The 114,617-nt window shown below is 73.0% G+C and carries 106 protein-coding genes and 3 pseudogenes (1 of these 109 running past the window's edge); 77 read left to right on the forward strand and 32 right to left on the reverse strand.

What is annotated here, in order from left to right; all coding sequences use genetic code 11:
- Positions 1-1,317 (reverse strand): sensor histidine kinase (locus tag E1212_RS00005; protein WP_131977229.1); only part of this gene is annotated, 1,317 nt, incomplete at its 3' end.
- 128 nt (positions 1,318-1,445) lie between these two features.
- On the opposite strand from E1212_RS00005, the gene E1212_RS00010 reads away from it, so the two are divergent.
- Positions 1,446-2,552 (forward strand): hypothetical protein, encoded by a 1,107-nt coding sequence (locus tag E1212_RS00010; protein ID WP_131977232.1) that lies wholly within the window; start codon positions 1,446-1,448, stop codon positions 2,550-2,552.
- Positions 2,553-2,765: 213 nt separating this feature from the next.
- The gene (locus tag E1212_RS00015; RefSeq protein WP_131977235.1) at positions 2,766-3,935 is read left to right on the forward strand and encodes a Cmx/CmrA family chloramphenicol efflux MFS transporter; all 1,170 of its coding nucleotides are present in this window, start codon (positions 2,766-2,768) and stop codon (positions 3,933-3,935) included.
- 234 nt (positions 3,936-4,169) lie between these two features.
- Here the strand turns inward: E1212_RS00015 and E1212_RS00020 are convergent, their stop codons facing one another.
- On the reverse strand, positions 4,170-4,892 hold the full coding sequence (locus tag E1212_RS00020; RefSeq protein ID WP_131977238.1) for an IclR family transcriptional regulator: 723 nt from the start codon (positions 4,890-4,892) through the stop codon (positions 4,170-4,172).
- Between the two features lie 81 nt (positions 4,893-4,973).
- Here E1212_RS00020 and leuC point away from each other — a divergent pair, with 81 nt between their 5' ends.
- From leuC to E1212_RS00035, 3 genes are all read left to right on the forward strand, one after another.
- Positions 4,974-6,383 (forward strand): 3-isopropylmalate dehydratase large subunit, encoded by a 1,410-nt coding sequence (gene leuC, locus E1212_RS00025; protein ID WP_131977241.1) that lies wholly within the window; start codon positions 4,974-4,976, stop codon positions 6,381-6,383.
- A gap of 27 nt (positions 6,384-6,410) precedes the next feature.
- Positions 6,411-7,001: a 3-isopropylmalate dehydratase small subunit gene (gene leuD / locus E1212_RS00030; RefSeq protein WP_131977244.1), complete on the forward strand. Its 591-nt coding sequence runs from the start codon at positions 6,411-6,413 to the stop codon at positions 6,999-7,001.
- Positions 7,002-7,130: 129 nt separating this feature from the next.
- Complete coding sequence (locus E1212_RS00035; protein ID WP_131977247.1) at positions 7,131-8,261, forward strand: HU family DNA-binding protein; 1,131 nt, start codon at positions 7,131-7,133, stop codon at positions 8,259-8,261.
- 136 nt (positions 8,262-8,397) lie between these two features.
- On the opposite strand, the gene cofC is transcribed toward E1212_RS00035, so the two are convergent.
- A complete protein-coding gene (gene cofC, locus E1212_RS00040; RefSeq protein ID WP_131977250.1) occupies positions 8,398-9,042 on the reverse strand; it encodes a 2-phospho-L-lactate guanylyltransferase in 645 nt (214 codons plus the stop codon).
- A gap of 114 nt (positions 9,043-9,156) precedes the next feature.
- Here cofC and E1212_RS00045 point away from each other — a divergent pair, with 114 nt between their 5' ends.
- Genes E1212_RS00045 through E1212_RS00055 form a run of 3 tightly spaced genes read left to right on the forward strand, consistent with a single transcriptional unit; the run spans position 9,157 to position 12,100 of the window.
- A complete protein-coding gene (locus E1212_RS00045; protein WP_203416084.1) occupies positions 9,157-9,957 on the forward strand; it encodes a lysophospholipid acyltransferase family protein in 801 nt (266 codons plus the stop codon).
- Positions 9,954-10,961, forward strand: a complete 1,008-nt coding sequence (locus E1212_RS00050) for an NAD(P)H-dependent glycerol-3-phosphate dehydrogenase (protein WP_131977253.1) — start codon at positions 9,954-9,956, stop codon at positions 10,959-10,961. Before E1212_RS00045 ends, E1212_RS00050 begins: the two co-directional genes overlap by 4 nt.
- 20 nt (positions 10,962-10,981) lie before the next feature.
- Positions 10,982-12,100 (forward strand): D-alanine--D-alanine ligase family protein, encoded by a 1,119-nt coding sequence (locus tag E1212_RS00055; protein WP_131977256.1) that lies wholly within the window; start codon positions 10,982-10,984, stop codon positions 12,098-12,100.
- Positions 12,101-12,117: 17 nt separating this feature from the next.
- Here E1212_RS00055 and E1212_RS00060 read toward each other — a convergent pair whose 3' ends face one another.
- Genes E1212_RS00060 through E1212_RS00070 form a run of 3 tightly spaced genes read right to left on the reverse strand, consistent with a single transcriptional unit; the run spans position 12,118 to position 13,340 of the window.
- The gene (locus E1212_RS00060) at positions 12,118-12,636 is read right to left on the reverse strand and encodes a GNAT family N-acetyltransferase (protein WP_131977259.1); all 519 of its coding nucleotides are present in this window, start codon (positions 12,634-12,636) and stop codon (positions 12,118-12,120) included.
- Between the two features lie 18 nt (positions 12,637-12,654).
- Complete coding sequence (locus E1212_RS00065) at positions 12,655-13,125, reverse strand: DUF3515 domain-containing protein (RefSeq protein ID WP_131977262.1); 471 nt, start codon at positions 13,123-13,125, stop codon at positions 12,655-12,657.
- Positions 13,104-13,340, reverse strand: coding sequence for an Lrp/AsnC family transcriptional regulator (locus E1212_RS00070; protein ID WP_131977264.1), 237 nt, complete (start codon positions 13,338-13,340; stop codon positions 13,104-13,106). Before E1212_RS00070 ends, E1212_RS00065 begins: the two co-directional genes overlap by 22 nt.
- Positions 13,341-13,432: 92 nt before the next feature.
- On the opposite strand from E1212_RS00070, the gene E1212_RS00075 reads away from it, so the two are divergent.
- Entirely contained in the window at positions 13,433-14,380 is a 948-nt protein-coding gene (locus E1212_RS00075) for a thiamine-phosphate kinase (RefSeq protein ID WP_131977267.1), read from the forward strand.
- Between the two features lie 458 nt (positions 14,381-14,838).
- Here E1212_RS00075 and rpmB read toward each other — a convergent pair whose 3' ends face one another.
- Positions 14,839-15,027 (reverse strand): 50S ribosomal protein L28, encoded by a 189-nt coding sequence (gene rpmB / locus E1212_RS00080; RefSeq protein ID WP_131977270.1) that lies wholly within the window; start codon positions 15,025-15,027, stop codon positions 14,839-14,841.
- 130 nt (positions 15,028-15,157) lie between these two features.
- On the opposite strand from rpmB, the gene E1212_RS00085 reads away from it, so the two are divergent.
- The 14 genes from E1212_RS00085 (at position 15,158) to ftsY (ending at position 29,948) form a co-directional block, all read left to right on the forward strand.
- Entirely contained in the window at positions 15,158-16,798 is a 1,641-nt protein-coding gene (locus E1212_RS00085) for a DAK2 domain-containing protein (protein WP_131977273.1), read from the forward strand.
- The gene (gene recG / locus E1212_RS00090; RefSeq protein ID WP_131977276.1) at positions 16,798-18,966 is read left to right on the forward strand and encodes an ATP-dependent DNA helicase RecG; all 2,169 of its coding nucleotides are present in this window, start codon (positions 16,798-16,800) and stop codon (positions 18,964-18,966) included. Before E1212_RS00085 ends, recG begins: the two co-directional genes overlap by 1 nt.
- Before the next feature lie 69 nt (positions 18,967-19,035).
- Positions 19,036-20,007 carry a magnesium and cobalt transport protein CorA gene (locus tag E1212_RS00095; protein ID WP_131977279.1) on the forward strand — a complete coding sequence of 324 codons (972 nt, stop codon included), beginning with the start codon at positions 19,036-19,038 and terminating at the stop codon, positions 20,005-20,007.
- Between the two features lie 40 nt (positions 20,008-20,047).
- Positions 20,048-20,608, forward strand: a complete 561-nt coding sequence (gene rsmD / locus E1212_RS00100) for a 16S rRNA (guanine(966)-N(2))-methyltransferase RsmD (RefSeq protein ID WP_131977282.1) — start codon at positions 20,048-20,050, stop codon at positions 20,606-20,608.
- A gap of 21 nt (positions 20,609-20,629) precedes the next feature.
- Positions 20,630-21,109, forward strand: a complete 480-nt coding sequence (coaD, locus tag E1212_RS00105) for a pantetheine-phosphate adenylyltransferase (RefSeq protein ID WP_131977736.1) — start codon at positions 20,630-20,632, stop codon at positions 21,107-21,109.
- 30 nt (positions 21,110-21,139) lie between these two features.
- Complete coding sequence (locus E1212_RS00110) at positions 21,140-21,796, forward strand: ATP synthase subunit B family protein (RefSeq protein WP_131977285.1); 657 nt, start codon at positions 21,140-21,142, stop codon at positions 21,794-21,796.
- 54 nt (positions 21,797-21,850) lie between these two features.
- Positions 21,851-22,474: a YceD family protein gene (locus tag E1212_RS00115; protein WP_131977288.1), complete on the forward strand. Its 624-nt coding sequence runs from the start codon at positions 21,851-21,853 to the stop codon at positions 22,472-22,474.
- A 60-nt stretch (positions 22,475-22,534) separates the two neighbouring features.
- Positions 22,535-22,738: a 50S ribosomal protein L32 gene (gene rpmF, locus E1212_RS00120; protein ID WP_131977291.1), complete on the forward strand. Its 204-nt coding sequence runs from the start codon at positions 22,535-22,537 to the stop codon at positions 22,736-22,738.
- Positions 22,739-22,759: 21 nt separating this feature from the next.
- Positions 22,760-23,506 (forward strand): ribonuclease III, encoded by a 747-nt coding sequence (gene rnc, locus E1212_RS00125; protein WP_131977294.1) that lies wholly within the window; start codon positions 22,760-22,762, stop codon positions 23,504-23,506.
- The gene (gene mutM / locus E1212_RS00130; RefSeq protein WP_131977297.1) at positions 23,490-24,350 is read left to right on the forward strand and encodes a bifunctional DNA-formamidopyrimidine glycosylase/DNA-(apurinic or apyrimidinic site) lyase; all 861 of its coding nucleotides are present in this window, start codon (positions 23,490-23,492) and stop codon (positions 24,348-24,350) included. The genes rnc and mutM overlap by 17 nt, the downstream gene beginning before the upstream one ends.
- 161 nt (positions 24,351-24,511) lie before the next feature.
- Positions 24,512-24,715 carry a hypothetical protein gene (locus E1212_RS00135; RefSeq protein WP_131977300.1) on the forward strand — a complete coding sequence of 68 codons (204 nt, stop codon included), beginning with the start codon at positions 24,512-24,514 and terminating at the stop codon, positions 24,713-24,715.
- 46 nt (positions 24,716-24,761) lie between these two features.
- Entirely contained in the window at positions 24,762-28,313 is a 3,552-nt protein-coding gene (gene smc, locus E1212_RS00140) for a chromosome segregation protein SMC (protein WP_131977303.1), read from the forward strand.
- Positions 28,314-28,431: 118 nt separating this feature from the next.
- Positions 28,432-28,701 carry a hypothetical protein gene (locus E1212_RS00145; RefSeq protein WP_131977306.1) on the forward strand — a complete coding sequence of 90 codons (270 nt, stop codon included), beginning with the start codon at positions 28,432-28,434 and terminating at the stop codon, positions 28,699-28,701.
- 56 nt (positions 28,702-28,757) lie between these two features.
- Positions 28,758-29,948 (forward strand): signal recognition particle-docking protein FtsY, encoded by a 1,191-nt coding sequence (ftsY, locus tag E1212_RS00150; protein WP_131977309.1) that lies wholly within the window; start codon positions 28,758-28,760, stop codon positions 29,946-29,948.
- 92 nt (positions 29,949-30,040) lie between these two features.
- On the opposite strand, the gene E1212_RS00155 is transcribed toward ftsY, so the two are convergent.
- Positions 30,041-32,290, reverse strand: coding sequence for an MMPL family transporter (locus tag E1212_RS00155; RefSeq protein ID WP_131977312.1), 2,250 nt, complete (start codon positions 32,288-32,290; stop codon positions 30,041-30,043).
- Between the two features lie 141 nt (positions 32,291-32,431).
- Between E1212_RS00155 and E1212_RS00160 the strand changes: the two genes are divergently transcribed.
- From E1212_RS00160 to E1212_RS30970, 4 genes and pseudogenes are all read left to right on the forward strand, one after another.
- On the forward strand, positions 32,432-33,631 hold the full coding sequence (locus E1212_RS00160; protein ID WP_131977315.1) for a sensor histidine kinase: 1,200 nt from the start codon (positions 32,432-32,434) through the stop codon (positions 33,629-33,631).
- Complete coding sequence (locus tag E1212_RS00165; protein WP_131977318.1) at positions 33,628-34,305, forward strand: response regulator transcription factor; 678 nt, start codon at positions 33,628-33,630, stop codon at positions 34,303-34,305. The genes E1212_RS00160 and E1212_RS00165 overlap by 4 nt, the downstream gene beginning before the upstream one ends.
- Before the next feature lie 85 nt (positions 34,306-34,390).
- Positions 34,391-35,437: pseudogene (locus tag E1212_RS30965) on the forward strand (glycerophosphodiester phosphodiesterase family protein); the annotation flags it as partial.
- A 27-nt stretch (positions 35,438-35,464) separates the two neighbouring features.
- Positions 35,465-36,427: pseudogene (locus E1212_RS30970) on the forward strand (glycerophosphodiester phosphodiesterase family protein); the annotation flags it as partial.
- A gap of 66 nt (positions 36,428-36,493) precedes the next feature.
- Here the strand turns inward: E1212_RS30970 and E1212_RS00175 are convergent.
- A complete protein-coding gene (locus E1212_RS00175) occupies positions 36,494-37,093 on the reverse strand; it encodes a LysE/ArgO family amino acid transporter (RefSeq protein ID WP_131977324.1) in 600 nt (199 codons plus the stop codon).
- 70 nt (positions 37,094-37,163) lie between these two features.
- Here E1212_RS00175 and E1212_RS00180 point away from each other — a divergent pair, with 70 nt between their 5' ends.
- Entirely contained in the window at positions 37,164-38,090 is a 927-nt protein-coding gene (locus tag E1212_RS00180) for a LysR family transcriptional regulator ArgP (protein ID WP_238992200.1), read from the forward strand.
- 77 nt (positions 38,091-38,167) lie between these two features.
- On the opposite strand, the gene E1212_RS00185 is transcribed toward E1212_RS00180, so the two are convergent.
- The 4 genes from E1212_RS00185 to E1212_RS00200 form a co-directional block, all read right to left on the reverse strand.
- On the reverse strand, positions 38,168-39,829 hold the full coding sequence (locus E1212_RS00185) for a thiamine pyrophosphate-binding protein (RefSeq protein ID WP_131977327.1): 1,662 nt from the start codon (positions 39,827-39,829) through the stop codon (positions 38,168-38,170).
- Positions 39,830-39,835: 6 nt separating this feature from the next.
- The gene (locus tag E1212_RS00190) at positions 39,836-40,612 is read right to left on the reverse strand and encodes a cyclase family protein (protein WP_131977330.1); all 777 of its coding nucleotides are present in this window, start codon (positions 40,610-40,612) and stop codon (positions 39,836-39,838) included.
- Positions 40,613-40,773: 161 nt separating this feature from the next.
- Complete coding sequence (locus tag E1212_RS00195) at positions 40,774-41,376, reverse strand: dihydrofolate reductase family protein (RefSeq protein ID WP_131977333.1); 603 nt, start codon at positions 41,374-41,376, stop codon at positions 40,774-40,776.
- A 14-nt stretch (positions 41,377-41,390) separates the two neighbouring features.
- Positions 41,391-41,942, reverse strand: a complete 552-nt coding sequence (locus tag E1212_RS00200) for a dihydrofolate reductase family protein (RefSeq protein ID WP_131977336.1) — start codon at positions 41,940-41,942, stop codon at positions 41,391-41,393.
- Positions 41,943-42,209: 267 nt separating this feature from the next.
- Here E1212_RS00200 and E1212_RS00205 point away from each other — a divergent pair, with 267 nt between their 5' ends.
- Positions 42,210-42,668 carry a hypothetical protein gene (locus tag E1212_RS00205; protein ID WP_131977339.1) on the forward strand — a complete coding sequence of 153 codons (459 nt, stop codon included), beginning with the start codon at positions 42,210-42,212 and terminating at the stop codon, positions 42,666-42,668.
- A 112-nt stretch (positions 42,669-42,780) separates the two neighbouring features.
- Here E1212_RS00205 and E1212_RS00210 read toward each other — a convergent pair whose 3' ends face one another.
- Entirely contained in the window at positions 42,781-43,713 is a 933-nt protein-coding gene (locus tag E1212_RS00210; RefSeq protein WP_238992209.1) for an IS1595 family transposase, read from the reverse strand.
- Positions 43,714-43,810: 97 nt separating this feature from the next.
- On the opposite strand from E1212_RS00210, the gene E1212_RS00215 reads away from it, so the two are divergent.
- Complete coding sequence (locus tag E1212_RS00215) at positions 43,811-44,446, forward strand: alpha-ketoglutarate-dependent dioxygenase AlkB (RefSeq protein ID WP_131977345.1); 636 nt, start codon at positions 43,811-43,813, stop codon at positions 44,444-44,446.
- Here E1212_RS00215 and E1212_RS00220 read toward each other — a convergent pair.
- Complete coding sequence (locus tag E1212_RS00220; RefSeq protein ID WP_131977348.1) at positions 44,443-45,450, reverse strand: NAD(P)/FAD-dependent oxidoreductase; 1,008 nt, start codon at positions 45,448-45,450, stop codon at positions 44,443-44,445. The genes E1212_RS00215 and E1212_RS00220 overlap by 4 nt on opposite strands.
- 124 nt (positions 45,451-45,574) lie before the next feature.
- The gene (locus tag E1212_RS00225) at positions 45,575-46,540 is read right to left on the reverse strand and encodes a helix-turn-helix domain-containing protein (RefSeq protein WP_203416086.1); all 966 of its coding nucleotides are present in this window, start codon (positions 46,538-46,540) and stop codon (positions 45,575-45,577) included.
- Positions 46,541-46,670: 130 nt separating this feature from the next.
- Between E1212_RS00225 and E1212_RS30645 the strand changes: the two genes are divergently transcribed.
- Positions 46,671-50,999, forward strand: a complete 4,329-nt coding sequence (locus E1212_RS30645; protein ID WP_162605240.1) for a S8 family serine peptidase — start codon at positions 46,671-46,673, stop codon at positions 50,997-50,999.
- Positions 51,000-51,066: 67 nt separating this feature from the next.
- Here the strand turns inward: E1212_RS30645 and E1212_RS00235 are convergent, their stop codons facing one another.
- Positions 51,067-51,327, reverse strand: a complete 261-nt coding sequence (locus tag E1212_RS00235) for a hypothetical protein (RefSeq protein WP_131977357.1) — start codon at positions 51,325-51,327, stop codon at positions 51,067-51,069.
- A 159-nt stretch (positions 51,328-51,486) separates the two neighbouring features.
- Here E1212_RS00235 and E1212_RS00240 point away from each other — a divergent pair, with 159 nt between their 5' ends.
- Genes E1212_RS00240 through E1212_RS00250 form a run of 3 tightly spaced genes read left to right on the forward strand, consistent with a single transcriptional unit; the run spans position 51,487 to position 54,224 of the window.
- Entirely contained in the window at positions 51,487-52,416 is a 930-nt protein-coding gene (locus tag E1212_RS00240) for an ATP-binding cassette domain-containing protein (protein WP_131977360.1), read from the forward strand.
- Between the two features lie 4 nt (positions 52,417-52,420).
- Positions 52,421-53,257 carry an ABC transporter permease gene (locus tag E1212_RS00245; RefSeq protein ID WP_131977363.1) on the forward strand — a complete coding sequence of 279 codons (837 nt, stop codon included), beginning with the start codon at positions 52,421-52,423 and terminating at the stop codon, positions 53,255-53,257.
- 58 nt (positions 53,258-53,315) lie between these two features.
- Positions 53,316-54,224, forward strand: a complete 909-nt coding sequence (locus tag E1212_RS00250; protein WP_162605241.1) for an aminoglycoside phosphotransferase family protein — start codon at positions 53,316-53,318, stop codon at positions 54,222-54,224.
- Here the strand turns inward: E1212_RS00250 and E1212_RS00255 are convergent.
- From E1212_RS00255 to E1212_RS00265, 3 genes are all read right to left on the reverse strand, one after another.
- Entirely contained in the window at positions 54,205-54,789 is a 585-nt protein-coding gene (locus E1212_RS00255; RefSeq protein ID WP_131977368.1) for a GNAT family N-acetyltransferase, read from the reverse strand. The genes E1212_RS00250 and E1212_RS00255 overlap by 20 nt on opposite strands.
- Positions 54,790-54,850: 61 nt before the next feature.
- Positions 54,851-55,729: an alpha/beta hydrolase gene (locus E1212_RS00260; protein ID WP_131977742.1), complete on the reverse strand. Its 879-nt coding sequence runs from the start codon at positions 55,727-55,729 to the stop codon at positions 54,851-54,853.
- A 37-nt stretch (positions 55,730-55,766) separates the two neighbouring features.
- Positions 55,767-56,381 (reverse strand): GNAT family N-acetyltransferase, encoded by a 615-nt coding sequence (locus E1212_RS00265; RefSeq protein ID WP_131977370.1) that lies wholly within the window; start codon positions 56,379-56,381, stop codon positions 55,767-55,769.
- Positions 56,382-56,475: 94 nt separating this feature from the next.
- Here E1212_RS00265 and ffh point away from each other — a divergent pair, with 94 nt between their 5' ends.
- From ffh to E1212_RS00355, 18 genes and pseudogenes are all read left to right on the forward strand, one after another.
- A complete protein-coding gene (gene ffh / locus E1212_RS00270; protein WP_162605242.1) occupies positions 56,476-58,077 on the forward strand; it encodes a signal recognition particle protein in 1,602 nt (533 codons plus the stop codon).
- Entirely contained in the window at positions 58,074-59,180 is a 1,107-nt protein-coding gene (locus E1212_RS30650) for an amidohydrolase family protein (RefSeq protein WP_131977376.1), read from the forward strand. Before ffh ends, E1212_RS30650 begins: the two co-directional genes overlap by 4 nt.
- 777 nt (positions 59,181-59,957) lie before the next feature.
- On the forward strand, positions 59,958-60,587 hold the full coding sequence (locus E1212_RS00280; protein WP_131977379.1) for an ArsR/SmtB family transcription factor: 630 nt from the start codon (positions 59,958-59,960) through the stop codon (positions 60,585-60,587).
- A 9-nt stretch (positions 60,588-60,596) separates the two neighbouring features.
- The gene (locus E1212_RS00285; RefSeq protein ID WP_131977382.1) at positions 60,597-60,812 is read left to right on the forward strand and encodes a hypothetical protein; all 216 of its coding nucleotides are present in this window, start codon (positions 60,597-60,599) and stop codon (positions 60,810-60,812) included.
- A gap of 4 nt (positions 60,813-60,816) precedes the next feature.
- The gene (locus tag E1212_RS00290; RefSeq protein ID WP_131977384.1) at positions 60,817-62,040 is read left to right on the forward strand and encodes an MFS transporter; all 1,224 of its coding nucleotides are present in this window, start codon (positions 60,817-60,819) and stop codon (positions 62,038-62,040) included.
- 223 nt (positions 62,041-62,263) lie between these two features.
- Positions 62,264-62,734 (forward strand): annotated as a pseudogene (gene rpsP / locus E1212_RS00295) (30S ribosomal protein S16); the annotation flags it as partial.
- A gap of 179 nt (positions 62,735-62,913) precedes the next feature.
- Positions 62,914-63,153 (forward strand): RNA-binding protein, encoded by a 240-nt coding sequence (locus E1212_RS00300; RefSeq protein ID WP_053206828.1) that lies wholly within the window; start codon positions 62,914-62,916, stop codon positions 63,151-63,153.
- A 7-nt stretch (positions 63,154-63,160) separates the two neighbouring features.
- On the forward strand, positions 63,161-63,673 hold the full coding sequence (gene rimM, locus E1212_RS00305) for a ribosome maturation factor RimM (protein WP_131977390.1): 513 nt from the start codon (positions 63,161-63,163) through the stop codon (positions 63,671-63,673).
- Positions 63,674-63,681: 8 nt separating this feature from the next.
- On the forward strand, positions 63,682-64,464 hold the full coding sequence (trmD, locus tag E1212_RS00310; protein WP_131977393.1) for a tRNA (guanosine(37)-N1)-methyltransferase TrmD: 783 nt from the start codon (positions 63,682-63,684) through the stop codon (positions 64,462-64,464).
- A gap of 131 nt (positions 64,465-64,595) precedes the next feature.
- On the forward strand, positions 64,596-64,949 hold the full coding sequence (gene rplS, locus E1212_RS00315) for a 50S ribosomal protein L19 (RefSeq protein WP_131977396.1): 354 nt from the start codon (positions 64,596-64,598) through the stop codon (positions 64,947-64,949).
- A gap of 231 nt (positions 64,950-65,180) precedes the next feature.
- Positions 65,181-65,825 (forward strand): signal peptidase I, encoded by a 645-nt coding sequence (gene lepB, locus E1212_RS00320; RefSeq protein ID WP_162605243.1) that lies wholly within the window; start codon positions 65,181-65,183, stop codon positions 65,823-65,825.
- A gap of 1 nt (position 65,826) precedes the next feature.
- A complete protein-coding gene (locus tag E1212_RS00325) occupies positions 65,827-66,516 on the forward strand; it encodes a ribonuclease HII (protein ID WP_131977402.1) in 690 nt (229 codons plus the stop codon).
- Complete coding sequence (locus E1212_RS00330) at positions 66,513-66,821, forward strand: DUF2469 domain-containing protein (RefSeq protein ID WP_069113938.1); 309 nt, start codon at positions 66,513-66,515, stop codon at positions 66,819-66,821. Before E1212_RS00325 ends, E1212_RS00330 begins: the two co-directional genes overlap by 4 nt.
- Positions 66,822-66,943: 122 nt before the next feature.
- Positions 66,944-67,300 carry a YraN family protein gene (locus E1212_RS00335; protein ID WP_203416089.1) on the forward strand — a complete coding sequence of 119 codons (357 nt, stop codon included), beginning with the start codon at positions 66,944-66,946 and terminating at the stop codon, positions 67,298-67,300.
- A 23-nt stretch (positions 67,301-67,323) separates the two neighbouring features.
- Positions 67,324-68,841, forward strand: coding sequence for a YifB family Mg chelatase-like AAA ATPase (locus E1212_RS00340; protein ID WP_238992201.1), 1,518 nt, complete (start codon positions 67,324-67,326; stop codon positions 68,839-68,841).
- 151 nt (positions 68,842-68,992) lie between these two features.
- Positions 68,993-70,168, forward strand: coding sequence for a DNA-processing protein DprA (gene dprA / locus E1212_RS00345; protein ID WP_131977408.1), 1,176 nt, complete (start codon positions 68,993-68,995; stop codon positions 70,166-70,168).
- A gap of 78 nt (positions 70,169-70,246) precedes the next feature.
- Positions 70,247-70,453 carry a dodecin family protein gene (locus tag E1212_RS00350; protein WP_131977411.1) on the forward strand — a complete coding sequence of 69 codons (207 nt, stop codon included), beginning with the start codon at positions 70,247-70,249 and terminating at the stop codon, positions 70,451-70,453.
- 69 nt (positions 70,454-70,522) lie between these two features.
- The gene (locus tag E1212_RS00355; protein WP_131977414.1) at positions 70,523-71,452 is read left to right on the forward strand and encodes a tyrosine recombinase XerC; all 930 of its coding nucleotides are present in this window, start codon (positions 70,523-70,525) and stop codon (positions 71,450-71,452) included.
- Positions 71,453-71,952: 500 nt separating this feature from the next.
- Here E1212_RS00355 and E1212_RS00360 read toward each other — a convergent pair whose 3' ends face one another.
- Entirely contained in the window at positions 71,953-73,245 is a 1,293-nt protein-coding gene (locus E1212_RS00360; RefSeq protein WP_131977417.1) for a pyridoxal phosphate-dependent aminotransferase, read from the reverse strand.
- Positions 73,246-73,382: 137 nt separating this feature from the next.
- A complete protein-coding gene (locus E1212_RS00365) occupies positions 73,383-74,462 on the reverse strand; it encodes a peptidoglycan DD-metalloendopeptidase family protein (RefSeq protein ID WP_131977420.1) in 1,080 nt (359 codons plus the stop codon).
- A 337-nt stretch (positions 74,463-74,799) separates the two neighbouring features.
- Between E1212_RS00365 and E1212_RS00375 the strand changes: the two genes are divergently transcribed.
- The 5 genes from E1212_RS00375 to E1212_RS00395 are packed head-to-tail and all read left to right on the forward strand — an operon-like array spanning position 74,800 to position 80,156.
- The gene (locus E1212_RS00375; protein ID WP_131977423.1) at positions 74,800-76,374 is read left to right on the forward strand and encodes an ABC transporter substrate-binding protein; all 1,575 of its coding nucleotides are present in this window, start codon (positions 74,800-74,802) and stop codon (positions 76,372-76,374) included.
- Positions 76,371-77,324 carry an ABC transporter permease gene (locus tag E1212_RS00380; protein ID WP_131977426.1) on the forward strand — a complete coding sequence of 318 codons (954 nt, stop codon included), beginning with the start codon at positions 76,371-76,373 and terminating at the stop codon, positions 77,322-77,324. The genes E1212_RS00375 and E1212_RS00380 overlap by 4 nt, the downstream gene beginning before the upstream one ends.
- Positions 77,321-78,184 carry an ABC transporter permease gene (locus E1212_RS00385; protein ID WP_131977429.1) on the forward strand — a complete coding sequence of 288 codons (864 nt, stop codon included), beginning with the start codon at positions 77,321-77,323 and terminating at the stop codon, positions 78,182-78,184. The genes E1212_RS00380 and E1212_RS00385 overlap by 4 nt, the downstream gene beginning before the upstream one ends.
- Positions 78,181-79,203, forward strand: coding sequence for an ABC transporter ATP-binding protein (locus E1212_RS00390; protein WP_131977432.1), 1,023 nt, complete (start codon positions 78,181-78,183; stop codon positions 79,201-79,203). Before E1212_RS00385 ends, E1212_RS00390 begins: the two co-directional genes overlap by 4 nt.
- Positions 79,200-80,156 (forward strand): ABC transporter ATP-binding protein, encoded by a 957-nt coding sequence (locus E1212_RS00395; protein WP_131977435.1) that lies wholly within the window; start codon positions 79,200-79,202, stop codon positions 80,154-80,156. The genes E1212_RS00390 and E1212_RS00395 overlap by 4 nt, the downstream gene beginning before the upstream one ends.
- Here E1212_RS00395 and E1212_RS00400 read toward each other — a convergent pair.
- A complete protein-coding gene (locus tag E1212_RS00400; RefSeq protein ID WP_131977438.1) occupies positions 80,143-80,727 on the reverse strand; it encodes a hypothetical protein in 585 nt (194 codons plus the stop codon). The genes E1212_RS00395 and E1212_RS00400 overlap by 14 nt on opposite strands.
- 322 nt (positions 80,728-81,049) lie before the next feature.
- On the opposite strand from E1212_RS00400, the gene rpsB reads away from it, so the two are divergent.
- The 7 genes from rpsB to E1212_RS00435 all read left to right on the forward strand — a co-directional run bounded on the left by rpsB (position 81,050) and on the right by E1212_RS00435 (position 87,756).
- The gene (gene rpsB / locus E1212_RS00405; protein WP_131977440.1) at positions 81,050-82,018 is read left to right on the forward strand and encodes a 30S ribosomal protein S2; all 969 of its coding nucleotides are present in this window, start codon (positions 81,050-81,052) and stop codon (positions 82,016-82,018) included.
- 92 nt (positions 82,019-82,110) lie between these two features.
- On the forward strand, positions 82,111-82,935 hold the full coding sequence (tsf, locus tag E1212_RS00410; RefSeq protein ID WP_131977443.1) for a translation elongation factor Ts: 825 nt from the start codon (positions 82,111-82,113) through the stop codon (positions 82,933-82,935).
- 108 nt (positions 82,936-83,043) lie between these two features.
- On the forward strand, positions 83,044-83,817 hold the full coding sequence (gene pyrH, locus E1212_RS00415; RefSeq protein ID WP_203416104.1) for a UMP kinase: 774 nt from the start codon (positions 83,044-83,046) through the stop codon (positions 83,815-83,817).
- Between the two features lie 63 nt (positions 83,818-83,880).
- A complete protein-coding gene (gene frr, locus E1212_RS00420) occupies positions 83,881-84,438 on the forward strand; it encodes a ribosome recycling factor (protein WP_131977449.1) in 558 nt (185 codons plus the stop codon).
- A gap of 17 nt (positions 84,439-84,455) precedes the next feature.
- Complete coding sequence (locus tag E1212_RS00425) at positions 84,456-85,301, forward strand: phosphatidate cytidylyltransferase (RefSeq protein ID WP_131977452.1); 846 nt, start codon at positions 84,456-84,458, stop codon at positions 85,299-85,301.
- 107 nt (positions 85,302-85,408) lie between these two features.
- Positions 85,409-86,530, forward strand: a complete 1,122-nt coding sequence (gene rlmN, locus E1212_RS00430) for a dual-specificity RNA methyltransferase RlmN (protein WP_131977454.1) — start codon at positions 85,409-85,411, stop codon at positions 86,528-86,530.
- A gap of 128 nt (positions 86,531-86,658) precedes the next feature.
- The gene (locus E1212_RS00435; protein WP_131977457.1) at positions 86,659-87,756 is read left to right on the forward strand and encodes a DivIVA domain-containing protein; all 1,098 of its coding nucleotides are present in this window, start codon (positions 86,659-86,661) and stop codon (positions 87,754-87,756) included.
- A gap of 22 nt (positions 87,757-87,778) precedes the next feature.
- Here E1212_RS00435 and E1212_RS00440 read toward each other — a convergent pair whose 3' ends face one another.
- Positions 87,779-88,513 carry an SDR family NAD(P)-dependent oxidoreductase gene (locus E1212_RS00440; protein ID WP_131977460.1) on the reverse strand — a complete coding sequence of 245 codons (735 nt, stop codon included), beginning with the start codon at positions 88,511-88,513 and terminating at the stop codon, positions 87,779-87,781.
- Positions 88,514-88,545: 32 nt separating this feature from the next.
- Here E1212_RS00440 and E1212_RS00445 point away from each other — a divergent pair, with 32 nt between their 5' ends.
- From E1212_RS00445 to E1212_RS00465, 5 genes are all read left to right on the forward strand, one after another.
- Positions 88,546-89,091, forward strand: a complete 546-nt coding sequence (locus tag E1212_RS00445) for a MarR family winged helix-turn-helix transcriptional regulator (RefSeq protein ID WP_131977463.1) — start codon at positions 88,546-88,548, stop codon at positions 89,089-89,091.
- A 113-nt stretch (positions 89,092-89,204) separates the two neighbouring features.
- Entirely contained in the window at positions 89,205-90,041 is an 837-nt protein-coding gene (locus E1212_RS00450; RefSeq protein ID WP_131977466.1) for a M55 family metallopeptidase, read from the forward strand.
- Complete coding sequence (locus E1212_RS00455; RefSeq protein WP_131977468.1) at positions 90,034-91,320, forward strand: M20/M25/M40 family metallo-hydrolase; 1,287 nt, start codon at positions 90,034-90,036, stop codon at positions 91,318-91,320. Before E1212_RS00450 ends, E1212_RS00455 begins: the two co-directional genes overlap by 8 nt.
- Before the next feature lie 31 nt (positions 91,321-91,351).
- Positions 91,352-93,310: an LpqB family beta-propeller domain-containing protein gene (locus tag E1212_RS00460; protein ID WP_131977470.1), complete on the forward strand. Its 1,959-nt coding sequence runs from the start codon at positions 91,352-91,354 to the stop codon at positions 93,308-93,310.
- The gene (locus E1212_RS00465) at positions 93,307-94,239 is read left to right on the forward strand and encodes a S66 peptidase family protein (RefSeq protein WP_162605244.1); all 933 of its coding nucleotides are present in this window, start codon (positions 93,307-93,309) and stop codon (positions 94,237-94,239) included. Before E1212_RS00460 ends, E1212_RS00465 begins: the two co-directional genes overlap by 4 nt.
- Positions 94,240-94,482: 243 nt before the next feature.
- On the opposite strand, the gene E1212_RS00470 is transcribed toward E1212_RS00465, so the two are convergent.
- The 3 genes from E1212_RS00470 to E1212_RS00480 all read right to left on the reverse strand — a co-directional run bounded on the left by E1212_RS00470 (position 94,483) and on the right by E1212_RS00480 (position 97,890).
- Positions 94,483-95,106: a hypothetical protein gene (locus E1212_RS00470; RefSeq protein WP_131977472.1), complete on the reverse strand. Its 624-nt coding sequence runs from the start codon at positions 95,104-95,106 to the stop codon at positions 94,483-94,485.
- A gap of 29 nt (positions 95,107-95,135) precedes the next feature.
- On the reverse strand, positions 95,136-96,206 hold the full coding sequence (locus E1212_RS00475) for a hypothetical protein (RefSeq protein WP_131977474.1): 1,071 nt from the start codon (positions 96,204-96,206) through the stop codon (positions 95,136-95,138).
- 79 nt (positions 96,207-96,285) lie between these two features.
- Complete coding sequence (locus E1212_RS00480; RefSeq protein WP_203416090.1) at positions 96,286-97,890, reverse strand: metallophosphoesterase family protein; 1,605 nt, start codon at positions 97,888-97,890, stop codon at positions 96,286-96,288.
- Between the two features lie 311 nt (positions 97,891-98,201).
- On the opposite strand from E1212_RS00480, the gene E1212_RS00485 reads away from it, so the two are divergent.
- Together E1212_RS00485 and E1212_RS00490 are read left to right on the forward strand one after the other, a co-directional pair.
- Complete coding sequence (locus tag E1212_RS00485; RefSeq protein WP_131977476.1) at positions 98,202-100,433, forward strand: MMPL family transporter; 2,232 nt, start codon at positions 98,202-98,204, stop codon at positions 100,431-100,433.
- A 307-nt stretch (positions 100,434-100,740) separates the two neighbouring features.
- Positions 100,741-101,367, forward strand: a complete 627-nt coding sequence (locus E1212_RS00490) for a TetR/AcrR family transcriptional regulator (RefSeq protein ID WP_131977478.1) — start codon at positions 100,741-100,743, stop codon at positions 101,365-101,367.
- Here the strand turns inward: E1212_RS00490 and E1212_RS00495 are convergent.
- Genes E1212_RS00495 through E1212_RS00515 form a run of 5 tightly spaced genes read right to left on the reverse strand, consistent with a single transcriptional unit; the run spans position 101,315 to position 107,243 of the window.
- A complete protein-coding gene (locus tag E1212_RS00495; RefSeq protein WP_238992202.1) occupies positions 101,315-102,352 on the reverse strand; it encodes an oligopeptide/dipeptide ABC transporter ATP-binding protein in 1,038 nt (345 codons plus the stop codon). The two genes, E1212_RS00490 and E1212_RS00495, sit on opposite strands and share 53 nt — an antisense overlap.
- Positions 102,349-103,446, reverse strand: a complete 1,098-nt coding sequence (locus E1212_RS00500; RefSeq protein ID WP_131977480.1) for an ABC transporter ATP-binding protein — start codon at positions 103,444-103,446, stop codon at positions 102,349-102,351. The genes E1212_RS00495 and E1212_RS00500 overlap by 4 nt, the downstream gene beginning before the upstream one ends.
- Positions 103,443-104,330 (reverse strand): ABC transporter permease, encoded by an 888-nt coding sequence (locus E1212_RS00505; protein WP_131977482.1) that lies wholly within the window; start codon positions 104,328-104,330, stop codon positions 103,443-103,445. Before E1212_RS00505 ends, E1212_RS00500 begins: the two co-directional genes overlap by 4 nt.
- The gene (locus E1212_RS00510) at positions 104,327-105,361 is read right to left on the reverse strand and encodes an ABC transporter permease (protein WP_131977484.1); all 1,035 of its coding nucleotides are present in this window, start codon (positions 105,359-105,361) and stop codon (positions 104,327-104,329) included. Before E1212_RS00510 ends, E1212_RS00505 begins: the two co-directional genes overlap by 4 nt.
- A 10-nt stretch (positions 105,362-105,371) precedes the next feature.
- On the reverse strand, positions 105,372-107,243 hold the full coding sequence (locus tag E1212_RS00515) for an ABC transporter substrate-binding protein (protein WP_203416091.1): 1,872 nt from the start codon (positions 107,241-107,243) through the stop codon (positions 105,372-105,374).
- A gap of 492 nt (positions 107,244-107,735) precedes the next feature.
- On the opposite strand from E1212_RS00515, the gene dxr reads away from it, so the two are divergent.
- From dxr to E1212_RS00545, 6 genes are all read left to right on the forward strand, one after another.
- Positions 107,736-108,941: a 1-deoxy-D-xylulose-5-phosphate reductoisomerase gene (dxr, locus tag E1212_RS00520; protein ID WP_131977487.1), complete on the forward strand. Its 1,206-nt coding sequence runs from the start codon at positions 107,736-107,738 to the stop codon at positions 108,939-108,941.
- A complete protein-coding gene (locus E1212_RS00525; protein ID WP_131977490.1) occupies positions 108,941-110,263 on the forward strand; it encodes a M50 family metallopeptidase in 1,323 nt (440 codons plus the stop codon). Before dxr ends, E1212_RS00525 begins: the two co-directional genes overlap by 1 nt.
- A gap of 25 nt (positions 110,264-110,288) precedes the next feature.
- A complete protein-coding gene (gene ispG, locus E1212_RS00530) occupies positions 110,289-111,440 on the forward strand; it encodes a flavodoxin-dependent (E)-4-hydroxy-3-methylbut-2-enyl-diphosphate synthase (protein ID WP_131977493.1) in 1,152 nt (383 codons plus the stop codon).
- A 57-nt stretch (positions 111,441-111,497) separates the two neighbouring features.
- Positions 111,498-112,343 (forward strand): GNAT family N-acetyltransferase, encoded by an 846-nt coding sequence (locus tag E1212_RS00535; RefSeq protein ID WP_131977496.1) that lies wholly within the window; start codon positions 111,498-111,500, stop codon positions 112,341-112,343.
- 43 nt (positions 112,344-112,386) lie between these two features.
- Positions 112,387-113,604: a CapA family protein gene (locus tag E1212_RS00540; protein ID WP_131977499.1), complete on the forward strand. Its 1,218-nt coding sequence runs from the start codon at positions 112,387-112,389 to the stop codon at positions 113,602-113,604.
- 69 nt (positions 113,605-113,673) lie between these two features.
- Positions 113,674-114,617, forward strand: the 5' portion of a protein-coding gene (locus tag E1212_RS00545; RefSeq protein ID WP_131977501.1) for a proline--tRNA ligase. It continues 817 nt past the right edge of the window; only the first 944 of its 1,761 coding nucleotides appear in the window; its start codon is at positions 113,674-113,676; its stop codon lies beyond the right edge, outside the window.

Below are 114,617 nucleotides of genomic sequence, written 5' to 3' on the forward strand. Positions count from 1 at the left end.
GGCCAGGCCCGACAGCCCGAGCCCGCCCGTCCGCCCGAGTCCCGCTGCGGGCCCACTCGCCGTACCGGCTCCGCCGGATGCGTCGGCCGGGCCGGCTGTGCCGGTCGGGTTCGTGGGTGGGGTTGCGCTGGTTGGTGCGATGCCGGCTGTGGACGCGCTTGCCCCGCTGGTTCGGTCGGGTGCGTCGGCCGGGCCGGCTGTGCCGGTCACCATCGTTGAGCCCGGCCCGGCGGCCGGGGCGGCGATCCGGGCCGGAGCGATCCGGGCCGGAGCGATCCGGGCCGGAGCGGGAGCCGCGCTGCCGCCGTCGTCGGTGACGGTGACCTCGAGGTCGCTGCCGTGGCGCCGCACCCGGACCTCGACGACGGCCGCGCCGGGGGCGTGCCGGCGGACGTTGGTGAGCGCTTCGACGACAACCCGGTGCGCCGTGCCGCCGATCTCGCGCGGGACCGACGCGGCCAGATCGGCGTCGCAGTCGAGCCGGACGCGGGCCGGGCCGGAGGCGGCGAACCGCTCGACCAAGCCTGGCAGGTCCGCGAGTCCCGGCAGCGGCCGGACCGCATCCGCCCCAGCCCCAGCCCCGTCACCATCACCGTCGGAGCTGTTGAGCACCTGCACCGTCCGGTCCATCGACGACATGGCGCGCAGACCGGCCGCCTCGATGCGGCGCAGCGCGTCGCCCGCCGGGGTGCCGGCCGGGGCGACCGTCCCCGCCGCCTGGGCCTGAGCGATCATCTCGCTGACGTCGTGGGCGACGTAGTCGTGCAGGTCGCGGGCGAGCTCCAGCCGTTGTGCCCGGCGGGCGGCGGCGACGGCGCGCACCCGGCGGTCGTGCTGGTGCCGCAGCAGGAGTCCGGCGCCCGCCGCCGCGATCGGCGCAAGCGCCCAGAACGCCACCGCGTACACCGCCTCCAGCGTCGACAGCTCGTCGGGCGCGCCGCCGTCGGTCGCGCGCAGCAGGCTGGTGGCGCCGCCCAGCCCGGCGAGCACGGCGGCCGGCACGGCCGCGCGCACCGGAGCCCATCGCGCACACGCGCCGGCCAGCACCGACAGCACCGCGAGCTCGACCATGCCCCACGGCGGCGAGCCCGGCCACGGCCCGGCGAGATGGGCCACCGTCGCGGCCAGCGAGACCGCGCCGGCGCCGCCCGCGCCGCACGGCAGCCAGGCGCGCGACGCCGGCCACCACAGCAGGATCACCACGGCGACCACAGCGGCACATCCGAGCGGCACCGCCCACGGCCGCGTCGCGCCCAAGACGCCGGCCGCCACGACGACGGCTCCCGCGAAGGCGAGGCGCCACGACCGGTCCGGCATGCCGCCGAGTCTAGGGAGGGCGCGGCGGCCGCACCCGTGTCGAACGGCACATCCGCGTCCGCCGCCGCCGCGCGAAACCGGCCGATCGGCATCTCGTCCACACCCTGCCGGCTCGGAACGCTGGAGCCATGACGACGACCATCAGCACCACCGCACCGGCCCGGCCACCGGGCCCCGTCCGCCAGGCGATCCGGGCCTGGCCGGCCTGGACCCCGTACGCCGCGGCCGTCTGGTCCGCCGGCTACGGCCTGCTCGGCCTGCTCTGGGCCCTCGGTGTTGACGGCTATCCGTTCGGCCCGGGTGACCTGCCCGACGGCCGCGAGGAGTCCATCCTCGGCGGGTCGACGGCGGCCGGCACCGGACCGTGGATCGCCGGCCTCGGACTCGCGGGAGTGGCGGTTGCCCTGGGACTCGCCCGATCGCCCGCGCGCGGCATCGTGCGGGTTGCCCTCGCAGGCTGGGGCTGGGTGAGCGCCTTCCTGTTGGTGGTGCTCGTGCCGGACCAGCGTGTCCTGACCGCGGTCGCCTACACCCCGCTGGCGCTGGTCGGCATCCCGTTCGGCTGGCCGCCGGTGAGCTACGCCGAGTTCGTCGAGAAGGTCTACCCCTGGCCGAACGTCAATCAGTGGATCTGCGTCGCCGGCGGGCTGCTGTGGGCGGCGGCGACGCTGGCGTTCCAGCGGCGGACGGCGCGCGCGTGCGTCCACTGCGGCCGCCGGCCGGGGCACGCGCACAGGTGGACGTCGCGGGCGAGCGCCGCGCGCTGGGGCCGCCGGGCCGCGTACGCCGCCTTCCTCATGCCGTTCGGCTACGCCCTCGTGCGCTGGGCCTGGGCACTGGGCGTCCCGCTCACCATCAGCCAGGAGTTCCTCGACGAGTTGCACCGCAGCGGGATGGTGTGGGCCGGTGCCTACCTCGCGACGTTCGCCGCGGCCGGCGGCGTCCTGACGCTCGGGCTCACGCAGCGCTGGGGCGTCATCTGGCCGCGGTGGGTGCTCGGACTCGCCGGCAAGCCGGTGCCGCGCGCGTTCCCGCTGGTCTTCGCGACGATGGTGGCACTGGCACTCGCTTCGGGCGGGTCGGTGATCCTGCGGCTGACGGACTGGTCCGACCCGGCCGACTGGGCCGCCAACCCACTGATGGTGCTGGCGCCGTGGGCCGTGCTGCTCGGGGTCGCGACCCTCGGCTACCACCTGCGCACCCGCCCCGCCTGCCGCGTCTGCGAGCGCGACTGACCCGCGGGCGGTGGCGGCGAAAAGCCGTCGCGCACGGGCCGGGCGGCACCATACGCTCGGCCCGATGCGCAGTCCCGAGGCGTCCAGATCCGAGCCACCGGCCGTCCGGTGGCTCGCTCGACGCTGCCCGCACTGACTCGCGGCGCGCGCTGACTCCACCCGGTCCGGCCGGCCTCGCCGTCGCCGTTCCTTCGGGTCTCGTGGAGTCTCCTCATGCCTGCTGTCGTCCATCTGCTCGCCCTGGCCGTGTTCGCCCAGGGCACGTCCGAGTTCATGCTCGCCGGCCTGGTGCCGGAGATCGCCGCCGGGTTGTCCGTCTCGGTCCCGGCCGCCGGGTCGCTGACCTCGGCCTACGCCGTCGGGATGGTCGTCGGCGCCCTGGCCATGGCGCTGCTGAGCCGTCGCTGGTCGCCGCGTACCGCGCTGCTGGCGTTCCTGACGGCGTTCCTGCTCGCCCACGTCGTGGCCGCCACGACCGGGAGCTACGCGGTGCTCGTCGCCACCCGCGTGGCCGCGGCACTGGCGAACGCCGGCTTCCTCGCCGTCGCCCTGACGGCGGCCGCCGCCCTGGCCGGGCCGCGAAACACCGGCCGGGCGACGTCCGTGCTGCTCAGTGGCGTGACCGTCGCCTGCGTCGCCGGTGTGCCGGGCGGTGCGCTCCTCGGCCAGCACTGGGGCTGGCGCGCGCCGTTCTGGGCGGTCGCGCTGCTGTGCGTGCCGGCGCTGCTGGCGATCCGCCGCTCGGTCCCGCGCCGTCCCACCGACGGGGGCCTGACGGCGGCGGCTGCTCGCGCCGAGCTGGCGGTCCTGCGCCGGCCCCGGCTGCGGCTGATCCTGCTGCTGGGCGCGCTGGTCAACGCCGCGACGTTCGGCGCGTTCACATACCTCGCGCCGGTGGTCACCGACGCCGCGGACCTGGGGGAGGGCTGGGTGCCGCCGGTGCTGGCGCTGTTCGGCCTGGGTGCGTTCGCCGGTGTGACGATCGGCGGCCGGCTCGCCGACCGGCCCGGCCTGCGCCGTCCCCTCACCCTGGTGTCGACGGCGCTCCTGGCCGGCTGGGTGCTGCTCGCCCTGCTGGCGCACGTGCCCGCCGTCGTCGTCCTCGGGGCCGGCGTGCAGGGGACGCTCTCTTTCGCGGCCGGGTCGGCGCTGATCGCCCGGTCGATCGCGGCGGCGACCGGGGCACCGCGGCTGGCCGGCGCGTACGCGACCGCAGCGATGAACGTCGGCGCCGCCGCCGGCCCCTTGCTGGCCGGAGCGGCGCTCAGCACCGGAGCCGGGTACCGCTCGCCGCTCTGGGTGAGCGCCGCCCTGGTCGCCGCTGCCGCCGTCGTCGCCGGGCTCGCCACCCTCTCCCCGCGTAGAGGTGCACGACGGCGGTGACGGCCGGCCCGAGCGCGACGGTGCTGGTGACCTGGCTGGCCGCGCCCAGCCACACCCAGCCACACCCAGCCGCACCCAGCCGCACCCAGCCGCACCCGGCCGCACCTAGGCGTTGATCTTGGAGTAAGTGCGGAATCAATGGGGCGAATCGGGCGGAAACTCCGCCGTTTCTCCAAGATCAACGGGGAGAGGGCGAGACGGCGAGGCGGGCGAGGCGGCGAGGCGGGAGGCGGGTCAGCCGTCCTCGGCGCTGCGCAGGACGCCGGTGAGGTGCTCCGCGGCCGCGAGGACGGCGGGCGCGTGCACCCGGCCGGGCTGGCGGGTGAGGCGTTCGATGGGTCCGGAGACCGAGACGGCGGCGACGACGCGGCCGCTGGAGGACCGGATGGGCGCTGACACCGATGCGACGCCGGGCTCGCGCTCGCCGACGCTCTGGGCCCAGCCGCGACGCCGGACGGCGGCCAGCATGGTCGCGGTGAACCGGGCGCCCTGCAGGCCGCGGTGCATGCGCTCGGGCTCCTCCCAGGCCAGCAGGACCTGCGCGGCGGAGCCGGCGAGCATCGTGACGGTGGCGCCGACGGGGATGGTGTCGCGCAGGCCGCTGGGCCGCTCGGCGGCGGCGACGCAGATGCGCTGGTCACCCTGGCGGCGGAAGAGCTGCGTGCTCTCTTGGGTGGCCTCGCGGAGCCGGGCCAGGACGGGGCCGGCGGCCGCCAGCAGCCGGTCCTCGCCGGCGGCCGTGGCCAGCTCTCCGAGCCGCGGACCCAGGACGAAACGACCGTGCAGGTCGCGAGAGACGAGCCGGTGGTGCTCCAGCGCGACGGCGAGCCGGTGGGCCGTCGGACGGGCCAGGCCCGTCGACGCCACGAGGTTGGCGAGGGTGGCCGGTCCTGCCTCGAGGGCGGACAGGACCAATGCCGCCTTGTCTAGAACGCCGACTCCGCTAGAGTTGTCCATGACTCGATATTGCCATCTCAACATACGAGATCGCAAGTGTGTGTATCCACACAGATGGCGCGACGACGAACGGAGCAGGTGATGGGCCAGACCCTGGCGGAGAAGGTGTGGGACGCGCATGTCGTGCGTCGAGCCGAGGGTGAGCCGGACCTCCTCTACATCGATCTTCATCTTGTCCACGAAGTGACCAGTCCGCAAGCCTTCGACGGCCTGCGACTGGCCGGCCGCCCGGTGCGCCGCCCGGATCTGACGCTGGCCACCGAGGACCACAACACCCCCACGCTCGACATCGACAAGCCCATCGCCGACCTCACGAGCCGCACGCAGATCGAGACGCTGCGGCGCAACTGTGCGGAGTTCGGCGTGCGCATCCACTCGCTGGGCGACGTCGAGCAGGGCATCGTGCACGTCGTCGGCCCGCAGCTGGGGCTGACGCAGCCGGGCCTGACGGTGGTGTGTGGCGACTCGCACACGTCGACGCACGGGGCGTTCGGCGCGCTGGCGTTCGGCATCGGCACCTCTGAGGTCGAGCACGTGCTCGCCACCCAGACGCTGCCGCTGCGGCCGTTCAAGACGATGGCGATCAATGTCGAGGGAACGCTGTCGCCGGGCGTGACCGCGAAGGACATCATCCTCGCGGTCATCGCCAAGATCGGCACCGGCGGTGGTCAGGGCTACGTCCTCGAGTATCGCGGCGAGGCCATCCGCGCGCTGTCCATGGAAGCGCGGATGACGATCTGCAACATGTCCATCGAGGCGGGCGCCCGGGCCGGCATGATCGCGCCCGACGAGACCACCTTCGCCTACATCGATGGCCGGCCGCACGCGCCCAAGGGCAAGGAGTGGGACGCCGCGCTGGAGTACTGGCGCACGCTCTACACCGACGACGACGCCGAGTTCGACGTCGAGGTGAGCATCGACGCCGACGCGCTCGAGCCGTTCGTCACGTGGGGCACCAACCCGGGCCAGGGTCTGCCGCTGTCCGCGTCGGTGCCCGACCCCGAGAGCTTCGCCGACGAGTCCGACAAGGCCGCCGCGCGCCGGGCCCTGGAGTACATGGCGCTCGAGGCCGGTACGCCGCTGCGCGACATCGCCGTCGACACCGTCTTCATCGGGTCGTGCACCAACGGCCGCATCGAGGACCTGCGGGCGGCCGCCGCCGTCGTCAAGGGGCGCAAGAAGGCCGACACCGTCCGCGTCCTCGTCGTTCCTGGCTCGGCCAAGGTCCGGCTGCAGGCCGAGCAGGAGGGGCTGGACAAGGTCTTCACCGAGTTCGGCGCCGAGTGGCGGCACGCGGGCTGTTCGATGTGTCTGGGCATGAACCCCGACCAGCTGGCGCCGGGCGAGCGCAGCGCGTCCACGTCGAACCGCAACTTCGAGGGCCGCCAGGGCAAGGGCGGCCGCACCCATCTGGTCAGCCCGCTCGTCGCCGCCGCCACCGGCGTGCGCGGCACGCTGTCCTCGCCCGCCGACCTCGAGCCCGTCGGCTGAGCGCCGCTTCAAGGAGAGACGTAGGTCATGGAGAAGTTCATCCGGCACAGTGGCGTGGGCGTCCCGCTGCGGCGCAGCAACGTCGACACCGACCAGATCATCCCGGCGGTGTACCTCAAGCGGGTCACTCGCACCGGCTTCGAGGACGGGCTGTTCGCGGCCTGGCGCGGCGACGAGACGTTCGTTCTCAACAACCCGGCGTTCGCCTCCGGCTCGGTGCTCGTGGCCGGGCCCGACTTCGGCACCGGCTCGTCGCGCGAGCACGCCGTCTGGGCACTGAAGGACTACGGCTTCAAGGCCGTGCTGTCGTCGCGGTTCGCCGACATCTTCCGGGGCAACTCGGGCAAGCAGGGTCTGCTCACCGGGCAACTCAGCCAGGACGACATCGAGCTCATCTGGAAGGCGCTCGAGAACGCCCCCGGCACCGAGGTGACGGTCGACCTCGACCAGCGCGTCGTCACGTGCGGCGAGATCGTCGCGCCCATGCAGGTCGACGACTACACGCGGTGGCGGCTCATGGAGGGGCTCGACGACATCGGCCTGACGCTGCGCCACACCGACGCCATCGACGACTTCGAGACGGCCCGCCCGTCGCACAAGCCGCGCACGTTGGTCTGATCGAGTTCGCCCGGACCTGCGTCGTTCATCCGGCGTTGTCCCGGGCTCCACTTCCCGTCCTCCTCGCCGTCCGCCGTCTATGGTGGGTGCGAGAACTCGCCCGCCGGGCGAGACGGCTGAGGAGCAACGGTGGGGAAGAAGAAACTGATCGACCGTATCGCCGACGGGTTCGACGGCAACCGCGAGGTGGCGCAGCACGCTCTCGACTCCGTCGTCGAGGGCATCCAGCGCTCGCTGGCCGCGGGCGAGAAGGTCGTGGTCAAGGGCCTCGGTGTCTTCGACCGCGACAAGGCCGAGGACAAGACCGACAAGGGCAAGGGCAGGAAGAAGACGGCCAAGAAGCGCACCGTCCCGACGTTCAGCCCGGCCGACGAGCTCAACGACGTCGTCGCCGGCGTGAAGAAGGCGCGTTCGCGCGTCATGGAGTCGCTGTCTCTCGTCCCGGCGCAGGCCGCGGCGGTCGCGGAGTCGGCGACCCGCTCGGTGTCGGCGGCGGCCAAGAAGGCGGCCGACGCCGTCCGCGGCGACTCCGACAAGGACGACGCCGCATCGACGGCGCCGGCCGAGAAGGCCGCGTCGACGGCGCGCAAGGTGCCCGCCAGCCGGCCACGCGCGCCGAGGAAGGCCGCCGGCCCCGCGCGCAAGACGTCGTCGACAACCAGCGCGGCGAAGAAGGCGGCGTCGTCCACGACGAGCGCGGCGAAGAAGACGGCCGCTCCGGCCGCGCGGAAGACCACGAGCGCCGCCAAGACGGCCGCGAGCCCGGCCCGCAAGACCGCCGCGACGGCGGCGAAGAAGACTGCGGCGTCCGCGCCGGCGGCAGCGAAGAAGACCGCGTCGTCCGCGCCGGCGGCGGCGAAGAAGACCGCGTCGTCCGCGCCGGCGGCGGCGAAGAAGACCGCGTCGTCCGCGCCGGCGGCGGCGAAGAAGGCGACCTCGTCCGCGCCGACGGCGACCAACGCTACGGCGTCGTCGACGGGGACGGCGGCGAAGAAGACGGCCGGCACGGCCGCTCGCAAGACGGCCACGGCGGCGAAGAAGGCGACGCCGTCGGCCGCTGCGGCCAAGAAGACCGCGGCGTCCACGACTCCGGCGGCCAAGAAGTCAGCCGCCAAGAAGTCGGCCGCTCCGGCCGCCACCACCAACGCGACGGCGGCCAAGAAGACGACCGCCACGCCGGCCAAGCGCGCCGCCGCCACGCCGGTCGAGCCGGCCACGTCGGCGCCGGGCACCACCACCCCGCCCTCGACGCAGAGCTGACGCGAGACGGCACCAGGAGCGACCCGGGGAGCCGGGCGGCCGCCACCGGGCGCGCCGCCCGGCTCTTCGCTTGCCCTACCAGCCCGAGTTGCCTGACATGCCGGCCGGCAGGCAGGGCTACTCCGGCAGGGCCGCGTCAGAGGGCGACGTCGAGCTCCTCGAGGAGCGCGGCCGTGCGCGGGCCGACGCCGAGGCGGCGGGCGTCCCAGAGGTCGACGGCGGTGTCGACGTCGCGGCGGACGGTCGGGATGTCGTCGAGCTCGAGCTCCACGGCGCCGGCCAGCCGGTGCGCCGCCCGCGAGCGGCCGCCGAACGCCGGCTCGAACACCGCGCCCGGCCCGGCGGCGTAGATGGTGGTCCCGATGCCGGCGGCGTCGGCGACGAACGACAGCGGGTGCTCCGCGGCCGCGTCCAGCACTCGCGAGAGCTCGTCCGGGCGCAGCGCCGCGAGGTCGGCCGAGAGCGTCGCGACCGCCACGTCGGCATCCGACGCCCGGGCCGCCTCGGCGCCGTGCCGCAGTGCCGCGTTGAGGCCGGCGTCCGGGGTGTCGGCCACGACCTCGGCGCCCAGCGCGCGGGCCTCGGCGGCGATCTCGTCGTCGTCGGTCACCACGAGGACCCGCGCGACGGACGGGCAGTCGAGGGCGGCCCGCACGGTGTCGGCGGCGAACGCGCGGGCGAACCTCGGGCGGGACTCGCCGACGGCGTCGGCGAGCCGGGTCTTGGCGTGCTCGGGTCGCTTGACGGGGACGACGACCGTCCAGCGCTGCGGTGTGCTCATCGGGATCCAGTCTGGCGCATCGGGCGACGCGGCGCGCCGGTGGCCGGTTCGACGCGCGCGCCTCGGGGGAGCGACACTGTCTGCGGGCATTCACGTGGGCGGAGGGAGAGGTACGTGGCAGGACCGGGTCCAGATGCGCGGGCGGAGGCGGGGTTCGCGTTCAGGTTCATCGCGGGCCTGCTCCGTCCCTTGCTCATGGCGTTCACCCGTCAGAACTGGCGCGGGGGCGAGCACATTCCGCCACCCGGCACCGGGGTGGTCGTCGCGGGCAACCACATCTCGCACTTCGACCCGCTCTCGTTCGCGCACTTCCTGTGGGACAACGGCCGCGCCACCCGCTATCTCGCGAAGTCCGGGGTGTTCCGGGTCCCGGTCTTCGGCCGGCTCATCACGGCCGCCGGGCAGATCCCGGTCTACCGCGAGTCGCGCGACGCGTCGCAGGCGTACCGGGCCGCCGTCGCCGCCGTCCGGTCCGGTGAGCTGGTCGCCATCTACCCCGAGGGCACCATCTCGCGCGACCCCGGGCTCTGGCCCATGGTCGGCAAGACCGGGGCCGCCCGGGTCGCGCTCGAGACCGGCTGCGACGTCATCCCCGTCGCGCAGTGGGGCGCCAACCACGTGCTGCCCCCGTACTCCAAGCGCATCCGGCTGCTGCCGCGCAAGACCATGTACGTGACGGCGGGGCCGCCGGTCGACCTCGACGACCTGCGCGACAAGCCGGTCGACGGCGTCGCGCTGCGGGTCGCGACCGACCGCATCATGGCCGCCATCACCGCCCAGCTGGCCGAGATCCGCGGCGAGATTGCGCCGGTCGAGCGGTTCGACCCCAAGGCCGTCGGGCTGCCGCCGGTCGGCGACCCCAAGCAGCAGCCCACCGGGCAGCAGCCGGAGCAGCAGCCGGAGGAGCAGCCGTGACCCGCGCCGCGGTCTTCGGCGCCGGCTCGTGGGGCACGGCGTTCGCCCTGGTCCTCGCCGACGCGGGCGCCGACGTGACGATGTGGGGCCGCCGGCCGGAGCTGTGCGAGGCCATCAACGACGCCCACGTCAACCCCGACTACCTGCCCGGCGTCGCGCTGCCGCCGCTCATCCGGGCCACCCACGACCCCGCCGAGGCCGCCGACCACGCCGACCTCGTCGTGCTGGCCGTGCCGTCGCAGTCGCTGCGCGCCAACCTGGCCGAGTGGGCGCCGGTGCTGCCGCCGTCGTCGGCCCTGGTCAGTCTGATGAAGGGGGTCGAGCTCGGCACGGCGAAGCGGATGAGCCAGGTCATCGACGACGTCACCGGCGCAGGCCCGAAGCGCATCGCCGCCGTGTCCGGGCCGAACCTGGCCGGCGAGATCGCCCAGCGCCAGCCGGCCGCCAGCGTCGTCGCCGCCGAGTCCGAGGAGCTGGCGCAGCAGATCCAGCGGGCCTGTCACTCCCCGCACTTCCGTCCGTACACCAACCACGACCTCGTCGGCGCGGAGCTCGGCGGCGCCGTCAAGAACGTCATCGCGCTGGCCGTCGGCATCGCCGCGGGGCTCGGGTTCGGCGACAACGCGCGGGCCAGCGTCATCACCCGCGGGCTGGCCGAGACCGCGCGGCTCGGCGCGGCCCTGGGCGCCGACGCGTACACGTTCTCGGGGCTGGCCGGGCTCGGCGACCTCGTCGCCACCTGCATGTCGCCGCTGTCGCGGAACCGCACCTTCGGCGAGAAGCTGGGCCGGGGCATGACGGTCGCCGAGATCGTCGCCGGCACGCGGCAGGTCGCCGAAGGCGTCAAGTCGTGCGAGTCCATCCTCGACCTCGCCGGCCGCCACGGCGTCGACATGCCGATCGTCGAGCACGTCACCGACGTCGTGCGCGGTGCGCTCACGCCGGCCGAGATGGTGGGGTCGCTGCTGTCCCGATCCGCCAAGCCCGAGCGTCACGGGCACTGAGGACGGGTATGGTCGGCGCGATGAACGCCTCGCAGGACCGCCGCATCAGGGTCGCCGTCGTCTACGGGGGCCGCAGTTCCGAGCACGAGATCTCGTGTGTCACGGCAGGGGGGGTGCTCGCCGCGCTCGACCCGCGCCGCTACGAGGTGCTGCCCATCGGCATCACCACGTCCGGCCGCTGGGTGCTGACCGGCGGCGATCCGCAGACGCTGGCCATCGGGAGCGGCGGCCGCATGCCGCACGTCGACGACTCCGGCGGCACCGTCGTCCTGCCCGGCCGGGGTGAGCTGGCGGTCCAGTCGCCGGGCCAGGTGCCGCGCGCCCTCGGCGAGGTCGACGTCGTGTTCCCGCTCCTGCACGGCCCGTACGGCGAGGACGGCACCATCCAGGGGCTGCTCGAGCTGGCCGACGTCCGCTACGTCGGCTCCGGCGTGCTGGCCTCGGCCGTCGGCATGGACAAGCACGTCATGAAGCTGCTGCTGGCCGGCGCCGGGCTGCCCGTCACCCGGCACGTGCTGGTGCGCGCGTCGGCGTGGGAGCCGCAGCGCGACCGCGTCGTCGCCGAGGTCGAGCAGGCCTTCGGGTACCCGGTGTTCGTCAAGCCGGCCCGCGCCGGGTCGAGCATGGGCGTCAGCAAGGTGCACGACGCGTCCGAGCTGGAGGCCGCCGTGCTGTCCGCCCGCGAGCACGACCCGAAGGTGCTGATCGAAGAGGCGGTCGTCGGCCGCGAGGTCGAGTGCGGCGTGCTCGAGGGCCCGGCCGGCGGCGAGCCCGAGGCCAGCGTCGTCGGCGAGATCCGGCTCGGCTCCGCGCACGAGATGTACGACTTCCAGGCCAAGTACCTGCCCGGCGACGACGTCGGCCTCGACATCCCCGCCGACCTGCCCGCCGACGTCGCCGAGCGGGTGCGCCGGATGTCCATCGACGCGTTCCAGGCGCTGTCCTGCGAGAGCCTCGCCCGGGTCGACTTCTTCCTCCGCGAGGATGGGTCGCTGCTGGTCAACGAGCTGAACACGATGCCGGGCTTCACGCCCACATCGATGTTCCCGCAGCTGTGGGCCAAGACCGGCATCGACTACCCGTCGCTGGTCGACCGCCTCGTCGACACCGCGCTGCGGCGGCCGACGGGGTTGCGCTGACGGGGTCGCCGACGGCGTCAGCTCGCGCCCGGCGCCTGCCGGGCGTAGACGACGACGTCGAGGTCGTCGTGCGTCGCCTGCTCCCGGAGTTCGAAACCGAGCCGGCGCATGACGGCGATCGACTTGAGGTTCTCGGGGACCGTGATGGAGATGAGCCGGGGCAGGCCCACCGTGGCGAACGCGTGCTCCATCCACGCCGTCGCCGCCTCCGTCGCGTAGCCCCGGCCCCAGGCGTGCGGGGCGAGCCGCCAGCCGATCTCGACGTCGTCGGGGTACCAGCGATGGCGGTGGATGCCGGTGAAGCCGAGGAACACGCCGTCGGCCGTGCGCTCGACGGCGGCCAGGCCGAAGCCGTCGCGCAGATGGTGCTCGCGCATGGTGGCGAGCATCCGGTCGGAGGCGTCGCGGGTCATGGGGCCGCTGGTGAAGTGCTCCATGACGGCCGGGTCGGCGTTCATGGCGGCGAACGCGTCGGCGTCGCGCGACTCGATGGGGCGAAGGGTCAGGCGGTCGGTGCGGAGAGTGGTCGGCTGCATCGTCGGCACCGTTCGACGTTAACGCAGCTCGCGTTCGGGGACGGTGCCGAGGATGGCGGACGCGAGGTCGCCCAGCACGTTCGCCTCAGGGGCGTAGTCGTCGGGGACGGCGACCTCGACCAGGATCTCGCGGTCCACGGCGGTGAAGAACATGCCGCCGTCGCCCTCGTCGGGCAGCCAGCCGACGCCGTCGATCTCGAACAGCTGGGCGTCCGGGCGGTACGAGGCCGGCATCGCGACGCCACAGCGCAGCACGACGGCCGGCTGCCCCCACGCGGCCACGTACTCCGAGGGCGGGTCGACGTCGCGCTCGACGGCGTCGTCGACGGTGTTCGGCAGCGCGTCGTGCAGGGCGGCGCACACGTCGGCGCTGCCGGGCTCGGGCTCGTGCGGCGTCACCTCGACGGCGCCGTACCCGCAGCCGGCCAGCGCCGTCGGCCCCGTGACCAGCAGGATGGCGGCGAGGGTCAGATGTGGACGACGGGGCACGTGAGGGTGCGAGTGATGCCGTCGACCGCCTGCACCTTCGCGACCACGAGCTTCCCCAGGTCGTCGACGTTGCCGGCCTCGGCGCGCACGATGACGTCGTACGGGCCGGTGACGTCCTCGGCGAGAGTGACACCGTCGATCTCGGCGATCTTGCGGGCCACCTCGGCGGCCTTGCCCACCTCGGTCTGGATGAGGATGTAAGCCTGTACGACCACGGGTTGGCCCTCCCACGCGCTGTGTGAACGGTGTGCGAAACGGCAAACCTACCTGGTCGAGGAAACGTGCGGGAGAAGAGGGAGCGCAGAGAATGCCCGACAGCGTCGGCGAGCTGGGAGAGTTCGGCCTCATCGGAGCCGTCACGGCGCGGCTGCCGCAGGGCCCGGACGTCCTGCTCGGTCCCGGCGACGACTCCGCCGTGGTCGCCGCCCCCGACGGCCGCGTCGTCGTCACCACCGACCTGCTGGTCGAGAACCGGCACTTCCGCCGCGACTGGTCCGACGCCGCCGACGTGGGTCACAAGGCGGCCGCCCAGAACCTCTCCGACATCGAGGCCATGGGCGCCCGCCCCACGTCGTTGGTGGTGGGGCTGGGGGTTCCGGCCGACCTGCCGGTGGACTGGGCGGTCGGGTTGATGGCCGGGCTGGGTGAAGAGGCGTCGCTGGTCGGGGCGTCCGTGGTGGGCGGTGACGTGGTCCGCTCGCCGCTGGTGGTGGTGTCGGTGACGGCGCTGGGCTCACTCGACGGCGTGCCGCCGGTGACGCGGTCCGGCGCGCGGCCGGGCGACGTGGTCGCGGTGTGCGGGCGGCTGGGGTGGGCGGAGGCCGGCTACCAGGTGCTGAGCCGCGGCTTCCGCACCCCTCGCGCCGTGGTCGAGGCGCACCGCCGGCCCGCGGTCCCGTACGGGGCGGGCCGCGAGGCCGCTGAGCTCGGGGCGACGGCGATGTGCGACGTGTCGGACGGTCTGCTCGGCGATCTCGGGCACGTGGCGTCGGCGAGCGGGGTGTCGGTCGATGTGGACGCCGCTTCGTTGGTGGTCGCGCCGCAACTGCGGGAGGTCGCGTCGGCGCTGGGGGCCGACCCGCTGGCCTGGGTGCTGACGGGTGGCGACGACAACGCGCTGGTGGCGTGTTTTCCGGTGGATGTCGAGGTGCCGGAGCGGTGGACGGTGATCGGGTCGGTGTCCGCCGGCTCGGGCGTGACCGTCGACGGGTCGGCCTATGACGGTGCGGCGGGGCACGACCACTTCGCCGGATGAGGGTGCCCAGTTGGGTGGGCCTTGCTGCCTCGATTCCCGAGAACCTGCAACAGCGCCAGGGCCTACTCCCCGGAATGGCCCCGGCCGCAGCCCCGCTGTGTCTCGGGTTGCGCCGCCCTCTGACGGCTTCGTGCGTGGTGTCGGCCACCGGTCCCGCTGTGGTGGTCCGCGTCCGCCGCTCGCCGCCTCGGAATGATCACGTTCACTGGGGGATTCCCTGCTGAACGAGGCCTGTAGGCCTCGTGTGGCTCGGGTGATCGTCGTGATGGCCCATCGCAGACGTCGGTCAGCGGTTGCCGGCGTGCTTCACGAGGAGATCTCCCGCTTCACCAGGCCCACAGGCCTCGTTCAGCAGGGAACAGGGTGGTGAACGTGATCATTCCGGAGAACCCCGGGGAACGACAATGAGACGTCCCCCAACCGGGGACGTCTCATGATCGTTCAGGCGAAGCCGAAGGTCAGCGGCGTGTGACCTTGCCGGCCTTGAGGCACGAGGTGCAGACGTTCAGCCGCTTCGGGGTGCCCCCGACGACCGTTCGCACGGTCTGGATGTTCGGGTTCCAGCGACGCGGGGTCCGGCGGTGCGAGTGCGAGATCGAATTGCCGAAGCCCGGGCCCTTGCCGCAGACATCGCAGGTGGCAGCCACGGAGACTCCTACTGAGACGGATTGGGAAGACGACATGTGGTGCTCGCACCGGAAACCCGGTTCGAACAACCGCATCAGGGTACCGGGCGGGCACGCCACATAACAAACCGGCGCGGGATAGTCTCTCGTGGTGCCACCGGTCCCCGACGCCGAGATCGTCCTGCGCTGGTGCCGCGCCGGCCTGGACGCGCTCGCGGCGGCGCGGGAGGAGATCGATGCCCTGAACGTGTATCCGGTGCCCGACGGCGACACCGGGACCAATCTCTATCTCACCTTCGAGGCCGCGGAACAGGCCGCCCGCGAGACCGCCCAGCAGGCCGGCGAGCAGGCCGGCGAGCCGACGCTGGCCGCGACCGCCGAGGCGATGGCGCGGGGCGCCCTCCTGGGCGCGCGCGGGAACTCCGGCATCATCGTCGCGCAGATGCTGCGCGGGGTGGCCGACGTGCTGAGCCGGCCCGGAGTCACGCTCGCCGACGGCAGCGCCCTCGCCCACGGACTCACCCGGGCGGCCGAGGAGGCGCACCGTGCCGTGGCGGACCCCGTCGAGGGCACGATCCTCACCGTGGCAAGGGCCGCCGCCGACGCCGCCCGGCACCGCGCCACCCAACCCGGCTCCAGCCTCCCCGCCGTCGCCCTCGCCGCCGCGGCCGCCGCGCACGAGGCGCTCGACCGCACGCCCGCACAGCTCGACGTCCTGGCCCGTGCCGGCGTCGTCGACGCGGGCGGGCGCGGGCTGACGGTGCTGCTCGACGCGTTCGACACGGTCCTGACGGGACGGCGGGCGCTGCCGAGGCCGCGCACCGTCGGCACCCACACCGTCCCCGCTCCGGCCATCCCCGTGCCCGAGCGCGCCGCCGGAGGCCCCGCCTACGAGGTCATGTACCTGCTCGACGCCCCGCAGCAGGCCGTCGACGCCCTCAAGCAGAACCTCGCGACGCTGGGGGACTCACTCGTGGTCAGCGGCGCGGGGGAGCAGTGGAACGTCCACGTGCACACCGACGACGCCGGCGCGGCCATCGAGGCGGGCATCGGCGCCGGCCGGCCGCACCGCATCAGCGTCACCTACCTCCCCGTCCAGCACCGCCCCCCGGAAGAAGCCCACCAGCGCGTCGTCGTCGCGTTCGCGGCGGGCGACGGGCTGGCCGAGCTGTTCGCCGAGGCGGGCGCCGTCGTCGTCGCCACGGCCACCGGGCACCGGCCGTCCACCGGCGAGATGCTGGCCGCCGTCGACCGCGGCGACGCCCGCCGCACCGGCGATGTGGTCATCCTGCCGAACGAGCGCGACGCGGTCCCGGTCGCCGAGGCCGCCGCCGCCGAGCTCCGGACCCACGGCAGGAGGGCGGCCGTCATCCCCACCGTCGCCCAGGTGCAGGGGCTCGCCGCGCTCGCCGTCCACGAGCCGAACCGGGCGTTCGACGCCGACGTCGTCGCGATGACGGCCGCCGCCGGGCAGACCAGGCACGGCGCCGTCACCATCGCCGCGCGGCAGGCGGTCACCATGGCCGGGGTGTGCCAGCCGGGCGACGTGCTCGGCGTGGTCGACGGCGACTTCGCGGTCATCGGCGCGGACCTGCTCGACGTCGCCAGCGAGGTGGTCGCCCGTATGCTCGCGGCAGGTGGTGAGCTGGTCACCGTCGTCACCGGCGACGGCGCCGATCCCGGCCTCGCCGACGGCGTCGCGCGCGCGGTCCGCCGCGGGCACCCCGAGGCCGACACCGTCGTCTACCGGGGCGGACAGCCCCGCTACCCCTTACTGCTCGGAGTCGAGTGATGGTCGGATTCGACACGAAGCTGGCCGCCGTGGTCGGTGACAAGACCGCCAAGGCGCTGGCGAGCACGCTGGACCTGCACACCGTCGGCGACCTCATGCGCCACTACCCGCGCCGGTACATCCAGCGCGGCGAGCTGACGGAGCTGAGCTCGCTGCGCGAGGACGAGCTGGTCACCGTCGTCGCCATGGTGAAGAGCGTCTCGAAGCGGAGCATGAAGAACCGCCGCGGCTCGATCCTCGAGGCGGTCGTCACCGACGGCGCCGGCGAGCTGACGCTGACCTTCTTCAACCAGGCCTGGCGTGAGCGCGATCTGCGGCCCGGGCGCACCGGCCTGTTCGCCGGCAAGGTCGGCACGTTCCGCCATCAGCGCCAGCTCGCGCACCCCGAGTACGAGATGTTCCCCGACGACGCCGGCGACATCCGCGAGGCGGCGGAGAAGTACGCCGACGAGATCATCCCGGTCTACCCGGCGAGCGCGAAGGTGCCGTCCTGGCTGATCGCGAAGTCGGTCGACGTCGTGCTCCAGCAGCTCGGCGACCCGGACGACCCGATTCCGGCCGAGGTGCTGCGCGCCAGGCACCTCCCCGGCCTGGCCGAGGCGCTGCACGCGGTGCACCGGCCCAAGGCCATCGAGAAGGCCTGGGCGGCGCAGCACCGGCTGCGCTACGAGGAGGCGTTCGTCCTGCAGACGGAGCTGGCGCGGCGGCGGGTGTCGACGGCGGCTCTGGCGGCCACGCGGCGGCGCGCCACGCCGGGCGGGCTGGTCGACGTGCTGGACGAGCGGCTGCCGTTCGAGCTGACCGAGGGCCAGCGCCGCCTGGGCGAGCAGATCGCCGCGGAGCTCGACACCGAGCACCCCATGCACCGGCTGCTGCAGGGCGAGGTCGGCGCCGGCAAGACCGTGGTCGCGCTGCGGGCGATGCTCGCCGTCGTCGACGCCGGGGGACAGGCCGCCCTGCTGGCGCCCACCGAGGTGCTGGCCCAGCAGCACTACCGGTCGCTGACCGCCTTGCTCGGCCCGCTGGCGCAGCGCGGCATGCTCGGCGGCTCCGACATCGGCACGCGGGTCGCGCTCCTCACCGGCTCCATGGGCACGGCCGCGCGCAAGGAGACGCTGCTCGACATCGGGGTCGGCGACGCCGGCATCGTCGTCGGCACGCACGCGCTGCTCGAGGAGAACGTGCAGTTCTTCGACCTCGGCCTGGTCGTGGTCGACGAGCAGCACCGGTTCGGCGTCGAGCAGCGGGCCGCGCTGGCCGCGAAGAGCCGCGACGGCACCCGCCCGCACGTGCTGGTCATGACGGCGACGCCGATCCCGCGGACGGTCGCGATGACGGTCTTCGGCGACCTCGAGATCTCCACGCTCTCCGACGTCCCCCGCGGCCGCGCCGACGTCGCCACGCACGTCGTGCCCGTCGGCGAGAAGCCGCACTTCCTCGACCGCGCCTGGCAGCGGGTCCGCGAGGAGGTCGAGAAGGGTCATCGCGTCTACGTCGTCTGCCCGCGCATCGGCGACGACGGCGACGAGCCGGCCGCGGCCGAGGACGAGAAGCGGCGCCCCGTCGCCGTCCTCGAGCTGGCCGAGCACCTGCGCACCGGCCCGCTGCAGGGCGTCGGCCTCGAGGTGCTGCACGGCCGGATGCCGGCTGACGCGAAGGACGCGGCCATGGCGGCGTTCGCGGCCGGGACCACGCCGGTGCTGGTCGCGACCACCGTCATCGAGGTCGGCATCGACGTCGCGACGGCGTCGATGATGGTCATCATGGACGCCGACCGGTTCGGCGTCTCGCAGCTGCACCAGCTGCGCGGACGCATCGGCCGCGGCTCGATCCCGGGCGTCTGCCTGCTGGTCACCGAGGCGCCGCCGGACACTCCGGCGCGCGAGCGGCTCGACGCCGTCGCCGGCACCCGCGACGGGTTCGAGCTCTCGCAGGTCGACCTCGAGCAGCGGCGCGAAGGCGACGTGCTCGGCGCGTCGCAGTCCGGCCGGCGGTCCAGCCTCAAGCTGCTCAAGGTGATGCGCCACGTCGAGATCATCGAGCAGGCCCGCGAGGACGCCTCCGCCGTCGTCGAGGGCGACCCGGACCTGGCCCGCCACCCGGCGCTGCTCGACGCCGTCGAGGCGGTCCTGGCCGAGCAGGAGGCGGACTACCTCGACAAGGCCTGACGACCCGCCGAGCGACGTCCAGCGGCCTCTTGGCGGCGGCCGCGGCCGACCCGTGCTGGAATCGTCCCTGTGATCGTGGACAAGGCCATCTATCTCGACGGCGAGCGCCAGGAGATCGAGGGCGACATCAGCGAGGCGTTCGAACGGGCCAAGGAGCGCGGCAACGCCTTCCTGTGGGTCGGCCTGTTCGAGCCCACCCACGAGGAGTTCGACGTCATCGTCGACGAGCTGAAGCTGCACCCGCTCGCGGTCGAGGACGCCCTCAACGCGCACCAGCGGCCCAAGCTGGAGCTCTACGGCGACACCCTCTTCGCCGTGCTCAAGACGCTCGAGCACCACGAGGACGACGCCCTGCTCGTCGTCGGCGAGATCATGCTGTTCATCGGCGACGACTTCGTCATCACCGTCCGCCACGGGGCGATCAACCCGCTGGACATCGTCCGCGAGCGGGTCGAGTCGGAGAAGTGGCTGCTCGACGCCGGTCCGCCCGGCGTGCTGTACGCCGTCTGCGACCTGGTGGCCGACAGCTACACGCGGCTGGCCCGGCAGGTCGAGGCCGACGTCATCGAGACGGAGCGGCGCGTGTTCGAGCCGGGCGCCGCCGACGCCACCGAGCTGATCTACTCGCTGAAGCGGCAGGTGCTGCAGTTCCGCATCTCCGTCGACCCGCTGGTCCCCGTCATGGAGGACCTCACCCAGGGCCGGGTCGCGCTGTGCGCCGGGCTCAGCGAGTACTTCCGCGACATCCTCGACCATCTGCTGCGCGTCGACCGCATGGCGGAGGCGCAGAACGACCTGCTGACGGGCGCGCTCGCGGCCAACCTGTCGCTGGTGACCATGCAGCAGAACATCGACCTGCGCAAGATCTCGGCGTGGGCCGCGATCGTCGCGGTCCCCATGATGATCGCCGGCGTCTACGGCATGAACTTCGACCACATGCCCGAACTGCACTGGTCCTTCGGCTACCCGCTCGTCCTGGCCGTCATGATAGGGGCGTGTCTGTTGCTCTATCGGAAGCTGCGCAGCAGCGGCTGGCTCTGAGGTCCGTACCACCCGGAGCGGTGACTGGTCCGGTCCGCCGATGACCCGCATAGTGGCCGGCGCGGCGCGCGGACGGCGGCTGTCCGTCCCGCCCGGCGACCGTACCCGGCCGACGTCGGACCGCGTCCGGGAGGCGCTGTTCTCGGCGCTGGAGTCGATGTACGGCGGCGCGCTCGGCGGGGTACGGGTCCTGGACCTCTACGCCGGCACCGGCGCGCTCGGCCTCGAGGCGCTGTCGCGCGGCGCGGCGCACTGTCTGCTGGTCGAGTCCGACGGCCGTGCCGCGGCCGTGATCAGGGCGAACGTCAAGGCCGTGGGGCTGCCGGGCGCCGTCGTGGTCGCCTCGACGGTCGAGCGGGCGCTGACGGAGCCGCCGGACGCCCCGTACGACCTCGTCCTGGCCGATCCGCCGTACGCGATGGTTGACGCCGACCTGTCTGGGGTACTCGTGTCCTTGACCAAGGGCTGGCTCGCGCCCGAGGCGGTCGTGGTGGTCGAGCGTGACCGCCGCAGCGCCCCGGTGACCTGGCCCGACGGCATCACCGGCTCGCGCGAACGCCGGTACGGGGAGACCATGCTCTGGTACGGTCGCGCCCGGTGATGTGACAAGCAGGAGGACGTGTTGCGCCGCTGTCTCTGCCCCGGCTCGTTCGACCCGGTGACGAACGGGCACCTGGACGTCATCGAGCGGGCTACGAGCCTGTTCGACGAGGTCGTCGTGGCGGTGCTGGTCAACGTCTCCAAGAAGGGCCTCTTCTCCGTCGACGAGCGCATCGACATGCTCGAGAAGACCTGTGCCCATCTGCCCGAGGTCCGCATCGTGAGCTTCGAGGGCCTCTTGGTCGATTTCGCCCGTCAGCGCGGCATTTCCGCTGTCGTGAAAGGCCTGCGGGCGGTCTCGGATTTCGACTATGAACTACAGATGGCACAGATGAACCACCGCATGACGGGCTTGGAGACGTTGTTCGTCGCGACCAATCCGGATTACTCGTTCCTTTCGTCCTCATTGGTCAAAGAGGTGGCGTCCCATGGCGGTGACGTCGCTGGACTGGTACCCGATGTGGTGCTGCAGCGACTTCATGAGAGATTGGGACGCCGGTGATCCCACTCCGGCACTCATGGGGGGATGGTCATGGAAGTTCATGACAAGATCGCCGAGATCGTCGCACTCGTCGACTCGGCGCGGACGATGCCTATGTCGTCCACCGCAATGGTGAACAAACAGCAGCTGCTCATTCTGCTCGACGAGGTCCGCGAAGGTCTGCCGGCGAACCTGCAGGCCGCCGAGGCGGTCCTGGGGCAGCGCGAGGCGCTGCTCATCGAGGCGCGCGGCAACGCCGAGCGGGTCCTGGCCGGCGCCCAGGCCGAGCAGGCCCGGCTGGTCGCCGACCACACGGTGACGCAGGCCGCACGCATCGAGGCCGAGGAGATCCTCCGTCAGGCCCGGGAGCAGGCCGAGAACATCCGCAGCGACGCCGACGACTACGTCGACGCGAAGCTGGCGCGGCTCGAGATCTCGGCGGCGCGCATCGTCGAGACCGTCCGCGACGGCCGCGAGCAGCTGCGCCACCCCACGGCGTACGAAGAGCTGTCGCAGCGGCGCAACGGCCACCCCGTCGTCGTGCCCGAGCTCGACAACGCACAGAACGGGGCCGACGAGTTCGCGCCGGGGTCCGACCCGCGGGTCGAGCGGTTCGCCCCCGACGACACGTCCGGCGACCCGCGTCCCGGCGATCAGCACGAGGCGCGTGACGCCGAGACACACCAGCTGAAGTCTGGTTTGGGCTGAGGCCCTGGGTCTAGTACCATCGGTCGTCGGCCTCATGTCGAGGCCGAGATCTGCATGCCCATACCAGCACGAGAGTTGACTACGCTGAGCACGCTCGATCCGCGCGCCCCGTTCGTCCTCGCGACACACGAGCTCGGACGACGGCCGGGTTCGACCCAGCGGGTCTCTCTCACGGTTCCGGCGCCTGCCGATCTCGGACTGGGCGAAGTGGTCGGGGTGCCCGAAGGGGCCGACCTCGAGCTGGACCTCCGGCTCGAGTCGGTCATGGAGGGCGTGTTGGTGTCCGGCACCGTCCGGGCTCCGTACTCCGGAGAGTGCGTGCGCTGCCTGGAGCCCGTCGACGGCGAAGTCGTCGCCGAGGTCCAGGAACTGTACGTCTACCCGGAACGGGCCGACGATCCCGACACCGAGACCGACGACGAGGAGATGCGGGTCGAGGACGACCTCATCGACCTCGGACAACCGGTCCGGGACGCGGTGGTGCTCGCACTGCCGCAGTCGCCGGTCTGCCAGGAGGACTGCCCGGGCCTGTGCCCGGACTGCGGCGCCCGGCTGGCCGACGACCCGGATCACGCGCACGAGAACACCGATCCACGGTGGGCGGCCCTGGCCGGGCTGGTCACCGATGACACGAACGAGACCGGCTCGCTGAGGGCCGGCCCGACTGAGGAGAGTTAGCCAGGCGCCGACCGCGAGGTCCAGCTCTGGTGAGTCTCTCGAGGGAAAGGAAGAACAGCCGTGGCCGTCCCGAAGCGGAAGATGTCGCGCAGCAACACCCGCCACCGTCGCGCGCAGTGGAAGGCGAAGATGCCGCAGATCCAGAAGCGCACCGTCAACGGTCGCACCCAGTGGGTCGTCGCGCACCGCGCCACCGTGGTCGAGGACTCCCAGGGCACGCCGCTGTTCCTGGAGTACAACGGTCGCCAGGTCGGCGACGTCTGAGAGCTCGCGTAGGAGCTCCCTATGACGGCTGAGACCCCATCCCTCTCCGTGCTGGAGGGGCGTCTCGGCGTGCCCATCGACCCTGAGCTGCTGCAGCTGGCGCTGACCCACCGCTCGTACGCGTACGAGAACGGCGGGCTACCGACCAACGAGCGGCTCGAGTTCCTGGGCGACGCCGTCCTGGGCCTGGTCGTCACCGACGCGCTGTACCGGCGGCACCCTGACCTCTCCGAGGGCCAGCTGGCCAAGCTGCGCGCCGCCGTCGTGAACATGCGGGCGCTCGCCGGTGTCGCCCGCGAGCTCGAGCTGGGCGGGTTCGTCCGGTTGGGCCGCGGCGAGGAGACCACCGGCGGGCGCGACAAGTCCTCCATCCTCGCCGACACCGTCGAGGCGCTGATCGGCGCCGTCTACCTCGACCGCGGCCTGGTCGAGACCTCCGCGCTGGTGCACCGCCTGGTCGACGACCTCATCGAGGCGTCCGCGCTGCTCGGCGCCGGGCTGGACTGGAAGACGTCGCTGCAGGAGCTGACGTCGCGGCATGCGCTCGGGGTCCCCGAGTACCGCATCACCGAGGACGGCCCCGACCACGCCAAGACGTTCACCGCCGACGTCGTGGTCAGCGGCGAGGTACGCGGCACCGGCACCGGCCGCAGCAAGAAGGAGGCCGAGGCCCGCGCCGCCGAGCTGGCCTGGAAGGCGCTCAGCGAGGCGGCCGAGGCGGCCAAGAGCATCGCCCCGGCCGACGGTCCCGGTGCCCGAACTCCCTGAGGTCGAGGTCGTCCGGCGTGGGCTGTCCGCGCATGTCGTCGGCCGCGTCATCGACCACGTCGAGGTCGCACACGACCGCGCCGTCCGCCGTCACCTCGCCGGCGCCGCCGACTTCGCCGGCTCCCTGGCCAAGGCCTCCTTCACCGAGGCCCGGCGGCGCGGCAAGTACCTCTGGCTGCCCCTCGACGACGGCGTCCGCGCGGTCGTGGGGCACCTCGGCATGAGCGGCCAGCTGCTGGTCCAGCCGGCCGTCGCTCCCGACGAGACCCACCTGCGGGTCCGGTTCGTCTTCGCCGACGGCGACCCCGAGCTGCGCTTCGTCGACCAGCGGACCTTCGGCGGGCTGGCGGTCGCCGGCCTGGGTCCCGACGGCGTCCCGGTCCCCATCGCGCACATCGCGCCCGACCCGCTCGATCCGGCGTTCGACGACGACGCGTTCCGGCTGGCGCTGGCCCGCCGTCGTACCGGGATCAAGAGAGCGCTGCTGGATCAGTCGCTGATCTCCGGAGTCGGCAACATCTACGCCGACGAGGCGCTGTGGCGGGCTCGCCTGCACTACGCCCGGGCCACGGAGACGCTGCGCCGGCCCGACGCCACGCGGCTGCTCCAGGCGGTCCGCGAGGTCATGGCCGCCGCGCTGCAGCAGGGCGGCACCTCGTTCGACAGCCTCTACGTCAACGTCAACGGCGAGAGCGGCTACTTCGACCGGTCGCTGGACGCCTACGGGCAGGAGGGCCGGCCGTGCGGGCGCTGCGGCACCCCGATCCGGCGTGACCCGTTCATGAACAGATCGTCGTACACGTGCCCCCGCTGCCAGCCCCGTCCGCGGCATGCGCGCTGGTGAGCGTGATGACCGATACCCGAGAACGTGTTGACCAAGAGGCATGCACAGTGCGATGCTGGTAAGTGCTGCGGCCTGTGCGTCTCGGTCAGACCTGCGCCCGCCGCAGCCTCGATGATGAATGTTTGATCATTTCTCTATGGCCTTTGTGGAGGGCTTCGACAATGGCGAAGGCGCTGTTGGGTTATGTCGGGGGTACTGATCCCAGGATCGCAACCGAGGTTCAGCGCTTGCGCAGGCGGGTGACCGATCTCGAGGCGCAGGTGCTCCGGCTCCAGGCGGAGAACGACCACCTCGCCGAGGCGGCCGTCGATCACAGCCGCTTGGTGCTCGACGACACACAGGTGCCGCAACCGGCCTTGACCTGAGGGTCGCGGTTGTAGGCTGACCCCCGAGTCCAGGGGAGTCGGTCTATTGCACCTGAAGAGCTTGACGTTACGGGGATTCAAGTCCTTCGCGTCGTCGACGACGCTGCGCCTGGAACCGGGCATCACGTGTGTGGTCGGTCCCAACGGCTCGGGTAAGTCGAACGTCGTCGACGCCCTGGCCTGGGTCATGGGCGAGCAGGGCGCCAAGAGCCTGCGCGGCGGCAAGATGGAGGACGTCATCTTCGCCGGCACGGCCGGGCGCCCAGCGCTCGGCCGCGCCGAGGTCGTCCTCACCATCGACAACACCGACGGCGCTCTGCCCATCGAGTACTCCGAGGTCACCATCTCGCGGACGATGTTCCGCAACGGCGGCTCCGAGTACGCCATCAACGGGCAGGGCTGCCGCCTCCTCGACGTCCAGGAACTGCTGTCCGACTCCGGCATCGGCCGCGAGATGCACGTCATCGTCGGCCAGGGGCAGCTCGACGCCGTCCTCTCCGCCACGCCCGAGGACCGCCGCGGCTTCGTCGAAGAGGCGGCCGGCGTCCTCAAGCACCGCAAGCGCAAAGAGAAGGCGCTGCGCAAGCTCGAGGCGATGCAGGCCAACCTCACCCGCGTGCAGGACCTCACCGCCGAGCTGCGCCGCCAGCTCGGGCCGCTGGGCCGGCAGGCCGAGCTGGCCCGCAAGGCCGCCACCATCCAGGCCGACCTGCGCGACTCCCGGCTGCGCGTCCTCGCCGACGAGCTGGTGCAGGCCCGCGCGAGCCTCGAGCAGGAGGTCGCCGACGAGACCGCGCTGAAGACGCGGCAGGCCGAGCTGGTCCGCGCGCTCGAGCAGGCGCGCGCCGCCGAGGCCCGGCTCGACGCCGAGGTCGCCCAGGTGGCCCCGCGGCTGGCCCAGGCCTCCGACGCCTGGTACCGGCTGTCCGGCCTGCGCGAGCGGGTCCGCGGCACGGCGTCGCTGGCGTCCGAGCGGGCGCGGCACCTGTCCGCCGCCGGTGAGGTGCCGCGCACCGGCCGCGACCCCGACGAGCTCGAGCGGGAAGCGGCCGCCGTCCGCGAGCAGGAGGCCGAGCTCGCGGAGCAGATCGCCGCCGCCCGCGAGTCGCTCGACGACGCCCTCGAGGCGCGTCGCACCGCCGAGGAGGCCGCCGAGGCCGAGGAGCGCCGTCTCGCCGCCGCCGTCCGCGCCAGCGCCGACCGCCGAGAGGGCATGGCCCGCCTGTCCGGTCAGCTCGACGGCGCCCGCCGCCGCGCCGCCGCGGCCGAGGCCGAGCTGGCCCGGCTCACCGCCGCCCGCGAGGAGGCACGGCGCCGCGCCACAGCGGCCGAGCACGAGCACACCGTCATCGAGACCACCATCGCCGGGCTCTCCGTCGGCGAGGACGGCCTCGACAGCGAGCACGAGCGGGCCGCGGCCGCGCTGGCCGCCGCCGACGACGTCCTGACGAAGCTGCGCGAGCAGGAACGCTCCGCCGAGGGCGAGCGGGCCGCGCTGGTGGCCCGGCACGAGGCGCTGCAGATGGGCCTGGCCCGGCGCGACGGGTCCGAGGCGCTGCTGGCGGCGTCGGACCGGCTGTCCGGCGTGCTGGGCTCGGTCGCCGCGCTGCTCACCGTCGAGCCCGGCTGGGAGGCGGCCGTCGCGACCGCGCTGGGGGCCGCGTCCGACGCCGTCGCCGTCGGATCCGTCGACGACGCCGTCACCGCGCTGCGGCTGCTGCGCGACGAGGACCTCGGCCGGGCCGGCCTGCTGGTGGGCGGTGCCCCGTACGACGACCCCGGAGCCTGGCAGCCGCTGCCGGGCGGGCTGCGCTACGTGGTCGACCTCGTCACCGCACCGGCCGAGCTGCGGCCCGCGCTGACCAACCTGCTGCGCGGCGTCGCCGCCGTCGACGACCTCGCCACCGCCCGCGCGCTGGTCGCCGAGCTGCCCGAGCTGATCGCCGTCACGCGCGAGGGCGACCTGCTCGGCCGCGACCGCGCCTACGGCGGGTCCAGCCGTGCGCCCAGCCTGCTCGAGGTCCAGGCCGCCGTCGACGAGGCCGCCGACCGGCTGGCCATCGCCACCGGCAAGGCCGAGGACCTCGCCCGCAAGCTGGCCGCCGCCGAGCGGGCCCGGGCCGAGGCGGCCGCCGCCGAGTCGCACGCCCTGACGAAGCTGCGCGAGTCCGACGCCGAGCTGTCCGCCGTCGCCGAACAGCTCGGCCGGCTCAGCGGCACCGCCCGCGCCGCCACCGAGGAGGCCGAGCGGCTGGCCGAGGCCGTCGCCCGCGCGGAAGAGACGCGCGATCGCGACCTCGGCGCGCTGGAGGAGATGGAGGAGCGGCTCGCCGCCGCCGAGGAGTCCGGCGACGACGAGGCCGAGCCGTCCACCGAGGAGCGCGACCGGCTGGCCGAGCGCGTCCGCGCCCTGCGGCAGGCCGAGACCGAGGCGCGGCTGTCGCTGCGCACCGGCGAGGAGCGGGCCCGTGCCCTCACCGGCCGCGCCGAGAGCCTCGAGCGCGCCGCCCGGCAGGAGCGCGCCGCCCGCGAGGCCGCCGTCGCCGAGGCCCGCCGCCGTGCCCGCGAAGCACGCGTCGCCGACGCCGTCGCCCGCGGTGCCGCCGTCGTGCTCCGCCGGCTCGAGCGGTCCCTCGAGCTGGCGGCCGAAGAGCGCGACGAGGTCGCCCGGGTGCGGACGGAGCGTGAGCAGGCGCTGTCGGCCGAGCGGGTGCGCGTGCGCGAGGTGTCGGCTCAGCTCGACGAGATCACCTCCACCGTCCACCGCGACGAGCTGGCCCGCGCCGAGCACCGCATGCGGGTCGAGGCGCTCGAGGCCAAGGCCCTGGAGGAACTGGGCGTCGACCCGGTCACGCTGGTCGACGAGTACGGCCCGCACCTGCCGGTCCCTGTCCCGCCCGGCGACGACGGCGAGCCGCGCGAGCCGATCCCTTACGTGCGCGAGCAGCAGCTCAAGCGGCTCAAGGCCGCCGAGCGCGGGCTGTCGGCGCTGGGCAGGGTCAACCCGCTGGCGCTGGAGGAGTTCGCGGCGCTCGAGGAGCGGCACGCGTTCCTCACCGAGCAGCTCGAGGACCTCAAGAACACCCGCCGCGACCTCCTCGACATCGTCAAAGAGGTCGACGACCGCGTGCAGCAGGTGTTCGCGTCGGCGTTCGAGGACACCGCCCGCGAGTTCGCCGACGTCTTCTCCCGGCTCTTCCCGGGCGGCGAGGGCAAGCTGATCCTCACCGAGCCCGACGACCTGCTCGCCACCGGCATCGAGGTCGAGGCGCGTCCGCCCGGCAAGAAGGTCAAGCGGCTGTCGCTGCTGTCCGGCGGCGAGCGGTCGCTGGTCGCGGTGGCGTTCCTGGTCGCGCTGTTCAGGGCCCGGCCGAGCCCGTTCTACATCCTCGACGAGGTCGAGGCCGCGCTCGACGACACCAACCTCGGCCGGCTGCTGGGCATCTACGAGGAGCTGCGCGAACGCAGCCAGCTCATCGTCATCACCCACCAGAAGCGGACCATGGAGATCGCCGACGCCCTCTACGGCGTCTCGATGCGCGGCGACGGCGTCACGGCCGTCATCTCGCAGCGAATCCGCGAGTCCGAGCCGGTCTGAGCCCGCGGCAACCGTTCGGACACGCCGCGCGTAATACCAGTACGGGGGTTCACCCTTGCGCTACCGTCGGTGGTGCGAGAGTGAATGATGTTACTGCTGTGACCAACGGGGGTGTCACATGACGGCAGTGGTCGTGGCCATGCTGGTGATCGTGACGGTGGCGACGGTCGTGCTGGCCGCCGTCGGGGCCTATCACCACGTGGCGGGGTCCGCGGCGATGCAGCGCAGGCTGCGCCGCTGGCGATTTCTTGCGGTGACCCGCTCGGACGACTGGCGCGAGGCGGCCTTCCACGGCCTGCGCATGGCGCGTCGCGGACTGGCCCAGCGGCTGACCCGCCCGGAGCAGTCGCCGGCCGCCCCCCGGCCGGCGACCCCCCGCCTGGGGTGACGGCGGCGCCGCCGGCCCCCGGTGTGGGTCCGGCGGGCCGCTGAGAGCATGCGAGGATGGCGGCCGTGGAGTACATCGTCATCGTCGTAGCCATCGTGGTCGTCGCGGCCGTCGCCCTGGCGGCCTTCCTGATCCCTCGCCGGCGACGGGGCCAGGTCGAGGCGCCGCCGCGGCCGGGGGTCGACTACCAGCCCGGAGTCGGTGACGACGCCACCGCGCCGGTCGAGGAGCACCGGGCGCCCATCAGCGACGTCACGCTGCCCGAACCCGTCGTCGAGGCCCCCGTCGAGGAGCCGGCGGCGCCGGCCGTCGAGCGGCCCGAGCCCGCGGCCGGCCGGCTGGTGCGGCTGCGCTCGCGGCTGGCCCGCTCGCAGACCAGCCTCGGCAAGGGGCTGCTGAGCCTGCTGTCGCGTGAGCGCCTCGACGACGAGACCTGGGAAGAGATCGAGGACACGCTGCTCACGGCCGACCTCGGCGTCGCGCCGGCCCAGGAGCTGGTCGAGCGGCTGCGCACCCGCGCCCGCGTCGAGGGCATCCAGAGCCCCGAGGACGCGCGCACCATGCTCCGCGAGGAACTGCTCGCGTTGGTCGACCCGTCGCTCGACCGCGAGCTGCGCACCGAGCGCCACGTCGAGGACGGCCGCCCCGCCGTCGTGCTGGTGGTCGGCGTCAACGGCACCGGCAAGACGACGACGGTGGGCAAGCTCGCCCGCGTGCTGGTCGCCGAGGACCGCGACGTCGTCCTCGGCGCCGCCGACACCTTCCGCGCCGCGGCCGCCGACCAGCTCACCACCTGGGGCGACCGCGTCGGCGTCGTCACGGTCCGCGGACCCGAGGGCGGCGACCCCGCCAGCGTCGCCTTCGACGCCGTCAAGGCCGGCATCGAGCAGGAGGCCGACACCGTCCTCGTCGACACCGCCGGCCGGCTGCAGACCAAGGTCGGCCTCATGGACGAGCTCGGCAAGGTCAAGCGCGTCATCGAGAAGCACGGCCCGGTCGACGAGGTCCTGCTCGTCCTCGACGCCACCACCGGCCAGAACGGCCTGGTCCAGGCCCGCGTCTTCGGCGAGGTCGTCGACGTCACCGGCATCGTCCTCACCAAGCTCGACGGCACCGCGAAGGGCGGCATCGTCGTCGCCGTCCAGCGTGAGCTCGGCGTCCCGGTCAAGCTGGTCGGCCTCGGCGAGGGCCCCGACGACCTCGCCCCCTTCGACCCCGAGGCCTTCGTCGACGGCATCCTCGGCTGAGCGTCCGCGCACCTGGGCGCCGAGCAGGTGCATGGTTGAGGGATCGGTGTCGCCAGGGCGGCACCGATCCCTCAACCATCGGCCGCGGGCGCTCAGCGGGCGACGGGTTCGGCCGCGGTGCGCAGCCCCGGTGCCGGAAGGAAGAGGTCCGGCCGGCCCTCGACGTAGAGCTGGGGGAGCCGGCGGTCCAGCCAGCGCGGCGCCCACCAGTTCGCCCGTCCGAGCACGTGCATCGTCGCGGGCACCAGGAGCATCCGCACCACCGTCGCGTCGATGAGGATCGCCGCCGCCATGCCCAGCCCCAGCGACTTCAGCACCACGTCCGGGCTCGGGACCAATGCCGCGAACACCGTGACCATGATCGCGGCCGCCGCGGTGATGACGCGGCCCGTCCCCGCCAGGCCGTCGACGATCGAGCGGGCGTTGTCGCGGGTCCGCAGCCACGACTCGCGCATCCGGCTGATCAGGAACACCTCGTAGTCCATTGACAGCCCGAAGAGCACCGTGAACATCACCACCGGCACGTACGCGGGCATCGGCGTCTCGGTGTCGATGCCGACCAGCCGCCCGGCCCAGCCGCCCTCGAGCACCAGCGCGACCACGCCGTACGCGGCGACGACGGAGAGCAGGTTCATCACCGCGGCGGTCAGCATGACGACGACGCTGCGGAAGGAGACCAGCAGCAACAGCATCGACACCACCACGACGCCGCCGATGAGCAGCGGCAGCCCGTCGGCCATGGTCTCGTTGACGTCGATGGCCGCGGCCGTCACGCCACCGACGTGCACGTCCAGCCCCGTCCCGGCCGCACCCGGCAGCACGTCGTCGCGCAGAGCATGGACGAGCGACTCGGTCGCCGCATCCTGCGGGCCGGCCGACGGCACGACGGTGAGCAGTGCGGTGTCGCCCGACGGGTCGAGGACGGGTGGCAGGACGGCGGCCACGCCCGGGGTCGCGGCGACGGCGTCGGCGACGGCGGGAAGCGCGCTGCCGCCGTCGACCCCCGGAGGAACCGACGTCACCAGCAGCAGCGGCCCGTTCGCGCCGGCCCCGAACCCGTCGGCGAGCAGGTCGTAGGCCTGCCGCGCGGAGTGGTCCTCGGGGTCGTTGCCGGCGTCGGGGAAGCCGAACCGCGTCCCCAGGAACGGCGCCGCCAGCGCCAGCATCAGCCCGGTCCCGAGCACGACGGCGACGACCCGGCGCCGCTCGATCAGCCTGCTCCACCGCAGCCACGCACGCGACGGCTCCACGTGCCCGCCGTCCGTCACGGTCACGGCGCCGGGCCCGCGGCCGCGCCGCAGGACCGGCAGCCGCCACCGCTCGATCCGGTGCCCGAAGAAGCCGAGCAGTGCCGGGAACAACGTCGCCGACGCGGCCAGCACGACCAGCACCGCCACCATCGTCACGACCGCCGTGCCCTGCATGAACGTCAGCCCGGTCGCGAACAGCCCGAACATGCTGATCATCACGGTGCTGCCGGCCACCATGACGGCGCGCCCGGCGGTGTCCAGCGTCGCCACCGTCGCGTCCGACGGCGACAGCCCGGCCGCCCGCCACTCGCGGAACCGCGTCACCATGAGCAGGACGTAGTCGATGCCCAGCGCGATCCCCAGCAGAGACGCCAGGATCGGTGCCCAGTTCGGCACGTCCATGACGGCGGCGACGAGCCCGGTCAGGGTCGTGCTCACCGCCAGCCCGGCGACGGCGACGCCGATGGGCAGGCCGGCCGCGACCACCGTCCCGAACGTCACCAGCAGGATGACGGCGGCCGCGACGAGGCCGACCATCTCGCCGCCGAACTCGCCGGCCTCGGCGGTCCGGATCGTGTCGCCGCCCAGCGCGACGTCCAGGCCGGGTCGCGAGGCCGCCGACGCCGCGTCGAGCAGCCGTTCGGTGTCGGCGACCGGCATGTCCTCGGGCGCGTCGACGTCGAGGCCCAGGCGCGCGACCAGCGTCCGGCCGTCCGGCGCCAGCGCCCCGGGCGCCGTGTACGGGTCGTCGACGGCGGTGACGTGCGGCAGCGAACGCAGCGTGTCGAGCAGCGCGCCGACCTCGGCGCGCACCGCCGCATCGGTCACGGGAACGTCGGACGAGCGCACCACCACGTCGACCGGCTCGCCGGCCTGCGCCGGGAACCGCTCGGTGAGCAGCTGCTGCGCCTGCTGCGAGTCGCTGCCGGGCGTCGAGTAGTCGACCTCGTAGTCGCCGCCGAACGCGGCCGCCAGCCCGGCGGCGACGGCCAGGGCGGCGGCCCAGCCGGCCAGGACCCGGCCGCGGTGACGGAACGAGGCGCCCGCGAGCCGGCCGAGCGGCCCGGGCCTCACAGTCTCAGTCGGGGTCATACCGTGATCCTCGAAGCGCGACCCGCGCGCCGTCGTCGCCCATCCGGAGCGTTCGCGCGCGTCCGGCTACGCCCCCGGGAGTAGGCCGATGGTCCCGCGGGCGGACGTTCCCACCAGTGCCGCATCGCTACGATCGATCCCATGGAGCGGTTGGTGCGGCGCCTCCCGACGCTGTCGGCGCGGACGCAGGACGTGCTGATCGCCGGCTTCGTCACGCTGCTGCAGGTGCAGGGCACGCACGCGGCCGTCGTCGTGCAGGCCGAGCTCGACCAGCCGGCGGCCACCGCGCTCGGCATCGCGGGCAACGCCCTCCTGGCGCTCGGCGGCCTGGTGCTGCTGGTGCGGCGGCGCTGGCCGGTCCCGGTCTTCCTCATCACGGCCGCCATCAGCGTCGGCTACTTCTGGTCCGGGTATCCCGACGGCCCCGGCTGGCTGTCGCTGTTCGTGGCGACGTACACGCTCACTGCGCACGGCGACGGCCGCCGCTCGCTCGTCTTCGCCGCGAACGGCCTGTTCGTGCTGTTCGTCGGCTGGGTGCTCACGGCCGACCTCCAACCCGGCGAGCTCGGCTGGCTGGCGTTCCGCATCGGCGCGACCATCATGGCGGCGGCTCTGGGCGAGTCGGTGCGCTCGCGCCGGGTCATCGCCGCCGACGCGCTGCGCCGTGCCGAGGAGGCCGAGCGCACCCGCGACGAGGTGGCCCGCCGCCGGGTCGACGCCGAACGGCTGCGCATCGCTCGTGAGGTGCACGACACCGTCGCGCACGCCATCGCGATCATCAACGTGCAGGCCGGCGTCACGGCGCACGTGCTGGACAAGCGGCCCGAGCGGGCCCGCGAGACGCTGCTGACCATCGAGCAGACCAGCGCGCGGGCGCTGCGCGAGATGCGGGCCATCCTGGGCGTGCTGCGCGGCGACGACGACGGCCCCGGTCCCAGCCTGGCCGCCCTCGACGAGCTGCTGGCGGTGGCGCGGCGGGCGGGTCTCGACGTGACGGTGTCCGGCTCGGTGCCCGCCGGGGTGCTGCCCGAGGCCACCGACCGCGCCGCCTACCGGATCGTGCAGGAGGCCGTCACCAACGTCATCCGGCACGCGGGGCCGGCCCGGGTCGCGGTCACGCTCGACCTCGGCACCGACGAGCTGCGGGTCACCGTCGCCGACGACGGGGGAGACCTCACCGCCGCGCAGCAGGGGCCGCCGGTCGAGCCGGGCCGCGGCCTGGCCGGCATGCGCGAACGGTGCGAGCTGGTGGGCGGCGCGGTCGAGGCGGGCCCCGACGGCGACGGCTTCCGGGTGAGTGCGCGGCTGCCGCTCGAGCGCGCCGAGGTGGCCGTCCGTTGACCGGCGCGGTCCGGGTGGTGCTGGCCGACGACCAGGTGCTGGTGCGCACCGGGTTCCGGGTGCTGCTCGACGTCGAGGACGACATCGAGGTCGTCGGCGAGGCGGCCACTGGCGCCGAGGCCATCGAGCGCTGCCGCGAGTCGCGCCCCGACGTCGTGCTCATGGACATCCGCATGCCCGTGCTCGACGGCATCGAGGCGACCCGCCGCATCGCCGCGATCCCGGGCCTCGAGCAGGTCAAGGTGCTGATCCTCACCACGTACGACACCGAGGAGTACGTGTTCGACGCGCTCGAGGCCGGCGCCGGCGGGTTCCTGCTCAAGGACGCTGGGCCGCAGGAGCTGCTGCACGCCATCCGCGTGGTCGCCGCCGGCGAGGCGCTGCTCGCACCCAAGATCACCCGGCGGCTGATCGCCCAGTTCACCGCCTCGCGGATGGCGCACCAGGTGGCCGAGGACCGCCTCGGCGTGCTCACCCAGCGCGAGCGCGAGGTACTCGCGCTCGTCGGCACCGGGCTGTCGAACGCCGAGATCGGCGCCTCGCTGTCACTCAGCCCGGCGACGGCGAAGACGCACGTCAGCCGGGCGATGATCAAGCTCGGCGCGCGCGACCGGGCCCAGCTCGTCGTCATCGCCTACCAGACCGGCCTGGTGAGCGCCCGCTCGGCGACCTGATGTCGTCCTGCCGGTCGGCTCCCGGTCACCTGACCACCCCGCGGTGTTCAACCGGCGTGGACACGATCGCGCCATGTCGACAACCATGACCATCTGGCGGCCGATCGCCGCCGTCGCCGCCGTGGCGCTGAGCGCGGGCCTGCTCGCCGCGCCCGCCGAAGCGGCGAAGCCGGCGCCCGAGTTCGACCTGCAGGCGCACCGCGGCGGGCTGGGGCTGCGGCCCGAGAGCACGCTCGCCTCGTTCGGCAACGCCCTGCAGCTGGGCGTGTCGACTCTGGAGCTGGACATCCAGATCACCAAGGACGGGTACGCCGTCGTGACCCACGACCGACGCATCAACCCGGCCAAGTGCGCCGACACCGCGCCCGTCACCCCGGGCGACCCGCAGTTCCCGTACGCCCAGGGCAGGTACATCAAGGACCTCACACTCGCCCAGGTGCGCACGCTCGACTGCGGCGCCCGCCGGCTGGCCGGCTACCCGGAGCAGGAGGTCGTGCCGGGCGCGGGCATGCCGCTGCTCAGCGAGGTCTTCGACCTGGTGAAGCGGTACGACGCCGACGACATCACGCTCAACATCGAGACCAAGGTCGAGGCCGGCGCGCCGCACGAGACCGCGCCGCGCGAGCAGTTCGTCCAGGTCGTCGCCCGCGAGATCCGCGACGCGAGGATGGAGAAGCAGGTCACCATCCAGTCGTTCGACTGGGGCGCGCTGATGCGCATGGGCGAGGTGGCGCCGCGGCTGCCGCTGGTCGCGCTGACCAACTACGACTTCCTGCAGGTCGACCGGCCGGGCGCCTCGCCGTGGCTGGGCGGCATCGACATCGACGACTTCGGCGACGACCCGATCGCGGCGATCACGTCGTTCGGCGCCGACGCGTTCTCGCCGGTGCACGGCTTCCCGCAGGGCGGCTCGGTGAACGACCCGGACTACCGGCCCTACGTCACGCGCGACATGGTGCGCCACGCGCACCGCAACGGCATCGACGTCGTCCCGTGGACGATCAACGACCCGGCCACGATCGAGAAGCTCATCGACGACGGCGTCGACGGCATCATCACCGACTATCCTGACCGACTGCGCGCCATCATGGCCGAGCGGGGCTTCGCGCTGCCGGAGCCGGTCGCGTCGCCGCTGGACGTCCAGGCGCACCGCGGCGGGCGCTGGGACCGGCCCGAGAACACGCTGCCGGCGTTCTCGCTGGCGCTGGAGAACGAGGACATCTCGACGCTCGAGCTCGACACCGGCGTCACGGCCGACGGCGTCCTGGTGGTCACGCACGACCGCGCCGTCAACGGCTCGCACTGCATCGACACCGCGCCCGCGACGCCCGGCGACCCCGAGTACCCGTACGTCGGCGACCTGGTCCGCGACCTCACGCTCGCGCAGCTCAAGACCATCGACTGCGGCACCAAGACGCTGCCGGAGCTGCCGGAGCAGGTGCCGGCGCCGGGCGCGCGGATCCCCACCCTGGACGAGGTGTTCGACCTGGTCGAGCAGAGCGGCCGCGACGACGTGCGGCTCAACATCGAGACGAAGATCAGCCCGCTGGTGAACGACACGGCGCCGTACCGGGAGTTCACCCGCAAGCTGGTCGACGCGATCAACGATGCGGGCTTCACCGGACGCGCCACCATCCAGTCCTTCGACTGGCGCACCATCCGCTACGCCCGCGAACTCGACCGCGACATCGAGACCGTCGCCCTGGTCTGGCAGTACGGCCCGGCCGAGTGCGCCTCGCTGGCCGACGAGTGCTCCCTGCAGGCGGCCTACGGCGACCCGTCGGTGAAGAGCCCCTGGACCGACGGCATCGACTGGTGGCGCTCGGAGAACCTCGGCCTCATGACCCGGCGGGCGGGCGCCTCGACGGTGTCGGCGAACTGGCAGGTCCACGACCCGTCGCAGGGCACCGTCGTGTCGTCGGACTGGTACCTGCGCGAGGACCCGTCCTACTTCCACAGCCCGGAGATCGGGGAGCTGCACCGGCTCGGCGTGAAGGTGGTCCCGTACACCGTCAACGACGCGTCGATCATGCAGCGCCTCATCGACCTGCGCGTCGACGGCATCATCACCGACGATCCGACCCTGCTGATCGAGGTGGCGAAGCTCAACGGCCTCCGCTGACGCTTCGACGCCGGATGGGTGGCGGTTCGCTGGTGCCACAGCGCCGGCACACCGCCCCCATCCAGCTCAGCCGAGCAGGAGGCCGGCGCCGATCGCGACCATGACCAGGGCGATCAGGCCGTCGAGCACCTGCCACGCGCGCGGCCGCTCGAACACCCCGCTGAGGCCGCGGGCGCCGAAGCCGAGCGCGGTGAACCAGGCGATCGACGCGGTCATCGCGCCGAGGCCGTAGAGCCAGCGGCCGTCGGCGCCGTGCTGGTTGGCCAGGGCGCCGAGCAGGACGACGGTGTCGAGGTAGACGTGCGGGTTGAGGAACGTGAACCCCAGACACGCGAGCACCGCGGCCCGCGCCGTCGTCGCCGAGCGGCCGGCCGACGACAGCGACGACGGCCGCAGCGCCCGCCGGGCGGCCAGGACGCCGTAGCCGATCACGAAGGCCGCCCCGCCGTACCGCGCCGCGTCGAGCGCCCACGGGTGCGCCGTCAGCGCCGCCCCGAGCCCCGCGATCCCGGCGCCGATGAGCAGCGCGTCCGCCGTCGCGCACACCAGCACCACCGGTAGCACGTGCCGCCGGGCGATGCCTTGGCGCAGGACGAACGCGTTCTGCGCGCCGATGGCGACGATCAGCGACAGGGAGGTGACGAACCCGATGACGGCACTGGACACGTCCCCGACGGTAGGGCCGTCGCCTGATGAAGACCAGCTCAAGTTTCTAAGCCTTCATTAGCATGGCTTCATGATGCGGATCGATCTGGCCCAGCTGAGCGCGTTCGCCGCCGTCGTCGACGAGGGCAGCTTCGAGGCCGCCGCCCGCCGGCTGCACGTGACGCCGTCGGCAGTGAGCCAGCGGATCAAGGCGCTCGAGGCGCGCCTGGGCCAGATCCTGGTCACGCGCACGCGGCCCACGGGCGCGACACCGGCGGGGCAGGTGCTGGCGCGGTACGCGGGCCAGGTGCGGCTGCTCGAGACCGAGGCGCTGACGGCGCTGGCGGGCGCCGAAGGCGGTGCCGACGCCGCCGACGTGCGGCTGGCGGTCGCCGTCAACGCCGACTCGCTGGCGACGTGGTTCCTGCCGGCTCTCGCCGGGCTGGCCGCGGACCGGGCGGCCCGGTTCGAGATCCACCAGGAGGACCAGGACCACTCGGCGACGCTGCTGCGCGAGGGCGCCGTCGTGGCCGCGGTGACGGCCGACCAGCGGGCGGTCCAGGGCTGCACCGTCCGCCCGCTCGGGCGCATGCGCTACCTCGGGGTCGCCGCTCCGGCGTTCGCCCGCCGCTGGTTCCCCGACGGCCCGACGGCGACGGCGCTCGCTGCCGCCACGACGCTGGTGTTCAACCGGAAGGACGCCCTGCAGTCGCGGTTCGCCCGCGAGCTCGCCGGCCGCCGCGTCGACCCGCCCGTCACCGTCCTGCCGTCGTCGGTGGGCTTCGCCGACGCGACGGTGCTCGGGCTGGCCTGGGCCATGCTGCCGGAGTCGATGGCGCGCGATCCCCTCGCCGACGGCCGGCTGGTCGAGATCGCGCCCGGCCGGCACCTCGACGTGCCGCTGTACTGGCAGCGCTGGAAGCTGGAGTCGCCGCTGCTCACCGAGCTGACCGACGCCGTCGTCGCCGCCGCGGGCGCGGCCGGTCAGCTGCGAGCGCCCGCGGGCGCGGCTTCATGAGCGTCCACACCCCGCCGCCGCCCGACGCGTTCGGCCCGGCTGCGCAGCACGATCGTCGCGCTGCGGGCGCTCGCCGGTCAGTGACCGCGGAAGGCCTCTTCCAGCCACCAGGAGCCCCGCGGCGCGGCGACCTTGGCGTCGATCAGCAGCGGCCGGGCGCGGTCGCCGTCGACCCAGGACCGCACGCCGGCCAGGTCCGCCACAGACCGCACCGTCACCGCGTCGAAGCCGTAGCCCGCACCCACAGCGGCGATGTCGGTCTCCGGGAAGACCACTGAAGACAGGTCGGCATCGGCGCCGAAGTGGTGCACCTCGGCGCCGTAGGCGTCGTCGTTGTAGACGACGACGACCATCGGCAGGCCCAGGCGCCGGACGGTGTCGAGCTCGGCGGCCGCCATCAGCGCGCCACCGTCGCCCAGCGCCGCGACGGGGAGCCGGTCCGGGCGGGCCAGGGCCGCGCCGATCGCCGTCGCCAGCCCGAGGCCGATCGACTGGAACGCCTGCGTGAAGCAGAAGCCGAACTCGTCGGGCACGGAGAGGAACATGCTCGGGTAGCCCATGAAGTTGCCGGAGTCGACGGCGACCATGCGCTCGGCGGGGAGCAGGTCGTCCAGGGCGATGGTCAGGGTCCGCGGGTCCACGTGACCGGAACCGCCCCAGTCGTCGTAGGGCACGTCGCGCCAGCGCAGGTCGCGCGCGATCCGCTCGCGGACGGCCTCGCTGCGATACCCGGGGCCCGACGGCGTCGGCTCGGCGAGCGCCGCGGTCACCAGGGCGGCCACCGCGGCGCTGTCGCCGGTCACGCCGACGTCGACGGGGCGGTTGCGGCCGAGCGCGTCCGGGTCGAGGTCGACCTGCGCCACCCGGGCGCCGGGGCCGATCAGCCGCCCGTGCCGCATGGTCCACATGTTCAGCGCGCAGCCGAACCCGACGATCACATCGGCCGACGAGATCAGCGACGCGGCCAGCGGCGACGCGAACCCGCCGGACACGTCCAGCGACCAGGGGCTGCCGTGGAACAGGCCGCGGGCGACGGCGGACGTGGCGAGCAGCGCACCGCACGCGTCGGCCAGCGCGAGCAGCTCGGCGCGGGCGTGCCGGGCACCCCGGCCGGCGATCAGCACCGGCCGCTCCGCCCCGGCCAGCAGGGACGCCAGCTCACCGACCTCCGGCGACGACGGCGGCGATGGCGACGACGACGGCGACGGCGGCGGCGCGACCGGACCACCGACCGGCCGCGGGCTGACGCCGTCGTCGATCGGGAGTCCCTGCACGTCGAGCGGCAGGTTGACGACGACGGTGCGCCGCTCGTCCCGGGCCAGGGAGAACGCCCGCGCCACCTCCGGCACCGCCGTCGACGGCGACGACACCCGCACCGACGACGCGCCCACCGCGGCGGCCAACCCCGGCTGGTCGACGAAGAAGTTCGAGCCGGGCACCGTCGCCTCGGCGGCCAGCACCAGCAAGGGCGTGCGGCTCTTGGCCGCCTCGGTGATGCCGGTCAGCGCGTTGGTGAGCCCGCAGCCCTGGTGGACGGTGAGCACCGCGACCTCGCCGCTCATTCGCGCGTACGCGTCGGCCATGGTCGCCGCGCCGCCCTCGTGCCGAGCCGCGACGAACCGCGCGCCACCGCTGACCAGCGCGTTCGTGACGTGGAAGTTGCCGCTGCCGACCACGCCGAACGCCTGCCGCACGCCGAGCTCCGCCAGCGCCCGGCCCACCGCCTCGCCGACCAGCACCAGGGATCAGCCCCGCTCGACCAGCGCCAGCACCCGCGCCGGGCTGCCCGACCCGCCCACGATCGGCAGCGGCGCCGCGATGACCACCGCGCCCACAGGCGGCAGAGACGCCAGGTTCTGCAGTTGCGTCAGCCCGTACTTCCCGGCGCCGAGCAGGAACGAGTGACACGGGAACGCCGGGTCGAACGAGTGCGCCGCGCCCGCGTCGGTGCCGACGGTCTCGACGCCGATGCCCAGGACCGGCGCCTCGTCGGCGAGCCAGCGCGCGCACTCGACGCTGACGCCGGGGGTGTGCGGGCCGGTCTCGTTCGCGTTGAGGAACGCCTCCTGGTCGTCCGACCGCGCGTCCCACCCCGTGCGGAGCAGCAGCCAGCCGCCGTCGGGCAGCGGGCCGTGCTCGGACTCCCACGCCTTGACGTGGTCGATCTCGAGCAGGAAGTCCGGGTCGGCCGCCGCCTGCTGCGTCACGTCGACGACGGCGGCAGGCGCGACCAGGCGGGGGAGCGGCACCTGCGCGACGTCGCCGCCGTCCTGCCCGGTGACCCAGTGCACGGGCGCGTCGAAGTGGGTGCCGGTGTGCTCACCGGTGGTGATGTTGTTCCAGTACCAGGCCGGGCCGCGGTCGTCGTAGCGGCTGATCTCCTGCAGCTGGAACGGGACCGTCTGGCCGAACGGCTCGGGGAGCTTCAGGATCGGCGTCTGCGAGCTCAGCGGCGCGGTGAGGTCGAGCACCTCGATGCGGCCGCCGGCGACGGCGTCGAGCAGGTCGGCGAGAACGGTCATGTCGGCTCCTCTGCGGCGGTCCACGGGTCGCGCTCATCCTGGCCGGACCGGGCGCACGCCGTCCAGGGATGATCGAGCCGTGGACGCTGGACGTGACGTCCACAGGCCGAGCGAGATGCCCGCGGGTCGCGGACGGTGGGGGCATACGGGACTCCCCCGAGCTAGTGCACCACCGGGAACACGAGATGGGTGACGCGGTCGCCCTGAACGCAGACCGATGGGTTGCCGAGCAGCACGTCGTCGGCCGAGAGCTTGCCGAAGAAGGGGCGGTTGCCCTCGCCCATCACGACCGGGACGAGGTCGACGGCCACGTCGTCGAGCAGCCCCAGCTCCAGGCTCTGCCGGGCGATGGTGCCACCGGTGACCGCGACGACGCGGTCGCCGGCGAGCGCCCGGGCATGGGCGACCGCGGCCGCCACTCCGTCGGTCACGAAGGTGAACGGTGCCTCCGGGTGTGCGTCGACCCAGTCGGTGGGGACCCGGTGCGTCACGACGACGACCGGGACGTCCAGGGTGTGGCGACCATGCCAGCCCTCGGTCACCTCGAACAGCGTCCGGCCGCAGACCAGCGCGCCGACCGAGGACACCCACCGCCGCCAGTGCTCCGAGCTCTGCGGGGACAGGCGGACGGCGAAGTCGCCGGCGGGAGTTGGAAGCTCGACCTCGCCGTTCTGCAGCCAGTCGAACAACCGGCCGATGGAGTTGTCCTGCTTGGCGACGTACCCGTCGAGCGACATGATCGCCTGCGCCACCACCTTGCCCACGGTGTCTCTCCTCCTCAGGCGCGCTGCGGCCGGTAGGCGTGCGCCACGATGCCGCTGGGGAACGACACGGCCTCGACGAGGTCCAGGTGCCGCGATTCCGGCAGCTGGTCGAACAGCGCCCGCCCCTGGCCCAGCACCAATGGCTGGACGAGGAGACGGTACTCGTCGATCAGGTCCGCCGCGGCCAGAGCGCCGGCGAACCGTCCGCCGCCCCACGCGACCACGTCCGGGCCGGGCGCGGCCTTGACCGCGGCGACCTCGGCCGCGAGGTCACCCCGAGCGACCTGAGTGACCGGCCAGGTCGCCTCGGCGTCGCTGAGCGTCCTGGAGAACACGACCTTGGGGATGTCGTTCATCGGAGCCGCGTACGGGTCGTCCGAGTGCTGCCAGAACGACGCCATCTGCTGGTACGTGACGCGGCCCATGAGGTGGGCGCCGGCCGTGCTGATGCGGTCGAGCTTCCACTGCTTGAGCTCGGCGCCCTCGGGGATCGTCCCGGGGTGCTCCCGGTCGCTGTCGACGAACCCGTCCAGTGACATCGACATGTACAGAATGACGTCTCGCATGACCCATCTCTCCTCGACGACACGAGCGGCTGGCAAGCCGTTCCGTTCCCACCGCATCATGAGGCTGCTTCATCTCTGCTTCATGCCGCTGCCGACCGGCAGCTAGAACATTCGTTCTGCATATCTGCTTAGGTCAAGTGCGACAGTGGCGCGGGCGTTGATCATGGACTCGGGCCTGCTCCTTGCTGTGATCCGAGGTGCCGTGGGCGCCAGGCGTAAGCTCCGGGATATTGGCGGGGACTAACTGGTTGGCATGAGGGGCGGCGAGTGTACATAGGCGAACTGGTCCGTGCGAGTGCGTCCACGACGGATGAGGATCTCTCCTTTGGTCCTCCAGTCATCGCCGCGACGGTGGTGCTCATCGCGGGCGGGCTGTGGCTGCTGAGCCGCTGGCGCTCCGCGTGGTCCGGCGCTGGTTCGTCCCGCATCGTGCCGGCTGATCGTGGCGCGCTGGTCTTGGAATCGATTCACCCGTACGCGGGCATCCCCATCCTCAGTCTCGGCGTGATGCTGCTGGTCATTGGCGTGACGGCGTCGGTTTCCGGGCCAGTGTCAGACGTCCTCTGGGCGATCACGAGTCTGGTCATGCTCGCCACAGCGGTCAGCTGGGGACTTCTCGCGACGATCGCCCTGTTCAACCGACCGAAGAGCCTGGTTCCCCCGCATGCCCGCGACTCCAACGGCTATCTGGGCGACCTCGGCACTGGGGGTAGGCGCGGCGGCTGATCTTCTTGCCCGGCCGCTCATCGGTCGCCCTCCCGTCGGCTTGTGGAGGCCATGGCGGCACCCTGCAGATTCCCGCGATCGACAAGGTTCCGCGGATCTGCTTGTGTCAAAGTCACCATCCGGCGTCGCCGAGTCGTTGCAGGTCATGCAGTGGGTGGGGGTCGGTGGCGACGGCTTGCTGGAGGAGCCGGTAGAACAGCAGGCCGCGCTTGTGGGCGGTGCGGCGGTTGAACCGGAAGATGTATTCGTGGAGGTAGTAGGGCAGCTGCTCGGTGCTGACGCGATGATGCAGGGTGCCGGCGATCCAGCGCTTGAGCAGGGACGCAATCAGGTGCACGCCGGGCAGCACCGCGGACTTGTCCGCGGCGTCGTAGCCGGTGGTGTCGTGGTGGGTGTAGCCCATGTCGGCCAGCCGGCGCAGCCCTCGGGCGCCGTCGGTGTGGATGGTCGAACCGGGCTCGACGACACCAGCGGCGAAGGTGACCAGCTGCAAGGTACCGGGCGCGGCGGCGATCTGGGCGCGCATGCGACCCAGCCGCTGGCCCTCGCTGCGCTCGACGGCAACCATGACGGGGACCTTGTCCCCGCCCGCGCCGGCGGTGCCGACGTCGACGCCGCCGACCATCACCTCGTCGACCTCGACCGTCCCGGACAGCCGGTCCCGGTCGGGTCGCACCATGGCTCGGCGCAGCTTGTGCAACCAGGCCCAGGCGGTCTCGTACGAGCCGAACCCCAGCACCCGCTGCAGACCCAGCGCGGACACGCCGTTCTTCTGGGAGGTCACGAACCAGATCGCGGCGAACCACGTCGCCAGCGGCGTGCGGGTCCGGTGGAAGATCGTGCCCGCGGTGACCGACGTCTGCCGCCCACAGGCCGCGCACATGAGCAGCCCCTTGCCGGTGCGCCAGCACGCGCCCGCGCCGCAACGCGGGCAGACGAACCCGTCCGGCCAGCGCAGCCGCTCTAGGTACTCCAGGCACGCACGGTTGTCCGGGAACCAGGCCAGCAGCTCCTGATACGTCCCCGGGTAGTCCGCGCCCGCCACCGGATGGCGGCATTCATGATCACCGCTCACGCCCACCATCGTACTTGATTTAAGCAGATATGCAGAACATTCGTTCGAATACGGCTAGTGTGGACGAATGAGCGTAGCGTTCCAAGCCTCTCTGCTCGACGGCGTCAGCGGCGGCGCCTCGCTGGGTCCGCTCGGCCACACCGTCGAGCGCACCGTCCTCACCCTCGGCGCCTGGGTCGACGTCCGGCGCGGCTGGGTCGACGGGTCCGACCAGCTCTTCACCGGCCTCGTCGAGTCGGTCCCGTGGCGGGCGGAGCGGCGCACCATGTACGACCGCGTGGTCGACGTGCCGCGGCTGGTCCGCTTCTACGGCGACGGCGAGCCGCTGCCCGACCCGCTGCTGACCGAGGCGCGCGACGCGCTGAGCCGGCACTACGGCGCCGAGCTGGGCGAGCCGTTCACCACCGCCGGCATGTGCTTCTACCGCGACGGCCGCGACAGCGTCGCCTGGCACGGCGACACCATCGGGCGCAGCAGTACCGAGGACACCATGGTCGCCATCGTGTCGCTCGGGGCGCCGCGGTCGCTGCTGCTGCGCCAGCGCGGCGGCGGCAGCGCGACCCTGCGCTTCGCCGTCGGCCACGGCGACCTGCTGGTCATGGGCGGGTCGTGTCAGCGCACGTGGGAGCACGCGGTCCCGAAGACCGCCAAGCCGGTCGGGCCGCGCATCAGCGTCCAGTTCCGCCCCAGGGGAGTGCGCTAGAAGCGGTCGAGGCGGCAGCCCGCCAGCATCGGCTCGACCGCGCCGTCGACCAGCTCCCGCGCGACCAGGCGGCCCACGGCCGGGCCGAGCGTGACCCCGGGGTGCAGCACCGCCACGTACAGGCCGGGCACCTCGGCGACCGGGCCGATGATCGGATCGCCGTCGGCCGGCATGGGGCGTGCGCCGACCCGGCTGCTGAGCAGCTCGACGTCCGCGGCGCCGCGGAAGGTCGACCGGATGGCGGCAAGGGTCCGCTCGGGCGAGTCCGCGGCGGCGATCAGCCGGTCGGCCGAGACCTGCCGCAGATCGAAGTCCCGGGTGTTGACCACGGTGCGGACCAGACCGGCAGGAGCGCGGAACCGGAAGAGCGTCGCCGGCGACGGGCCGACCGGGACGCTGACGCCGAGCGGCGCGGCCAGCGCGGCCGTGGCCACCCCCGCCGCCAGCACCACCGTCGCACCGGAGATCGGTCCCGCGGCCGTCTCGACCCCGGCGACCCCGCCCGCGGCGTCGCGGCGGACCGCGGTGACCGGGGTGTCCGGACGGACCCGGGCGCCGTGGGCCTCGGCGCCCGCGACCAGCCGCTCGGTCACGCCCACCGGGTCGACGGCGCCGTCGCCGGGTGCCCAGACGGCCCACTCCGGAGGCTGCCGCACGGCGGGCTCGAGTCTCGCCACGGTGACGGCGTCCACGATCTCCTGCCCGGGCCCCGTCTCCGGCGGGCCGTCGGTCGTGCCCCAGGACAGAGAGCCGGACCAGGTCACCGGGAGTCCCGGCAGCTCGGCCTGGAGCCGGCGGTACTCGTCCGTCGCGGCCGCCCGCAGCGGGGCGGCCGGACCGGTGCGCACGCCGGACGATCCGATCCAGGCGAACGAGCCCGCCGTCACGCCGGCGCCCGGTCGCCCGGCGTCGACGAGCGTGACGGCGGCGCCGGCCCGGGCCGCGTGATAGGCCACCGAGGCTCCGACGATGCCGGCGCCGACGACCACCAGGTCGCTGCTCACCACCGGCTCAACTCCCCGCCGGCGCGCAGCCGGGCAGGTCGGTCATGCGTCGCAGGCCCATCAGCGGCACCGTATCGCGGTGCCGGCCCGGCGGCCACGGGATTTCGTCCCCGGCCGCGGCTCGTCAGAGCCAGCCCCGCCGAGCCGCCTGGACGCCGGCTTGGAACCGGTTGGTCGCCTCGAGGTCGTCGAACAGCCGGCGGGTCCGGCGCCGCATCGTGCGCGTCGACAGGCCGAGCTGGCGGGCGATCGCGTTGTCGGTCAGCCCGGCCGCCAGCAGCTGCACGAGCTGCCGGTCGTCGTCGGGTACGTCCGCCACGGCGGCGGGGCCGAGCGGCGTCGCACGCGCCCAGTAGAGCTCGAACAACTCCACCAGTGCGTCGAGGAGCGTCGACTCGCGGACGATCAGTCCCTGCGCGTGGCCGACGTCCATCGACAGCGTGAGCAGCGCCACCCGGCGGTCGGCGATCGCCAGCTTCATCGGCAGCCCGGCCAGTACGCGGGCCTGCTCGCCGCGGCTGGTGAGGTCATTGACCTCGTCCATCGCGCCGGGGATCTCCAGCGCCTCGGGGGCGTAGATCGCCCGCCAGCGCACCCCGCTGTCGAGCCGGACGGGTTCGACGGGGTTGACGGCGGCCAGGACGTACGGCGGCCGGTCGAGCACCATCATCTCCGAGCGCACCTGGTGCTGCAGCCGCACGAACCAGCGGCCCTGCTCCTCGGGCCCGTTGAGCAGCTCGATCGTGCTGCCGCCGCCCTCCTGGCGGCGCACGGCGTGGAAGATCGACGACAGCGCGAGGGCGGAGCTGCGCACCTGGTCCAGCTCGCCGGCCCGTTCGCGCACGAGCGCGTCGAGGGCGGCCTCGGGGTCGACGGCGGTGTAGCGGCGGCGCCGTCCGGACATCCGGGTCACCAGGCCGAGTGCCCGCAGCCGCCCGAACGCGCGGTCGACCCGGCCCTCGGGCTGCCCGAGCTGCTCGGCCAACGTCGCCGGGGTCGCGTCGGCGCAGGTCAGGAGCGCGCGGTAGACCTCCTCGTCGAACGGGGCGAGGCCCACGGAGGCGAGCGAGAAGTCGTCTTCTGTGCTCATGGGACCAATGTGGCCGAATTGTGCCACCGGCCGCAACCGGCCAGCCGCATCCATTGATAGGCGGAGTCCCACCCACTACGAATGTCGCAAACCCATGGCTACCCCCGGGCCGTGGTCTGACATCGGGAGCATGATGATTGCTCGACGACTCCGCGCCGGATCCGGCGCCGCACTCGCCGTCGCCCTCGCCGCAGCGGGCCTGACCCCCCTGGTCGCAGGCACGGCCCCCGAGGCCGGCGCGGCCCCCGAGGCCGAGCAGGACACTCGCGTCATCGTCGTGATGGCGGGTCCCGACGGCGAACCCGGAGGTCCCGCCGCAGGGGCCTCGGCGACCGCGAGCGCGCAGACCGAGCGGGCCGCCGTCGCCGCCCAGCGCACCATGCTGACGGCCGCCGCCGACCAGGGCATCGACGCCGAGGTCGAGCACGAGTTCACCGGCCTCGTCCATGCCGTCGCGCTCACCGTCGCCGCCGAGGACGTCGCCGCCCTCGACGACCTGCCCGGCGTCGCCGGCGTCGTTCCCGACGAGCGGATCCGCGCCGCCACCGACGTCAGCGTGCCGCTCATCGGCGCGCCGGAGGTGTGGGAGCGCCAGGCGCCCGGCGGGGCCCCGGCCGACGGCACTGGCACGATCGTCGCCGTCATCGACACCGGGATCGACTACACGAACCCGTCGCTGGGCGGCGGCTTCGGCGAGGGCCACAAGGTCGTCGCCGGCTACGACTTCGTCAACCGCGACGCCGACCCCATGGACGACAACGGCCACGGCACCCACGTCGCCGGCATCGTCGCGGGCACCGGCGCCGGCACCCCGGAGACCACCGGCGTCGCGCCCGGCGCGCTGCTCACCGCCTACAAGGTGCTCGACGGGTGGGGCGCCGGCTACGAGTCCGACATCATCGCCGGCCTCGAGGCCGCCGTCGACCCCGCGAACCCGTACCGCGCCGACGTCGTCAACCTGAGCCTCGGCGGCCCCGGCGACGGCACCGACCCGCTCGGGCTGGCCGCCACGGCCGCCACCGAGGCGGGCGTCGTCGTGGTCGCGGCCGCCGGCAACGCCGGTCCCGGAGAGCAGACCATGGGCAGCCCGGCACTGGCCGACGGCGTCCTCTCGGTCGGCGCGTCCGCCAGCGGCCTGGTGCTGCCGTCGGCCCGGCTGACGGCGCCGCGCGACGAGCCCATCGACACCTTCCGCGCGCCGTTCTCGGCACCCGCGCCCACCACCCCGGTCGTCGGCGAGCTCGTCGACGTCGGCGACGGCTACGAGGAGGACTACGACCGCGTCGGCGACGTCACCGGCAAGGTGGTCGCGTACCGGCAGAACCTGCCGCGCAGCCTCGCCGACGTGGCGCCGTTCCTCGTCGAGCAGGCGCGGCTGGCCGAGGAGCGCGGCGCCCTCGCGCTCATCGCCTACACCGGCGGCGGTGGCGGCCCGGTCCTGTTCGACGAGCCCGCCGCGGCGGCGGCCGCCGAGCCCGGCGTGGTCGACGTCGCGCTCCCCGGCGTCCTGGAGGAACCGGGGGAGAGCTTCCGGCTGGACCGACTCGTCGTCATGGGCCTGCTGGAGATGCAGTGGGAGCAGCTCAGCCGCGACCTCGCCGCCGGCCCCGTGCACATCGAGATCTCCGGCCAGGACGTCACCGACCAGATCGCCTCGTTCAGCTCGCGCGGCCCGGCGCCGGACTTCGACCTCGAGCCCGACGTCGTGGCCCCCGGCGTGGAGATCCGGTCGACCTGGCCGCTGGAGTTCTGGGCGCCCGGCGTCTACCGCATCTCCGGCACCAGCATGGCCGCGCCGCACGTGGCCGGCGCGGCGGCGCTGCTGCGCCAGCTCCGGCCGGACGAGTCCGTCGCCGACACGAACGGGCGGCTCACCGGCTCGGCCGTAGCGGTCGAGGGCACCGGCCCGACGACGTCCGGCGCCGGTCGTGTGGACGTCGCGGCCGCCGTCGACAGCGCGCTGATCGCCGCCCCGACCTCGGTCTCGCTCGGCCTGGCCGACCTGTCCGGCCCGACGATCGGCGGCAGCGGCACCACCACGCTGCGCAACCCCGGCGACACCGACGTCGCGGTCACGCTCGCCGCCGAACAGGCGACGGCCGCCATCGGCACCGCCACCGTCACCCCGTCGCAGGCGACGATCCCCGCCGGTGGTGAGCTCGAGGTGACGGTCACGGTCGCCGCCGACACCCCGGCGCAGGACGCGGACCTGGCCGGCTGGATCGTCGCGACCACCACCGGCAGTAGCGGTGCCACCGGCGCCACTGTCAGAGTCCCGTACCTGCTGGCCGCCCGGCACCTCGTCGTGCAGACCTCGCCGGACCCCAGCGACGGCACCTCGGAGGCCTTCATCTGGAGCCCGGCGCCGCTGACCGAGCCGCCGACCGTGACGGTGACCCCGCCGCGCGGCCGCCCGGTCACCGTCCGGGCCGAGCACGACTACGACAGCTGGTACCGGGCCGAGCTCACCGGGTCGCGAGCCGGCGCGTACGCCGTCGCCGTCACCGCGGGCACGACGCTCGGCGCCACCGTCACCGGACGTACGTCCTTCGAGGTCACCGCCCCTACGGGCAACTCGGGCAACCCGGCCGCGTGGCAGCCGATCGGGCCCAACACGTCGGCCGGCCCCATCACCGTCAGCGGCGCGGACCCGGACGTCGCCGCCGTCACGCAGTACACGAAGGCGGGACCGTGGACCACGGACGACGGCGGTGAGACCTGGCGGCAGCACAACCGGCTGCCCGTCGCGGCCGGCAGCGGCAACGACAACCTCGTCATCGCCGCCGACGACCCCGACACCATGTGGTACGCCGTCAACGCCGCCACGGGCCTCAGCTTCGGCGTCCGGCTCGACAACACCTACGAGGGCCGGATCCTGCGCAGCGAGGACGGCGGCGCGACCTGGCGGCAGCTCGATGTGCCCGACGCGCACACGATCGCGCTGCTCAGCGACCCGCAGACGCGGGTGCTGGTCGCCGTCCGGCCGGACTCGATCATCGTCAGCCGCGACGGCGGCGACGGCTGGGCGAGCTACCCGAACCCGGCCGGCAGCGACCTGACCGGCGCGGCCGTCAGCGGCGACGACCTGTACCTGGCCGGCTTGGACGCCGTCTGGGCGGTCCGCGGCGTGCTGGCCGGCGAGCCGACCGGCAGCGACACCGTCTACACGACGCAGGACGGGTTCGTCGAGGGCCTGGCCGCCACGGGCGACGGCGAGACCGTCGTCGCGCTGGTCGACGACGTCGTCCACGGCACCAGCGACGGCGGCGCCACCTGGGCCGAGCTGTACCCCGTCCCGGACGGCGGCGCCCTCGACATCCTCGTCAGCGACGACCTGATCACGGTGACGACGTACCGCGACGTCCAGCACGTCAGCCGCGACGGCGGCGCGACATGGGAGCAGCTGCCCGAGCCGATCAACGGCGCCGTCGAGGACGACGTCCAGCCGTGGGCCGGCGGGCTGCTGTGGTCGTCGCCGGGCGCCGGGCTCTTCCTCACCGGCGACGACGGCGCCGACCCGCGGCGCATCGGCGTCCAGGGCAGCACCATCCACGACCTCGAGATCGCCGACGACGACGGCACGCCGCGGCTGCTCGCCGGCACCGACACCGACGTCTACGCGACCGACCTGCCGACCCGGCCGAAACTGCCGGCCGGCGGGGCGGAGTGGGGGCTGTCGGGCTACGAGGCCTACGTCGGCACCCGCATCGGCCAGCTCGCCGTCGACCCGCAGGACCCGCAGACGGTGTGGAAGATCCGTAAGGACGCGCTGTCGCAGTTCTGGGTCTACCGCAGCGGCGACGGCGGCAGGGAGTGGGAGCTGCGCGGGCGCACCTACGAGGTGCCGCTCGACCTGGTCGTGGGGACGGCTGACTCCGGCACCGTGGCGGTCTCGTTCTGGAGCCTCGGCGGGACCGGCCTCTACGTCACCCGCGACGGCGGCACCGTGTGGCGCAAGTTCTTCCACGACCAGCTGTTCTGGTCCGTCGCCACCGATCCCGCGACCCCCGAGCGGCTCTGGCTGGCCAGCGACGACGGCCTGTACCGCAGCGACGACTTCGGCATCACGGCGGAGAAGGTCGTCGACGGGCGGTACACGACGGTGGCCGTCCACGGTGACCGCGTGATCGCCGCCGGCCCGGCGATCCGGGTCAGCGACGACGGCGGCGCCACCTGGCACGACGCCGACACCGGCGGGCTGCCGATGCTGGTCGGCGACCTGGTCGTGTCGCCGTCGGACCCGGACGTCTGGTACGCCGCGACCGGCTCGTTCGACGCCAACGGGCTGATCAAGGGCGGCCGAGGCGTGCTGCGCAGCACCGACGGCGGGCGCAGCTGGACGAACGTGTCCGGCGGCCTGCAGAACCTGTCGGTCGTGTCACTGGAGATCAGCCCGGACGGCCGGTGGCTCTACGCCGGCACCCAGCTCGGCGGCGTGCACCGGGTGCGCACGAGGTAGCCCCACCTCCTGTGCCCGGTCCTCCCCAGGCGCCGCCGGGGCCTGTGACGAGTGGGACGACGTGTCCTCAGCCGTCGTCCCACTCGTCACGCAACTCCTTGCGCAACACGTCGACCTGCACCATCAGCGCGCCGAGCAGCTCTTCGCGGTTCAGCCGGTTGGTGGTGCGGTACGACCACGCCGGCCGCCCGTCGGCGTCGAGGACCTTGATCAGCACGAACGCCTCGATGGCCGTCTCGCCCTGGGCGAGCGGGTGCACCTCGAGGCCGCTGAGCACCTGAGCGACCGGCACGCGCTCGTCGCCGGTCGAGTCGGAGTCGCTGTCCATGGGGACATCCAAACACTCGCGTCCTCGGCTGAGATGCGTACCTCGGCCGGCACCCCCTGAGGACGCCGTCAGGGGCGACCCCGAGATGTCCCTGAGCTGCCCCTGAAACCACCCTTGAACTGCTGTGATGCTGGTCGTGGCGGCCGTAGCGTAGCCGCCATGATCACAGCGGAACGGCTGACGAAACGCTACGGAGACACGACCGCGGTCGACGCGATCGACTTCACGGTCCGGCCCGGCTCGGTCACCGGGTTCCTCGGCCCCAACGGCGCCGGGAAGTCCACGACCATGCGCATGGTGATGGGCCTCGACCATCCGTCCGGCGGCCGGGTCACCGTCAACGGCCGCGCCTACCGCGACCTGCCCGCCCCGCTGCACGAGGTCGGCGCGCTGCTCGAGGCCAAGGCCATCCACGGCGGCCGGTCGGCGTACCACCACCTGCTGTGGCTGGCGAAGACCAACGGCATCCCGCGCCGCCGTGTCGACGAGGTGATCGGCCTGGTCGGGCTCGACGCCGTCGCGCACAAGCGGTCCGGCGGCTTCTCGCTCGGCATGGGCCAGCGGCTCGGCATCGCCGCCGCGCTGCTCGGCGACCCCGGCGTGCTGCTCTTCGACGAGCCGGTCAACGGGCTGGACCCGGAGGGCATCCGATGGATTCGGACCCTGATCCGGTCGCTGGCCGCCGAGGGACGGACGGTGTTCGTGTCCAGCCACCTCATGTCCGAGATGGCGCTCACCGCCGACCACCTGCTGGTCATCGGTCGCGGGCAGATCCTCGCCGACACCGGCATGGCCGACTTCATCGCCCGCAACGCCGCGGCCCACGTGCGCGTGCGCTCGCCGCAGGGCGGGGTGCTGGCCGAGGCGCTGCGCGAGCGCGGCTGGACGATCCGCCGCGACGACGACGGCGCGCTGCTCGTCGAGGGCGCGTCAGCGGAGCAGGTCGGTGACGTCGCCGGCTCCCGCGGCCTCTACCTGCACGAACTGAGTGTCGTCAACGCCTCGCTCGAGGAGGCGTTCATGCGCCTCACCGCCGACAGCGTCGAGTACCACGCCCGCACCGACCAGCCCGTTCCCGCCGGAGTGTGACCCCATGACCACCGCGACCCTCGAACCGGCCGTGCCCAGCGCACGGCAGGCGGCCACGACCGGCCAGGCCCGGCTCACCTTCGGCCGCATCCTCGACGCCGAGTGGACCAAGATCCGCACCGTCCGCTCCACCGTCTGGACCCTCGTCTCGCTCTTCGTCGCCAGCGTCGGCCTGACGGCGCTGATCTGCCTCGCCGCGGCCGGCGACCTCGCCAGCGGCGCCGGCGGTGACGAGCCGGTCGGCGCGTTCGCCACCTGGGGCCTGATGTTCGGCCAGATCGCCGCGCTGGTCCTCGGCATCCTGGTGGCGACCTCGGAGTACTCCAGCGGGATGATCCGCACCACGCTCGCGGCCGCGCCACGCCGGTGGTCGGTGCTCGTCGCCAAGACGACGGTCCTGGCGGGGCTGCTGCTGGTGCTCGGCACCATCACGTCGGCCGCCGCGTTCCTGGCCGGCAACTTCTTCCTCGGCCGCGAGGGCATCGGGTTCTCCGTCACCGACCCCGACGTGCTGCGGACCATGATCGGCGGCGGGCTGTACCTCGCCGTGCTGGGCGTCTTCGGCCTGGCCCTCGGCCTGCTGATGCGCCACACGGCCGGTGCGGTCACCGTCGGCATCGCGCTGATCTTCATCGTCGGCAACCTGGTCGGGCTCGTCCCCGGCGCCGCCGGGGAGTGGCTGACGAAGCTGATGCCGGGCAACGCCGGGTCGACCATCGCCACCGTCGAGTCCTTCAACCCCGACCTGCTGGGACCGTGGACCGGCCTCGGGGTGTTCGTCGGCGAGACGGCGCTCCTCCTGCTGCTCGCGGGCTGGCTGTTCCGCAAGCGCGACGCCTGACGGCGCTGTCTGAAGGGCGAGGTGCGCGACGGCGGTCGCGTCGGTTTGAATGACCGGCGTGACCGCCTTCCGCCTGCCCGCGCTGCTCGCCCGCGCCGCCGACCGCGGCCTCGAACCCGGCCTGACCACGTGGGCGGCGGACACGCTGCCGTCCATGGTGCCGGCGCTGGTCGAGCGGTGGGGGCTCACGATGGGTGCGCCGTACGAACCGGGCGGGCAGTGCTCGTGGGTGGCGCCGGGCACGACACCGTCGGGAGACGCCGTCGTCCTCAAGGTCACCTGGCGTCATCCCGAGGCCGAGCACGAGGCCGACGGCCTGCGGTTCTGGAACGGCGACGGCGTCGTCCGGCTGCACGACGAGGTCGCCACGGACGACACCCGGGCGCTGCTGCTCGAGCGGTGCACGCCGGGCACCTGGCTGAAGGACTCGATGCCGCCGCAGGACCAGGACGTCATGCTCGCGGGTATGCTGCGCCGACTGTGGCGCCGCCCGCCCGACGGCCACCCGTTCCCGTCGCTGGCCTCGATGTGCGACCACTGGGCGCGCGACTACGAGTCGCGGGCCGACGCCGTCGCCGATCGGCGGGGGTGGGACCGCGGGTTGCTGAGCGAGGGCGTCGCGCTCTACCGCGAGCTGCCGCGCACCAGCGACGACGACGTCCTGCTCTGCACCGACCTGCACCCCGAGAACGTGCTCGCCGCCCAGCGCGAGCCGTGGCTCGTCGTCGATCCGAAGCCGCACGTCGGCGACCGCACCTACGACGCGACCCAGCACATGTTCAACATGGACCGCCTGCACACCGACCCCGGGGCGTTGTCGGACCGGATGGCCGCGCTGCTCGACCTCGACCCGGAGCGGCTGCGGCTCTGGCTGTTCGCCCGGTGCGTCCAGGAGGCACCCGAGTGGGACGGCATGTACGAGGTGGCGGCGCAGCTGGCGCCGTGGGTCAGAAGTCGATCCGCATGACCGTCCGGCGCGGCGTCGGGTGGCTGACCTCGGTGAAACCGGCGGCCGCGAACATGGCGACGGTGCCGACGTGCAGCTCCTCGAGAACCACCTTGGTCGTGGTGATCGGATAGCCCTCGACGGCCCGGGCGCCGTTGTCCTGCGCGAAGCCGGCGGCGGCCCGCGCGAGCGCCGTCGCGACGCCCCGCTTGCGGTACCCCGCGCGGGTCACGAAGCAGGTCACCGCCCACACGCCGGGGTCGGCGGAGTCCTCGTCGCGGTCCTTCCACGGCACCGTGAACACGCGGGCGAGTCCGGTGTAGTGCGGGCGCGGCTCGACGGCGCACCAGCCGGCCGGCTCGCCGTCGAGGTAGGCGAGCAGCCCGCCGGTGCCGTCCGCCGCCTGGTCGCGCAACCGGTCCGCGCGGTCCTCGGCCGGGACCGAGCCGAACGACTCCCGCGGCGCCAGCTTGTACCGCTGGCACCAGCAGCGCGCGGCCGATCCGCGGGTGCCGAACACCGCCCGCAGGTCGTCCCAGCTCGCCTCGCCGGCGGGGACGACGGTGACGCCCGGCGACGGCGTCATACCCGCGGCTCCGGCGCGAAGCCGGTCCGGCGCAGCGCGCCCGGCAGGCGGCGGGTCGCGGTCATCCTCGCGGCTCCAGCAGGGTGGCGACGGCGTCGAGGACGGCCGGCCAGGCGGCCGACGCGGGATCGATGAGTCCGAAGTGCTCGACGCCGGGCAGCTCTCGCAGAGTGATGCGCGGTCCGGCCGCGGCGGCGTAGCGGCGGCTGAGGCCGGGCGGGACCTGCCGGTCCTCGGTCCCGTGCAGCAGGACGACGGGGACGGCCGGCGGTACGAGCCGCATCGGATCGGCGACGGCGTACCGCTCCGGCCGCGTCGTGGGATCTCCGCCGAGGAGCTCCGGCGCCGCGCCGTCGCCGAGCTCCAGGGCGGCGGCCGCCGCGAGGTCGAGGACCCCGGCGAGCGAGACCACCCCGGCGAGCGTGGCGTCGCCGGTGAGCGAGCCGCCCTCGATCGGCCGAGCCTGCCCGCCTGTCCGGCTCGCCCACCGGGAACCCGCCGGAAGCCGGTGCCGCGAGGCCGCCCAGACCGCGAGGTGCGCGCCGGCCGAGTGCCCCACGTGCACGACCCGGCTCAGGTCCACCGCGACCGGGCCGCCCGTCGTCGCCGCCACGACGAGGCCGGGAACCGTGTCGAGCGCCAGCGCGACATCGTCGAAGGTGGCCGGCCAGCCGCCGCCCGCCCCGACTCGGCGGTACTCGATCGCGGCGACGGCGTATCCGGCCGCCGCGAGCCCGGCACACTGCGGCCGCGCGTGGGTGCGGTCGTACTCCGCCCGCCAGAACCCGCCGTGCACCACGACCACCAGCGGCACCGTCCGTCCCGCGGCGCCGGTCGTGGTGCGGAGGTGGCCCGACGTGCCCGGGTCGCCCGCGGGCAACTCGGGCACCCACACGTCCGCCACCTGGTCGGGCACGTCTCCGTAGGCGACCGTGAGCATCGGCGGGGGAGCGGCCCGGGTCAGCACCTCGCGTGGGTCACCCACCTGCGCCCCCCGCGAGATCGCGGCGCATCACCCAGCGCGGCCGCCCGGCGCTGGTCGCGTCGGTGCCGGCGACTCGCCGGAACCCCGCCCGCTCGAACATCCCCGTCGTGCCCACGTAGGCCAGCGCCGTGCTGAGCCGTGCGCCGCCGGTGTCGACCGGGTAGCCCTCCAGCGCCGGCGCGCCGTACGACCCGGCGAACTCGACCGCCCCGTGCAGCAGCTCCTCCGCGAGTCCCTGCCGCCGGTACCCCGTCCGCACCACGAAGCAGACGACGGACCAGACCGGGAGGTCGTCGACCGCATGGATTGTCGTCGAGCGGACCAGCCGCTCCATGGCGGCCCGGGGCCCGACGTTGCACCAGCCCGCGGGCTCGTCGTCGACGTAGGCGAGCACGCCGGGCGGGGGTCCGCCGTCGACCATCGCCCGCAGCCGGTCCTCGCGGTCAGGGCCGGGCATCCGGCCGAACTCGCCCGAGGGCAGCCGCCAGGCGAGGCACCAGCAGGCGTCCGATCCCTCGCCGCGCGGAGCGAGCAGGACGCGCAGATCGTCCCAGCGGTCGGGCGTGGCGGGACGGACCCGCACCACCGGGGCGACGTCGGCAGCCATACGGGCAGTCTGGCGCATGCCGTGGGCCAGGGCAGCGCGTTACCCTTGCGATGGACCCCCGCAACTCTGCCGACACCCGAGGACTCCAGCCGACGTGTTCGCCACCCTCAGTGACCGCCTGACAGCGACGTTCAAGAACCTGCGTGGCAAGGGCCGCCTCTCCGAGGCCGACATCGACGCCACCGCGCGCGAGATCCGCGTCGCGCTGCTCGAAGCCGACGTCGCGCTGCCGGTGGTCAAGGACTTCATCGCGGCCGTCCGCGAGCGCGCGCGGGGCGAAGAGGTCTCGCAGGCGCTCAACCCCGCCCAGCAGATGATCCAGATCGTCAACGACGAGCTGGTCCGCATCCTGGGTGGCGAGACGCGCCGGCTGCGGTTCGCCAAGCAGCCGCCGACGGTCATCATGCTCGCGGGTCTGCAGGGTGCCGGTAAGACGACGCTCGCGGGCAAGCTCGCCCTCTGGCTGAAGGACCAGGGCAAGCAGCCGCTGCTCGTGGCCGCCGACCTGCAGCGGCCCAACGCCGTCACGCAGCTCCAGGTGGTCGCCGAGCGCGCCGGCGTGGCCGTGTGGGCACCCGAGCCGGGCAACGGCGTGGGCGACCCGGTCGCCGTCGCCAGGTCCAGCATCGAGCACGCCACCGCCAAGCTCTACGACGTCGTCGTCGTCGACACCGCCGGCCGGCTGGGCGTCGACGCCGAGCTCATGAAGCAGGCCGCCGACATCCGCGACGCGGTGAAGCCCGACGAGACGCTGTTCGTCGTCGACGCCATGATCGGTCAGGACGCCGTCACCACCGCCCTGGCGTTCCAGGACGGCGTCGGGTTCGACGGCGTCGTGCTCACCAAGCTCGACGGCGACGCCCGCGGCGGCGCCGCGCTGTCGGTCGCGTCGGTCACCGGCAAGCCGGTCATGTTCGCCTCGGCGGGCGAGAAGCTCACCGACTTCGACGTGTTCCACCCCGAGCGCATGGCCTCGCGCATCCTCGACCTCGGCGACATGCTTACGCTGATCGAGACGGCGCAGAAGGCGTTCGACGCCGAGCAGGCCGAAGAGATGGCCCGCAAGCTGCAGGCCAAGGGCGGCAAGGAGTTCACCTTCGACGACTTCCTGCAGCAGATGCAGGCGATCAAGAAGATGGGCTCGTTCAAGAGCCTGCTCGGCATGCTCCCCGGCGCCGGCCAGATGCGCGAGGCGCTCGAGTCGTTCGACGAGCGCGAGCTCGACCGCGTCCAGGCCATCGTCCACTCGATGACACCGGCCGAGCGCGACAACCCGAAGATCCTCAACGGTTCGCGCCGGGCCCGCATCGCGAAGGGCTCCGGGCGTCAGGTCAGCGAGGTCAACCAGCTCGTCGAGCGGTTCTTCATGGCCCGCGAGATGATGAGCCAGGCCGCGCGGGGCAAGCTCGGGGGCCTCGGCGGCATGCCCGGCATGGCGGGCGGCATTCCCGGGTTGCCCGGCATGGGGGGCAAGAAGAGCAAGGGCAAGCAGCCCAAGCAGGGCAAGAAGGGCAAGGGCGGGTCCCGGTCGGGCAACCCGGCCAAGCGCGCCGCCCAGCTCGCGGCAGCCGAGGAGAAGCGCTCCGCCGAGCCGCAGCCCGGCCAGGTGCCGTCCGCGTTCGGCGGCGACGCCGCCGGTGGCGACGGCAACTTCGAGTTGCCCGACGACATCGCGCAGTTCCTCAAGGGTCGGTGAGCGCGCCCCCGTCGGCGTCGGAGGCGGCACCCGCGCTCCATCTGCGCGGCGTCGTGCTGCCCGACGGCGAGCACCGCGACCTCTGGGTGCGCGACGGCGTCGTCACCTACGAGCCCGTGCCGCACGCTGACACCGTCGGCGCCGGGTGGATCCTGCCGGGCCTGGTCGACCTGCACTGCCACGTCGGCCTGGCCGCCGGCGGCGCCGTCCCCGATGACGTGGCGGAGGAGCAGGCGCGCACCGACCGCGACACCGGCGTCCTCCTCATCCGCGACGCCGGCTCGCCCGCCGACACCCGCTGGATCGACTCGCGCCCGGATCTCCCCAAGATCGTCCGGGCCGGCCGGCACCTCGCCCGCACCAAGCGCTACCTGCGCAACTTCGGCTGGGAGATCGAGCCCGACGAGCTCGTCGCCTACGTCGAGCAGGAGGCCCGGCGCGGTGACGGCTGGGTGAAACTGGTGGGCGACTGGATCGACCGCGAGAAGGGCGACCTGTCGCCGTGCTGGCCGCGCTGGGCCCTCGACGCGGCGATCGCGCGGGCGCACGAGCTGGGCGCCCGGGTCACGGCGCACGTGTTCGGCGAGGACGCGCTGCCCGACCTGCTGGGCGCCGGCATCGACGGCATCGAGCACGGGACGGGGTTGTCGGCCGACCTCATCGCCTCAATGGCTTCGCGGGGCGTGTCGATGGTGCCGACGCTGGTCAACATCGCCAACTTCCCGACGTTCGCCGCACAGGGCGAGGCGAAGTTCCCCGCGTACGCCTCGCACATGCGAACGTTGCACGCGCGCCGGTACGACAACGTCCGCGACGCCTTCGACGCCGGCGTGCCGGTGTTCGCGGGGACCGACGCCGGGGGTCAGCTGCCGCACGGCCTGCTCGCCCGCGAGGTCCTCGAGTTCGTGGCGGCCGGGATTCCCGCGGTGGATGCCGTCGCCGCCGCGTCGTGGAAGGCGCGGTCGTATCTGCTGGGCGGGAGCGGGCTGCTCGAGGAGGGCTCCGCCGCGGACCTCTGCGTCTACGCCGCCGATCCGCGGGTCTCGCCCGAGGTGCTGTTGGAGCCGGTGCGGATCGTTCTGCGGGGGCGGGTCGTTCGCTAGCCGGTTCGGCGGGGGAGTGCGGACGTGGGTCGGGCCCTGCTGTCCCGATCGTCGAGGGAGCGGCGGCGCGCCTCGAGTCCGCGCGCTCTGTGGGTGCGGGGTGCTGTGGCCGGGGCGCTCGGACGCGACCCGCACCGCCCGCGCCGCGCTCTCCACAGCACCCGGGTCCTCCCGGGAAGGGCCCCGGCCTCAGTCCCGCTGGTGGTGAGTCGCGCCGGCCGCTGACGGTCGCACCGTGGTGTCCGGCAGGTGGCCCCGCCGAGGGTTGCTTCGCGTCGGCCGCTGGCTGTTGATCATGGAGAACGTCGGCCTCCGCCGCGCTGGTGGCCCTCCTTTCTCCATGATCATCCAAGTTTCGGGTCGTGATGGTGACCGTTTCTTTGATGATCATGGGTGTTCACCGCCGGCGGCCGGCGGGGCAGGGTCACGGCGGGACCGACTGCCGAACACCACAGCGGAACCGCCAGCGGCCATCGGAACAGGGCGCCAGCGGGCTCGGGGCCGTCTTCGGGGCGGCCCCCTGACGCTGCTCGAACGGGGGCGCGGGAGGCCGGGTCACGCGGTCCCGCCGCGCGAAGCGCCACATTCTGGTCCGCTCGAGCGACCTCCCTAGCCCCCACGATGGACAGCAGCAGGGGCCGGCGACCCGGGCACACCCGGCCAACGCCACGCCCGGCCAACCTCCGTGCCCCACCAGCTCGCGCCCTGGGCACAGCTCTGCGGCCCATCCTCAAGAACCCTTGCTAAAGAAGTCTTTAGCAAGGTAGCTTTAGCATCATGAGCGACGACGAGACCCAGAGGATCACCGATCCGCAGTCCATGCGGGCTCTCGCGCACCCGCTGCGCCTGCAGCTCATGGACCTGCTGGCCCTCGAAGCGGAACTGACCGCCACCCAGTGCGCCGAGCGCACCGGCGAGAGCGTCGCGAGCTGCTCGTTCCACCTGCGCATGCTGGCCAAGTACGGCTATGTCCGGCCGGGGGAGCAGCGCGGGCGCGAGAAGCCGTGGCGGTTGGTGAGCCGCAGCCGGACCATCGGTCCCGATGTCGACGATCCGGAGTCGGTCCGCGAGGCGGGGGCGTTCGCGCAGATCATCGTCGACCGCGAGGCGGCGAGGTTGCACAAGGCCATCACGCGGGCCGCGGAGCTCGGGCCCGCCTGGCTCGACTCCATGACCATCCGGACGTCGTCGGTGTGGATGACGCACGAGGAGCTCGACGTGATGATCGAGCGCCTCGGCGAGTTCCAGGACGAGCTCAAAGAGCGCTTCTCCGGCCGCCGCGACGATCCTGCCCTGCGGCCCGACGGCGCCCGCGTCGTCCACTTCCTCGGCGCGCTGAGCCCCGACGTCGACGTTCCGGCGCACACGAGCACCGCAGACCACGCAGACGCCCACGACCAGTCGTAGGAGACCGCCATGTTCGTCGACCCCAGCATCCACTACGACCCGCACGCCGAGCGTCGCAACGCCGCGGCCGCCCTCCGCACCCGCCGCGCCCTGGTCCGCAGCCGCCGGCTGCACCGATGGGCCGAGCGCTCCGCTCGCCTGGCGATCCTGCTCGACCGCCGGGCCGGCGACGGCCGGCCGGCGCTGAACCTGTCCGCCGTCAACCGGCTGAGCAGCGCGGCCTGAGCGCATGCCGTCCGCGCTGGCACACCGGCCGTTCCGCCGGCTCACCGTCGCCTGGACGTTCAGCAACTTCGGCGACAGCGCGCTGTACCTCACCGTCGCCGTCTGGGCCAAGGACCTGACCGGCAGCAACGCCGCTGCCGGTCTGGTCTTCCTGGCGCTCGGCCTGCCGGTGTTCCTGGCGCCGCTGGCCGGGCAGCTGGCCGACCGCGTGTCACGCAAGCGGCTCGTCGCCGTCGTCAACCTCGTCGCCGCGGCGGGAGTGCTGGCCCTGCTCGCCGTCGACGACGCCGCCGATCTGTGGATCGTCTACGTGGTCACGTTCGGCTACGGCTGGGTCGGCTACGTCACCAGCGCGGCCCAGTCCGGGCTGCTCAGGGACATGCTCGACGACGGCGACCTGGCCGGCGCGAACGGCCTGCTGACCACGCTCGATCAGGGCCTGCGGCTGCTGACGCCGCTGGCCGGAGCCAGCGTCTACGCCCTGTACGGCGGGGGTGCGGTCGCCGTCCTGACGGCGTTCATGCTGGTCACCGCGGCGCTGGTGCTGCTGACCGTCCGCGTCGACGAGAGCCCGCCCACGCCGGCGGCGGAGCGCGAGGGGTTCCGGCGCGAGCTGACCGCCGGGTTCCGGCACCTGCGCTCCACGCGGCCGCTGGCCGACCTGATCCTGCTGATGGCCGTCGTGTTCGCCGTCACCGGATTCGCCAACTCCACGACCTTCGCGATCATCGACGACGGACTCGGCCTGCCGACCGAGTTCTTCGGCGTCGTGTCCAGCGTCCAGGGCGGCGGGTCCATCGTCGGCGGCCTGACGGCGGCACTGCTCATCCGGCGGGTGGGCGAGCGGGCCTCCGTCGGGGTCGGACTCGTCGCTCTCGGCGGCGGACTGGGGCTCGCGCTGGCCCCGTCGGCCGTCGTGGTCCTGATCGCTGCCGCCATCGTGGGGATCGGCGTGGTGTGGTCCGTCGTCGGCATGGTGACGCTGCGGCAGCGGCTGACCCCGCCCCGGCTGCAGGGCCGCACGTCGGCCGCCGCCAACATGGCGCTCAACGGTCCGCAGGTGGCCGGGACCGCCACGGGAGCCGCGCTGATCGCCGTCGTCGACTATCGGGTGCTCGTCGCCGCCATGACCATCACCATCCTGACCTGCGCCATCGTCCTTCTCGTCCGCAAGGTCGCGGTGCCGGAACCGGTCGACGACGAGGAGCCGGTCGCCCAGACGGTGTAGCCGCCCGACGCCGACCGCGAGGTCTGGGCAGGGACGAGTCCGGCAACGGAAAGGCAGTGAGTTGGGTTCGGCCGCCGCAATCTGGCACAATGGCCTGCTGAACCGGCGATCGTGCGGCCCTCTCACCCTCGAACACCGGATCCATCGAATCGTCGTCATCGGTGCCCCACTCAGGTGACGGCGACTCACCCGTGCGTGAAACATCCAAGGAGACTCCACCCCAGTGGCTGTCAAGATCAAGCTGAAGCGGATGGGCAAGATCCGCTCGCCGCACTACCGCATCGTCGTCGCCGACTCCCGCACCAAGCGCGACGGCCGGGCCATCGAAGAGATCGGCCTGTACAACCCGAAGCTCGAGCCGAGCCTCATCAAGGTCGACTCCGAGCGCGCCCAGTACTGGCTGGGCGTCGGCGCGCAGCCGACCGAGCCGGTGCTGGCGATCCTCAAGGTCACGGGTGACTGGCAGAAGCACAAGGGCCTTCCGGGCGCCGAAGGCACGCTGAGGGTCGCCGAGCCCAAGGCCGAGAAGCGCCTCGCGTTCGACGCCGCGCTGGCCGAGGTCCACGGCGAGCCGAAGTCCGAGGCCACCACGGCCAAGAAGAAGCCGGCCAAGAAGACCACGGCGAAGAAGGCCGAGGCCAAGGCCGACGACGCGGCGAAGGCCGACGAGGCTGCCGAGGCCCCCGCGGCCGACGCGCCCGCCGAGAAGGCCGACGGCGCCAAGACCGAGGCCAAGACCGAGGCGAAGGCCGAGAAGAAGGCCGACGCCAAGGCTGAGGCCAAGGCCGACGAGGCCCCTGCCGAGGCGCCCGCCGCCGACGAGGCCCCCGCCGCCGAGGCGAAGGCCGACGAGGCGAAGGCCGACGAGTCCTGATGCTGGCCGAGGCGCTGGAGCACCTGGTCGCCGGGGTGGTCGACCACCCCGACGACGTCAGCGTGCGCACGCGTCAGCTCCGCCGCGGCCGCCTGCTCGAGGTCCGGGTCCACCCCGACGACCTCGGCAAGGTCATCGGCCGCGGCGGCCGCACGGCCACGTCGTTCCGCACGGTCGTCGCGGCGCTGTCGTCCGACGGCGGCGTGCGCATCGACTTCGTCGACGTCGACGGGCGCTGACGACGGCGTGATCGTCACCGTCGGGCGCATCGGGCGCGCGCACGGCATCCGCGGCGAGGTCGGCGTCGAGGTCCGCACCGACACGCCCGACGAGCGGTTCGCCGACGGCGCCGTGCTCACCACCGACCCCGCTCAGCGGGGCCCGCTCACCGTACGCGGGTCCCGCTGGCACAGCGGCCGGCTGCTGGTGACGTTCGAGGGCGTCGCCGACCGCACCGTCGCCGAGGGTTTGCGCGGCACGTTGCTGCTGGCCGAGGTCGCCGACGACGAGACCACGGGCGACCCCGACGAGTTCTTCGACCACCAGCTGGTGGGGCTGAAGGCGGTCGGGGTCGACGGCGCTGCCATCGGCGTGGTGCGCGAGGTCATCCACGCGCCCGGCCAGGACCTGCTGTCCATCGAGGTCGCGGGCGGTGGCGAAGCGCTGGTGCCGTTCGTCCTCGAGATCGTGCCGGAGGTCGACGTCGCCGGCGCGCGGGTCGTCATCGACCCGCCGCCCGGGCTGCTCGAAGGGGATTGACGGTTCGGATGCGGATCGACGTCGTCACGATCTTCCCCGACTATCTCTCGCCGCTGGATCTGTCGCTGGTGGGGAAGGCCCGCGAGTCGGGCGTGCTCGACCTGCGGGTCCACGACCTGCGCGACTGGGCCACCGACCGCCACCGCACCGTCGACGACACCCCGTACGGCGGCGGCGCCGGCATGGTCATGAAGCCCGACGTGTGGGGCGCGGCGCTCGACGACGTCGTGGGCAGCGGCGACCCCGCCCGGGCCCCGCGGCTGCTGGTGCCGACACCGTCGGGCCGTCCCTTCACGCAGGATCTCGCGCACGAGCTGGCCGAAGAGCCGTGGCTGGTGTTCGCCTGCGGCCGCTACGAGGGCATCGACGCGCGCCTGGTCGAGGACGCCGCGACCCGCATGCCGGTCACGGAGGTGTCGCTCGGCGACTACGTCCTCAACGGCGGCGAGGTGGCGGCGCTGGTCGTCGTCGAGGCCGTCGCCCGGCTGCTGCCCGGCGTCGTCGGCAACCCGGAGTCGCTGGTCGAGGAGTCGCACGGCGCCGACGGCCTGCTCGAGTACCCCGTCTACACCAAGCCGCCGACGTGGCGCGGCCTCGACGTGCCCGAGGTGCTGCTGTCCGGGCACCACGGCAATGTCGCCCGATGGCGGCGCGACCAGGCGCTGCGGCGCACCGCTGAACGCCGTCCCGACCTCGTCGCGCGGCTCGACCCGTCGGCGCTGGACGCACGCGACCGCGAGGTGCTCGACGAGGCCGGGTTTCCGGTTCGGCCGCCCTCTGTGGCAGACTGATCAGCTGTTGCCCGGCTCGCTGACGCCCCTGCCACAGGGGGAGCGCCGACGCGAAGGCCGGGCCTGCGGTTCACCCTGACAGAACCCTGAGTCCGTAGGCGACCTGTGGCGCCCGCGAGAGAGCGAACACGATCATGCATGTCCTCGACTCCGTCGACTCCGCGCAGCTGCGCGACGACGTCCCGGCCTTCCGCGCCGGCGACAACCTGAAGGTCCACGTCCGCGTCGTCGAGGGCAACCGCTCTCGCGTGCAGGTGTTCCAAGGCGTCGTCATCCGCCGCCAGGGCTCGGGCATCCGCGAGACGTTCACCGTCCGCAAGGTGAGCTTCGGCGTCGGCGTCGAGCGCACGTTCCCCGTGCACACGCCGGTCATCGAGCGGATCGAGCTGGTCACCCGCGGCGACGTCCGCCGGGCCAAGCTGTACTACCTGCGCAACCTGCGCGGCAAGGCCGCCAAGATCCGCGAGAAGCGCGAGACGGCCTGACACTCCCGCTGCGGGACCCGGTGGCACGACACGGCACCGTCACCGGGTAGCGTGCCGGTGGCACGTATTGTTGCTCACGTGCCACCCGAAGCGTTCGACTCTTCGCCGGGCTCGCCCCGGACACCCCAGGGAGATGCCGTGACCGAGGAGAGCCTGCCTCGGGAAGGCCACGGGAGCCCACGTCGCGGTGGCGACAGCAGCGAGCCGGCCGGAAAGCCGGCTCGTAGTGGCTTGAGTGCCTTCTTCAAAGAGACCGCCATCGTGGTGGCGCTCTCGCTGCTCATCGCCACGGTGGTGCGCATCTTCCTCGTCCAGGCCTTCCTCATCCCGTCCGGGTCCATGGAAGACACCCTGCTCGTGGGCGACCGCGTGCTGGTGTCGAAGATCAGCCTGCAGTTCGGCGAGATCCACCGCGGCGACGTCGTCGTGTTCGAGGACCCCGACCGCTGGCTCGGCGACCAGGCACCCGACGGCGGCTCCGGCCTCGGCGGTGCCATCAAGGACGTCTTCGAGTTCGTCGGCGTGCTTCCCGACGACTCCGAGGAGCATCTGATCAAGCGGGTCATCGGCGTCGGCGGCGACACCGTCCGCTGCTGCGACGACCAGGGCCGCATCCAGGTCAACGGGCACTCCATCGAGGAGTCCGGGTACCTGTACCCGGGCGACTCGCCGTCGCTCAACGAGTTCGAGCGCACCGTTCCCGAGGGTGAGCTGTTCGTCATGGGCGACCACCGCTCCAACTCCGGTGACTCCCGCATCCACGGCACGTTCTCCGCCGACCTCGTGGTCGGGCGCGCCTTCTCCGTCGCCTGGCCGATCGCTCGCTGGGGCGGGGTGAGCAGCGACGGCGCGTTCGACGGCGTCCCCGAGCCGTGACATGACCACCCTGGCCCGACGACGCATCGTGGTCCGGCGCGACGCCGGACTGTACGCCTATGAGCGGACGTTGGCCCGGTCCGGGTTCGCGCCGGTCGCGGGCGCCGACGAGGCCGGACGGGGCGCCTGTGCGGGCCCGCTGGTGGTCGGGGCGGCCGTGCTGGCGCCGGGGAAGCGCGGCGAGATCCCGGGCCTGGCCGACTCCAAGCTGCTCACGCCGGCCGCGCGCGAGCGGGCCTACGACGAGGTGCTGGCCCGCGCCGTCGCGTGGTCGGTCATCATCGTCCCGCCCGACGAGGTCGACCGCGTCGGGCTGCACCGCAGCAACATCATCGCCATGCGCCGCGCGCTGGCCCGGCTCGAGCCGGCGCCGTCGTACGTGTTGACCGACGGCTTCCCGGTCACCGGACTCGGCGTTCCCGGGCTGGCCATGTGGAAGGGCGACCAGGTGGCCGCATGCATCGCCGCCGCGTCCGTCATCGCCAAGGTCACCCGCGATCGCATCATGTGTGACCTGCACGAACAGTGGCCCGACTACGGGTTCGACGCGCACAAGGGCTACGTCACCGACGATCACCAGCAGGCGCTGGGCCGACACGGTCCGAGCCCTGTTCACCGTCGGTCCTACGCCAACGTCGCGCGCGTGGTATCCCTTGGAGACGAAGGCTGGAAAGGGGAACCCGACCTATGAGTGCCGAGGATCTCGAGAAGTACGAGACCGAGATGGAGCTGTCGCTCTATCGCGAGTACCGCGACGTGGTCGGCCTGTTCTCGTACGTGGTCGAGACCGAACGACGGTTCTACCTGACGAACAACGTCGACTTCCAGGTGCGCGGCGAAGGCGGCGACGTCTACTTCGAGGTCACCATGAGCGACGCCTGGGTCTGGGACATGTACCGCCCGGCGCGCTTCGTCAAGAACGTCAAGGTCGTCACGTTCAAGGACGTCAACGTCGAGGAGCTCGCCAAGAGCGACCTCGAGATCCCCAAGTCCTGACACGTCGCTCGGCTCTGGTTCTCCACAGGCCCTGCCGGTTTCCTGACTTGTCCACATTCCGCGATGTCGCGGTGGGGCCGGCCCGCTGAACCCGCCAAGCTCGATGGCGGGAGGTGAGGCCGGTGCGGGTCAAGGACGGCATCGGTGCCTACGGCGAACGGGTCGCCGTGGAGCATCTGGAGCGGGCCGGGTTCGTCGTGCTCGAGCGCAACTGGCGCTGCGACATCGGCGAGATCGACATCGTGGCGCTCGACGGCGCCACGGTCGTGGTGTGCGAGGTGAAGACGCGCAGCGGCCTGGGGTTCGGCTCGGGGCTCGAGGCCGTCACGCCGCAGAAGCTGGCCCGGCTGCACCGGCTGGCGCGGCGCTGGCGCGACGCCGCCGGGCGGGCCGGCGCCGACCTTCGGGTCGACGTCGTCGCGGTGCACCGGCGCCGCCGGGGCGCGCCCCAGGTCGTGCACGTGCGAGGTGCGCAGTGACGCGGCTGGCGCGGTGTCGCAGCGTGGCGCTCATCGGCGTCCGCGGCACCGTCGTCGACATCGAGGTGCACATCGGCGGCATGCCCGGCTTCTCGCTGATCGGCCTGCCTGACGCGTCGTTGTACGAGTCGCGCGACCGGGTCCGGGCGGCGGTCCTGTCCAGCCGGGAGTCGTGGCCGCTGCAGCGCATCACCGTCAGCCTGTCGCCGGCGGCGCTGCCCAAGCGCGGCAGCCACTTCGACCTCGGCGTGGCGGTGGCCATCCTCGCGGCGGCCGACGAGGTGCCGCTCGACGCGGTCGACGGTGTGCTGTTCCTGGGCGAGCTGGCGCTCGACGGGCGGCTGCGCCCGGTGCTCGGAGTGCTGCCGGCCGTCCTGGCCGCCGAGCGCGCCGGGCTCGGCCGAGCCGTCGTGCCCGAGGCCAATGTGGCGGAGGCGCGGCTGATCCCCGGGGTGCGGGTCTTCGGCGCCCGATCGCTGCGGCAGGTGCTGGCGTTCCTGCGCGGGACGGAGATCCCGCCCGAGGCGCCGGACGAGCTGGAGGAGGCCTCGGGGTCGTCGGGCACCACGCCGGTCGACGACACCGCCGACCTCGCCGACGTCGCCGGGCAGAAGGAGCCGAAGCGGGCGGTCGAGATCGCCGCGGCCGGGCACCACCACCTGCTGCTCACCGGCTCGCCGGGGTCGGGCAAGACCATGCTGGCCCGGCGGCTGCCGTCGCTGCTGCCCGACCTCTCGCTCGACGAGTCGCTCGAGGTCACGTCCATCCACTCGATCGCGGGCGTGCTGCCGCCCGGCCGGCCGCTCATCGTCCGGCCGCCGTTCGCCGATCCGCACCACACCTCGTCGGTCGTGTCGATCGTCGGCGGCGGGTCGCGGGTACCACGGCCGGGCGCGGCCAGTCTGGCGCACCGCGGCGTGCTCTTCCTCGACGAGGCGCCGGAGTTCCCGCCGCGGGTGCTCGACTCGCTGCGCCAGCCGCTCGAGAGCGGCTCGCTCACCCTGGCCCGCGCCGAGGCGACGTCGGTGTTCCCGGCCCGGTTCCTGCTGGTGCTCGCGCAGAACCCGTGCCCGTGCGGCAACTTCGGCAGCACGGTCCACGCGTGCACCTGCCGGCCCGACGCCGTCCGCCGCTACGGCCAGCGGCTGTCCGGCCCGGTCCGCGACCGCGTCGACATCCAGATGAAGGTCGACGCGCCCACCATGGCCGAACTCGACGCCGCGGCCGACGGCGTCGAGCCCAGCAAGGCCGTCGCCGATCGCGTGGCCGAGGCTCGCGCCCGCCAGGAGCGGCGGCTGCGCGGCACCCCGTGGCGTTGCAACGGGGAGCTTCCCGGCCCGTACCTGCGGCGCGAGCTGAAGCTTCCGGCCGACGTCACCGCACCCGCCTTCGCCGATGTACGCGCGGGTCGTCTCACCCTGCGCGGAGTCGACCGCGTTCTCCGCGTCGCCTGGACCATCGCCGACCTCGCCGGCCGCGACCGCCCCACCGTCGCCGACGTGAAGAAGGCGCTCGAGCTTCGCCGAGGGGAGGCCGCATGAGTGGCGAACAGGTGCGGCAGGCCGCGACATCCGCCGACCGGGCGGCGCGGGCGGCGTTGTGCGCGGTCACCGAGCCGGGTGACAGGACGATCGGGTGCGCCCGCGTGCGAGACGCCGGCGGTCCGGCGGCTGCCGCCGACGGGGAGGCCGCATGAGTGGCGAACAGGTGCGGCAGGCCGCGACATCCGCCGACCGGGCGGCGCGGGCGGCGTTGAGCGCGGTCACCGAGCCGGGTGACACGGCGATCGCCGTCCGACTGCGCGACACCGGGGCGGCGGCGACCTGGCGGGCGATCTGCGCCGGCGACGACGCCCTCGACAAGACGCACGTGCTGCGGCGGCGGGCCGAACGGGTCGACGGCGCCGAGGTGCTCGAACGGGCGGAGCGGCTCGGCATCCGCTACCTGTGCCCGGGTGAGCCGGGCTGGCCGGCGCCGCTCGACGTCATGGCGGCGACACTCGACTACGGCGAGCCGGTGCCGCCGCCGCTGGGGCTCTGGCTGTCCGGCGACGGCGATCTCGCGGCCCTGGCGGAGTCGGCGGTCGCGGTCGTCGGATCGCGCAACTGCTCCCGCTACGGCGAACGGGTCGCGTCGGACCTGGCGACGGATCTCGCGCTGGCCGGCTGGACGGTGGTGTCCGGCGCGGCGTTCGGCATCGACGCCGCCGCCCATCGGGGCGCACTCGCCGTCGGCGGCACCACCCTCGCGGTGCTCGCCAGCGGCGTCGACCTGCCGTACCCGCGCAGCCATGCCCAGCTGCTCGAGCGCATCGCGGCGGACGGGCTGGTGCTCAGCGAGGTGCCGCCGGGAAGCCGGCCCATGCGGCAGTGGTTCCTCGAGCGCAACCGCATCATCGCCGCGTTGAGCGCCGGCACCGTCGTCGTCGAGGCGGCGCCGAGGTCGGGGGCGCTGAACACGGCGTCGTGGACCCAGAAGCTCAGCCGCGAGACGCTCGTCGTGCCGGGACCGGTCACGTCGGCGTTGTCGGCCGGTTGTCACACCCTCGTCCGCAACGGCGCGGCCACGCTGGTCACGGGCGTGGCCGACGTCCTCGAGGCGGTCGGCCGGCTCGGCGAGGTCACCGCGCCCGATCCGGAGATCGAGGCACGGCCCATCGACGCGCTGCGGCCGGCGCAGCGGATGGTCCGCGAGGTCATGCTCGCCGGGGCCGTCGAGACCACCGCCGACCTGGCTGTGCGCGCCGGAGTGCCCGCGAGCACCGCCGCTCGGGTGCTGCGCGAGCTGGCCGCGGGCGGCTGGGTCACCAGGGTCGACGGCGGGTGGCGACTCGGCGCGATGATCAGTCCACTGGAAACACGTACATGACCTGCGTGGAAGGGGTATGCATGGAGACCACGGGCGCCACGCCACCCGGCGGCGCCGCCACGGAGAGGGGAACCACTCATGGGCTCTGTCGCACGCATCACCAACATCAGCGCGCGGTCCGAGACGAGCTTCGAGGACGCGGTCCGTCTGGGCATCTCGCGGGCCAACCAGACGCTTCGCAACGTCTCCGGAGCGTGGGTGAAGGATCAGAAGGTCGAGATCCGCGACGGCGAGATCGTCGCCTACCAGGTGGCCCTCGAGGTCACCTTCGTGCTCGACGACTGACGGCGACTCCCGGCGCCGGCGCCCGCGTGGCGGCGCCGGGCCGCCGCCCGGCTGGGCGATCCTGGAGTCATGGACGCCGACGAGGACCTGCCCGAGGCGCTGGCCGGCGCGGTCGCGGAGTTCGCCCGGCATCTCGCCGCCGAGCGGAACCGGTCCGAGCACACCGTCCGGGCCTACACCGGCGACGTCACCGCCCTCATGGCTCACGTGGCGCGGCTCGGGCGCACCGAGGTCGGCCAGCTCGACCTCGCCGCACTGCGCAGCTGGCTGGCCGGGCAGAGCACCCGTGGCCGGTCGCGGGCCACGCTGGCCCGCCGCGCGTCGGCGGCGCGCGTGTTCACGGCCTGGGCGCACCGCACCGGGCTGCTGACCGAGGATGTCGGCGCGGTCCTCGCCACCCCCAAGGCGCGCCGGGCGTTGCCCGAGGTGTTGCGCGCGGGCGAGGCCGCCACGCTGATGAACGCCGCGGCCGACGACGCCTCCGACGGCGACCCGGTCAACCTGCGCGACCACGCGTTGCTGGAGCTGCTGTACGCGACCGGCATCCGGGTCGGCGAACTGGTCGGCCTCGATGTCGACGACGTCGACCGCGACCGGCGGGTCGTCCGGGTGCTCGGCAAGGGCCGCAAGGAACGGACGGTCCCGTACGGCCTGCCCGCGGCCGAGGCACTCGACGCCTGGCTGAGCGCTGGCCGGCCGGCGCTGGTCGCCGCCGCCGGCGGCCCGGCCCTGTTCGTCGGCGTCCGCGGCGCCCGCCTCGATCAGCGCGCCGCCCGCACCATCGTGCACCGCCGGCTGCAGGCGGTTCCGGGTGCGCCCGACCTCGGCCCGCACGGCCTGCGCCACACCGCCGCCACCCACTTGCTCGAGGGCGGCGCCGACCTGCGCAGCGTCCAGGAACTGCTCGGGCACGCCTCCCTCGGCACGACGCAGATCTACACGCACGTCTCGGTCGAGCGGCTGCGCAAGGCCTACCAGCAGGCCCACCCGCGCGCCTGAGCCGGCCGCCATGGGCCGGGCCGCTTTCGGCGTGACATCGCTGCTCGGACGCCCGGGGGTCTGTCACTGGGGGTTCTGTCGCTGGGGCGACGGTGCCGCCCCGCCGTCGATGCCGCGATCGCGCACGGTCGCGGGCGCCTGGGTCGGCGGGCCGAGCCGCCGGCAAGAGATCGGGTCGACGCGACGGCGGCCCTGCGCGACCGGTGCTGGTGGCGGTCCTGGGCGATGTGACGATCGCGCACGGTCGCGAGGCGCCTGGGTCGGCAGGCCGAGCCGCCGGCAAGGGGACCGGGCTCGACACGACGGCAAGCTCTGCGCGGTCGGTGCTGGTGGCGGCCCACGGTCGAGGTGACGATCGCGCGCGGTCGCGGGCGCCTGGGTCGGCACGCCGACCCGCTGGCAAGGGATCGGCTCGACACGACGGCGGGCCCGGCGCGATCGGTGCTGGTGGCGGTCCTGGACGATGCGGCGACCCACACGGTCGTCGGCGGTGGCCTCGGTCAGCAGGCCACGCCGCGGGCGTGGACCGGGTCGGCGTGCCGGGCGAGATCGCCGAGGATCTCGTCGAGGCGGTCGAGGTGAGCACGGATCCACGGCAGCCGGGTCGGGTCGTCGGCGGCAAGGGCGGCATAGCGCTGCACGTCGGTGTCGCCGTAGAGGAGACTGGTCGCCAGGCGCATGCGCAGCGCGTCGTGGCCGCCCTCGAAGTCGGCCGCCGGCAGCCCGCCCAGGCCGTACGCGTCCAGCAGGAACGTCGTCAGCTGCCGGCCGGTCGTGATGCCGTGCTCGCGCTCGAGGTAGCCGCTCCAGCCGGCGAAGTCGGGGTAGAGGTAGAAGCCGGCCCGCGGTGTCGGCAGAACGGCGCCCGCGCGCTGCAGGCGGTCGGCGACCGCCCGGACCACCGCGCCGTGCAGGCGGCGACTGCGCTCGACCCGCTCGGTCAGCTCCTCGGGCTCGCCGAACGCGTAGGCGGCGGCGTACTGGACCGGCGCGGCCGGGCTGGACCACACCTCGCTGGCGACGCCCAGCACGTCTGCCAGCAGCGACCGGCCGAGCGGGCTGTCGGGCAGCCGCATGACGCCGAGGCGCCAGCCGCACAGGGCCAGGCTCTTCGACAGTCCGGTGGTGACGACCGTCCGCTCGGGCGCGAACTCGGCCGGGCTGTGCACGAACGTGCTGGGGTCGTGCACGAGGTCGCGGTAGATCTCGTTGGAGACGATGGAGAGATCGAGCTCGCGGGCCACCTGGGCGATCTGCTCGATCGTGCTGCGCGGCGCGATGTCGCCGGTCGGGTTGTCCGGCGTCGTGACGACGATGCTGCGGACGGTGCGGCCGGCTGCGCGAGCGGCCAGCACGGCGTCGGCGACGAGGTCGGGGCGCGGCACACCGCCCTGGCCCGGCACCGTCGGCACGTGGATCGGCCGATGCCCCGTCAGCCGCGCCTGCGCCCGATAGCTCACCCACCCCGGCGACGGCGCCACGACGTCGCCGCCGAGCGCCAGCAGCAACCCGTACAGCAGCGGCTTGCTCCCCGGCCCGGCCACGACGAGACCGGGGTCGGTGGGCAGGCCGCGGCGACCCCAGTAGCCCGCCGCCGCCTCGCGCAGCTCGGCCGTCCCCGCGACCGGGCCGTACGCGTTGCGGCTGCTCCCGATGGCCAGCGCCTCGCGCAGCGCCGGATGGACCGGCAACCCCGCCTCGCCGAACCCGAGCGGCAGCACGGGCAGGCCGTGCCGGCGCTTCTCCGCCAGAGCTTCGTTGAGGGCGAGGGTCGGGGACACAGGGACGGACATGCGGACGTCAGCTCCGGGCACGAGAGGGGCGGGCACGGCTGTGCCCACGAAGATCAACGGATCTGACCAGGGTGCACAGCCGGGATCCACGGCACAACCGATTCCGCTCGATGCGAGCGACTGTGACGCCTGTGACATCAGTCCGTCATCGTTCGCGACCCGCCTCGCGGAGGACCTTTCGCACGCGTCGCCGTCGCCGGGTGGGTGGGGAGCCACGGGACCGGGTCGGTGACCCCTCCCGCGGCCATGAGCATGAAGTGCAGGTGGCAGCCGGTCGAGAGGCCCGTGGTGCCGGCCCGCCCGACCACCTGGCCGGCCCCGACCCACTGGCCGGCCGTCACCGCGACCGCCGACAGGTGGCTGTACGACGTGGTGAGCGGCGTGCCGCGGATCGGGCCGTGGCCGACGGTGACCTGGAGGCCGTAGGGGCCGTGGTCGCCGGCATCGGTCACCCGGCCCGGGGCGGCGGCCCGGATGGGAGCCCCGCACGCCGTCGCGAAATCGACGCCGTCGTGCAGCTTGCGCTCGCCGGTGATCGGGTGCACCCGCAGACCGAACGGCGACGTCACCCGCGGCGCCGCGACGGGCCAGGCCAGCCCGCCCGAGGCCGGCGGCAGCGACGGGGGCGACGGCGGTGGGGGCGGGTCGCCGGAGAGCGTCCTCGAGCCGAGCGGGAGCAGTCGCACCGGGCCCGCGCCGACCAGGGCGAGTGGGTCGGTGTAGCGCTCGCCCTCGCGCGCGCCCCAGTGCAGGCAGGCCGCCGGCGCGCAGTGGCTCCCGGCCACCTCCAAGGCGCCGACGGGCTCGCCCGCCCCGACCTCGTTGCCGACGGTGACGGAGGGGGCGACCGGCTCGTACGTGGTGCGCAGCCCGCCGTGGTCGATGACGACGACGCCGCGGCCGGCGAGCGGGCCGGCGTAGGCGACGGTGCCCGGCCCCGCCGCCCGGACCTCGGTACCGGCCGTCGCCGCGAGGTCGACGCCGCGGTGTCCGGCCAGCCACGGCCGGGCGGGCGGGTCGAAGCCGTGCACGACCTCGACCGGCCCGCCCGGCGGCCCGACGGGGTAGACCCAGCCCGCGGCCGGCGGGGCGGCGCCCGAATGCGACGACACCGCCGGCGGGCCGGGGGAGGACGGCGACAGGGCGACCGCGCGGTCGGCGGGCACCAGGCCGAGGACGAGACCGAGCAGGGGGACGGCGGCGAGAAGAGGGCTCATGCAGCGAGCCTCCGCGCCGAACCGGGCCGCGTCAGCCGGCCGGAGCGGATTTGGGGACAAGTCGGCGAATTCGTGGGACCTGTGGACGACGCGCGGGACGACGCGCGGGACGACGCGCGGGACGACGCACGGGACGACGCGCGGGACGACGCACCGCCCACCGCCCGCCGGCGACACGCCGAGCGATCCGCTCACAGGTCTGTCACGAAGTCGCAACGAAGCCTGGCGCGCCCCGGCCTCGACTGGACGACCCCACCCCCTCGGCCGGAAGGGTCGAGGGCGAGACGGGTGACGAAGCCGACGTGAACGATGCGAACAGACGGGTATGGGTCTCCTCATGAATCGTGGAAAGGTCCGTGGTCAGGTCCTCGCCTTCGCGGCGATCGCGCTGGTCAGCGCGGGTTGCGGCGGCGGGGGCGACGTCGATGTCGACGATCCCGCCGGCACCGGCGGATCGGACTCGGGCGGTGACGGCGGCAGCGAGAACGCCGGCGGCGGCACCCTCGTCGCCGCCATCTCCGCCCAGCCCGACCAGTTCGACCCGCACAAGACCCAGGCCTATGCCAGTTTCCAGATCCTCGAGAACGTCTACGACACGCTCGTGGTCCCGGACGCCGAGGGCGAGTTCCAGCCCAGCCTCGCGACCGAGTGGACCACCAGCGAGGACGGCCTCACGTGGACGTTCACGCTCCGCGACGGCGTCACGTTCCACGACGGCAGCGCCTTCGACTCCGCCGACGTCGTCTACTCGTACAACCGGATCATCGACGAGCAGCTGGCCAACGCCTACCGCTTCGCCAGCGTCGCGAGCATCGACGCGCCCGACCCGCGGACGGTGACGATCACACTCAGCGCGCCCACTCCCGCCCTGCTGGACAACATCGGTGGCTTCAAGGGCATGTCGATCATCCCCGAGGGCGCAGCGGACGCCACCGACCTCGCCACCACGGCCATCGGCACCGGCCCGTTCACCCTCGAGGGCACCAGCGCCGGCGGGGTCACGCTGGCCCGCTACGCCGACTACTGGGGCGACCCGGCCCTCGTCGACGGCGTCGAGTTCCAGTACGTGAGCGAGCCGGCCGCCGCGCTCACCGCCCTGCGGTCCGGCGACGTGCACTGGACCGACAACGTGCCGCCGCAGGACATCGAGGGCCTCGAGGACGACGAGGAGATCGAGCTCGGCGTCACCCCGAGCGTCGACTACTGGTACCTCGCCATGAACCAGGCGAAGCCGCCGTTCGACAACCGCGACCTCCGCCGCGGCGTCGCCTTCGGCATCGACCGCGACGAGGTGACGGAGGCGGCGCGGTTCGGCGCCGCCACCACCAACCAGAGCGCCATCCCCGAGCAGAGCCTCTGGTACCACGAGTACGCCCCGTTCGAGCACGACCCCGACCAGGCCACCGAGCTCATCGAGCAGGCCGCGACAGCCGATCCCCAACCCATGGGCCTCATGGTCACCGACGAGTACCCCGAGACCGTCCAGGCGGCGCAGGTCATCCAGGCGCAGCTGGCCGAGGTCGGCGTCGACGTCGGCATCGAGCAGGAGACGTTCGCCACCTGGCTGGACCGCCAGGCCGCCGGCGACTACGACGCGTTCCTGCTCGGCTGGCTGGGCAACCTGGACCCGTTCGGCTTCTACCACGCGCAGCACGTGTGCGAGGGGACGTCGAACTTCCAGGGCTACTGCAACCCGGAGGTCGACGAGCTGCTGAACCAGGCCGCCGCCGAGACCGACCAGGACGCCCGCAAGGCCCTGTACGACCAGGCCGCGGAGATCATCGTCGACGACGTCAGCTATCTGTACCTCTACAACCCCGACGTCGTGCAGGCGTGGGCACCGGGCCTCGAGGGCTACGAGATCCGCGCGGACAAGGCGATCAACTTCGAGACCGTGAGGCTGCCGGAGTGAGTCGCTACGCGCTGCGGCGGCTGGCACAGTCGGTCGCGGTGCTGCTGGGCGTCAGCGTGCTGGTCTTCGCGATCATGCAGCTGGTGCCGGGCGACCCGGTACGCGCCGCGCTGGGCCAGCAGGCCGATCCCGAGACCTACCAGGCCCTGAGAGAGCGGGCCGGCCTCGACGACCCCGTGCCGCAGCAGTTCGTCACCTGGATCGCGCACGCCGTCACCGGCGACTTCGGCGTCAGCTTCCGCAGCGGCGAGACGGTGCTCTCGCTCATCCTCGAACGCGTCCCGGCGACGTTGTCGCTGGCCCTGGGCGCCATCGTCGTCGCCCTCCTCATCGCGATCCCGCTGGGCACCGCGTCGGCGCTGCGACCCCGCAAGCCGGTCGACTGGTTCGCCAGCCTCTCCAGCCAGGCCGGGCTGAGCGTGCCGGACTTCTGGCTCGGCATCATGCTCATCCTGGTGTTCGCCGGCACGCTCGGCTGGCTGCCGTCGTCGGGCTACACACCGCTCACCGAAGACCCGGCCGGCTGGCTGGAGCACCTGATCCTCCCCGCCATCACCGCCGGCGTCTCCAGCGGCGCCATCCTCACCCGGTTCGTCCGCTCGTCGGTCCTGGAGTCGCTCGGCCAGGACCACGTGCGGACCGCCCGGGCGAAGGGGATGCGCGCCCGCGACGTGCTCACCTGGCACGTCCTGCGCAACGCGCTGGTCCCGCTGGTGACGGTGGGCGGCGTCCAGCTGGCCTACCTGCTGTCGGGCGTGGTCGTCGTCGAGTTCGTGTTCGCCTGGCCGGGGCTGGGGCAGCTGGCCTTCCAGGCGGTCGAGTCGCGCGACTATCCGGTGCTGCAGGGCGCCGTGCTGCTGTTCGCGGTCATCTTCCTGCTGGTCAACCTGGTCGTGGACCTCGCGTACGCGCGACTGGATCCGCGCATCACCTACCGGAGCGCGCGATGAGGGCCGGAGAGACGCTGCGGCTGCTGTTCCGCGGCCCGACGGCGCTCGCCGCGGCCGCCGTCCTGGTCCTGCTCGTGCTGACGGCGTTCCTCGGCGAGCGGCTCGCGCCCTACGACGCCACCGGCACCGACGTGTCCAACCGGCTGCAGGGCCCCAGCGCCGACCACTGGTTCGGCACCGACGAGCTCGGCCGCGACGTGCTGTCGCGGGTCATCCTGGGCGCTGAGGTGTCGCTGCGGGTCGGCGTCGTCGCCGTCGGCATCTCGCTGGTCGCGGGCGTGCTGATCGGCCTGCTGGCCGGCTACTACGGCCGCTGGGTCGACGACGTGCTCATGCGGCTGTCCGACGTGCTGTTCGCGTTCCCGGCCATGCTCATGGCGATCGCCGTGCTCGCGATCCTCGGGCCCGGCTCGACCAACGCCATGATCGCCATCGGCATCGTCTACACGCCGATCTTCGCCCGCATCACCCGGGCCAGCGTGCTCAGCGTCCGCGAGGAGGTCTACGTGAAGGCGGCCCGCTCGGCCGGGGCCGGCGACCTGCGCATCATCGGCCGGCACGTGCTGCCGAACGTGACGGCGCCGATCATCGTCCAGACGTCGATCAGCCTGGCGTTCGCGATCCTCTCGGAGGCCGCGCTGAGCTTCGTCGGCCTCGGCACCCAGCCGCCGGACCCGTCGTGGGGCCGCATGCTCTCCGAGGGCCGCGGCTTCGTCGAGCAGGCGTGGTGGATGGCGGTCTTCCCGGGCCTGGCGATCTTCGTGACGGTGCTCGCGTTCAACGTGCTCGGCGACGCGCTGCGCGACGTGCTCGACCCGCGGCAACGCCAGGCGATGGCCGGAACGGGAGTCACCGCGTGACCGCGCCGGTGCTCGCCGTCGACGACCTGCACGTCGCCTTCCGGACCCGGCGGGGACCGGCCCGCGTCGTCAACGGCCTCTCCTTCGAACTGCACCCGGGGCGCACCCTCGCCGTCGTCGGCGAGTCGGGATCGGGCAAGTCCGTCAGCTCGCTCGCCCTGCTCGGCCTGCTGCCCGGCACCGCCGACGTCCGCGGCAGCGCGACCTTCGACGGCGCCGAACTGATCGGCCGTTCCGAGGAGGAGTTGCGCAAGGTCCGCGGCGCCGGCATCGGCATGGTCTTCCAGGACCCGATGACCTCGCTGAACCCCGTCCTCACCGTCGAGCGGCAGATCGGCGAGGCGCTGCGGGCGCACGAGAAGGTGTCCGACGACGGTGTCCGCTCGCGCGCCGCCGAGCTGCTGACCGAGGTCGGCATCCCCGACGCGAAGGCCCGGCTGCGCGCCTACCCGCACCAGCTCTCCGGCGGCATGCGCCAGCGGGTCATGATCGCCATCGCGCTGGCCGGCAACCCGAAGGTCCTGGTCGCCGACGAGGCCACGACGGCGCTCGACGTCACCGTCCAGGCGCAGATCCTCGAGCTGATCGAGCGGCTGCAGGACGAACACGGCATGGGCGTCGTCTGGATCACCCACGACCTCGGCGTCGTCGCCGGCATCGCCGACCACGTCGTCGTCATGTACGCCGGCCGCTGCGTCGAGGAGGGTGCCGTCGACGAGCTGTTCGGCCGCCCGGCGCACCCGTACACGCGCGGACTGCTCGGCGCACTGCCGGTGGTCGACGATCCCCGCCCGGCACGGGCGCGGGAGGAGCTGACGACGATGCCCGGACTGCCGCCGGACCCCGTCGAGCTGCCGCCCGGCTGCGCGTTCCACCCGCGCTGCCCCGTCCGTGCCGACGCCCGGTGCGCCACGGAGCCGCCGCCGCTGGCCCCGGTGCCGGGCAGCGCCGTGGCCCATCGCGCGGCGAGCTTCTACGCCGACTCGGCCGCTCCGGCCGACGGGGGTGACGCGCGATGAGCGACGTGCTGGTCCGCGCGAGCGGCCTGCGGGTGCACTTCGGCGACGTCCGTGCCGTCGACGGCGTCGACCTCGAGATCCGCCGCGGCGAGACGCTGGGGCTGGTGGGGGAGTCCGGCTGCGGCAAGTCCACGCTCGGCAACGCGCTGCTGCGGCTGGTCGAGCCCACGGACGGGACGGTGGAGTTCGACGGCGCCGACGTGACGGCGGCCGGCCGGCGCGGGCTGCGGGAGCTGCGCCGGCGCACGGCGATGATCTTCCAGGACCCGTACGCGTCGCTCGACCCACGGCGCACCGTCGCGGAGTCGATCGGCGAGCCGCTGGCGATCCACAAGCTGCACCGGGGCCGGGCGGCGCGGCGGGCCCGCGTCGGCGAGCTGATGGAGGTCGTCGGGCTGGACCCGCGCCTCGGCGGCCGCTACCCGCACGAGTTCTCCGGCGGGCAGCGGCAGCGGGTCGGCATCGCCCGGGCCCTGGCCGGCGAGCCGGACTTCGTCGTCTGCGACGAGCCGATCGCCTCGCTCGACGTGTCGGTGCAGGCGCAGGTGGTGAACCTGCTCGTGCGGCTGCAGCGCGAGTTCGGGCTGACCTACCTGTTCGTGTCGCACGACCTCGCGGCGGTGCGGCAGGTGGCCGACCGCGTCGCCGTCATGTACCTGGGGCGCGTGGTCGAGCTCGGCGCCGGGACGTCCGTGTCGTCGGCGCCCGCACACCCGTACACCGAGGCGCTGGTGTCCGCCGTCCCGGTGCCGGAGCCGGAGCGCGAGCGGTCGCGTCGGCGCATCGTCCTCACCGGCGACGTGCCCAGCCCGGCCGACCCGCCGTCGGGCTGCCGGTTCCGGACCCGCTGTCCCAAGGTGTTCGAGCCGTGCCCGGACCACGACCCGGTGCTGCAGCCGACCGGCCCGGAGCAGGCGGCGGCCTGCCACCTGCACGGCGTCACGGACCGGTGACGGTCTCCGCGGGCCCTGGGACGACGGCGCGGGCGGCGGACCGGCGCCACCACAACAGGCCCGCGACGCCGCCGGCGACCAGCAGGACGGCGCCCGCGATCAGTAGCGGCAGCGTCGACGCGCCGCCGGCGTCGAAGTCCCACGGCTGGGTCGCCGTGTCGGCCGTGAACAGCGTGCCCGTCTCGCCCTCGTTGGAGACGACCGTGCGATAGCTCTCGTTGATGTCCGTCAGCGCCGCGACCGTCAGCTCGACCTCGGTGACCGGGGCGGCGCAGTCGAAGACCAGCCGCGCGCCCTCGCCCAGCGGGTCGATGGCATCGACCCGGCCCTCGCAGGCGGTGCCGTCCTGGGCGACGGTCAGGTGCTCGAGCAGGTAGTCGGCGACGCCGGGCGAGCGGGCCAGCAGCTCCGCGCCGGTCAGCGCGTCGGCATCGGGTACGTCGAACGCGCCCAGGTGCTCGCCCAGCGACACCCAGTCGTCGTCGGCCGCCACCCACTGCATGGTGACCTGCGAGCCGTCGGTGCTGAGGGTGGCGGTGAGGGGCGGGCCGAACGGATGGGCGGGAAGCACTCGACCACCTCACCGTACCGGCGTGAACCCGCGGTGAACGCCGAGCGGTCAGCCGGGTGTCGGTTGCGGGCGGGGTCTCCTGTCATTGGAGCCCGGGCGGGCGAGTCCCGTACACTGGTGATCGGCCCAGTTCTGCTGGGTCAAATTCGCGTGCCCTGAGCACGGTCCTACGCCGTCGGTCCTGACGTCCGCTTCACGCGGGCGGCGGGTGGCGGTAGGCCGGTGGGCACCAGGCGCGGCGGCCGACCACCGTCGCGATGAACCGGAACGAGCGTGCCGGAGGGCGAGTATTCGCGCCGGCGCGAGAGGAGGGGACGAGGCCATGGCCGTCGTCACCATGCGTCAGCTGCTCGAGAGCGGCGTGCACTTCGGGCACCAGACCCGGCGCTGGAACCCGAAGATGAAGCGCTTCATCTTCACCGAGCGCAACGGCATCTACATCATCGACCTGCAGCAGTCGCTGTCCTACATCGACCGCGCCTACGAGTTCGTCAAGGAGACCGTCGCCCACGGCGGCACGGTGCTCTTCGTCGGCACGAAGAAGCAGGCCCAGGAGGCCGTGCGCGAGCAGGCCACCCGCGTCAACATGCCCTACGTCACCGAGCGGTGGCTGGGCGGCATGCTGACCAACTTCCAGACCGTCAACAAGCGGCTGCAGCGGCTCAAGGAGCTCGAGGAGCTCGACTTCGACGACGTCGCCGGCTCCGGTCTGACGAAGAAGGAGCTTCTCATGCGCAAGCGTGAGAAGGACAAGCTCGAGCGCACCCTCGGCGGCGTGCGCAACATGGCCAAGGTGCCCAGCGCGGTGTGGATCGTCGACACCAAGAAGGAGCACCTCGCCGTCGACGAGGCGCGCAAGCTCGGCATCCCCATCGTGGCGATCCTCGACACGAACTGCGACCCCGACGAGGTCGACTTCCCGATCCCGGGCAACGACGACGCCATCCGTGCGGTCAGCCTGCTAACCCGCGTCGTCGCCGACTCCGTGGCCGACGGACTGCTGGGCCGCCAGGGCCAGCGCGGCGAGGTCACCGACGGCGCCGAGCTGGCCTCGGACGAGCCGCTGGCCGAGTGGGAGAAGGAACTGCTGCAGCAGTCCGACGTCGCCGCGGCCCCCGACGCCGCTCCGGCCGCGCCCGCCGAGGCCGCTACGGCTGAGGCCGCGCCGGCCGAGGCTGAGGCCGCGCCGGCCGAGGCTGAGGCCGCGCCGGTCGAGGCTCCTGCCGAGGTCCCGGCCGAGGCCGAGGCTCCGGCCGAGACCGCCGACGAGCCCGCCACCCAGCAGGCCTGACGACACCCCCGGCCCGGACGGCGCCCGCTGCGGCGGCCGTCCGGGCCGGTCACCAGACCACGCCAGCGAACTAGTCAGAGAGAAGTGTGAGGATGCCGAACGTCACTGCGGCCGACGTCAAGCGGCTGCGCGATGCCACCGGTGCGGGCATGATGGACGCGAAGAAGGCGCTCGAGGAGACCGGCGGCGACTTCGACCAGGCCATCGAGGCGCTGCGCATCAAGGGTGCGGCCAAGGCCGCCAAGCGCGCCGCCGAGCGCACCACGGCCAACGGCCTGGTCGCCGCGCAGGGCCCGGCCATGATCGTGCTGGCCTGCGAGACCGACTTCGTCGCCAAGAACGCCGACTTCCAGCAGCTCGCGGCCGACATCGTCGCCGCCGCGGCCGAGGCGAAGCCGGCCGACGTCGACGCGCTGCTGAACGCGCAGCTGGCCGACGGCCGCAAGGTCGGCGAGGCGCTCGACGCCGCCGCCGCGGTCATGGGCGAGAAGATCGAGATCGGCGCGGTCGCCGTCGTCGACGGCGAGTTCGCCACCTACCTGCACCGTCGCGCCGCCGACCTGCCGTACCAGGTGGGCTCGTTCGTCGTGTACACCTCGGACGGCTCCGACGCCGCCAAGCAGGTTGCCCGCGACGCCGCCATGCAGGTCGTGGCGCTGAAGGCGAGCTACGCCACGCGCGACGAGGTCCCCACCGACGTCGTCGAGAACGAGCGGCGCATCGCCGAGGCCACCGCCCGCGAGGAGGGCAAGCCCGAGGGCGCCCTGCCGAAGATCATCGAGGGCCGTGTCAACGGCTTCTTCAAGGAGGCCGTGCTGGTCGACCAGCCGTCGGTCAAGGAGTCGAAGAAGTCGGTCGGCGCCGTGCTCGCCGACGCGGGCGTGACGGTCCAGCGGATCGTGCGCCTCGAGGCCTGACCGGGTACCGGTAGCATCCACCGACGCCCAGGACACGCCATCTCGAACACGCAGGAGGCCGGCACCGTGACGGAGACCAACGGAACCGAAACGGCGCCGGCCTCGGCCGTGCCCGAGCCCGGCACGGCCGTCGCGGAGCCCGGCACGGGGCAGCCCACCCGGGTGCTGCTGAAGCTCTCCGGTGAGGTGTTCGGGGGCGGCGCCGTGGGCGTCGACCCCGAGGTCGTCAAGGGCATCGCGAGCCAGATCGCCGAGGTCGTCGTCAAGGACGGCGTCCAGGTCGCCGTCGTCGTCGGCGGCGGCAACTTCTTCCGCGGCGCGGAGCTGCAGCACCACGGCATGGACCGCGCGCGGGGTGACTACATGGGCATGCTGGGCACCGTCATGAACTGCCTGGCGCTGCAGGACTTCCTCGAGCACCTCGACGTCGACACCCGGGTGCAGACCGCCATCACCATGGGTCAGGTCGCCGAGCCCTACATCCCGCGCCGCGCCGCCCGGCACCTCGAGAAGGGCCGCGTCGTCATCTTCGGCGCCGGCGCCGGCATGCCGTACTTCACCACCGACACCGTCGCCGCCCAGCGCGCGCTCGAGATCGGCTGCGACCGCCTGCTCATGGGCAAGAACGGCGTCGACGGCGTCTACGATGCCGACCCCCGCAAGGACCCGACGGCCCGCAAGTACAGCAGCATCACCTACGGCGACGTGCTGCGGCAGCGGCTCAACGTCGCCGACCCGGCCGCCTTCAGCCTGTGCATGGACAACCAGCTGCCGATCGTCGTGTTCGGACTCGGCGAGGCCAACGGCATCGCGCGTGCCATCCGCGGCGAGCGCATCGGTACCTTGGTCGCCTCGAACATCGAGACGGTCATCGAGGGCTGATCGAGCGGCTGCGGCCGCGCGGTGCCCTAGGATCGTCGCCACACAGCAAGCGAAGGAGCAGTGGTGATCGACGAGACCCTCCTCGAGGCCGAGGAGAAGATGGAGAAGGCCGTATCGGTCGGCAAGGAGGACTTCTCCTCCATCCGGACCGGTCGTGCTCATCCGTCGCTGTTCAACAAGATCGTGGTCGACTACTACGGTGCGCCGACCCCGCTCAGCCAGCTCGCGTCGTTCCACGTGGCCGACGCCCGCATGATCACCGTCCAGCCCTATGACAAGGGCTCGCTGGCGGCCATCGAGCGGGCCATCCGCGACTCCGACCTGGGTGTCAACCCCACCAACGACGGCAACATCATCCGCGTCGTGCTTCCCACCCTCACCGAGGAGCGCCGCCGCGAGTACATCAAGCTCGCGCGCGAGAAGGCCGAGGGTGCGAAGGTGTCCATCCGCAGCGTGCGCCGTCACGCCAAGGAGACGCTGGACAAGCTCGCACGCGACGGCGAGGCCGGCGAGGACGAGGTCGCTCGCGCGGAGAAGCACCTGGAATCGGTGACGAAGACCTACGTCGAGCAGATCGACGACCTGCTCAAGCACAAGGAAGCAGAGCTCCTCGAGGTCTGACGAGTACACACGTGGTGATGACTGACGGGGCGACGAGCAGCCGATCCCGCCGGCACGGCCGGGCCGGCCGAGACCTGCGTGCCGCGAGCCTGGTCGGGCTCGCGCTGGGTGCGATCGTGCTCAGCACGCTGTTCGCGTTCAAGCCCGCGTTCGTCGGGCTCGTCGTCATCGTCATGGTGGTCGCGGTTTGGGAGCTGGCGACGGCGCTCGGCGCGCGGTCGATCCAGGTCCCGGTCGTGCCCGTGGTGCTGGGCACCGTCCTCATGCTGGTGGGCGCCTATCTGGGCGGCGGCTCACCGCTCATGGTCGGCCTCGGGCTGACGGTGGCGGCGGTGTGCGCGTGGCGGCTCGGCGACAGCCGTCCGGGGTATCTGCGCGACGTCTCGGCCGGCATCTTCACCAGCGTCTACGTGCCGTTCCTGGCCGGTTTCGCGATGCTCATGGTCCGTCACGACGACGGCGCCTGGTGGGTGTTCGCGCTGCTGGTCGTGGTGGTCGCGTCCGACACCGGCGGCCTGCTCGCCGGCGTGCTGGCCGGGCGGCATCCCATGGCGCCGAGCGTCAGCCCGAAGAAGTCGTGGGAGGGGTTCGGCGGCTCGCTGGTCCTCGGCATCGGCGTGGCCGTCCCGGTGGCGGTGCTCGCGTTCGACGCGCCCTGGTGGACCGGCGTCGTCCTCGGCGTCACGGGCGTCCTCGGCGCCACGCTGGGCGATCTGGGGGAGTCGCTGATCAAACGCGACCTCGGCATCAAGGACATGAGCCAGCTGCTGCCCGGCCACGGCGGCCTCATGGACCGCCTCGACTCGCTGCTGCCGTCTGCGCCGCTGGTCTGGTTCGTCCTGGAGTACGTGGTCACCACCTGACGACGATGCGGTGTGGGGCGTTCAGACGGCGGCGTGACCGGCCGATCGGCCCCCTCGACCTCGACATACGTCATCAGCGCGCCGAACGTGGGACAATGGTCGCCATCATGCCCAGACCCGGTGAGCTCACGCTCGTTCCCGCAAGGCGTGGCAAGCCGCCCCGCCATCTCGCCGACCTCGACGTCGAAGCCCGCCGCCAGGCGGTGGCCGAGCTCGGCGAGAAGCCGTTCCGGGCCGACCAGCTCTCCCGGCACTATTTCGCGCGCCACGTCAACGACCCCGAGCAGATGACCGACGTGCCGGCGTCCGTGCGCGACACCTTGGCGGCCACGATGCTGCCCACGCTGACGACCGCCGTCCGGCACCTCGAGACCGACGGCGGCACCACGCGCAAGACGCTGTGGCGGCTGTTCGACGGCGCCCTGGTCGAGAGCGTGCTCATGCGCTACACCGGCGACCGTCCGCGGGTCACGCTGTGCGTGTCGAGCCAGGCCGGCTGCGGCATGAACTGCCCGTTCTGCGCCACCGGGCAGCAGGGCCTGACCCGCAACATGTCGGCGGCCGAGATCATCGAGCAGGTCGTCGCCGCCGAGCGCATGCTGGCCGGCAACGAGATCGCCGGGGGAACCGGACGCGTCACCAACGTCGTCTTCATGGGCATGGGCGAACCGCTGGCCAACTACAAGGCCGTCGTCACCGCCGTGCGCCGCATGACCGACCCCGCGCCGTCCGGCCTGGGCATCGGCCGGCGCGGCGTCACGGTGTCCACCGTCGGCCTGGTCCCGGCCATCGACAAGCTGGCCGCCGAGAACCTCGGCGTGCGGCTGGCGCTGTCGCTGCACGCGCCCGACGACGAGCTGCGCGACGAGCTGGTGCCGGTGAACACCCGCTGGAAGGTCGGCGAGGCGCTCGACGCCGCGCGGGCCTACTTCGAGAAGACCGGGCGGCGCGTGTCCATCGAGTACGCGCTGATCCGCGACATCAACGACCACGCGTGGCGCGGCGACCTGCTCGGCAAGCTGCTCAACGAGCGCGGCCGCGGCTGGGTGCACGTGAACCCGATCCCGCTGAACCCCACGCCCGGGTCGAAATGGACGGCCTCGCGCCCCGAGGACGAGGCGGCGTTCGTGGCCGCGCTGGAGGACAGGGGTGTGCCGGTGACCATCCGGGACACCCGCGGAAGCGATATCGACGGGGCGTGTGGCCAGTTGGCTACCGTTGGTGATTAGTATGCATTGCGCTTGGCTCGGCCGGTCTCGGGGGATATCGGCTTCGCGGGCAGCGAGCTGGCTGGACTCGCTGGCCGGGGAATCGCCCGATGCCGGCCGTTCTGTGTTCGGGAGGAGAGTGACACCTGGTGGCCGTCAGTCGCGAGCCTGAGTTCCGCACCACTCGTATGCGTGAGGGCTATGACCTGGACGCCGTCGACGACTTCGTCGACGTGGTGATCGACGCGCTGGAGGGACGCTCCTCCGGGCGCGGCGTCACGCCCGAGCAGATCGAGGCCGAGGAGTTCAAGGTCGTCCGCATGCGCGAGGGCTACGTCATGGACGACGTCGACGACTGGCTCGACGCCGCCGCCTCGGAGCTGCGGACCCGCCGCAAGGCCGCCGCGCAGCAGCAGGCGCCGCAGCACCAGCAGGTGCCGGCCAACGCCTACGCGCAGGGCCCCGGCATCCCGCCCGCCGGGCCGCCCATGGGCGCCGCCCCGGTCGCGCCGCCCGTCGTGGCCCCGCCGCCCGCCGCGCCGCCGGTCATGCCGCCGCCCGCCGCCGGGGGCTACGGCCCGCCGTCCGGGCCGCCGTCGAACCCGTCGTACCCGGCCGCCTACTACGACACCTCGTCGCACGGGACGTCGCACGGCACCAGCCAGTACGACACGCAGGCGTACGATCCGCTCACCGACTCCGCCGTCAACGAGCTCGACCCCGTGCTGCGCGCGCTCGACACCAACTACGGGCAGACCCCGCCGCCGGCCGCGGCGCCGCCGCCGGAGCAATATCAGCAGCGGGCGCCTGAGCCGGCCGTCGACGACGCCTCGTTGGCGCCGTCGTCCACGCCGTCCACCGGCCTGCACCACATCGAGATCTGGGTGCGCGACCTCGACTCGGCCACCCGCTCGTTCGGCTGGTTGTTCGAGCGCCTCGGCTGGACGCTCTTCCAGGCCTGGGAGAACGGCCGGTCCTGGCAGGCGCCCGGCGGCGGCCCGTACGTCGTCATCGAGTGCTCGCCCGACCTCAGCTGGGTCGCGTACGACCGCAAGGCGCCCGGCCTCAACCACCTCGCGCTGGCGGTGCCGGAGCAGTGGATGGTCGATCGCATCGTCTCCGAGGCGCCGGCCTACGGCTGGCACCTGATGTTCGCCGACCGCCACCCGCACGCCGGCGGCCCGCACCACTACGCGGCGTACATGGAGAACGACGACGGCTACGAGGTCGAGGTCGTCGCGCCGTAGGCCCGCCGCCGGCGGCGCCGGCTCAGCGGCCCAGGTAGGCGCCGCCGTTGACGTGCAGCACCTGGCCGGTGACGTGCCCGGCGGCGGGCGAGGCCAGGTAGTGCACGGCCGCCGCGACGTCGTCGACGGTGCCGGCGCGGCCGGTCATGGTCTCGGCGATGTTCTTCCGCCGCCGCTCGTCGGTGAGCCGGCCCTGGAAGAACTCGGTGCCGGAGGTCAGCCCCGGAGCCACGAGGTTCGTGGTGATGCCGCGCGGGCCGAGGTCGGCCGCGAGCGACGCCGTCCACGACTCGACGGCGCCCTTGGCCGCGCCGTAGCTGCCGCCGCCCCGCTTGGCCGCGATCGAGCCGATGGTGACGATGCGCCCGCCCTCGGGCATCCGGGGCAGCAGCGCCGTCGTCATGAGCACCGCCGTCAGCACGTTGGCGGCGAAGTTCTCGCGCCACGCCTGGGCCACGGCGGCGAGGTCGCCGGGCTGCGGCGCGGGCCGGCCGAAGGCGGTGTTGCCTCCGGCCGTGTTGACCAGGACGTCCACCGTCGCCGGCAGCCGATCCAGCGCCTCGGTCACGGCGGCCGGGTCGGACGCGTCGAAGTCGACGGCGCTGACCTTCGGGCCGAGCTCGGCGACCACCTCGTCCAGCCTCGGCCGCCGGCGCCCGGTGACGACGACGGTGTCGCCCGCCGCCGCGAAGCCCGCGGCCACCGCCCGCCCGATGCCGGTCCCGCCGCCCGTGACGACGACCGTGCGTGCACTCATCGCAAACTCCTTTAGTGCTAAAGTATTTGGCGATGACAGCGTACCCCGAAGCGACGGACGACGGCACCGACCGCATCCAGGCGGCCTGGCGGCGCGAGCTGCCGGGCGTGCCCGTCGGCTCCATCGGCGTCATCACCCGGATGTGGCGGCTGGGGCAGCTGCTCGCCGACGACCGCCGCCGCACGCTCGAGCGGCTCGGCGTCGACAACCCGACGCTCGACCTGCTCAGCACGCTGCGCCGCAGCGGGCCGCCATACCGGCTGACCCCCGGCCAGATCGCCGCGCGCAGCTTCGTCACGGCCGGCGCGGTGTCGCAGCGCATCGCCCGCGCCGAGGCCGCCGGGCTGGTCCGCCGCGAGCGCTCGGCCGCCGACGGGCGCTCCGCCGTCGTCGCGCTCACCGACGAGGGGCGGGAGCTGAACGAGCGGGTCGTCGCCGATCTGCTGCGTCACGAGGAGACACTGCTCGACGGCCTCGACGACGCGCAGCGGGCGACGCTGGCCGGGCTGCTGAAGACGCTGCTCGCCGACCTGACCCAGCGGTTCGGTGCGGAGGACCGTCCGTCAGCGATCTCGTGACACGAGATAGCGTTGCGCCCTATGAAGGTGCTGATCTCGGCCGACACAGAGATGTGGTGCGCGACCCGGAGCGCGAGCCGTGCGCGCCACCGCAGCGATGCAGGTGACATCTCGTGAAGCTGCTGATCTCGGCCGACATGGAGGGTGCGACCGGCGTCACGTGGCCCGCGGACGTCGAGCCGGGGACGGAGCAGTGGCAGCGCTGCCGGGCGATGTTCACGTCCGACGTCAACGGCGCGGTCGCGGGGCTGTTCGACGGCGGCGCCGACGAGGTGCTGGTCAACGAGGCGCACGCGACCATGCGCAACCTGCTGCTCGAGCAGCTGGACGAGCGCGCCACCATGATCACCGGGCGGCACAAGGCGCTGACCATGGTCGAGGGCATCCAGAGCGGCGACGTCGACGGCGTCGTCTTCCTCGGGTACCACGCGGGCGCCGGCGCCGAGGGCGTGCTGGCGCACACGTACCTGCCCAACTCGATCACCGGGGTGTGGGTGAACGGCGACCCGGCCAGCGAGGGCCGGCTGAACGCGCTGGTCGCGGCCGAGTACGGCACGCCGGTCATCCTGGTCACCGGCGACGACCGCGCGTGCGCCGACGCCGCCACGTACGCGCCCCTGGCACGCACGGCAGCCGTCAAGGACTACGTGTCGCGCTACGCGGCCCGCTGCCGCCCGCCGGCGCGCACCTTCGAGACCATCCGGGTCGAGGCGAAGCACGCCGTCGCCCTCGCCGTCCGCCACGAGCCCGCCACGGACCGCGGGCCGTACACCGTCGAGATCGAGGTCGACGCCACGCAGCTCGCCGACTTCGCGGGTATGGTCCCCACGGTGGAGCGTGTCGCCGAGCGCCGGGTGCGCTACACCGCCGGCACCGCGCACGACCTCATCCGCTGCTTCAAGGCGGTCACGACCCTGATCTCGAACGGTATCGAGAACCACTATGGCTGAGCCCGACGTCCTGACCCTCGCCTCCGACCTCATCCGCATCGACACCACGAACACCGGCGACGGCACCGGGCGCGAGCGGCCGGCGGCCGAGTACGTGGCCGAGAGGCTGGGCGAGGCCGGCATCGACGCCACACTGATCGAGTCGGCGCCCCACCGCGCCAACGTCGTCGCCCGCATCGCCGGCACCGACCCGGGCCGCGACCCGATCCTCGTGCACGGTCACCTCGACGTCGTGCCGGCCGAGGCAGCCGACTGGTCGGTGCACCCGTTCTCGGGCGAGGTCCGCGACGGCATGCTCTGGGGCCGCGGCGCGGTCGACATGAAGGGCATGGACGCGATGATGCTCGCCGTCGTCCGGGCCTGGGCGCGCGAGGGCCGGCGCCCGCCGCGCGACGTCGTGCTCGCGTTCACCGCCGACGAGGAGGCCAGCGCCGACCACGGCTCCACCTGGCTGGTCACCAAGCACGCCGACCTGTTCGAGGGCGTCACCGAGGGCATCAGCGAGTCCGGCGGCTACACGTTCCACGCCGGCGGCCGGCGGCTCTACCCCGTCGCCGCGGGGGAGCGGGGCACCGCGTGGCTGAAGCTGACCGCGCGCGGCCGGGCCGGCCACGGGTCGCGGGTCAACCACGACAACGCGGTGGCGGCGCTGGCCGGCGCGGTGCACCGGCTGGCCGAGTACCGGTGGCCGGTGCGGCTGACGCCCACGGTGCGCGCGTCGATCGAGGGCATCGGCGCGGCGCTCGGTGTCGCCGTCGACCTCGACGACGCCGACGCGACCATCGCCCGGTTCGGCCCCGCGCGCGAGCTGGTCGACGCCGTCCTGCGCAACAGCACCAACCCGACCATGCTGAGCGCCGGCTACAAGGTGAACGTCATCCCCGAGACGGCGACGGCGTACGTCGACGGCCGCGTGGTGCCCGACGCCCGCGACGAGTTCGAGGCGGTGGTGACCGAGCTCGTCGGGCCCGGGATCACCTGGGAGTACGAGCACGCCGAGGTCGCGCTCTCCGCCGACCCCGCGTCGCCGGCGTTCGCCGCCATGGCCGACGCGCTGCGGGCCGAGGACCCCGACGCGCACGTCGTCCCCGTCTGCATGGCCGGCGGCACCGACGCCAAGCAGTTCTCCCGGCTCGGCATCACCGGCTACGGCTTCGCGCCGCTGCGGCTGCCGCCCGGCCTGGACTACTCGGCGCTGTTCCACGGCGTCGACGAGCGGGTGCCCGTCGACGCGCTGGAGTTCGGCGTCCGGGTGCTCGACCGGTTCCTGACCACCTGACCACTGCCGTTCCTCGTCTGGAGAGAACACCGTGCCCGATACCGCACCGTACGGGAGCTGGCCGTCGCCGGTGACCGCCGAGATCGTCGCCGAGAACGACGGCCGTCCCGGCTGGGTGAGCCACGACGGCGGGGCCCTGTGGTGGACGCGCCCGCAGCCCGCCGAGGGCGGCCGGGTGGCGCTGCTGCGGCTGCGCGACGGCGCCGTGAAGCCCGAGGTCGTGCTGCCGGCGCCGTGGAACGTCCGCACCCGGGTGCACGAGTACGGCGGCATGGCCTACGTGGTCGTGCCGTCGCCGGCCGGCGGCGCGGGCGAGGGTGCCGCCGTCGTCTTCGCCGAGTACACCGACCAGCGGCTGTACCGGTACGTCCCCGGCTCGGACGCGGAGCCGGCGGCGCTGACGCCGTCGCCGTCGATCCCGTCGGGGCTGCGCTACGCCGAACCGCTGCTGGCGCCGTCGGGCAGCGAGATCTGGTGCATCCGCGAGGAGCACACCGGCCCGGCGCCGACGGACGTGCGGCGCGCGCTGGTCGCGGTGCCGCTGGACGGCTCCGGAGACGTGCGGGTGCTGGTCGAGGACACCCACTTCCTCGCCTGCCCGCGCCCGTCTCCCGACGGCCGGCGGCTGGCGTGGATCGGCTGGGAGCACCCGAACATGCCGTGGGACGGGACGGTCCTGCGGGTCGCGGAGGTGGTCGACGACGGCGGCGTCGCGCGCGTGGGCGAGCCGGTCACCGTCGCCGGCGGAAAGTCGGAGTCGATCGCGCAGGCCGAGTGGGAGACGCCCGACGCGCTCCTGATCGCGACCGACCGCACCGGCTGGTGGAACCTGCACCGGGTCGGGCTCGACGGCGGTGAGCCGCAGGTGCTGGGGGAGCGGGCCGAGGAGTTCGCCGGGCCGCTCTGGCAGCTGGGGCTGCGCTGGTTCGCGCCGCTCGGCGACGGTGAGGTCGCGGTCATCCGCGGCCGCGCGTCGGCGCGGCTGAACCTGCTCGACACCCGCAGCGGCCTGCTCTACGACCTGCTCGAGGACGAGCACACCGAGTGGGCGCCGACACTCGCGGTGTCCGGGCGCACGGTCTACGGCGTCGCGGCGTCGCCGGTCCGGCCGTTCGAGGTGGTCGAGGCGTCGGTCGGGACGGTGTCGGCGGTCGTGCAGTCGCCGCTGTCGGTGCCGGCGACGTCGCTGCCGCAGCCGGTGCAGCGGACGTTCGCCGGGCCGGGCGGCCGCGACGTGCACGCCGTCGTCTACCCGCCGTGGGGCTCCCGGTTCGGCGGGCTGGCCGGTGAGAAGCCGCCGTTCATCGTGTTCGCGCACGGCGGGCCGACCAGCCGCGTCCCGATGGTGCACGACCTCGAGGTCGCGTTCTTCACCAGCCGCGGCCTCGGCGTCGTCGAGGTCAACTACGGCGGCTCGACCGGGTTCGGCCGCCCGTACCGGGAGCGGCTGCGTGGCGAGTGGGGCGTCGTCGACGTCGAGGACTGCGTGGCGGCGGCGAAGGCCCTGGTCGACGAGGGGGCGGCCGACGGCTCCCGGCTCGCGATCCGCGGCGGTTCGGCCGGCGGCTGGACGGCGGCGGCCGCGCTGGCGTTCGCGGACGTCTTCGCCTGCGCGACGATCATGTACCCCGTCCTCGACCTGGTCGCGTTCCGCACCGGCGAGACCCACGACTTCGAGTCGCAGTACCTCGACGGGCTGGTCGGGCCCTGGCCCGACGCGGAGGCGCGGTACAAGGAGCGGTCGCCGATCAACGTGCCGGAGAAGTTCACCGTCCCCTTCCTGCTGCTCCAGGGGCTCGAGGACGAGGTCTGCCCACCCGGGCCGACCCAGCGGTTCGCCGAGCGGGTGGCCGAGCTCGGGGTGGACCATGAGTACGTCGCGTTCGAGGGCGAGCAGCACGGCTTCCGGCGCAAGGAGACCATCGTGACGGCGCTGGAGAAGGAGCTGGCGCTGTACGCGAAGGTCTTCGGCTTCACGGCGTCGGCGTGAGCCTCGTGGAGCCGCTGCGGCGGCCGCGCCGCCTGGTCGAGGGTGACCGCGTCGCCGTCGTCGCGCCCGCAGGCCCGGTCCCCAAGGACCGCCTCGACGCCGGCTGCGCCGTGCTGCGGTCGTGGGGGCTGGACGTCCTCGTGATGCCGCACGTGCTGGACGCGCACCCGTCGCTGGACTACCTCGCCGGGTCCGATCTCGATCGGGCGCGAGACCTGCAGCAGGCCTGGTGCGACCCGTCGGTGGCGGCGGTGCTGTGTGCGCGCGGCGGGTACGGGGTGCAGCGGATGTCGGCGCTGCTGGACTGGTCCGCCATGGCCGCCGCCGCGCCCAAGGTGTTCGTCGGCTACAGCGACATCACGGCGCTGCACTCGGCGTTCGCGCGCAGGCTCGGGGTGGCGACGATCCACGGCCCGATGGTCGCGACCGACGCGTTCGTCGCGTCCCCGTCGACGGCTGAGCTGCTGCGGTCGCTGCTGTTCGCGCCGTCGTCGCCGTCGTCCTTGGTGTTGGGGGCGCCGTCGGCCCGTCCCCTGGTGCCTGGCCGGGCGTCCGGGGTGACCGTGGGCGGCTGTCTCGCGCTGCTGGCGTCCGAGATCGGGACGCCGACGGGGCTGCCGTCGGCGGCGGGTTCTCTCGTGCTGCTCGAGGACGTGGGGGAGAAGGCGTACCGGCTGGACGGGTTCCTCACGCACCTGCTCCGCTCGGGCTGGCTCGACGGCGTGGCGGGGATCGCGCTCGGGTCGTGGCACGAGTGCGAGCCGGTGGAGGAGCTTCTGCAGGATCGGCTCGGCGGGCTGGGGGTCCCGGTGGTGACGGAGCTCGGCTTCGGCCACGGCCCGTCGACCATCACGGTGCCGCTGGGCGTGCCGGCGACTTTGGACGCTGCTGCCGGCACGCTGACGCTCGACGCGCCCGCCCTGGTGTGACATCTGTAGCACATTGAAATCTGAGGCCCGCGCAGGGCGCGAGGACCATCGTCCGGCTCGTCGTTGATCATCGGGCGTCGATCGTGCTGGCCCGGCCGCTGCCGGAGCGGGTGGGCAACGGTGCTCGGCTTCAGCGTGGTGTTCGGCCTGAGCGCGCTGGCGCGAAAGGAGCGCACGCCCCATGATCATCAAGGATCGACCACGTGATGGCGTGGTCGATCCTTGATGATCATGGGCGGCGGCTCACTCGTCGCGGGGCTCGCGGTCGGCGAGGATGCGGTCGACGGCGGCAGCCTGCTCCGAGTGGCCGGTCTCGAGATAGCTTCGCTTGGCGTCGAGCAGGTCGGCGCGCGCCTCGGCGGCGTGCTCGCCCTCGGCCGGCCCGGATCGCTTGCCGGCTGCGGTCAGCTCGGCCAGCCGGTCCCGGAACCCCGGCGGCTCCGGCCGCGAGTACTCCACCTCCGCCCCCGGCTCCCGGTACGCCGCCAGGTCCTCGATGCTTACACAGCGCGCATCGAGCCAGGTCTGTGTTTCGCGGCGCACCCGTTCCGGGTGCCGGTACGGGATGTCGCGCATGTAGGTGGTCATCCGGTACCGACCCCACCGCTCTCGCGGGACGGGGTACGGGTCACCCGGCGGTGGCTCCACCCCGAACACGTCGAACCAGAGATTCCGCAGGATCTCATCGGTGGTCCACTGCGTCTCGGAACTGTACGGCGGTTCGGACGAATCGCGGATGTGCGCTGCGAGCTCGGCCCGGAAGCCCCGGATGTCGTCGTGGTTCGTCTCCAACCACCGCGGCACGCTTTCGCAAGCTTCGTAGTAGAAGTCGAGCAGTTCGGCTTGGTCGTTGCTGAAGACCTGCATCCATCGATCGAATTCGGGCGTCTGCTCCATCACAGCTCCAGGTACGCAACTCGTCGTGGGTTGTCGACGAAGTAGCTCGTGATCAAGCGCCACGACTCGTTCCTCCTCTTGGCGAAGATGATCAGGCTACCTGGCCGCGCGCCACGGGTAACCATGTCGTGTGCGCGCACGGCAGGTGCCGGACCGAGACCTGCCATGGATCCGTCCCGGGCTCGGAGCCACATCTCCTCGCCTGCTTCCGTGTCGGTGCCAGGTGCTCGGACCGTGAAGACGTCCTCCGGGGTGATTCCGGTGTCAGAGGTGCGAAGGAAGATCTTGATGATCGTCTGGCCGTTCGCCTTCCTATCGAGAAAGGTGTGGAGGTCCGCCTGCGTCGGACCGGCCGCGCCGAGTACCGCGAGAAGAGGTTTGGCGACCGCCTCGGGTGACGTGTAGTGGCCGACGATGGTCCCGACCTGGTGCGGTCCCTGACCGTGCTGTCGCCACGAATCGGCGGAGCCATCGGCGTTGAGGCGCCACCCGTCCATGCCGGCGGGATCCAGGCGCCACTGGGCCCGGGCGACCTGGTGCTCCTGCGAGAGATGGTGGCCGTGTCGCTCGACGGCGTGCGCGGACGCACCGTTCAACAGGTTCAGCATGGTGGTCAACTCTCCGGGAGGACACACGGCGCCGACCTGATGGATCGCCGCGGCATGAGCGTCCGCATTCGGGAGGTGTTGCTGGACGACCACGGTCTGCTGGGCGGTGGTGACGACGCTCGCCGGCGGGAGGGGTGGCGGCGGGATCGAGAACACCGGCGGAGGGGTGTCGCCGTCGTCGGCAGAGCGCAACAGCGTCTCGATCTCGTCCGCAGTGCCGGCGAGCACGTGCGCTACCGAGGCGAACGCGTCCTCCCGAGCCGCCGTCATCCGGGTGCCGATCAGCCGGATCTCGTGCGCTTCCTTGATCAGCTCCGCCTGCTCGAGCGGTGTGGCCGTGTCCTCGATCTTCTTCCGGACCTCGCGGTCCAGGCCTTCGGCGAGAGCCGGCAGTTCGTCGTGCAGGGCGCGCAGCGACTCCGCGGCGTACCGCACGCCGTCGCCGTCGTTGCCGCCCTGCATAGCGCCACGGTAATGGATGATTGAGGGATCGGTGTCGTCATGGCGACACCGATCCCTCAACCATTGGAGCAGGAACCGATCAGCGCTTACGCCCGTGCAACAGGGGATTCGCGACCTCGAGGTGGCGCAGCACCTCGTTCACGTCGTTGTCGCCCGTCGGGCCGGCCAGGCCGAAGTCGCGCGCTTCGATGACCACGCGGTCGGCATAGACGTCGATGGTGAGGCCGCGGTTGATGTCGCGGGTCGTGACCTCGCCGATGCTGCTGGTGTTCTCGCCACGGGCGTCCCACTCGATGTGCATGGCGCCGGTGTTGATGGCGAGGAAGCCGTCCGGGTGACCGCCGGGGACGCGCCGCCGGACGGCCCAGTCGCCGAGCTCGAACGGGTAGTGGGTGTGGCCGGACAGGAAGATCGCGTTCGGGTGGTCGCCGAGCATCGTCGTCAGCTCGGCGTTGCGCTCGTGGTGCTCGTGGTACCAGGGGATCCAGGAGGCGGAGACGGTGTCGCCGAGCGGGAAGTGGGTGATGACGATGACCTGCTTCTTGCGCTCGGTCCAGTAGTCCAGCCGCTCGTCCAGCCAGGCGACCTGCTCGTCGGACATGCCGACCTCGGGCGGACGGGGGAACTCCTGGCCGATCGCGAGAACGGGAACCTCGCCGCCGCCGCCGGTCAGCACGTACTCGCCATAGACCCGATCACGCCCGGCGAAGTCGAGGAACCGGTCACGCAGCGTCTCCCAGGACTCCGCCGCGTAGCTCTCGTGGTTGCCGATCGCCGCCACCAGCTGCGGCGGCATGATCCCCGCCGCCTCGGCGCCGGACACCACGTCGTCGATCTGGCGCCACTCGGCCGCCGTCCCGGTGGGGACGATGTCGCCCGCGATCAGCAGGCCGGCCCCGTCGGGCCGGACGGCGTCGAAGTCGCGCAGGCCGTGGGCGAAATCGCGGGGGTGACCCTGGATGTCGCTGACCACCCAGAGCTGCGTGGCGTCGTCCAGCGACGGCGTCGCGGTGGCGGTCGTGCGCACCGAGACGCTGTCGATCGCCCAGTACCAGGAGTTGCGCGGCGCGTCGAGGCGCCACCGGAACACGGCCTGCCGCACCCCGGACGGGACGGCGAAGCGCAGCACCTCGGTGCTATTGGCGAGGTCGCCGTCGTAGTTGTTGGTCGTGTTGGTGGAGTCGTAGCGCAGCAGCGTGGTCTCCTCGCCGCTGTCGTCGAACTCGACGGTGACCGTGGCGGACTGGCCGGTCCACGGCCGCAGGTGCGAGTCGAACGTCAGCTCCAGCTCGGGGTAGCCGAAGACCCGCACCGGCCGCGACCTCAGTGTGGTGTCGAACCGGCCGGCGGCACCGGCGGCGTCGTCGTACTCGTCGGAGTCGGCGACGGCGATGACGTCGTCGGCGCGGGCGAAGCGGAACCGCATCTGGTCCTCGGCGGCGGTCCAGTACTCGCGGGTCGTGAAGGACCAGCCGCGCCAGTCGTCGACGCCGCCGGCCTCCATCTCGGGGGTGACCTCGACCGACCAGCCCTGCGGCGGCCGGTGGGTGTAGCCGTCGGCGGCGACGCCGCCGGAGAGCCCGTTGAAGCCCTCGCGCCAGAGGGTCTGCTGACCCACGCGCGACTCCTCGGCGACCGCGGCCGTCTCCATGACCGCCAGCGGCGCCGCCACGGCGGCACTCATCAGTACTGCCGTCACACCTGCGCGTCTGCGCGCTCGGATCGTCATGGCCGGACGCTAAGGGGCGGAGGTGACCAGAGGTCAGGAATCCGGCAACGGGGAGATGACGAGCATCTGACTGGCGGCGACAACAAACTTGCTCACCGGGCAGATTTGCAGAGAGCGCAAGAAGTAAGTTAGTGTCAGATTGCGGCCGGAGCAGGCTGGTAGTCGCAGTCTCACACCGGCGTGGGCGCGGGGCACCTCGCTCTCAGGCTGCTCACAGCTTCGCCGTGGTGTTCTGACGTCGCACTTCTCAACCCTTGGAGTCATCGGTGGCGACATTCCTCTACCGGCTCGGCCGGTTCTCCTATCGACGACGCGGGGTGGTGCTGGCCGTCTGGCTGGCCCTCGTCGCGCTCTTCGGGGTGGGTGCCTCGACGCTGTCCGGGCCCACGTCCGACACGTTCTCCATCCCCGGCACCGAGTCCCAGGAAGCGTTCGACCTGCTCGAGGAGCGGTTCCCGGGCGGCAACACCGACGGTGCGACGGCGCGCGTGGTGTTCGCCGCTCCCGAGGGCGAGACGCTCACCGACCCGCAGAACCAGGCCGCGGTCGAGGATGTCCTCGCCGAACTGACGACGGCGCCACAGGTGGCCGCCGTCCCCGACCCGTTCGAGATCGGAACCGTGTCCGAGGACGGCACCATCGCGTTCTCGCAGGTCACCTATGCGGTCCCGTTCTTCGACCTCACTGACGAGGCACGCGAGGCGCTCACCGCCGCCGCCGACACCGGCCGCGATGCCGGACTGACGGTCGAGCTCGGCGGCGAGGCGGCCATGAGCGAGGAGGAGCCGGCCGGCACCGAGCTCATCGGCATCGGCGTCGCGGCCGTGGTGCTCATCATCACGTTCGGATCGCTCATCGCCGCCGGCCTGCCGCTGCTGACGGCCGTCCTGGGCATCGTGATCGGCATGGCCGCCATCACCGCGGCCAGCGGCTTCATGGACATCGGGTCCAGCACGCCGACGCTGGCGCTCATGCTCGGCCTGGCCGTCGGCATCGACTACGCGCTGTTCATCGTCTCGCGCTACCGGCACGAACTGGCCGTGGGCCGCGACGGCGAGGAGGCGGCCGGCCGCGCCGTCGGCACCGCCGGGTCGGCGGTCGTGTTCGCCGGCCTCACCGTCATGATCGCGCTGGCCGGGCTGTTCGTCGTCAACATTCCCATGCTCACCGAGATGGGCGTGGCCGCGGCGCTCACCGTCGGCATCGCCGTCGTCATCGCGCTCAGCCTGCTGCCGGCGCTGCTCGGCTTCGCCAAGCACCGTGTCCTGGGCGGCAGGATCCCGGGCCTGCGCCACATCCGCGAGCGGGCGGACGACGGCGGCAAGCCCACCCTGGGGCGGCGCTGGGCGAACCTGGTGACCCGCCGGCCCATCCCGGTGCTGGCCGTCGCGGTGGCGGGCATGCTGGCGCTCGCCGCGCCGATGCTCGACCTGCGTCTCGGCCTGCCCGACGAGGGCAGCTCGCCGCCCGACAGCACGCAGCGCAAGGCCTACGACCTCACCGTCGAGGGCTTCGGCGCCGGCTTCAACGGCCCGCTCACGGTGGTCGTCGACGGTGTCGGCAGTCCCGACCCGCAGGCCGCGGCCGTCGCCGTCGCCGACTCGCTCCGAGGGCTCGACGGGGTCGTCAGCGTCACCGACCCGGTGCCCAACGAGGCCGGCGACACCTCGATCATCAACGTCGTGCCCGAGTTCGGCCCGGGCAGCGCCGAGACCGAGGCCCTCGTCGGCGACATCCGCGACCAGGTCGGCGCCGTCGGCGACGAGGCCGGGGCGAGCGTCTCGGTCACCGGCAGCACGGCCATCAACATCGACTTCTCCGACCGGATGACCGAGGCGTTGCTGCCGTACCTGGCGCTCGTGGTCGGGCTCTCGTTCATCCTGCTGATGCTGGTCTTCCGGTCGCTGCTGGTGCCGCTGAAGGCCGCGCTGGGCTTCCTGCTGACCATGGGCGCGACGTTCGGCGCCATCGTCGCGGTGTTCCAGTGGGGCTGGTTCAACGGCCTGCTGGGCATCGAGCAGACCGGCCCGATCATCAGCATGCTGCCGATCTTCCTCATCGGCGTGGTGTTCGGCCTGGCCATGGACTACCAGGTCTTCCTCGTCACGCGGATGCGCGAAGAGCACGTGCACGGCGCGTCGCCCACCGACTCGGTGGTCATCGGTTTCCAGCACGGCGCCCGTGTGGTGGCCGCCGCCGCGCTGATCATGATGAGCGTGTTCGCGGCGTTCATCTTCGGCGGCGAGGACGTCATCATGCAGGTCGGCCTCGCGCTGGCCGCGGCGGTCGCGTTCGACGCGTTCGTCGTCCGCATGACCATCGTCCCGGCGGTCATGACGCTGCTGGGCAGCCGGGCGTGGTTCCTGCCGCGCTGGCTCGACCGGCTGCTGCCCAACGTCGACGTCGAGGGCGAGAAGCTCAGCCGCCAGCTGCACGACGCGCCGGCGCCGGCCGAGGAGCCGGAACCGGAGCCCGCGCAGGGAGGGGCCGTGCGCTGACCGCGACGTCCAGGCGGCGCCGAGGTCCACGAGGGAAAGGGACACAAGCCCCCCGGTGAAAGACGGGCGGCCCGACGGAGAGGTCCGGGCCGCCCGTTCGCCTGTCCGGGCGTGGCAGCACCGGCTTCCCGCCCTCCCCGCCGACGTTGATCTTGGAGGAAGTGCAGAGATGCCGGGCGAACTGTCCGAGTGATTCCGCCCTTACTCCAAGATCAACGGGCGAGCCGCAGGGGGTCTGCGTCGGTGCGCAAGTTTGCGTTCACCGAAGTTTTGCGCGAGCCGCAAAATATCCACTAGAATAGTTGACATGACAGGAGAAGTGGGCCTGCGCGAGCGCAAGAAGGCGGCCACTCGCGCCGCTCTCAGCGCCGCCGCCAACCGGCTCGCCGTCGAGCTGGGCGTCGAGCACGTCACCGTCGAGGCCATCGCCGCGGCCGCCGACGTGTCGCCGCGGACGTTCCACAACTACTTCTCCAGCCGCGAGGAGGCCATCGTCGCCTCCATCATCGACTGGGCCGACCGGCTCACCGACGAGCTCGAGCGGCGCCCGGCCGACGAGCCCATCTGGGACAGCCTGCAAGACGTCTATCTCGCCACGCTCGACGACAGCGCCGACGCGCGCGCCCGCATGGTCGCACAGATCCAGATGGTCATGGCGAACCCCACGGTCATCGCCAACCAGCTGGCCGCGTTCGACGCCATGCGCCGGCGGTTCGCCGCGGCCATCGCGGCGCGCACCGGCACCGACGCGAGCCGCGACCTCTACCCGCACCTCATCGCCGGCGCCGCCGCCCAGGCCGTCAAGACATCCATGGACCTCTGGGCGGCGGGCCAGACCGACCGCCCGCTGCGCGAGCTGGTCGCCGACGGCTTCGCGCAGCTCAGGGCCGGGCTGCCGCAGCCGGGCCGTCAGACGGGCCGTCCGGCGAGCTGACGGTGCGGGCGTAGTGACAGGCCACTTGGATGGCCGTCCCGCCGGCCAGGACGCCGGGGTCGTCCCCACGGCAGCGGCCGTCCACCCCGGCCGCGGCCGCCGCACCCGACGCGAGCACCGGGCAGCGGACGTGGAACCGGCAGCCCGCCGGGATCCGGGTCGGGTCCGGCGGCTCGCCCTGCAGCACGACCGGGGCGCCGGGCGCCTCGGGCAGCACCGACAGCAGCGCCTGCGTGTAGGGGTGCTCCGGGGCGGTGAGGATCTTCTCCACCGGCCCGGTCTCGACGATGCGGCCCAAGTACATGACGGCGACCCGGTCGGCGATGTTCCAGGCCAGTCCGAGGTCGTGCGTCACCACGAGCGCCGCCAGCCCCAGCTCGTCGCGCAGCCGCAGCAGCAGCGCCAGGATCTCGCCGCGCACCGACGCGTCGAGCGACGCGACCGGCTCGTCGGCGACGATGACGTTCGGCTCCAGCACCAGCGCGCCGGCGATGACCACGCGCTGCCGCTGGCCGCCGGACAACTCGTGCGGGAAACGCAGGAAGAACCGCTCCGGCGGACGGAGACCGGCCCGCGACAGCGCGTCGGCGACCCGCTCCCGCTCGTCGGGCACGTCGCCGTGGATGCGCAGCCCTTCGGCGACGGCGTCGTAGACGGTGTGCCGGGGGTTCAGCGAGCCGCTCGGGTCCTGCAGCACCAGCTGCACGTCGCGGCGGAACCGCTTGAGCGCCTTCGAGGTGTAGGCCAGAGGGATGCCGCGGTGCAGCACCCGGCCCGACGTCGGCTTCTCGAGGCCGAGCAGGGTGCGGGCCAGCGTCGTCTTGCCGCAGCCGGACTCGCCGACCAGCGCGACGATCTCCCCGGGGGCGATGTCGAGGTTGACGCCGTCGACGGCGCGCGCCCGCCCATCGCCGCGGCGGGCCTCGAACTCGACGTGGACGTCCTCGGCGGACAGGATCGGCGCATTCGGGATCGGCTCGCTCACGCGGACTCCTTCTCCACCAACGAGAGACCGTCGTCGGGCAGCACGCGCACGCAGGCCGCCCGGGTCCCGTCTCCGGCCGGGCGATTCCCCTTTCCCTTGTGGGACTCGCCGTCGTCCGGGACCTCGCGGCCGGCCGTCGGCCACAGCGACGGGTCGACCAGGTCGCAGTGGCCCAGCCGCACCGCGCAGCGGGGGTGGAAGGAGCACCCGGCGGGCAGGTCGGCGGGGTCGGGCGGGTCGCCGGCGAGGCCCTGCAGACGGCGCCGCGACGCCGGGTCGCCGATCCGCGGGAACGCCGCCGCCAGCGCCTGGCCGTAGGGATGCCTGGCCGCGCCGAACACCGTCGCCGCCGGGCCCTCCTCGACGATCCGCCCGGCGTACATGATCGCCAGCCGGTCGCAGGTGTCGGCGAGGACGGACAGGTCGTGACTGATCATCAGCAGGCTGATGCCCTGCTCGGCGACCAGCGACTCGATCAGCGTGAGGATCTGCGCCTGGATCATGACGTCCAGCGCGGTCGTCGGCTCGTCGGCGACGATCAGCTGCGGGTCGCAGGCCAGCGCCATGGCGATCATGACCCGCTGGCGCTGCCCGCCGGACAGTTCGTGCGGGTAGGCGTCGGCACGCCGGGCGGGCAGGCCGACGTGCTCGAGCAGCTCGCCGACGCGACGCCGGATCTCCGCGTCACCGACCTTGGGCGAGTGCAGCCGGATCGGCTCGCCGATCTGCGCGCCGATGCGCTGGACGGCGTTGAGCGAGTGCATGGCGCCCTGGAAGACGATGGACGCGCCGGCCCAGCGGACCGCCCGCAGCCGGCCCCACGACATCGTCAGCAGGTCCTCACCGTCGAACCGGATCTCACCGGTCAGGTGCGCCGTCTTCGGCAGCAGCCGCAGCAGCGCCAGCGCCATGGTCGACTTGCCGCAGCCGGACTCGCCGGCCAGGCCCAGCTTCTGGCCCGCGTCCAGCGTGAAGGACACGCCGCGGACCGCGGGCACGTCGCCGGCACCGGCCGAACCACGCTTCTCCGGTGAGGCCGCGGATGTCGAAGCCCGGTAGGTGACCGTCAGGTCCTTGACTTCCAGCAGGCTCATCCGCGGCGCTCCCTCAGCTTCGGGTTCAGGACGCCCTCGATGGCCCGGCCGACCAGCGTGAACGCCAGCACGACCAGCACGATCGCGATGCCCGGCGGCAGGATGTACCACCACATCCGGGAGCTGACGGCGCCGACGTCGCGGGCCGCCTGGATGGTCGCGCCCCACGACGCCGTCGTCGGGTCGCCGAGCCCCAGGAAGGCGAACGTCGACTCCGTCAGGATCGCCGACCCCACCATCAGCGTCGTCTGTGCCAGGACGATCGGCATGACGTTCGGCAGCACGTGGTTCGACATGACGTGCAGGTGCCCGCCGCCGAGCGCCCTGGCCCGCTCGATGTACGGCCGGGCCTCGACGGCGAGTGTCTGCGCCCGCACCAGGCGGGCCGTCGTCGGCCAGGACGTGACGCCGATGGCGACGATGATCGTCGTCAGGCTGCGGCCCAGCACGGCGGCCAGCGCGACGCCCAGGACCAGCGACGGCATGACGAGGAACCAGTCGGTCACGCGCATCAGCAGGCTGGAGCCCCAGCCGCCGAAGTGCCCGGCCAGGATCCCGAAGAGCGTGCCGAACGCGATCGAGATGAAGGTCGCCCAGAACCCGACCGTCAGCGAGACCCGCGACCCCCAGATGATCATGTCGATCATCGAGCGGCCGGACCGGTCCGTGCCCAGCGGGAACTCCGCGCTCGGCCCCTCCAGCGGCGACCCCGGCGGGCGGGTGACGCTCAGCGCGTTGTCGGGCGTGAGCACCGGCGCCAGCAGCGCCGTCAGCACGAACAGCGCCAGCACCACCAGCCCGAACAGGCCGGCCCGGTTCTGCCGGTACGACGTCCAGAACCGCGCGGCCGTGCGCCGTCGCCGGGCCCACACCAGCCCGTTCACGGCCGCACCCGCGGGTCGAGGACGGGGTAGAGCAGGTCGGCTATCAGGTTCATGAGGATCACCGCCGCGGAGAACAGGATGAACAACCCCTGCACCAGCGGCAGGTCAGGCACGCTCAGCCCGGAGTAGAACAGCTGGCCCAGACCCGGCCAGCTGAAGATCGTCTCGACCAGCACGGCGCCGAACACCACGAACCCGAGATTCACGAAGATCAGCGTGACGGTGGGCAGCAGCGCGTTCGGGACGGCGTGCCGGCGCCGCACGATGACGTCGCGCAGGCCCTTCGCACGGGCGGTGACGATGTAGTCGCTGCCCATCTCGTCCAGCAGCGACGACCGCATGATCATCAGGTACTGCGCGTAGACCACCGCCACCAGCGTGACCAGCGGCAGCACCATGTGGTGGGCGAGGTCGGGGATGCGCTCCCAGCCCTCGACGCCGGTGCTCTCCATGCCGCTGGTCGGGAACCAGCCGAGCTCGGAGGCGAAGATCACGATGAGGATCAGGCCCAGCCAGAAGCTCGGCACCGACCACAGCGTCAGCGCCACGCCGGTGTTGACGCGGTCGCCGAGGCTGCCGTGGTTCCACGCGCAGCGCACGCCCAGCCACAGCCCGAGCGCCGCCGAGACGAGCACGCTGGTCCCCACCAGCAGCACCGTCGGCCACAACCGGTCGCCGATGAGCTCGGTGACCGGCCGGTTGAACTGGAACGAGTCGCCGAAGTCCAGCCGCAGGACGCCCGTCAGGTAGCTCCAGAACTGCTCGGCCAGCGGCCGGTCCAGCCCGAACTCGCGACGCAGCTGCTCCTGCTGCTCGATGCTCACGGGGCGGCCGTGCGTCATGGTCCGCACCGGGTCGCCCGGGATGATGCGAAACAGGAAGAAGCTGGTCAGGATGACGGCGAACAGCGAGACCAGCGACCCGCCGAGCTTCTCGCCGTAGTACCGGAACCTGCGCCGGACACCGGACCGGTCCCGCACGCTCTGCGCGAGCTGCGGGACCGGTGCGGTCGGCAGTGCCGAGTCGGCCATCGAGCTCCGACTACTCGCGGTCGTCGGCGGTCGTGCCGCGACGCCGGAGCAGCAGCAACACCAGCGCCAGCACGACGACGGCCGCGGCGGCGATGCCGACGATCAGCCCGGTGTTCGAGCCGCTGTCGTCGCCGTCGTCGGAGCCGGAGCCCCCGGCGGTGTCGTCCTCCTCACCGACCGGGACCGCGGACCACCAGCTCCAGTAGCCGTCCTGGCCGTAGTAGTTGCCGCCCGGGTCAGGCTGCGGCGTCATCTCGGCGATGACGTCGCTGCGGTACGCCTCGAGCGCGTCGGCGTAGCCCCAGACCACGAAGATGTTGTCCTCGTACAGGACGCGCTGCATCTCCTTGACGATCTCCGCCCGGGCGTCGACGTCGAGCTCGGACAGCTGCTCGGCGTAGAGCCGGTCGTACTCCTCGTTGCAGTAGTACGCGTCGGACAGGTAGGGCCCGCCGAGCTCCGTCGGCAACCCGCTGCACAGGTTGATCGACAGGACGTAGTTCGGGTCCGGGTTGACGTTCCAGCCGGTGGTGAGGATGTCGTAGGTGCCCTCGTCGAGCAGCGAGCCGACCTCGGACACCGGCTCGACCACCAGCTCGATGCCGGCCTCGCGGGCCCATTCGGCCATCATCTCGGCGGCCTGGACGTACTGCGGGTTGTCGCCGTGCACGTTGAACCGGAACGACAGCGGCCGCCCGTCGGGGCCGACCCGGATCCCGTCGCCGCCGGGCGCATAGCCGGCCTCGTCGAGCAGCCGGTTGGCGGCGTCGATGTCGAAGCCGATCTCCTCGTCCTCCGACGGCTCCCAGTGGTAGGTGTCGTAGCGCGAGGGGATGTAGCCGCCGTTGGCCTCGCCCAGGCCGCCGTAGGCGACCTCGTAGATGGCGTCGCGGTCGATGGTGTGCACCAGCGCCTCGCGCACGACGGGGTCCTGCAGCGCCGGGTGGCCGTCGCCGAACGGGGTGCCGTCCTGCAGCCTCGCGCCGGGGTTCAGCGTGATGGCCTGGAACCGCTTGCCCTGGGCGGCGTTGACGGTGATGTCCTCCTCGTTCTGCAGCGCCTCGTACTGGGCCGGCGTCAGGCCGAACACGAAGTCGACCTCGCCGCTGCGCAGCGCCTCGACCTGCGCGTCGGGGTCGTCGATGTAGCGCAGGATCAGCTGGTCGAACTTCGGCGCGCCGCGCCAGTAGTCCGGGTTCGCCTCGAGCGTGATCGACACGTTCGGCTGGTAGTCGGTGAGGATGAACGGGCCGCTGCCGACGATGGGGAAGTCGGTGTCGTTGTTGAACGCGCCGAAGTCGCTCACCTGCGACCAGATGTGCTCCGGCAGGATCGGCACGTCCAGCGCGAGCATGGTGACCTGCGGCTCGTCGAGCACGATCTCGACGGTGTACTCGTCCGTGGCCGTGACCGAGGCGAAGTTCTCGACGAAGTTGCCGTTGGCCTCGGCCGCGGCCGGGTCGGTCATCATCGTGGTGAAGGTCCAGGCGACGTCCTCGGCGGTGACCGGTTCGCCGTCGGTCCAGGTCGCGTCCTCGCGGATGTGGTACGTCCAGGTGAGGCCGTCGTCGGAGGTGTCCCACGACTCCGCGAGCGCTGGGATCGTCTCACCGGTCTCGGGGTCGTAGTTGGTGAGGAAGTCGTACATCCATCGGTGCATGTTGGTGGTGATCAGCCGCACCGCGATGAATGGACTGAGGGAGTCGACCTCCTGCGCGACGGCGATGGTGAGCGACGTGGGCTCGGCATCGTCGCCGGAGCCGGCATCGTCGGTGGCGGCGGTCGCGGCGGGGAGGCCGGCGGCGGCCAGGCCGGACAGGGTCAGCCCGGCCGCGGCCAGGCCGGCGGCGAACCTGCGGGCGCGGGAAGCGGATGTCGCCATGATGGGGGGTACCTCGCATTCGGCACGCGGAGTCGCGCCAGTAGACCTATTGGCCGGTTGGTCTACCATCGGCCGCTCGGCGCCGTCAATGGTCTGGACCTGTCAGCGTGTCGAATGTCCAGCGTCCTTGGCCCGATCGAGACCGAACTGCAGATCCTCCTGTGATGTCCGCAACCTGACGGACATTCGGCGGCGGGGAGCCGAGTTCGCCGTTGTCATGTGCCGGGACGGCGTGGGGGCGCTGACGTGGGTCGGGCCCTCGGGCCCACCGGTGAGCTGCTCGCTCGCCGCTCCAGGTTCCGCTGTGGTGCGGCGACCGGTCCCGCCGGGGAGTGGTCACGTTCACCGCCGCCCCCATCACGAGGTGTTCTTCAGCGTCACGAGTCCTGCAGGCCTGGTGGAGCAGGGAATCACGTGCTGAACGTGATCATTCCGAGGCCGGCGGACAGCGCGCTCAGGCCGCGCTCAGGAGGGCGGGGGACAATGGGGCCCATGCAGAGCGTCCGCGACGTCGTCATCCTCGGCTCGACCGGGTCGGTGGGCGTCCAGGCCATCGACGTCGTCCGGCGCAACCCGGACCGGTTGCGCGTCACCGGGCTGGCCGCCGGCGGCTCCGACCCCGCCGCGCTGGCCGCGCAGGCGCTCGAGCTGGGCGCCGAGACCGTCGCGGTCGCCAAGGCCGGCGCCGCCGAGGACCTGCTGCTCGCCTTCTACGCCGCGGCCCGCGAGCGCGGGTACGAGACGGGCGACCATCGCGTCCCCAAGGTGCTGGCCGGCCCCGACGCCGCCGCCGAACTGGCCGCCACCCAGGACGCCGACGTCGTCCTCAACGCGATCACCGGCTCCATCGGCCTCGCGCCCACGCTCGCCGCGCTCGAGGCCGGCCGCACCCTGGCGCTGGCGAACAAGGAGTCGCTCATCGCCGGCGGCACGCTGGTCAAGCAGAAGGCGAAGCCCGGCCAGATCGTCCCCGTCGACAGCGAGCACAGCGCCCTCGCCCAGTGCCTGCGCTCCGGCACGAGCACCGAGGTGCGCAAGCTCGTCCTCACCGCCAGCGGCGGCCCGTTCCGCGGCCGCACGCGCGCCCAGATGACCGATGTCACACCGGAGCAGGCGCTGGCCCACCCCACATGGAGCATGGGCCCGGTCGTCACCATCAACTCCGCCAACCTCGTGAACAAGGGCCTCGAGCTCATCGAGGCGCACCTGCTGTTCGACGTCGCGTTCGACGCCATCGAGGTCGTCGTGCACCCGCAGTCGATCGTCCACTCCATGGTCGAGTTCGTCGACGGGTCCACGATCGCGCAGGCCAGCCCGCCCGACATGCGCATCCCCATCGCGCTGGCGCTGTCCTGGCCGGACCGCCTGGCCGACGCCGCACCGGCCTGCGACTGGACGACGGCGTCCACCTGGGAGTTCCTGCCGCTCGACGACGAGGCGTTCCCCGCGGTCGAGCTGGCGCGCGCGGCCGGCACCCGCGGGGGACTGGCGCCCGCCGTCTACAACGCCGCCAATGAGGAGTGCCTGGCCGCGTTCGTCGCGGGGCGCCTGCGGTTTCCGGGCATCGTGGACACCATCGCCCGTATCCTTGACGAGTACGGTGGTGGTGACGCGCGGAGCGTCGACGACGTGGCGGCCGCTGAGCACTGGGCGCGTGCCCGGGCCCGCGAGCTCGCCGGATCGGAAGAGGAACGCTGATGGACCTGCTGGCCGTCGTCGGCATCCTGCTCTTCGCCGTCGGGCTGATCGTCTCGATCGCTCTGCACGAGATCGGCCACCTCGTGCCGGCCAAGCTGTTCGGCGTCAAGGTCAGCCAGTACATGATCGGCTTCGGCCGGACGGTGTGGTCGCGCAAACGAGGCGAGACCGAGTACGGCTTCAAGGCCGTCCCGCTGGGCGGCTACGTCCGCATGATCGGCATGTTCCCGCCCGAGCCCGGCGGCGACGGCACCCAGCTGCGACAGTCGAGCACCGGGCTGTTCCAGACCATGGCCCGCGACGCCCGCACCGCCTCGCGTGAAGAGATCGGGCCCAACGACGGCGACCGCGTCTTCTACCGCAAGGCCTGGTGGAAGAAGCTCATCATCATGCTCGGCGGGCCGGCCATGAACGTCGTCCTGGCCATCGTCCTCGCCGGCGGCGTGCTCATGACGTTCGGCAACCCCGACAAGCCGGTGTTCGCCCCCGTCGTCAGCGTCGTCAACGAGTGCGTCATCCCGGCGTCGCAGGCCGCCGAGGCCGGCGACGACTGCACCGGCTTCCCCGACGCGCCCGCGGCGGCGGCCGGCATCCTGCCCGGCGACCGCGTCCTCGAGATCGAGGGCACGGCCGTCAGCAGCTGGGCCGAGGTCTCGGCCGCCATCCAGGCCGCGGGCGAGGGCCCCATGCCCATGGTCATCGAGCGCGACGGGCAGCGGATGAACCTCACGCCCGAGCTCATCATGGCCGAGCGGCCCGATCCCGACGGTCCCGAAGGGGCCACCGTCGACACCAGCTTCCTCGGCATCGCCCCCACGCTCGACCACTTCCAGCAGGAGTCCGTCGGCGGCACGCTCGCCTGGACCGGCGGCTTCATCAGCAACACCGCCGAAGCCATGTCGCGCATCCCGCAGCGCATGGTCGACGTGTGGGACGCCGCGTTCGGCGGCGGCGAGCGCAACCCCGAGACTCCGGTCAGCATCGTCGGCGCCGGGCGCATCGGCGGCGAGATCGCGTCGGCCGACGGTCTCACCGCGGCGCAGCGGGTGGCCACGTTCGTCATGATGCTGGCCTCGTTCAACATGGCCATCGCCATCTTCAACCTCGTGCCGCTGCTGCCGCTCGACGGCGGGCATGCCGCCGGCGCCATCTGGGAGGCCATCAAGCGGGCCTTCGCCAAGGTGTTCCGCCGGCCCGAGCCGCAGCCGGTCGACGTCGCCAAGGCGCTGCCGCTGGCCTACGGCGTCGCCGTCGTCCTCATCGGCATGAGCGCGCTGCTGATCTACGCCGACCTCGTCAACCCCGTCCGGCTACTGGGCTAGAGCGCAAGGAGAGAGTGGAATTCGCATGAACGTCGCCCTGGGGATGCCGCAGCTGCCGCCGCCCGTGCTCGCGCCGCGCCGGCCGTCGCGCAAGATCCATGTCGGCAAGGTCGAGGTGGGCGGCGACGCCCCCGTCAGCGTGCAGTCCATGACCACCACGCCGACCACCGACATCAACGCGACGCTGCAGCAGATCGCCGAGCTGACGGCGGCCGGCTGCGACATCGTCCGGGTGGCGGTGCCCAGCGCCGACGACGCCGACGCGCTGCCCGCCATCGCGAAGAAGTCGCAGATCCCCGTCATCGCCGACATCCACTTCCAGCCCAAGTACGTGTTCGCGGCCATCGACGCCGGCTGTGCCGCCGTCCGCGTCAACCCCGGCAACATCAAGAAGTTCGACGACAAGGTCGGCGAGATCGCCAAGGCCGCCAAGGACGCCGGCATCTCGCTGCGCATCGGCGTCAACGCCGGCTCGCTCGACCCGCGGCTGCTCGCGAAGTACGGCAAGGCCACTCCCGAGGCGCTGGTCGAGTCGGCCGTCTGGGAGGCGTCGCTGTTCGAGGAGCACGACTTCCACGACTTCAAGATCTCGGTCAAGCACAACGACCCGGTCGTCATGGTCCGCGCCTACGAGCTGCTGGCCGAGCGCGGCGACTGGCCGCTGCACCTCGGCGTCACCGAGGCCGGCCCGGCGTTCCAGGGGACCATCAAGTCGGCGACGGCGTTCGGCGCGCTGCTGAGCAAGGGCATCGGCGACACCATCCGTGTCTCGCTGTCCGCGCCCCCGGTCGAAGAGGTCAAGGTCGGCAACCAGATCCTGCAGTCGCTGAACCTGCGCCCGCGCAAGCTCGAGATCGTGTCCTGCCCGTCCTGCGGCCGCGCCCAGGTCGACGTCTACACCCTGGCCGACCGCGTCACCGCGGGCCTGGAGGGCATGGAGGTCCCGCTGCGGGTCGCCGTCATGGGCTGCGTGGTGAACGGCCCGGGCGAGGCGCGCGAGGCCGATCTCGGCGTAGCATCCGGCAACGGCAAGGGCCAGATCTTCGTCCGGGGCGAAGTGATCAAGACGGTGCCCGAGTCCGAGATCGTCGAGACGCTGATCGAAGAGGCCATGCGGATCGCCGAGACCATGGAGGACGCCGGCGGCGACGGCGGCCCCGTGGTGACCGTCGCCTGACGGCGGCACCGCGGCACGGCGGCGGTCGCACGGGGAGCTCGGGGGAGAGGGGGCGACGTGCTCAGTACGTCGACGGCGGTGCGCCCGCTGAGCCAGGCCGACCTGGACGACGCCACCGCGCTGCTCGACCGCGACCCCTGCCTCGACGTGTTCGTCGGCTCGCGCGTGCACGCGTCCGGGCTGGCGCCCACCCGGCTGGCCGGCGAGCTGTGGGGCTACTACGAGGACTACCGGCTGCGCTCGCTGTGCTACTCCGGCGCCAACCTCGTGCCGGTGGCCGCGTCGGCCCGGGCCGCCCGCACGTTCGCCGACCTCGCCGTCCGCCGCGGCCGCCGGTGCTCGTCCATCGTCGGGCCGGCCGACGCCGTCCTCTCCATGTGGGACCTGCTGCGCCCCGAATGGGGCCCGGCCCGCGAGGTCCGCGCGTGCCAGCCGGTCATGGCGCTACGCTCGCGGCCCGCCGTCGAGCCCGACCCGCTGGTGCGCCGGGTGCGGCCCGACGAGATCGACATTCTGCTGCCGGCCGCCGTCGCGATGTTCACCGAAGAGGTCGGCGTCTCGCCCACGGGTACCGACGGCGGCGCCTACTACCGGGCCCGGCTCACCGAACTGGTCCGGGCCGGCCGCGCGTTCGCCCGGTTCGAGGACGGCGAGATCGTGTTCAAGGCCGAGATCGGCGCCGTCACGCCGCACGCCTGCCAGGTGCAGGGGGTGTGGGTGCGGCCCGACCGGCGCGGCGAGCGGCTCTCCGTCGGCGGCATGGCGGCGGTGGCCGAGCACGCGCTGCGCGAGATCGCGCCCGCCGTCACGCTCTACGTCAACGACTTCAACGTGGCCGCCCGCGGCGCGTACCGCCGGGTCGGCTTCGCCGAGGTCGGCCGCTTCGCGACCATCATGTTCTGAAGACGGCCGTGCGCATCACCTTCGTCAGGCACACTGGTCGGCGATGAACCGCCGACTCGCCCGTCGCACCGCTGCCGCCGCCGTCTCCGTCCTGCTCGTCGCGGGGTGTGGTGGGGCCGACGGCGACGGCCCCGGCGCCGCTCGTTCGTCCCCGCCGGACCCGACGATGTCGCCGTCGCCGAGCCCCACCCCTGCGCCGGCCCCCGATCCGCGCGCGTTCACGCTGGTCGCGACCGGCGACGTGCTGTTGCACGAGCGGCTGTGGAACCAGGCCCGCACCGACGCCGGGCCGGGCGAGGAGATGGACTTCGCGCCGCAGCTGGCGAACATCGCACCGATCGTCCAGGGTGCGAGCCTGGCCGTCTGCCACCTCGAGGTGCCGCTGGCGCCGGCCGGCGGGCCCTACGAGGGCTACCCGACGTTCTCCGGGCCGCCGCAGGTCGCGACCGCGCTGGCCGAGACCGGCTACGACGCCTGCACCACCGCGTCGAACCACACCTTCGACCAGGGCGCCGCCGGGGTCGATCGCACGCTCGACGCCCTCGACGCCGCCGGGCTCGCGCACGCCGGCTCGGCCCGCACGCCCGAGGAGTCGCAGGCCATCACGCACGTCACCGTGCCCGTGACGGGCGGCGACCCCGTCGACGTCGCGCTGTTGTCGTACACGTTCGGCTTCAACGGCATCCCGGCGCCCGGCGGCGAGACCTGGCGCGGCCACGAGATCGAGCCCGCCCGCATCCTCGCCGACGCCGCCACCGCCCGGTCCGAGGGCGCCGACGTCGTCGTCGCGGCCCTGCACTGGGGCGACGAGTACGTCCACGAGCCCAACGCGCTGCAGAGCGAGCTCGCGCCCGAGCTCATCGCGTCGCCCGACATCGACCTGCTGCTCGGCCACCACGCGCACGTCGTCCAGCCGATGGAGAACATCGGCGGCGAGTGGGTCGTCTACGGCATGGGCAACCTCATGGCCAACCACGCCGAGCCCGAAGGCCCGAAGGCCGAGGGGCTGCTCACCCGGTTCACGTTCACCGAGTCCGCCGGCGGCACGGGGGCGTTCACCGTCACCGGCGCCGAGTTCCTGCCGCTGTACCAGACCTACCAGCCGCCGGTCGAGGTGCTCGACGTGCCCGCCGCGCTCGCCAGTGGCGACACCGGAACCGCCTCGGCGGCCCGGCTGCGGCAGGCCCGCGACCGCACCACCGAGATCGTGCTGAGCCGCGGCGGCGCGGCCGCCGGGGCGACGCTGCTGGGATCCCCGTGACCACCCGCTGAGCGGGCGGTTATCCTCGTCCTTCGTTCCCATCGTCTCGCGAGCCAGTTGGAGCTCTCCGTGATCCTGCGCATGTCGACGTTGTTCCTGCGAACCCTGCGCGAGGATCCGGTCGACGCCGAGGTGCCGAGCCACAAGCTGCTCGTTCGCGCCGGGTACGTCCGCCGAGCGGCGCCCGGCATCTACTCCTGGCTGCCGCTGGGTTACACGGTGCTGCGCAACATCGAGAACATCGTGCGCGAAGAGATGAACGCCATCGGCGCGCAGGAGGTGCATTTCCCGGCCCTGCTGCCGCGCGAGCCCTATGAGGCCAGTAACCGGTGGGAGGAGTACGGCGACACCATCTTCCGGCTCAAGGACCGCAAGGGCGGCGACTACCTGCTCGGCCCCACGCACGAAGAGATGTTCACGCTGCTGGTGAAGGACCTGTACTCGTCGTACAAGGACCTCCCGCTGTCGCTGTACCAGATCCAGACGAAGTACCGCGACGAGGCCCGGCCGCGCGCGGGCATCCTGCGCGGCCGCGAGTTCGTCATGAAGGACTCCTACTCCTTCGACGTCTCCGACGAGGCGTTCATGCACTCCTACCTGGCCCATCGCGGGGCCTACATCAAGATCTTCGACCGGCTCGGCCTCGACTACGTCATCGTCAAGGCGACGTCTGGCGCCATGGGCGGCTCGGCCAGCGAGGAGTTCCTGGTCACGGCCGAGAACGGCGAGGACACCTACGTCCGCTCGCCCGGTGGCTACGCCGCCAACGTCGAGGCCGTCACCACGCCCGTCCCGCCGCCGCTGTCCTACGAGGACACGCCCGCCGCGCACGCCGAGGACACCCCCGACACACCGACCATCCAGACCCTGGTCGACCACCTCAACGAGCGGTTCCCGCGCGGCGACCGGCCCTGGCAGGCGTCGGACACCCTCAAGAACGTGCTGGTCGTCCTGCACCACCCCGACGGCTCGCGGGAGCCCTTGGCCATCGGCGTGCCCGGCGACCGCGAGGT

The organism is Jiangella ureilytica (assembly GCF_004348545.1).
Taxonomy (GTDB): Bacteria; Actinomycetota; Actinomycetes; order Jiangellales; family Jiangellaceae; genus Jiangella; species Jiangella ureilytica.

Excerpts from the sequence above, each read along its gene's own strand:
- E1212_RS00145 (WP_131977306.1), top strand. The coding sequence starts at position 28,432 with ATGACGGCAGTGGTCGTGGCCATGCTGGTGATCGTGACGGTGGCGACG.
- E1212_RS00290 (WP_131977384.1), top strand. The coding sequence starts at position 60,817 with ATGCCGTCCGCGCTGGCACACCGGCCGTTCCGCCGGCTCACCGTCGCC.
- E1212_RS00445 (WP_131977463.1), top strand. The coding sequence starts at position 88,546 with ATGACAGCGTACCCCGAAGCGACGGACGACGGCACCGACCGCATCCAG.
- E1212_RS00075 (WP_131977267.1), top strand. The coding sequence starts at position 13,433 with ATGCCCGACAGCGTCGGCGAGCTGGGAGAGTTCGGCCTCATCGGAGCC.
- E1212_RS00350 (WP_131977411.1), top strand. The coding sequence starts at position 70,247 with ATGGGCTCTGTCGCACGCATCACCAACATCAGCGCGCGGTCCGAGACG.
- leuC (WP_131977241.1), top strand. The coding sequence starts at position 4,974 with ATGGGCCAGACCCTGGCGGAGAAGGTGTGGGACGCGCATGTCGTGCGT.
- E1212_RS00365 (WP_131977420.1), bottom strand. The coding sequence starts at position 74,462 with ATGAGCCCTCTTCTCGCCGCCGTCCCCCTGCTCGGTCTCGTCCTCGGC.
- E1212_RS00245 (WP_131977363.1), top strand. The coding sequence starts at position 52,421 with ATGACCACCGCGACCCTCGAACCGGCCGTGCCCAGCGCACGGCAGGCG.
- E1212_RS00510 (WP_131977484.1), bottom strand. The coding sequence starts at position 105,361 with ATGGCCGACTCGGCACTGCCGACCGCACCGGTCCCGCAGCTCGCGCAG.
- ispG (WP_131977493.1), top strand. The coding sequence starts at position 110,289 with ATGAACGTCGCCCTGGGGATGCCGCAGCTGCCGCCGCCCGTGCTCGCG.
- E1212_RS00060 (WP_131977259.1), bottom strand. The coding sequence starts at position 12,636 with ATGCAGCCGACCACTCTCCGCACCGACCGCCTGACCCTTCGCCCCATC.
- E1212_RS00015 (WP_131977235.1), top strand. The coding sequence starts at position 2,766 with ATGCCTGCTGTCGTCCATCTGCTCGCCCTGGCCGTGTTCGCCCAGGGC.
- E1212_RS00225 (WP_203416086.1), bottom strand. The coding sequence starts at position 46,540 with ATGAGCACAGAAGACGACTTCTCGCTCGCCTCCGTGGGCCTCGCCCCG.
- E1212_RS00375 (WP_131977423.1), top strand. The coding sequence starts at position 74,800 with ATGAATCGTGGAAAGGTCCGTGGTCAGGTCCTCGCCTTCGCGGCGATC.
- E1212_RS00215 (WP_131977345.1), top strand. The coding sequence starts at position 43,811 with ATGAGCGTAGCGTTCCAAGCCTCTCTGCTCGACGGCGTCAGCGGCGGC.
- E1212_RS00325 (WP_131977402.1), top strand. The coding sequence starts at position 65,827 with ATGACCACCCTGGCCCGACGACGCATCGTGGTCCGGCGCGACGCCGGA.
- E1212_RS00200 (WP_131977336.1), bottom strand. The coding sequence starts at position 41,942 with ATGCGAGACGTCATTCTGTACATGTCGATGTCACTGGACGGGTTCGTC.
- leuD (WP_131977244.1), top strand. The coding sequence starts at position 6,411 with ATGGAGAAGTTCATCCGGCACAGTGGCGTGGGCGTCCCGCTGCGGCGC.
- E1212_RS00470 (WP_131977472.1), bottom strand. The coding sequence starts at position 95,106 with ATGCAGGTCTTCAGCAACGACCAAGCCGAACTGCTCGACTTCTACTAC.
- E1212_RS00260 (WP_131977742.1), bottom strand. The coding sequence starts at position 55,729 with ATGCTCACGGTCGCCTACGGAGACGTGCCCGACCAGGTGGCGGACGTG.
- E1212_RS00490 (WP_131977478.1), top strand. The coding sequence starts at position 100,741 with ATGACAGGAGAAGTGGGCCTGCGCGAGCGCAAGAAGGCGGCCACTCGC.
- E1212_RS00190 (WP_131977330.1), bottom strand. The coding sequence starts at position 40,612 with ATGACCGTTCTCGCCGACCTGCTCGACGCCGTCGCCGGCGGCCGCATC.
- E1212_RS00010 (WP_131977232.1), top strand. The coding sequence starts at position 1,446 with ATGACGACGACCATCAGCACCACCGCACCGGCCCGGCCACCGGGCCCC.
- rlmN (WP_131977454.1), top strand. The coding sequence starts at position 85,409 with ATGCCCAGACCCGGTGAGCTCACGCTCGTTCCCGCAAGGCGTGGCAAG.
- rpsB (WP_131977440.1), top strand. The coding sequence starts at position 81,050 with ATGGCCGTCGTCACCATGCGTCAGCTGCTCGAGAGCGGCGTGCACTTC.
- E1212_RS00540 (WP_131977499.1), top strand. The coding sequence starts at position 112,387 with ATGAACCGCCGACTCGCCCGTCGCACCGCTGCCGCCGCCGTCTCCGTC.
- E1212_RS00235 (WP_131977357.1), bottom strand. The coding sequence starts at position 51,327 with ATGGACAGCGACTCCGACTCGACCGGCGACGAGCGCGTGCCGGTCGCT.
- dxr (WP_131977487.1), top strand. The coding sequence starts at position 107,736 with ATGCAGAGCGTCCGCGACGTCGTCATCCTCGGCTCGACCGGGTCGGTG.
- E1212_RS00480 (WP_203416090.1), bottom strand. The coding sequence starts at position 97,890 with ATGAGTGCCGCCGTGGCGGCGCCGCTGGCGGTCATGGAGACGGCCGCG.
- E1212_RS00395 (WP_131977435.1), top strand. The coding sequence starts at position 79,200 with ATGAGCGACGTGCTGGTCCGCGCGAGCGGCCTGCGGGTGCACTTCGGC.
- E1212_RS00240 (WP_131977360.1), top strand. The coding sequence starts at position 51,487 with ATGATCACAGCGGAACGGCTGACGAAACGCTACGGAGACACGACCGCG.
- rnc (WP_131977294.1), top strand. The coding sequence starts at position 22,760 with ATGACGGCTGAGACCCCATCCCTCTCCGTGCTGGAGGGGCGTCTCGGC.
- E1212_RS00360 (WP_131977417.1), bottom strand. The coding sequence starts at position 73,245 with ATGTCCGTCCCTGTGTCCCCGACCCTCGCCCTCAACGAAGCTCTGGCG.
- recG (WP_131977276.1), top strand. The coding sequence starts at position 16,798 with ATGGTCGGATTCGACACGAAGCTGGCCGCCGTGGTCGGTGACAAGACC.
- E1212_RS00455 (WP_131977468.1), top strand. The coding sequence starts at position 90,034 with ATGGCTGAGCCCGACGTCCTGACCCTCGCCTCCGACCTCATCCGCATC.
- E1212_RS00055 (WP_131977256.1), top strand. The coding sequence starts at position 10,982 with ATGAACGCCTCGCAGGACCGCCGCATCAGGGTCGCCGTCGTCTACGGG.
- E1212_RS00425 (WP_131977452.1), top strand. The coding sequence starts at position 84,456 with ATGACTGACGGGGCGACGAGCAGCCGATCCCGCCGGCACGGCCGGGCC.
- E1212_RS00525 (WP_131977490.1), top strand. The coding sequence starts at position 108,941 with ATGGACCTGCTGGCCGTCGTCGGCATCCTGCTCTTCGCCGTCGGGCTG.
- E1212_RS00135 (WP_131977300.1), top strand. The coding sequence starts at position 24,512 with ATGGCGAAGGCGCTGTTGGGTTATGTCGGGGGTACTGATCCCAGGATC.
- E1212_RS00280 (WP_131977379.1), top strand. The coding sequence starts at position 59,958 with ATGAGCGACGACGAGACCCAGAGGATCACCGATCCGCAGTCCATGCGG.
- E1212_RS00500 (WP_131977480.1), bottom strand. The coding sequence starts at position 103,446 with ATGAGCCTGCTGGAAGTCAAGGACCTGACGGTCACCTACCGGGCTTCG.
- tsf (WP_131977443.1), top strand. The coding sequence starts at position 82,111 with ATGCCGAACGTCACTGCGGCCGACGTCAAGCGGCTGCGCGATGCCACC.
- E1212_RS00300 (WP_053206828.1), top strand. The coding sequence starts at position 62,914 with ATGCTGGCCGAGGCGCTGGAGCACCTGGTCGCCGGGGTGGTCGACCAC.
- E1212_RS00255 (WP_131977368.1), bottom strand. The coding sequence starts at position 54,789 with ATGACGCCGTCGCCGGGCGTCACCGTCGTCCCCGCCGGCGAGGCGAGC.
- E1212_RS00155 (WP_131977312.1), bottom strand. The coding sequence starts at position 32,290 with ATGACCCCGACTGAGACTGTGAGGCCCGGGCCGCTCGGCCGGCTCGCG.
- dprA (WP_131977408.1), top strand. The coding sequence starts at position 68,993 with ATGAGTGGCGAACAGGTGCGGCAGGCCGCGACATCCGCCGACCGGGCG.
- trmD (WP_131977393.1), top strand. The coding sequence starts at position 63,682 with ATGCGGATCGACGTCGTCACGATCTTCCCCGACTATCTCTCGCCGCTG.
- E1212_RS00110 (WP_131977285.1), top strand. The coding sequence starts at position 21,140 with ATGGAAGTTCATGACAAGATCGCCGAGATCGTCGCACTCGTCGACTCG.
- E1212_RS00515 (WP_203416091.1), bottom strand. The coding sequence starts at position 107,243 with ATGGCGACATCCGCTTCCCGCGCCCGCAGGTTCGCCGCCGGCCTGGCC.
- ftsY (WP_131977309.1), top strand. The coding sequence starts at position 28,758 with ATGGCGGCCGTGGAGTACATCGTCATCGTCGTAGCCATCGTGGTCGTC.
- E1212_RS00385 (WP_131977429.1), top strand. The coding sequence starts at position 77,321 with ATGAGGGCCGGAGAGACGCTGCGGCTGCTGTTCCGCGGCCCGACGGCG.
- E1212_RS00160 (WP_131977315.1), top strand. The coding sequence starts at position 32,432 with ATGGAGCGGTTGGTGCGGCGCCTCCCGACGCTGTCGGCGCGGACGCAG.
- cofC (WP_131977250.1), bottom strand. The coding sequence starts at position 9,042 with ATGAGCACACCGCAGCGCTGGACGGTCGTCGTCCCCGTCAAGCGACCC.
- E1212_RS00285 (WP_131977382.1), top strand. The coding sequence starts at position 60,597 with ATGTTCGTCGACCCCAGCATCCACTACGACCCGCACGCCGAGCGTCGC.
- E1212_RS00475 (WP_131977474.1), bottom strand. The coding sequence starts at position 96,206 with ATGCAGGGCGGCAACGACGGCGACGGCGTGCGGTACGCCGCGGAGTCG.
- E1212_RS00115 (WP_131977288.1), top strand. The coding sequence starts at position 21,851 with ATGCCCATACCAGCACGAGAGTTGACTACGCTGAGCACGCTCGATCCG.
- E1212_RS00265 (WP_131977370.1), bottom strand. The coding sequence starts at position 56,381 with ATGGCTGCCGACGTCGCCCCGGTGGTGCGGGTCCGTCCCGCCACGCCC.
- E1212_RS00020 (WP_131977238.1), bottom strand. The coding sequence starts at position 4,892 with ATGGACAACTCTAGCGGAGTCGGCGTTCTAGACAAGGCGGCATTGGTC.
- E1212_RS00440 (WP_131977460.1), bottom strand. The coding sequence starts at position 88,513 with ATGAGTGCACGCACGGTCGTCGTCACGGGCGGCGGGACCGGCATCGGG.
- E1212_RS00330 (WP_069113938.1), top strand. The coding sequence starts at position 66,513 with ATGAGTGCCGAGGATCTCGAGAAGTACGAGACCGAGATGGAGCTGTCG.
- E1212_RS00180 (WP_238992200.1), top strand. The coding sequence starts at position 37,164 with ATGATGCGGATCGATCTGGCCCAGCTGAGCGCGTTCGCCGCCGTCGTC.
- rsmD (WP_131977282.1), top strand. The coding sequence starts at position 20,048 with ATGACCCGCATAGTGGCCGGCGCGGCGCGCGGACGGCGGCTGTCCGTC.
- E1212_RS30645 (WP_162605240.1), top strand. The coding sequence starts at position 46,671 with ATGATGATTGCTCGACGACTCCGCGCCGGATCCGGCGCCGCACTCGCC.
- E1212_RS00355 (WP_131977414.1), top strand. The coding sequence starts at position 70,523 with ATGGACGCCGACGAGGACCTGCCCGAGGCGCTGGCCGGCGCGGTCGCG.